Consider the following 114,622-nt stretch of genomic DNA (forward strand, 5'->3'; position numbering starts at 1 on the left):
CACTCCGCCCAGGCCCTGACGGAAACGGTCCTTGTCGAGTTTTTCGCGGGTCTTGGCGTCCCACAGGCGGCAGCCATCCGGCGAGAACTCGTCACCCAGCACGATGCTACCGTGGAAGAGGCCGAACTCGAGCTTGTAATCCACCAGCAGCAGACCGCCATCGGCGAACAGCTGCTTGAGGACCTCATTGACCCGGTAGGTCAGGGACTTCATCTCGGCCAGCTGTGCAGGCGTTGCCCAGCCAAAGGTCTCCGCCAGTGACTCGTTGATCATCGGGTCGTGCAGGGCATCGTCCTTGAGGAAGAGCTCGAAGGTCGGCGGTGCCAGCTCGCTGCCCTCTTCCACGCCCAGGCGCTTGACCAGCCCTCCGGCGGCGATATTGCGGACGACGCACTCCACCGGCAGCATGTCGAGCTTCTTCACCACGCTTTCGGTGTCGGAAAGCAAACGCTCATAGTGAGTGGGGATTCCCGCTTCCTGCAGCTTCTCCATGATGAAGGCATTGAAGCGGTTGTTGACCTTGCCCTTGCGCGCCAACGACTCCATGCGCTCGCCGTCGAAGGCGCTGGTGTCATCGCGGAAGTGCAGGATCAGGCGGTCGGGATCATCGGTGGCATACACCGACTTGGCCTTGCCGGCATAGAGTTCTTGACGCTTGTCCATGGGAGCCTCCAGGGCAATGTGATAAGTAGCCCAGGCATTGCCCGACACCTCGGCGAGTGGCCTCGGGCGCCTGTGTATGTTCAGCGGATCACCCGCCAGTCCAGCCCCTGGTCCTGGGCGGCCACCGTCAGGCGGGATGCCTCGCCATCGAGCAGCGGATCCAGCGCTGCCACCGCCAGTTCGGGACGATTATTGTGTTCGGAAAGGTGCGAACACACGATATGCTGCAGACGATCCAGGCCCAGCCGCTGCAACAGCCAGGCGGCCTGCTCGTTGGCGAGATGTCCCCAGCGGCCGCCGACCCTGCGCTTGAGGCTCGGCGGATACGGTCCCGTCTCCAATAATCGCACATCATGGTTGCATTCCAGCACCAGGGCGTCGCAGCCCTGAAAGGCGTCGACGACATGGCTGCTGGGATGGCCGAGATCGGTCAACAGGCCGAGCCGCCGTCCGGCGGCGGAAAGGCAAAACTGCACCGGCTCCCGGGCATCGTGGGGCACGGTGACAGGATCGATCTCGATCCCCTTGACCCGGAAGGGCGACTGGGGCGTTATCCAGTGTCGCTGGGGCAGCTCGCCGGTGCGTCCCGCCAGCCAGGTGCCCGGCGTCAGATAAACGGGCATGCCGTGTTTCCTGGCCAGGGGGCCAACACCCCGCAGGTGGTCGCCATGCTCATGGGTCACCAGCAGAGCGTCGAGCTGGCGCGGATGCAGGCCGAGCCGCCCCAGTCGGCGTTCGGCCTCCTTGAGACCGAAACCGCAGTCGACCAGCAGATGCGTCTCACCGTCACTGACCAGGGTCGCGTTGCCCTTGCTGCCGCTGCCCAAGGACGCGAAGCGCAGGTGTCCTGGGGCATCGAGCGGCGCGGTCATCAGCGCAGAAGGCCTCCGACCCGCTCCAGCAGCTCACGGGCATCGTTGGCCGCAAGCGCCTCGTCATCGGCCGCGCTGGCACGCACCAGGGTCTGGTCCGCGCCCTGACGGCTCAGCGTCAGGCGCAGGCGACTGGCCTGTTCGCTGAACTCCAGCGACGTCAGCGATTCCCAGACCCCGCGACTGCGCTCGCTGAGGGGCAGGTAGTCGACCAGGAACGTATGCGTGCTGATATCCTGTTCGAGCAGCTGACGGCGATCTTCCAGGGAGAAATCGGCCTCGAGCTGCGCGCTCAACTCCGCCCAGGCGCGGTCCAGGTCATAAGGCAGCACCAGTTGCCAGCCATCCTCGGCCTGCTCGAGACGCGGCGGCTGACGCGTCTGCGCCATGCGTCCCTGGACCGACAAGCCGGATGCAGTGGCACTGGCAAGGTTGCTGCGCTGTTCGAAGCGACGCTCCAGCGCCCTCAGGCAACCCTCCACGGAAGCGCCTCCCTGCTCGCAACGCACCTCGCTGACCCCCTGATGCAGCCCAGGTGACACGCTGATGCGCCCTTGCTCGGTCTCCATCACACCACGGCGGTCGTCGCGCGACAGCACCTCCAGCCCGCGGGTGGTGGCAAAGTCGTCGATCTCGGACCAGACGGTGCCCGGTGCAGCCCCCACCACCAGCCAGCTCTGCTCGCCGGCCTCGCGGCGAGCCACCTCGCCGGGAGCAACGCCACTGCCGGCATTCAGGGCACGAGGCGGAGGCGCCTGAAAGTCATCGCCTTGGGAGGCGAAGGCGCCGGGAACATCGGGCACTGGCATGGCATCGCGGTAACGACGCGTATTGCGTGTATCGGGAAGTTCCAAGGGCGCGCTTTCCTTGGCCTTGGCATAATCGACACTGCGGTTGTCGTAATAGCCTTCCCGAGCGCAACCCGCCAGGGCCAGAGCGGCCAGCAGCGGCATCCATTTCAGCGCAGAGTTCATGCGTCCACCTTGCGTCATATCATTGGGGGATGGCCACGGCCACCACTCAGTCTTCGATCAGGCCCGCCAGCTGCAGGGCTTCGCTGACGGTGGAGTGATACTTCTCGGACAACCAGGTCAGCGGCAGGCGGATGCCCGGTTCCAGCATGCCCATCCGGTTCAGGGCCCACTTGACCGGGATCGGATTGGCCTCGATTCCCAGGTTGGTGTGCAGCGGCATCAGGCGGGTATTGATCTGATGGGCCTTGTCGGTCTCGCCGGCAACGGCGGCGGCACAAAGATCGTGCATGGCCTGGGGCGCCACGTTGGCAGTCACCGAGATGTCGCCATGCCCACCCATCAGCATGAAGTCGCATGCCGTGCCGTCATCACCGGAATAGAGCATGAAACCGCTGCCCTCGAGACGGGCGATCAGGTCCTCGGCGCGTTCCAGGTTGCCGGTGGCATCCTTGAGGCCGACGATATTGTCGACTTCGGCCAGTCGCAGCACCGTCTCATTATAGATATCGGAGCAGGTGCGGCCCGGCACGTTGTAGAGAATCACCGGCAGATCGCTGGTCTCGGCAATGACCTTGAAATGCTGATAGAGACCTTCCTGGGTCGGCTTGTTGTAGTAGGGCGCCACGGTGAGGCAATAGTCGGCCCCGACCTCCTTGGCATAGCGGGTCAGTTCCACCGCCTCGGTGGTGTTGTTGGAACCGGTACCGGCAATCACCGGAATACGACCATCGACTTCCTCCACCACGGCGCGAATCACGTCGAAGTGTTCGGCGAACGACATGGTCGTCGGCTCACCGGTGGTACCCGCCGCGACAATGGCATCGGTGCCATTGTCGAGATGGAAGTGAACCAGGCGGCGCAGGGCCTCCCAGTCGATGTCGCCGTTGACTTTCATCGGCGTCGCCAGCGCGACGATGCTACCCGTGATCATCCTCTACTCATCCTCCCGGCCTGCCTGGTGTACGCGGCCTCCGCGCACCGGGGGCCAGACAACGCCTGGAAAGTGCCTGCGCTCGTCAGCTTTCAGGTGATGCCCGGCGCCCGATCAATGTCTCGCCGCCAAGGGTCAAATGGTACTCAGGGCGTCAGGGCCTGTACAGCGGCGACTTTACAGTTCGTGCGCGGTTGCGTGTAATCAGGGCTTCATTTACCTCACCAGCCCAGGAGACGCCATGAGCCTCACACTCGGTCAGCCAGTGCCCGACTTCACCGCGACCGCCACCGGCGATACCCAGTTGACGCTGTCGGCGCTGCGCGGCAAGCAGGTCGTGATCTATTTCTACCCCAAGGCCAGTACCCCCGGCTGCACGACCGAAGGCGGCGACTTCCGGGACAACAAGACCGCATTCGACGCCGCCAACACGGTGATCATCGGCGTTTCCCGAGACGGCATCCGTGCTCAGGAAAACTTCAAGGCCAAGCAGGATTTCAACTTTGCGCTGATTTCCGACAAGGACGAAACCGTCTGCCGGTTGTTCGACGTCATCAAGCTCAAGAAACTCTACGGCAAGGAACATCTGGGCATCGAGCGCAGCACCTTCCTGATCGACGTCGACGGCAAGCTCGCCCGGGAATGGCGCGGGGTCAAGGTCAAGGGGCACGTGGCCGACGTCCTGGAGGCCGCACAGGCACTGCACGCCGGCGAATGACTCCCCACCTCGGCCGCCCTCCCCGGGCGGCCGGCCCCGTTGGCGGGCATCGATACCTGCCGAGCGCGCTTACCCCTCGAGGCCTTCGCCGGTCTCGCTGACGGCCCCCGACGACACTTCCTCGCGTCGCTGCTGGATGCCTCTCGGCCAGGCATAGACCAGTGCCTTGAGCAGGGTGGCCAGCGGGATGGCGAAGAATATCCCCCAGAAGCCCCAGATGCCGCCGAAGAACAGCACCGCCAGGATGATCGATACCGGATGCAGATTGACGGCTTCGGAGAACAGCACAGGCACCAGGACGTTGCCATCCAGCGCCTGGATGACGCCGTAGGCGATCAGTACATAGAGAAACTGGTCGCTGATACCGAAGTGAAAGCCAGCCACCGCCGCCACCGGGAGCGTGGCCAAGGCCGCCCCGATGTAGGGTACCAGCACCGATAAGCCGACCAGCACGGCCAGCAACGCCGAGTACGGCAGACCGAAGCAGATGAAGGTGAAGAAGGCCACACTGCCGACGATGATGATCTCGATGAACTTGCCGCGTACATAGTTGGCGATCTGGTCATCCATCTCGTGCCAGATGCGAGTCATCAGCTCACGACGCTGAGGCAGCAGCGACATCGTGAAGCCCACCAGGCGATCGCGATCCTTGAGCATGAAGAAGACCAAAATCGGCACCAGTACCAGATAGATGATCAACGACAGCACATTGCCGAGCGAAGCGAGCGACAGCGACAGCGCCCGCTGCCCGAGTTGCGTCATCTCGCGGCCGGCCATGCCGATCCAGGACTGGATCTGATCCGGTGTCACCAGTTGCGGATAACGGGCCTGGAGATCGTCGAGCAGAGACTGCCCGCTGGCGAACATGCGTGGCGTCTCCTGCAGCAAGTTGACCATCTGGTTCCAGATCAACGGCATGAGGATCAAGGCCATGGCCAGCAGCACACCGAGAAAGCCGAGAAACACCAGCAGTACCGCCAGCAGATGGGGCACGCGACGGCGCGTCAGGCCGTTGACCGCGCCTTGCAGCAAAAACGCGATGACCAGTGCCGTCAGGAAAGGCGCCAGCATCTGGCCAAGCCAGATCACCACGGCGAAGCCCAGCACCAGCACCAACAGCAGGATGACGGCTTCCTCGTCGGAGAAATAACGCTCCATCCAGCCTCGAAGCAGTGACCTCAGGGTCATCGAGCGCGCTCCCCCGCCTTGCGGATCCAGTAGTGGTAGACGTCGCCGCGCTCCTCTCGAGCCGGCATTTCATGGCCACTCTGCGCGATGAAGGTTTCGAAATCCTGCCAGGAGCCGCCATCGGTCGCCATCACCTCCAGCAGCTCTCCCGGCGCCAGCCGGGCCAGGGCCTGCTTGGCCTTGAGCAGGGGTAACGGACAAGGCAGACCACGTGCGTCGAGCACATCGTCGGGTTGCACAGTCATGTTGTCTCCCAGGAGAATGCTTGAGCATGCCGGATCGGCCGAGGCGTGTCTCCGACATGAATCCTTGGGATTTAAAGGCACTTTGTCGGCTGAATCAATGTCGGATGGCAAGCGCCTCCCCCTGTTCCGTGACGAGGAAGCCATGCAACGTCGTTACCTAACCTGCCTGGGCATCGTCGCCCTGTGTCTGGCACCGGCACCCTCGAGTGCCGCCCTCGATCTCGAACTGCCTGAACCGCCCGAGCTGCCCAGCCTGGTCAGCAGCAACACCCAGGCCGTCAGCGGCGAGGAAGTTCGTCTCGGCCGAGCTTGGTTGCGCCAGTTCCGGGCCCGCGCGCCCATCTGGCAAGACCCCATCACCCGAGAGTACGTGGACTCCCTGGTGGCGCGCCTGTTGCCTTACAGCCAGCTCAGCGGCATCCGGCCGATCACCACCCTGGTCGCCAGCGATCAGCTCAATGCCTTCGCCGTGCCCGGGGGCGTGATCGGCATCAACGCCGGCCTGTTCGCCTTCGCCGATCGGGAGGCGCCGATGGTCTCGGTGGTCGCCCACGAGCTCGGGCACCTGTCGCAACGCCATTATGCCCGTGGCAAGGCCCGTGCCGAGCAGACACAGATCCCCGCCATGGCAGCCATGCTGGCCGGCATGCTGATCGCTGCCGGAGGGGGTGGTGACGCCGGCATCGCCGCCGCCATGGGCTCTCAGGCTGCCTTCATACAGGATCAACTGGCCTATTCCCGGCGCTTCGAGCGCGAGGCCGACCGCGCCGGCCTGCAGACCATGGCGGGCGCCGGCTACGATCCGCAGGCCATGGTCGACATGTTCCGTACCATGCAGCGCATGATCGCCCTGCAGGGCGGCAATCCACCGGAGTTCCTGCTGACCCATCCCGTGACGGAATCGCGCATCAGCGATGCACAGGGGCGCGTCGACCAGATGCATACCGATGTCACCCGAGGGGACAGTCTCGAATATCAGCTGGTACGTGCCCGAGCCCTGCTGGCCATCCATGACCGGGATCCCCGCCAGGCCCTCACCCGACAGAGCCGCGATTCGGTGCCTGAAGACGCAAGCCGCTATCTGCGGGCATTGATCGATGCCGAGCAGGGCCATGCCGGCAAGGCACTGGAGACGCTGGATGCCTTGTCACGCCAGCATCCCGATCTGGCGATGCTGCCGGCCACGGCCGCCCAGGTCGCCCTGGAAGCCGGCCGCATCGACGATGCCATCACCCGCAGCCGCCACCAGTTGCGCCTGATGCCGGGCTATGTCCCCACCACGCTGGTACTGGGTGAGGCCTTGCTCCAGCGCGACCCCGATGCGGCCTATCGGGTACTGCATGATCTGGCCGGACGACGCCCGGAAGATCCCCAGGTCTTCGCCCTGCTCGCCGAAGCCGCCGGCCATAGCGAGCGACAGGCCTGGGGCCATCTCGCCCGGGCGGAGCAATTGCAGCTCACCGGCCATATCGATCGGGGCATCGAACAGTTGGACGTGGCCAAGAAGGTCGCTGAACAAAGCGGCGACACCAATGCCCTCTCTCGGATCGAGCAACGCCGCGACGCCTTCACCGACTATCGCGAGACAATGGAAAAGTTTCGCTAGGCACTACCGATACGGGCCGGGGAGAATCGCTCGCCCCAGCCCGCCGCTCTCGGTTTGCGCTTCGTGGTCGACTAGCCGAACACCACCTTGGCCACGTCTCGATAATGGCTGGCGAAGTGCACCGTCACTCCCTCGCGCAGGTAATCCGGCAGCTCTTCGTAGTCGCGACGATTGGCATCGGGCAGAATCACCTCGAAGATCTCGCTGCGTCGGGCGGCGATGACCTTCTCGCGGATCCCGCCGACCGGCAGCACCTGGCCGGTGAGAGTCAACTCCCCGGTCATTGCCAGCGGCCTGTCGATGGGCTCGTGGCGCGCCAGCGACAGCAAGGCCGTGGTCATGGTCACGCCGGCCGACGGCCCGTCCTTGGGGGTGGCGCCTTCGGGCACGTGCAGGTGCACGAAGGCCGAGTCGAAGAAGTCGGGCTCGGCGCCGTAGTCACCGAGGTGGCCCAGCACATAGCTGTAGGCGATATTGGCCGATTCCTTCATGACCTCGCCGAGCTGGCCGGTCAGCTTGAAGCCACGATCCAGGGCATGCACCTTGCCGGCCTCCACGGAGAGGGTCGCCCCGCCCATGGCGGTCCAGGCCAGGCCGGTGACCACGCCCTCGCCCTTCATGACCTTCTCCTTGCGGAAGGTCGGCGCGCCGAGAAAGTCCTCGAGGTTCTTCACCGATACCTTGATGGTCTGCTGTTCGTTTTCCAGCAGCTTGACCGCCGCCTTGCGCACGATGCGGTGCAACTGCTTCTCGAGCTGACGCACGCCCGCTTCACGAGCATAGCCCTCGATGACCTGGCGCAGGGCAGCATCGGTCAGGTTGATGCGCTTCTTGGGGATATGATCGCGCTTGAGCAGCTTGGGCCAGAGATGATGCTTGGCGATGGCCATCTTCTCCTCGGCGATATAGCCGGAGAGCCGGATCTGCTCCATGCGATCGAGCAAGGCAGGCGGCAGCGAATCCAGGGTATTGGCGGTGCAGACGAACAACACCTTGGACAGGTCGAGCCGCACGTCCAGATAATGATCGAGGAAGTCGATGTTCTGTTCCGGATCGAGTACCTCGAGCAACGCCGAGGCGGGATCGCCCTGGAAGGACTGTCCCATCTTGTCGACCTCGTCGAGCATGATCACCGGATTTTCGACCTCGACTTCCTTGAGGGCCTGGACCAACTTGCCGGGCATGGCGCCCACATAGGTCCGACGGTGGCCCTTGATCTCGGCCTCGTCACGCATGCCGCCCACCGAGAAACGGTAGAACTGGCGTCCCAGCGCCTCGGCGATGGAGCGCCCCACCGATGTCTTGCCGACGCCGGGCGGGCCGACCAACAGCAGGATGGAACCGCCGACATCCCCCTTGAAGGTACCCTCGGCAAGAAACTCGACAATGCGTTCCTTGACGTCCTTGAGGCCATCATGATCGCGGTCCAGCACCTTCCTGGCATGTGCCAGGTCGAGCTGATCGTCGCTGGTGACGCCCCACGGCAGCGAGGTCAGCCAGTCGAGATAATGCCGCGTGGTGCCGTATTCCGGCGAGCCGGTCTCCAGAACGGAGAGCTTGTCCAGCTCATCGTCGATGCGTTCCATGACACGCTCGGGCACGACCTTGTCGTTCAGCCGCGCCCGGAAGGTATCGACATCATTTTCCCGATCGTCCTTGGAAATGCCCAGTTCACGCTGAATCACCTTGAGCTGCTCGCGCAGGAAGAACTCCCGCTGGCGCTCCTGCATCTGGGCGTTGACCTGCTCGCTGATCTCGGTCTGCAACTGGGCGACATCGATTTCCTTGCGCAGCAGGGGCAGCACCTTCTGCATGCGCTCGATCACCGGCAGCGTAGCCAGCACGTCCTGCAACTCCGGCCCCTTGGCCGAGGTGATGGCTGCGGCGAAGTCGGTCAGCGGCCCCGGCTCATGCGGGCTGAAGCGATTGAGATAATGCTTGAGTTCCTCGCCATAGAGCGGGTTGATCGGCAACAGTTCCTTGATGCCGTTGATCAACGACATGGCGTAGGCACGCGTCTCGTCATCCTCGGCATCGACCGGCTCGCGCGGATAACTGACCTCGACCAGGTACGGCGGCTTCTTGGAAAGCCAGCGCTGAATGCGGAAACGACGCATGCCCTGGGCAATGAACTGCAGCTGCGCGTCTTCCCCCTGCAGCTTGTGCACCTTGACCGCGGTGCCGACCTCAGGAAAATCCTCGTGACTCAGCTCCTCGACGCCGGTTTCACCGACGAAGGCCAGCCCCACCATATGGTGCGGTGTATTGCCAACGCGTCGGATGGTCTCTTCCCAGCGCTCGCGATTGATCACCAGCGGCTGCACCTGGGCCGGGAAGAAGGGGCGATTGTGGATCGGCAGCAGATAGACGCGTTCGGGAAGGCTGTCACTGGCCGGAACCACGGCCTGCCCTGAACCGCTGCCGGGCTGGAACGCGTCGTCCTTCTCGTCGGCCTGGACCCATTCCAGGCCATCCTGTTCGAAACCTTGCTCGTTGTCGTCGCTCATGCGCACCTCATCCTGAAGGAACGGGACGTTCGATCCCGTGATGATGTCGGAATGCGGGCGATGGTGACGAACTTCAAGTCACGGCAAGCGTTCGGAAAGGGGAGGCAAGGGACGACCATTGATGCGGACCTTGCCCCTCACCACATCGACCTGCAGGTCATCGGTGTCCAATGGCAGCCCCAGCCACAGCGCCACCACCGCCGGCAGATCGTGCCACAGGAAATCGCCATCGAGACGCTCGAGCCAGGCACGGCGCCCCCCCCGGTCCACCAGCGCCTCCGGTTCGAGTTCGTCCAGGTCGCGACCATCGAAGATCAAGGCACCCTCCCCCGCCAGGGACAATCCAAGCATCGGGCTATCCAGATCGACCCCGAGAAGGTCCAGGCGGGGGGAATCACGCATCAGGGCACGAATGTCGGGCGCCAGCAGGGACAGCAGATCGCGGCTGGTCACATCGGTTCTCCCTCGGGCGGCTTCCGCCTTGAGGTGCGTCAGCAACGATCGCACGGCATCGGCATTGATCCGCGACAGCTCACCCGCCACGCGGCCTTCCATCAGCACCTGGCCGGCGGACATCACCTCGCCCAGCGCCAGCTCAGCCCGGACACGCAGTTCCTGCTCGTCGAGCTCGGTCCTGCTGTGCAGCACCAGTTCATCGGCGTCCAGCTCGAGACTCGGCGAACGCCAGCGAAGGCCATTGATCTTGAGCAGATCCCGCTGGGTGAAATGATAGGCACCATCGATATAGGCATACCGGCTCTCCAGCGTCACCGGTCCCGCTTCGAGAGTGGTATTGCCATCGTCGAGACGCGCCGAGTTCAAAAGGGCCCGCAACTTCCAGTCACCGAATTCCCCTTGCACCGTCAGCCGAGCACCATGCAGTGACAAGGTGCGATCTTCCTGCCTCAGGACCAGAGGCGACAATTCCAGGGCACCATCGAAGGTCCCGGATAGCGGGTGATAGCGTGCTTCCCAGGCCGGCGGTGTCCGGGCAACCTCGACTCGCGCCTGGCCGGTACGCTCCAGATGCTGCTGCAGATAGCCATCCATCCGAGTGCTCAGCAGGCCATGACGGGCTCGGTAGGTAATGTCCAGGTGCCAGCCATTACCGAACAAGGGCGCCACATGGATGACGCCCGTCGAGGTGAGCCAGCCTTGATCGGTCTCGCTGCGCCAGATCGACAACTCGCCTCTTGCCTGCAGGTCCCGGATGGCCCGCGCCAGTTCGCGTTCGAACATCAGGCTGGCGATCGTCTGCGCCACGGCCCAGGCCACGGCCACGACCACGATCACCGGCACGATCAACCGCTCCTTGCGCATTCCCCGCTCCTTGTCCCTCTCGCGATGCCCTGTCGCGACGACATCATCCGAGTCCTGCCGCCAGGCTCCAGCACTTAGCCATTCAATGCAACCAGAACCACAGGTGCATGGTACTCCAGCCGTAAATGCTGGCCAGCACATCGTCGATCATGATGCCGAAGCCACCGGCGACGCGTCGGTCGGCCCAGCGAATCGGCCATGGCTTGAAGACATCGAAGGCTCGGAAGACAACGAAGCCCCACAGGGCAGCCTCCCAGGAAAAGGGCACGGCAGTCATGGTCAGCCAGTAGCCGACGAACTCATCCCAGACGATGCCGGAGTGGTCGTGGACCCCCAGATCCCGGGATGTCTTGTCGCACAACCAGATGCCCCACAGGAAGGTCACGGCCACCACGACCAGGTACCATCCCAACGGCAGCTCGGACATCAGCCAGTAACAGGGGATCGCCGCCAGGGTTCCGAACGTCCCCGGGGCAAAGGGCACGGCGCCACTGCCGAAGCCAAAGGCAAGAAAATGGGCCGGGCGACGCCAGACGCTCTGCGGGGCTCGATTCATGGCGCCTCTCCTGGGAAATGCCGCCAGCCTGGAGACGTCGATGCCTCGACGCCACTCATCCCTGGCTCGGCGGTGATGCGGCCAATTTCCGTCAGTGGCAGACCCTGCGCCGCCAGGCGCCTTTGCGCCTCCTCGAGGCAGGCCGGAGGCAGGGTCACGAGAAGTTCATAGTCATCGCCACCGCATAATGCCGCCTGTCGCGCGCCCGGCTCACCCAATGCCTCGACGAGCCCCTCGGCCAAGGGCAGGGCATCGGGCGACAGTACCACGCCAACGCCAGACGCCTGACAGAGGTGCCCCAGATCCGCCTGCAGGCCATCGGAAATGTCGATGGCCGAGCTGGCCAACCCACGAAGCGCCACGCCCGCCACCAACCTTGGCTGTGGCAGCAGGTAACGACGCAGCAAGGGGGTGGCAAGGTCGCGCTCGCCTTCCCGCCAGCGAGCGAGGCCGCCGGCGCCGCCCCCCAGGAACCCTGTGACCGCCAGGCAGTCGCCCGGTCGGGCACCGGCACGGGTCAGCGCCATGGCCGGCGGCACTTCCCCCATCACGGTGACGCCGACAGCCAGCTCGCCGCGACTCACATCGCCTCCCGTCAGCGCGACACCGGTCGTCCGGCAGAGCGCATGGAAACCGTCGGCGAAGTCCGCCACCCAGTCTCCATCGGCTTCCGGCAGGGTCAGGGACATGACGCACCAGCGGGCACGAGCCCCCATCGCCGCCAGATCGCTGAGGCTGACCGCCAGCGCCCGGTGGCCGATGGCATGGGGAGGCGCCGAGGCGGGGAAATGCACATCGGCCACCGAGGTATCGACACTGACCGCCAGCCGCTCACCCGGCGTGGGTTCGAGCAAGGCGCAGTCATCGCCGACCCCCAGTTCGACACCGGCCTCGGAACCGGCCGAAGCGGGGGCGAGAAAGCGGGTAATCAGATCGAATTCGCTATGCATCCGGTCAACAGCCTTCAGCGACGACGCGCTTCGACCTCGGAGGCACGCAACCGGGCGGCGAGCTTGTCGAGAATGCCATTGACATACCGGTGCCCCTCGGTGGCGCCGAAGGCCTTGGCCAACTCGACACCTTCGTTGATGACCGCTCGGTACGGCACTTCGAGACGATGCGACAGCTCATAGGTCCCCAGGCGCAGGATGGCCAGCTCGATGGCATCCAGATCCTCGAGACGACGATCAAGGACAGGTTCGAGCTGGCCATCGATCTCCTCATGGTGGCGCGCCACGCCCGTCAGGAGCTCATGGAACATCGCCAGGTCGGCCAGCTCCATGACCTTGCGCCAGTTTTCGTGATCCTCCATGTCCTCGTCGGCCACCTGGCCACGGAACTCGGACTCCACAACGGCGATCGACTTGCCGGTCATCTGCCACTGGTACAGCCCCTGGACGGCCAGCTCGCGAGCGGCACGGCGGGACTGCTGAGCCCTGGAAGGCTCGCGCTCGCGTCCGCTCATTGTTCGCCTCCGTCGGAGGACGTGTCGAAACAGCGCATCAGCGAGACCATCTCCATCGCTGCCATGGCCGCTTCGGTGCCCTTGTTGCCGGCCTTGGTGCCTGCACGCTCGATGGCCTGCTCGATGGAGTTGACGGTCAGCACGCCATTGGCCACCGGCGTCTCGAACTCGAGCTGCAGACGACTCAAGGCCGAGTTGCACTCACCGGCCACATGCTCGAAATGCGGCGTGCCACCACGGATCACCGCGCCCAGGGCAATGACCGCATCGGGGCGCGCCACCCGCAGCGCCCGCTGAACGGCCAGCGGCAGCTCCCAGGCACCCGGCGTGTGCACGATATCGATATTCGCCTCATCCACGCCATGACGCACCAGGCTATCCACCGCGCCTTCCACCAGGCTATCGACCACATGATGGTTGAAACGACCGACCACGATCACATAGCGGCCGTCGACATCGACGAAGCTTCCTTCGACTTGAGAAATCGGTTGCATGGTTCTTTCCTGATGAATCCGATCATGCACGCCCCCGAGAGAGCGCGCTTGCGTATACCCGACGCGGGGCGTTCAGATGCCGCCCTCGTCATCGTGCGTCGATATCCCGTCGGGCTCGACCTGCTCGACCACCTCCAGGTCGAAACCGGAAAGCGCCGAGAAGCGCCAGGGCGAGCTCAGCAGGCGCATGCGTCCGACGCCCAGGTCACGCAGGATCTGCGAGCCGGTGCCGATAGTCAGGTAATTGCCCGCGCCATCGGAGTCGGTGGTACGTGGCGCCCGGCGGCGTTCGAGAAAGAGGTCGAGCAACTCATGAAGATCCTGACGGGGACGGCCGTCGTCGAGCAGCACGAAGACGCCGTGCTCGGCCTTCGCGATCTCGGCCACCGCCTCGTGAGCCGCCCAGCTGTCGTGCTCGCCCTTCTGCAACGACAGCAGGTCCCGCATGACGTTGACCAGGTGGACGCGCACCGTGGTAGTCGCTTCGGGATTCGGCTGACCCTTGACCAGGGCCAGGTGATGCGCGCCCTGGATGCTGTCCCGGAAGACATGCAGGGTCAGCTCGCCGTGCGGCGTCTGCACGGGCATGGCTTCCATGGGCTCGACGGTCTGTTCGTTGTGAATGCGATAGTGGATCAAATCGGCAATGGTACCGATCTTCAGGCCATGCTCATGGGCGAAGCGCTCCAGCTCCGGCCGCCTGGCCATGCTGCCGTCCTCGTTCATCACCTCGCAAATGACCCCACTGGGGTCCAGCCCGGCCAGGGCCGAGAGATCGCAGGCCGCCTCGGTGTGGCCGGCACGCCGCAGCACGCCGCCCGGCTCGGCCATCAGCGGAAAGATGTGCCCAGGCTGGACGATATCCTCGGCCCTGGCATCACGCGCCACCGCCGCCTGGACCGTGCGTGCTCGATCGGCGGCCGAAATGCCGGTAGTCACACCTTCAGCAGCCTCGATGGAAAGCGTGAACTTGGTACCGAAACCGGAACCGTTGTCGTTGACCATCAGGGGCAACTGCAAGCGCTCGCAACGCTCGCGCGTCATCGGCAAGCAGATCAGTCCCCGGGCATGGCGCGCCATGAAGTTGATGTGCTCGGCCTCGACCTTCTCCGCGGCCATGATGATATCGCCTTCATTCTCGCGATCCTCGTCATCCATCAGGATCACCATCCGCCCTTGGCGGATATCCTCGATCAGCTCTGGAATGGGGGACAGGCCCCGGGAAGAGGAGTGCACCATGGAGTCTCCGTAATTGAGCGTGGCGGCTGTCGCACCGGCAAGACGCGGGCGTCGCCATCGGGCGTCGCCCGATTCGAAACCGCGTCAGGGTACCGTGGCAGGAACGCCGGCGCCAGTAAATCGGCGCATGGATGCGGGCATGGCGTCAGGATGACGTCGCCTCCCGGGCGCGTTGCCGAGGAGAGGCGATGATCCGCCAGTCGTCACCGACGGCACGGATATCATGAATCTCCAGTGGCCGCTGCTCGTCCATGCGCGTCAACCCAGGCAGCTCGAACAGCGGTCGGGCCTCGCCGCCGAGCAGGGTCGGCGCCACGAACAGTTGCATCTCATCGACCAGGCCAGCATCCAGCATCGCCCCGGCCAGGGTGGCACCCGTCTCCAGCAGTATTTCGTTGGCCGACTCATGAGTGGCGAGATGCGACAGCAAGGCGGTCAGGTCGACACGACCACCCTCCTCTGCCGGCAGCACCACGATCTCAGCCCCGGCCTGCTCGAGCCGCTCGCGATGTTCACCATCATAGCCTTCGACCGTCGCCACCAGCGTGCGTCCCGGCTCGCGCAGACAGGCCGCCGCCAGCGGCAAGCGCAAGCGGGAATCCACCACCACGCGCAGCGGCTGGCGGGTAGCAATCGCCTCGGCATTGTCCAGTTCGAGCTGCTCGGCGCGCACGGTGAGCCGCGAGTTGTCGAAGATGACCGACTCGACACCGGTCATGATCACGCTCGAGCGTGCCCGTAGGCGCTGCACCTCACGCCTGGCGCACGGGCCAGTGATCCACTGAGACTCGCCGGAACGCATCGCCGTGCGTCCGTCGAGACTCATCGCCATCTTCATGCGCACGAAGGGGCGCCCCCGGGCCATGCGCGCAATGAAGCCGGGATTGAGCTCGCGCGCCTCATTCTCGAGCACGCCCTCCTCGACCTCGATCCCCGCTCGACGCAAGCGCTCGATGCCACGTCCTGCCACCAGGGGATTGGGATCGCGCATGGCCACGACCACCTTGGCCACCCCAGCCTCGACCAATGCCTCCGCGCAAGGACCGGTTCGCCCCTGGTGAGAGCATGGCTCGAGGGAAACATAGGCCGTGGCTCCACGCGCCGCTTCACCGGCATTACGCAAGGCATGAATCTCGGCATGGGGCTCGCCGGCACGCTCATGCCAGCCTTCGCCGATGACTCGCCCTTCCTTGACCAGGACACAACCGACACGAGGGTTGGGCGCGGTGGTATAGAGCCCATGGCGAGCCAGCCGGAGCGCGCGCGCCATCCAGCGTTCGGGCGGTGTAGGCGACATCATGATTCTCCCGATTCATCGGGCCGGAAGCTGGGCTCCTGGGCCAGGCGATCGATCTCGGCGCGAAACTCGTCAATATCCTGAAAGCTTCTGTACACCGAAGCGAAGCGAATATAGGCCACCTGATCGAGGCGCTTCAGCGCATGCATCACTTCCTCGCCGACATCCCGGCCATGCACCTCGCGCTCGCCACGGGCCCTGAGGGTCTGGCGAATGCGCTCGACGGCAGCCTCGATGGACTCGGCGCTGACCGGCCGCTTTTCCAGGGCACGGAGCATCCCGGCACGCAGCTTGCTCTCGTCGAAAAGTTCCCGGGAGCCATCCGACTTGATCACCCTCGGCATGACCAGCTCGGCGGTTTCATAAGTGGTGAAACGCTCGCTGCACCCTGCGCACTGACGTCGACGACGTACTTGATCACCATCCGCTACCAGACGTGAATCGGTCACTCGTGTGTCATTGGCGCCACAAAAGGGGCAGTGCATAGCGATCACCCAGTATTGATTGAAGAAGTGACGTGTCGCCGTATTGTAACGGCTTGGCGTCGAAGCGCCCAGTTGCATGCCCGACACTGGCATCATGCGCCACCGTTCGGGAGTCGAGTGCTTCTTTTTCTACCTACAAAAACGGAGATGCCAATGGCACCTCCGCCTTGAAACGCCTGCTGTCATACCGACTCAAGCGGCGATGAGTCACGAGAAGGCCAACTTCAGCCTTCAGGACATCCCATCATGCCGTATCACTAGCAAGCATTCTTATGCACAAAACCATGAAAGATGGTCAACCAGATAATTTTCAGGTCGAGTAAAAGTGACCAGTTGTCAATGTACCATAAATCATGTTCGACTCGCTTCTCCATTTTCTCTATTGTATCCGTCGCACCGCGAAACCCATTCACCTGAGCCCAGCCAGTAATACCAGGTTTCACCTTATGGCGCTTCATATAAGATTCTATGAGATCCTTGTAATGCTCATTATGCACAAGCGCATGAGGCCTTGGGCCGACAATTGACATCCGCCCTTGCAGTACATTGTAAAATTGCGGCAACTCATCCAGGGACGTACGCCTGAGGAAAGCGCCGAACTTGGTCACACGAGGATCACCTCGGCGCGCCTGGGTCACATGACCATTGGGCTCCTCGTGGACTTCCATGGAGCGAAACTTATAGACCTCAAACCTCTCCCCATTGACCCCAGCACGATATTGTTTAAATAAAACGGGGCCAGGGCACTGGCATTTGAGAATGATCGCGATAACTGCACATAGAGGCAACGACAGCAACAGAAAAAGGCTCCCGAGCACAATGTCTTCCACCCGCTTGAAAAAGCGTGCCGTTTCCGTCATGGGAGTGACGCTCAAGTCGATAGAAAAACGACCTGCGACTTCGCTGACGCGATGGTTCAACAACTGCATATCCTGAAACTCGGGAAGAAAGCGCACCTCAGCCGTTTGATGGCGCAAGGCAAACATGATCTCCCGTACGGTTCCCCCCATTTCCAGGGGCAGGCACAGCCAGACCTCTCTTGCCCCAGATGCTTCCACACGACGCGCCAAGTTTGCCAGACAGGCCCCATCCGGTGCCGCTCCCAGGCGCTGCACCCCCGAAATGGCAAAACCTTCCCCCGGCGACCGACGCATTCCGCGTGCGACGTTGAGCAGATTATCCTGTGGACCAACTAGAAAGACACCACGAAGGTTCTTCCCCGAGGCTCGTGCCCGTTTCAAGGATATCATCACGAGCACACGAAAACCGGCAGATACCAAAAACGAGAAGAGCAGCGTCATACCCAGCCACAGCCGGGAATAGCGGACGGAAGCTTCCGCCAAGTAGATGATCGACGTTGCCAGGAGCGTCACGACAATCCAGATAAAAAGAAGGCGAAACAAAATGCTGGAAAGCCGGGTCGTTCGCCATCTCACATAGGCGTTATCAATAAAATTCGCCATCACGACAAAGACAGCGATAATGAGCATGCCAAGCAGAAAGCGATCATGCACATCGGTCGATCCAAAGCGAATGCAATACGCCAAAAAACCGGAGCCCATCACCCCGCCTGCATCTACCAATGGAACAAAGACCTGCGCGGGAAAACGCTCCGTTATAACTTTTCCATTTCTATCGCCTTGCATCAAAAAACAACGCCTCAACTCTATACAAATCAGAAAATCATAAACTCACCGCTACCACAAGAAACCCTACAACATTCCGACAATATCACTCGCCATCCTTTTCATTATAACATCCCGCCGATAATCCATTACAAATTCATTGCGCGAGCACGCCTCTAGTGAAAGGCGACCAAACTCTTCCAAGGCAGAATCCACATTGCATGACTCAAAGACAGCGATATTGGTGATATTTTTCTGAAAAAAGCGAGCAGTGAAGGAACAGACCCCAGCCCATATCGGTTTCCCCGTCGCCGCATACTCAAATATCTTCGATGGAATCACCCGCTCGAAGCAAGGCATATCGTTCAAGTGAAGAAAAAGCACATCTGAGGCATGATACTCTTCCAAGAGCCGATCTCTTTTTACTGGAGATCGGACCTCTACATTTCTTACACCTTTCTCTTTCAAGACCTTCTCAAGCAGCGCACGCCGCCCGCCATCTCCTATCACTATAAAATCGGCCCGATCCTCCAGGCGCTTCGCCAACCCAGGTAAAATACGGTCAAGCCCTTGCCCCATTCCAATGTTTCCCGCATAGAGAATTCTTAATCGCCCTTTCTCCACCGGAGAAAACGAAGAACTTTCCTCCGCATCTATCGAAGGATTTTTAGGAAAAGAACCAGCTGCCCAGTCTGCAAAAACCGGGTCCACCCCGTTCGTATGCCAAGTGAAGCATTGGGAAGGGTAACGTGGTGCGAAATAACCTTCGAACCCCGGTGATGCCAGATTGACGATCGCCGCCCGCCTCACAGCCCAACGCTCCAATGCGCCGAAGAAGCGCATACCGAGCCACTGCGAACCGCGCGGAAGGAGGAACGGAAGATTCTCGATAAAGATATCCCGAATATCCAGATACAGCTTGGCTCGGCATCGTTTTGCAACCCATGCCCCGAGCACCGCTGTCATCAGTCGGGATGACGTTGCTACAACGATATCGTAACTTTCCCTCCGAGTCTTTTTCAGTACCCGCCTGGCATAGCACAGAAAAGCCAGAGATTGGTCCAGCATTCCACTTTTATGGGAAGGTAATGGTATACGATGAATCGTCAGGTTGGCATTTTCTTCATACTCGACCGCAGTCGTCGAAAACGATGCATAACGGTTAGGCAATGTCGTGACTACATCCAGGCTCGAATGGTCAGGAAGCTGGTCCAGTAATGCCTGGACGAGAGCTTGTGCTCGAAATGATCCCGCACTCAAATCCGGCGGAAAATAAAATGTCAGCAAAAGAACTTTCAAACGGCACCTTTTCAATATCTTTCAAACCGAAGCTGCAAAGCGTCTACCCACTGATATTTCACGAGCCTCATAGGTTCTTGCAGTTCCGAAAAAGACCCACCACTTTCAACACCTGAACACATCACGGCATCGCCATAACCTGACAACAATTTTCAACAAAAAGCTTTCCCAAAAGACTGCTTCTCCAGCACCTTAAAAGCCATCACCTTTTGTTGCGTCATTTCATATCCAAAAAATCACAGAAAAACTCCAACTCATCATCCATTCCTAAACATCACTTAGCGGAAGATCCTTTCTTCCCCATTATTTCCTCTAGACACTGCCTCGCCAGTACCACAAAGTCACTGGCCATTTTAAATTTCTGGTTATTGATATGCGTTTCGATCACAGAGATCAGTCCACACAAGCGCACGGCATGCCAATCTATATCATTATGCCGAGAAGAGCTTAGCACTTTCTGAAGATGTCCAACCTCCAACTCGGGTACCGAAAGGCCAAAGCCGACAGGCTCAATACTCCATCGCTCCCAATGGAGGCAAACCACTTCATCGCCAACAGTGACTAACGAGTCATTCGTTACATCCGGAGTCACATAATGCAGAGGAAGATCAACAAGCACGGCAACAACATGAGCAATAAAGTCAGAAGCCTCCCACCCTTCCAAGGAAGAAGAAAAAACATTAAGTGACAAGGCGCTATACCACCCCTTTACTCTATCAGGAAGCAGAAGGTGAGATCGAAAATATTTTTTTAATATTTCATCATCGGGCAAGCAGCTAAAGCTTTCCCTCCTAAACAAGTCACGACGCTCTTTAAATTCCACAAAGCTTGGCACCTCTGCTCCTTCAGGGATAGTATAAAAATGAGCTTTAAACCCCCTAACCTCTGAGACAAAAAGAAGATCCAGTGAAGGAAGGGTTTCTTCATGCCCCGTCAACAGATCACATTCCCGAACGGACAACAGGTGGTGCCTTCCTGCATATAATTTAAGCAAAAATCTCTTGGAATCATAAACAATCAAGAAAAGAACAATATCAACGATTGATGATTGCAAAAAGACAACTCGAGGAACCCCTTCTCCTGTACCCAGAGCCCCATGTGCTTTCATGACATCATCAAGCGTGCTCGTCCAGAAGAAGGATTCCGCGGAGCCAATGACTTCGACAAAGGGTTCTTCACGTGAATTAAGAGAGGTAACCGGCGCATGATCCCGTAAAAAAAGAGCGTTAATCTTCTCTTTTTGCCGAAAAAGAAGGACAGCGTCCAGGGTAGAATTCGTCAACCTCTGAAAAAGCTGACGAACGAGAAGAACCGCAACAAGAGACAGATAAACATTCACCTCACCAAGATAGATGATATGAAGAACCATCAACCCAAATACAAAAAGAAACAACACCCCATAAACCTGAGAAACGGAAGAGTGCAAGGAAGTAGAAAAACTCTCGACTACCCTATCACTAACCCGAAAGGCCAGTGCCACAAAAAGGAAGCAGGCAACAAGCAAAAGCGCCACTATCCAAAACAATGCATGATAAAAAAACCAAAACAGCAACAATGAAACCACAAGAAAGAAAAGCCCCGCCAACAGGCTCCCAAACCTATGATAGGCTCTCCTTGCAACTTCATCCTGATCGGAAAAAAGTGTCAACTTAGAGGATGATGCAACAACTTCATTCCCACCCCTTGACGACAGAGTTTCTGCATATCGATTCGCAGCGAGAAATACAAAGTATGACCCTATGGAAACGGCCACCAAAATGGCCAGAAGCTCTCCAAGAGTGACTCCTGGAAACACATGGGCAATATACGAAGGGACTTCATCCGCATTAAGCAGAAAAACCACCTTCAGCGGGAGAAAAAAGGATACGACCATCGCCATTTGCGACACCAAGGCTGAAACCGCAGAGCCAACAAGGCAATAGGGGGAAATGGCCAACACCCTTTTATAGGGGACAACAACCCACTTCAAAAAAGTTAACGTCAAATAGAAAAAGCTTCTGTCAGGCATCCCCAAACTTCCTTTCCAGAAGTTTATGCATCACATCCATATGACTTTCCTGATCACCACTCCTTGACATGAGAATGCGCCCAGACTCATCGGAATCACTAATCTTATGCAAAACACTTCCTTCTTCGACAACAGCCCAAACATCTGACTCACTTCCCATGTAATCACTCAACTTCGAAGGGAGGTAAGGGTTAATACTCTTCACTTCAGAAGTGATGGCATCATTCACCAGGAGACAATCAAACTGGTTCGTCAATGCCAAGAAATCGACAAAGGCAACATAACTATTTACAGAAACATTCCTGGAAATACCTAGCGACAACGCTTCAGAAAGCACCTTCTCTCTATCCGACGTGAACACATGGAAATGTATCCTTCCTAGAGACCCACTAAACTTACTCAGGAGCGAAAATATTTCTGACAACCCCCGTGTTGCATAAAACCCACCAAAGTAGGCAATATTCACAACATCTTCATCCAGCTCATACATGGGGTTTGATATGTTATAAAACTCTTTGGGCAGGCTTGGATGATGCTGAACTACACTTTTTGCCTTCACAGATGAAATTTCTTCAGATGTCAACCCAGAATATGACAACATGTACTGAAGCTGGTTCTCGTTCGTGAATATTATCTCATCCGCCAAGGTATATACTAGAAACTCACACCAGAAAAAAAGGTTTTTCGTCTCAGGAACCTCAATACCTCGTTTTGACAAAGCAGTAAGAACGCCACTACTTTTTAGCCAACCGAGCTCCAACTCAACATCTCGATCGTTGCCATTCACATCCCTGAGAATCGGATCAGAAAATTCAGCTCGCCAGACAACGTCAGGCTCCCGAATCTTATGGAGCACGGCTGCAAAATGTGATGCGACCCACATCGCCCTACTATAAATAACCTGATAGGGCTTTCTCGATTTTTCAATCTTTAGCACTGACTTCTGTGCATTATCTGCAAAATGCTTTATCTCAGGCCAGCTAGAGAAGCTCGGTCGTCCGTTAATTGTAATCTGTCGACCAATAAGTCCTGCTGTAATTCTGTCAAGCCTGTCATCAACATCCCTGACGCCTGCCATGGTGTTACACACTACATCTACGGGGACGCCCTCTTCGCGAATCCGTTTGGCCATCACAATTCCAGCTGTATCAACATATGGCGCAAAACAGTACGAGTAAACAATGACTTCGCTCAGACTAGATGCAACATGCTTATCATATCTGAAATTGACAGGCTCCATTTGCACAAGAGATGCATATCGCCCTACTTCATCTCGATGATTCTCAAGATAGGTTTGCATGAAACTAGATTGTGCCATAATCTTTGACACAAGAAACTCCCTGCCTTCCTTATCACCAACAAAGGGCAGGCACCTATCAATCGACTGTATGACCCCTAGTCGTTGCTCAACATTAAAATCAAAGGAGGCTGGTTGCCGAGACACGGATTGAGAAGAGAGGAAGCGATAGTAAGTCGCTTTAGATCTAACAGGCGAAAGGTTTATACCAGGAGAAAAGCGAGTTATATAACGTGTAAAATAACAGACATCTTCACCACTACGGAGTTGTGAATTGTAACAGAGCTGAGATGCCAGGCTTGTAGGAAGCATCTTGCAGGCATTCATGGTCAAGACAGAAGAGATATCAGCATACCGGCATGCTTTGTAATTCTTTGCATTTTCGAGCTGCTGATTTATAACATTATCGTGGACTTCACCAGACGCATCCACGTCCAACACCGAAGCAATTGAGATGTGATCGTAAGAACCACCCCTCCACATGCTCTCGAGGTAGTTCTCTGATACGAAATCATCATCGTCAACAAATGTCGTATACTCGAAGACTGCTGAAGAGAGGCCCAGATTTCTTGCATTTCCTGCACTGGGAACCTCGGTTTTCAACACCTTCACATCCAGATCTGGGTATTGCTTCATGAAATCAGCAATCAGGCTCTCGCTACTATCTGGATAGCCATTCAGCACCACAATAACTTCATACCTTTCGCTCTCCAGCGTTTGGTTCGCCAAGTAATTCAAGCAGCGAATAATAGTTCCCTCTCCCTTATAACAGGGAACAATGACGCTGACGCCTGGAGACAACGTTCGATATCGAACTTCAGAGAACTTTTTGGCGCCCTCATCAAGGGAACCGCTATCACTTATTCTAAATTCAAGCTTCAGTCCATCACACGATGAGCTCGATACATGATGGACAAAGGACAAGCCCAAGGAATCATTCCCTATATATGCATGGGCTGAACGATAGCTATTGACAGGGGACTTAAGTTCTCGAGAGCAAAGGACCTTTCCCTTCCGCGTCAGCTCATTTACAGTAATGGAGAACTCTTCATCGAGTGAAAAGGGAGGAAGCCCACTATCAAACGGAAGGAAAAATTCGAAAACCTCACCAGCCGCAGCACTCAGCTGCTTACTCTCGAGAAAGTTCTTCTGAAAGGCGTCAACCTCAAGCGATTCGGTTTTCCTTCCCGAATCGTAAAACCCCACCCAAAGCTGATCGTATACCGGCCGGTTATCAACAAGATCTTCTTCCCTTTCAGGCTCCCCGCCCACTTCCTGCCCGATCTTCTTGCTCTGCCTTGACTTATACTCCATGTAAATTTTCAGCAACCGCCACGGAAGCCTGACAAGGCCTCGCGGTGTTCTTGAATTCACAACTAAAGAGCCAACCCTATAGGTAACAGAACCTCGAATTGCTTTTATCTGATTCTCCGACGCAGATAGATGAGAACGCAACGATCTCAATTCTTCTTCTAGAGACTCTTTTTCAGCCCGCAGTTCAACAATCTCTTCCCTAAGAGACTTTCTGCTAGATTCATCACGACTCATCTCGCTTCCCTTGGTCACTGAAGAACTCTTATCCACGCCAGACATCTCTTCCAAACATAAATCTCAAGCCTATAAACTCAATACTAGGCCTACCAATGTACCGAAAAATTCTTTGCAAAAGGCAGTGACTGAGACGAAATCATTTTCCATTCCATCGCCACGATAACGTAAAGGCCAAACCATCACCTATTATTTTATGAGCTCTCAAGCTGGACTATATTTTCTTACACGCACATCGTTTGACTAACCCCACCTGAGGCCTCGCCCTCCTCTTCCTGGCGATATCCTGAAGCGCGATTACAACTCCCCAGGTAACTCACTTAAAAACTTTTGCGATTTTGGAACAACCAACAAGGATCTGTTTCAGGACATCTGCTTCATAAGCACTCAAACAATCGATGCTTTCAGGATCGGTATGACATGCTTTATTAAAACAAAAGGGAATAACTTGTGAGATTTGACTAATTATATTTCGTTCTGGCAACGAAACTCATCGCGGCCTAGGCCCAGTTTCTCAGTACAACCTTTCAATTGCCGGACTTATAGACCGTTTTCCAAAGCGTCATACCACTTCACCCCATTAGACACCAGAGCAAAGGCCAAAAGAAATCTCATGCTCATTTAGGCAATAAATAGTGCATTGGCTTATAAGTCAAAACAATATCCCCCACATTCTATCAGAGAATTCGTAACGTCTTGCCATTCCTTACCTACGCATTCTCGAAATGAGGAACATTAAAAACCAAACCTTTCAAGCCCTAGGCATGAGCGCATCCCCGAGATATGTAGATAAAAATCTATCAAAAAACTGAAACGCCATCAAAAAAACTTACCAACAGATGTATAAAAACCTCACATTTCACAAAACATAAGCACTAGCTCTTACACATTTTACCTAGCTTTCAGGCCTTCCAGATAGTTTTTTTCGAGTTTCCTCTCAACGTCCTATCCCACCCAAACACCTCGACTATCGACAAGATAATCAGGCCTAGTCTTCCCAACAGCAGCCTGTTTGAATTCTTTATGGTCAACCAATAATACCACCACATCAGCCGTATCCAAAGCGACTTTCTCGTCAACCAAACTTCCGCTATCCAATGTACCACTTGGCAAACATTTAATATTCGGCTCCACGATCAACGACTGACCTGGGTGGGTCGCCACAATGGTTTCCGCAATCTTCAACGCCGGGCTTTCACGCAGGTCATCAATATCGGGTTTGAAGGCTAACCCAAAACAGGCAATGGTCACATCTCTGGCAGTCTTGTCGGGATTTTCCTTCAAGTACTTACCGACAGTTTCATTGACCTTGTCGACTACCCACTGGGGCTTCCCATCATTCACTTCACGGGCTGTGCGAATCAGTCTCGCTTCTTCTGGTGTCTCACTGACAATGAACCATGGATCCACAGCGATACAATGCCCTCCCACCCCAGGACCGGGCTGGAGAATATTTACACGCGGATGTCGGTTGGCCAGTCGGATCAATTCCCAGACACTGATATCCAGTTTATCGCAAATAATGGAAAGCTCATTGGCAAATGCAATATTGACGTCCCTGAAGCTATTCTCGGTTAGCTTTGCCATTTCAGCGGTACGAGCCGTCGTCGTAATGCACTCCCCTTCCACAAAGATCTTGTAGAGATCCGTAGCAGCCTGAGAACACTTGGTAGTCATCCCCCCAATAACGCGATCATTTTCCACAAGCTCACGAATAACATGGCCAGGGAGCACACGTTCTGGGCAATGTGCTATACGAATATCCGATTCCTCACCATGAGTCTGAGGAAAAGTCAGGTCTGGTCGTGCTTCGGCGAGCCATTGGGCCATACTTTCCGTGGCACCGACAGGCGATGTCGATTCTAGAATGACCAGGTCACCTTTCTTGAGCACGGGTGCTATAGATTCACTCGCGGCTTTTATATAAGTGAGGTCCGGCTCATGGCTGGTATATTCAGGGTTTGTCTTGAAAGGCGTAGGTACAGCAACGAGAAATGCATCTGCTGGCTCGGGGGACGTCGTCGCCCTCAGTAGACCTTGTTCCACGGCAGCGTGGACTATGATATCGAGCTCGGGCTCGACGATATGAATCTCACCTCTGTTGATCGTATCGACAGCATGCTCACTAACATCTACACCAATGACCTGTTTTCGCCGTGAAGCGATGACTGCCGCAGTAGGTAAACCGATGTACCCTAAGCCAATTACCGAAATAGTATTGAATTCCATTTACCGAGTTCTCGACAACTATTTTAATGAATGGGGAGTAAAATTACCGATTCGCCAGTACTTCCATGATCCTCTGACAGGCTTTCCCATCACCATATGGATTATGGGCATAGCTCATTGCTTCATAGGATTTCTTGTTCTTGAGTAAGCTATCTAGCTCACCTACAATCTTATCAACATCAGTTCCAACGAGCTTTACGGTGCCAGCCTGTACGGCTTCCGGACGCTCAGTTGTTTCTCGCATCACCAGCACCGGTTTGCCAAGCGACGGGGCTTCTTCTTGGATACCGCCGGAATCAGTCAGAATCAGATAGGCGCGGTTCATCAAGTAAACGAAGGGCAGATAATCCAGAGGCTCAATCAAGTGGACATTGTCGATGTCCGAGAGTAGCCGATTGACCGGCCCTAGTACATTCGGGTTCAAGTGCACCGGATAGACGATTTGACAGTCAGGATGGCTCACTGCTGTATCATGAAGCGCTTGGCAAATACGCTCGAAACCGCCACCAAAACTCTCTCGTCGGTGTCCTGTCACCAAGATCAACTTGCGATCAGCGTCGAGGAAATCAAACTGTGTGGAAAACTGTTGTTGGAAGCGACTGCTGTCCTCGAGTTTACGAACCACATCCAGTAGCGCATCAATCACGGTGTTGCCGGTGACATGCACCTTCGTCGGGACAACACCCTCCTCCAGGAGGTTCTGCCTAGAGCGATCAGTGGGCGCGAAGTGCAGCTCGGCCAAGGCTCCGGTGAGCTTGCGATTGGCTTCTTCGGGCCAAGGACTGTAGATGTTTCCCGTGCGCAGACCGGCTTCCACGTGTCCCACGGGAATCTGCTGGTAGTAGGCAGCCAAGGTAGTGGCGAAAGTGGTCGCTGTATCGCCATGTACCAGTACGATATCCGGCTTTACCTCGCTCAGTACGCTTTTCATGCCCTGCAGAATGGCCGTGGTCACGTCTGTGAGGTCCTGGCCAGGCTTCATGATATTCAGATCGTAATCGGGGGCAAGAGAAAAAAGATCCAGTACTTGATCAAGCATCTCGCGATGCTGCCCAGTCACGCATACCTTTGCATCAAAGCGCTGATCATTGGCTAATGACAGCGCCAGCGGTGACATCTTGATCGCCTCCGGGCGCGTACCGAATACACACAAGGTTTTGATAGGCATAATTCGTTGAATATTATCTTAGAGGCTAAACTTTCAGTAAGGATGGGACCATCTTGTAGCTTCGATGGTTACGCAATTGATTGAGCAATGCTGGCCGTTGATATCCGTCGCTTTTTCCAAGGCCATTTGACAACCGAAAAGCTGCTGCAGATTGGAGCGACAAAAACGGATAAACGCCGACTTTTGAGTTTCCATACCCGAACGAGTACGACGTCTTCAGCCCAAGAGCTAACACAGGTTTGCACGCTACCGCCCGGAGATTGTTCCGGGCTGAATCTCTTACCCTTAAAGCACCGACGCTCATCGGTGCCAGCTTGTCTGTTGCCGCCGGTTGCCGGTGTTCCGCAGCCCTGCCTGGTGGCAGGGTACGGCGCCCTGTCTTCTTCGGTTCGCCACGAGGCACACCCGGCAAATGGGCACCCTGAAACGAGAAAGACGCCCAGCAGGGCGTCTTAGGGTACCATTTTCTAACAGACTGTTACCGGTATACGGGCAGCCGAGCACACACTTGTTCAACCTTGGCCTTCACCTCGGCCTCGATGGCAGCCGTGTCTTCACCCTTGACCATGACGTCGAGGATATCGCAGATCCAGCCGGCCAGCTCGCGGCACTCGGTCTCGCCGAAGCCGCGAGTGGTCACTGCCGGCGTGCCAATGCGCAACCCGGAGGTCACGAAGGGGCTCTGCGGGTCGTTCGGCACGGCGTTCTTGTTGACGGTGATATGGGCACGCCCCAGGGCGGCGTCCGCGTCCTTACCGGTCAGGCCCTGCTTGACCAGCGACAGCAGGAAGAGATGGTCCTCGGTGCCGCCAGAGACGATATCAAAGCCGCGCTCGATGAACACGCTGGCCATCGTCTGGGCATTCTTCACCACCTGCTGCTGATAGGCCTTGAAGTCGGGCTCCATGGCCTCCTTGAAGCAGATCGCCTTGGCGGCAATGACATGCTCCAGGGGACCGCCCTGCCCGCCGGGGAAGACAGCAGACTGCAGCTTCTTCTCGATCTCGGGGTCATTCTCGCTGGAGAGAATCAGGCCGCCGCGGGGGCCACGCAGGGTCTTGTGGGTAGTAGTGGTCACCACATGGGCATGGGCCATCGGGCTCGGATAGACACCGGCGGCCACCAGGCCGGCGATGTGGGCCATGTCGACCAGCAGATAGGCGCCGACCTCATCGGCAATCTCGCGGAAACGGGCCCAGTCGATGATCTGCGAGTAGGCAGAGAAGCCGGCGATGATCATCTTCGGCTGGTGTTCGCGCGCCAGCCTGGCGACTTCGTCATAGTCGATGCGGCCGCTCTCGTCGATGCCGTACTGCACGGCATTGTAGTGCTTGCCGGAGAAGTTGGGGCGGGCACCGTGGGTCAGGTGACCACCGGCGTCCAGGCTCATGCCGAGCACCGTATCGCCCGGCTTGACCAGGGCCTGGAAGACGGCACCGTTGGCCTGGGAGCCGGAGTGCGGCTGGACGTTGGCGTAGCTTGCGCCGAACAGTTCCTTGGCGTAGTCGATGGCCAGTTGCTCGACGACATCGACATACTCGCAGCCACCGTAGTAGCGCTTGCCAGGATAGCCTTCCGCATACTTATTGGTCAGCTGGCTGCCCTGGGCTTCGAGTACCCGGGGGCTGGCGTAGTTCTCGGAGGCAATCAGCTCGATGTGAGCCTCCTGACGCGCGCTCTCCTTCTGCATCGCATCGAACAGGGCATCATCGAAACCGGCAATCTGCATATCACGGCTGAACATCGGCGCAAGACCTCGCATCACGGGAAAATCGGAGGCGCTCATCATACCCCAGCCCATGACGGCTTTCACATGAAAGGCCGTCATGGTTGAGCGCATCATTTCTCATGCGCGCTTGAGAAATTCTGAAGGCACCTTCCACGCGGTCAGCGGGTGTGCACTTGCATCGACAGCTTGCTCGGCAGCACCAGCGGGTCGTCGGCCAGAGCGTCCAGTTCCTGCTCGTCGCCTTCCGGCAGGGTGAAATGCACGACCAGTTCACTGGCCTTGCCTTCCATCATGTCGACCAGACCACCGAGCAGTGTGGCGAACTCCGGACCGAACAGGCTGCCGAGTCCCTTGGCCTGGGTACGCGCCTGCGCCATGAACTCATCCTCGCTCATGCTCTGGCTGGTCGCGATCACCGCCGGCAGACGACCGAACAGACCAAGATCGGTCAACGTCGTCTCGACCTCGCCGCCCAGCAAGGTGACATCATCGAGACCATCCACCTCGGCAAAATAGCTCGCCGGATCCGCACCTTCCGGCAGACGGGCCGGGGTCTCGCTGTCGAAGGTCCAGCGGAAGGCATCATCGGCGGTCACCCGGCTCTTGCCGAGCAGCATCGCCCGGGTATCGTCCAGCGCTTCCCACTGCCCATCGAAGGCGGCATCGAGCGAAAGCTGACCGCTGCCGCCGGTGAGCACATTGCTCATCATGCGTAGACGAGTGCGCTTCTCGGCCGGCGCCAACTCGATCATGCGCGCCAGATCAAGATCGAGCGATTCCAGCCACAGGCCGCCGGCACCATCCGACATGTCGCTCTCGACCAGCAGGCGATCCAGCGTCGCCGCCAGGCGCTGGGCCTCGATATTCAGATTCTTCAGCTCCATGCGGTCGGCCCGCGCCTCGGCCTGGCTCTTCAGGTCGTGCAATCCCTCGATGTTCAGGACGCCCAACGTGAACTTGCCATCGCCGATCTCGCCGAAGGACTCGCCGCTGCCGGCGATATCGGTTGCTTCCAGGCTACCGATGGTATCCGGGGCAAGATCCCTGGCATGCAAGCGCTCGACCGTCAGGCGAGGATTGGTGACGCTGCGCGCGCGCTCCCCGGCCGTACCGAGCACGGTGCGACCGCTGCGCTCGATCACCAGCCCTTCGGCCGTCAGCTCGGCGGCCTCGAGCCCATCGGCCAGCACACCCCGGGGCGAAAGCACCGGGCGAGAAGGCTCGACGACCACCAGCCGGCGCGCGGTAATCGTCCCCGCCTGGCCGTCCTCCTTCTCCTCGGTGACGCTCAGGCCCTCCAGGACCACTCGGTCGGGATCATCGTAATCCCCCTCGACGACATAGCGATCGACATGCACTCGCCCGCCCCGGTCACTGACGTACTCCAGGTCCTCGGCACGGGTCTCGCCGCCCAGCATGCTCTCGGAGATATCTCCGATAGTCAGCTCTCCCGGCTGGTCGGCGAACAAGGCACGCAGATCTGCCTCGAGCTTCTCGGCATCCGCCAGGGCAGGTCCAGCACAGGCCAGCAGCAATGCTCCCAATACCACGGCACGAGCTCGCTTGCGCGGCATGAATCCTCTTTCCATTGCACCCAGCTCCTTTGGTGATCTGTCACCGTTGATACCCCGCAGACGGCGCCACGAATTCCGAGTATGCATGATCTCGACGACGCTGGCGTGATGCGGCGTTCACCTTGCCGACACCTCAGGTCTCCCCGAGCAGGCCGAGACTCGCCGCCGGCGCCTGACGCCTCAGCCCCCGCGACAGCCACTGGCCGATTCCCCCGACCAGCAGGACGCCGCCCAGCGGCAACCAGCCCCACAGGGCAGGATGCCAGCGTGGCGCCAGATCCAGCCAGGCGACGTAGATCCCGGCGGCGGCCAGTTCCACCAGCAGGGCCGCCAACAGGCCGCTGGCCAGCCCCAGCAGGGCGAACTCGGCCCCCTGGATACGTGACAGCAACCGATTGCCGGCCCCGAACACACGCAGCAGCCCGGCCTCGTGCGCCCGCACCGGCATGCTGGCCACCAGGGCGGCGTAGAGAACGCTGACACCGGCCAGCAAGACGAAGACCAGTACCAGCTCCACCGCCCTCGTCACCTGATCGAGCACCTCGCGGACCCGCGACAGGATCGACTCGACATCGAGCAGCGTCACGGCGGGAAAATCCCGCACCAGATTGCGCAGCAACTCGCGCTCGCCGCCATCGAGATGAAACGCCGTGATGTAACTGTGGCCGAAGTCCTCCAGTACGCCCGGCGGGAAGATGACGTAGAAGTTGGGTCGGAAACTGTCCCAATCCAGGTCTCTCAAACTGGCGACGCGCCCTTGCAGCGTTTCGCTGCCGATCGAGAACGTCATGGTGTCGCCGAGCGTCAGCCCCAGGCGCTCGGCCAGCCCGCTCTCCAGCGAGATCGGTGCGACAGGGTCGGCGGCAACGGCTCCCAGCCAGCCTTCTGCCGTTGATGCCGACGGCGCGAACCAGTCGCCGGCCACCAGCCGATTGCCGGTCGGCAGATCGGCACGCCAGGTCAGATTGAGCTCGCGACGCAAGACGTTGTCGCCACGCGCCTGCTCGGGAACTGCCTCCAGTGGCGGCTGTCCGTCGATGGCAGTAATGCGCCCACGCACCATGGGATAAAGTGCACTGCGGGCATCGGCGGTTCCGGCCAGCGCTGCCTCGAAGGCATCGCGCTCGGCAGGTTGAATGTTGATGGCGAAATGGTTCGGCGTGTCCTCGGGCAACTGAGCGCGCCAGGTATCGAGCAGATCGCCACGTACCAAGGCGATCATGCCCATGGCAAACAGTGCCGTCGCGAAGGCCAGCAGCTGGCCTAGGCTGGCGGTACGGCGCCGTGCCAATTGCTGCCCGCCCAGTCGCAAGGCCCGCCACAAGCCATCATGAGGCGCCGCCTGACGTGGCAGGTGCGCGCAGAGCCTGGCCAGCAAAGCCAGTAGCACACCGCCCAGCCCCCAGAGCGCCAGCAAGGCCGCCAGCCCGCCGACCAGCAGCCCCAGAGCCAGCACGCCATCGCTGGAATACAACCACAACAGGCCACCGAACACGCCGGCGGCCACGGTCACGACCCACCAGGCCGAAGCTGGCAATGGGTCGAGTTCCCGGCGCAGCACCTTCAGGGCGCTGACGCGGCGCAGCCGCAGCAGGGTCGGCCCGGCGAAGCCCATCAGCACCGCCAGGGCGGTGAAGATCCCCATGCCCAGCGGCAGGATCCCCGGTGGCGGCAGCTCGATCGGCATGACCGCCCCCAGCAGGGCCAACAGCGCCGCCTGTCCGGCCAGCCCCAGCACGGCGCCGAGCAGCGAGGCCGCCAGGGCCAGCCACAAGAGCTGCAGCACGAAGATCCACACCAGCTCGCGTTGGCTGGCACCGAAGCAACGCAGCAAGGCAGCGGTGTCCAGATGCCGCTCGACATAGCGACGCGTCGCCATGGCCACGGCGACCCCGGCCAGCAGCACCGCCGCCAGCCCTGCCAGGCTCAGGTAGCGATCGGCACGCGCCAGGGCGCTGCCCAGCCGGGGCCTGTCCTGGCGCACATCCCGCACCTCGACGCCCTCGCCACGCAATCGCTCGAGCAGCGGCGCAACCTCCTCCACAGCCTGCGCCGGCCCTGCGGCCAGCAACTCGTACTCGATGCGCGAGCCTTCCTGCACCAGCCCGGTGGCCGGCAGATCATCGACATGCATCATCAGGCGCGGATTGAAGCTACCGAAGCCGGCCGAAGGATCGGCCTCCCGCTCGATCACCGCACCGACACGAAAGGTGGCGCTTCCCACCCGCAGGCTGTCACCGCTCTGTAGATCCATCAGCATGGCCAGCCGGGGCGCGATCCACACCTCGCCACGCGGCGGCCCGGCGGCCACCTCCTCGACCTTGCCGCCCCGCGAGACGCGCGAAGCGCCGTAATGCGGATAGACATCGTCCACCGCCTTGAGGCTGACCGATTGAAAGGCATCGCCCCGACTGACCATCGACACCATGTCGACCTGGTCGGACAGGGTCAGCCCCGCCGCCTCCAGCGTCTCGCGCAGTTCGGCCTCGAAGGGGCGAGACTGCTCCAGAACCACATCGCCACCCAGCAACTGGCCCGCCTGCCGCGTCAGTCCCCGATCCAGGCGATCGAGGAAGAAGCCGATCATCGTCGAGGCAGCCACCGCCAACGCCAGCGCCACGAACAAGGCCCGCACATCCCCGGAGCGCAGGTCGCGCTTGAGCCCGCGCCAGGAAAGACGCAGCAGTCGCCCGCTCATGCACCGACCTCTTCACGTGCCATCTCGACGAGCTGCCCCTCCGCCAGACGCAGGCAACGATCGCAGCGCCGCGCCAGGGCATGGTCGTGGGTCACCAGCACCAGGGTGGTCCCGGAGGCGTGATTCAGCTCGAACAGGGTGTCGATGATGCGCTCACCGGTCGTGGGATCGAGATTGCCGGTGGGCTCGTCGGCGAACACCAGCTCAGCCCCCGTGACGAAGGCCCGAGCCAGGGCGACGCGCTGCTGCTCGCCGCCCGAGAGCTGCTTGGGCAGATGCTCGAGCCGCTCGCCGAGGCCGACCCGCTCCAGCCAGCGCCGAGCTCGGGACTCAGCATCCGTCACTGCCGTGAGTTCCAGCGGCATGAGCACGTTCTCCAGCGCCGTCAGGGTCGGCAACAGCTGGAAGTTCTGGAACACGAACCCGACCCGTCCGGCGCGCAGTCGGGCTCGGCCGTCTTCATCCAGTTCGCCTAGGGACTGGCCGAACATCGCGAGCTGGCCGGCGCTGGGGGCGTCCAGCCCGGCCAGCAGACCCAGCAGGGTCGACTTGCCCGCTCCGCTCTGACCGAGGATGGCCAGGCTTTCCCCCGGAAGTACCGCGAGATTCAGTTCCTGCAGGATGGTCAATTGCCGTTCGCCGCTGACGACCTGCTTGGTCAGGCCCTCGGCGTGTAGAATCGGCACCTGGGCATTCTCGTGCGAGGAGTTGGACATGCTGCAGCATTCCCCCGTTGGTCGAGTTCGCAACCCCCATTGGCAGCCCCTGCGGCTCGTCTGGCTGGCTCTGGTACTGTGCCTGGTCGCGGGGCCGGTGATGGCGGCACCTCGCCCCCTGATTCTGGTGATGGGCGATAGCTTGAGCGCCGCCTATGGTATCGAGCGCGAGGACGGCTGGGTCAGCTTGATGGCCGATCATCTGACGGGCAAGGCCCGGGTCGTCAACGCCAGCATCAGCGGCGAAACCACCGCCGGAGGCAAGGCGCGGCTACCCGAGTTGCTGAGACAGCACGACCCGGACATCGTTCTGCTCGAGCTGGGCGGTAACGACGGTCTGAGAGGACTGCCTCCCAGCCAGATGCGCGCCAACCTGGCGGCCATGATCGAGGCCAGCCAGGCATCCGGCGCCGAGGTGGCCCTGCTTGGCATCGACATTCCGCCCAATTATGGCCAGGCCTATCGCGAGGCCTTCGGCGACACCTTCGCGGCGCTCGCGAAGCGCTACGACATTCCCCTCGTTCCCTTCCTGCTCGACGACGTGGCCCTGCAGGATGGATTGATGCAGGACGATGGCATTCACCCCACCGCCGCCGCCCAGCCTCAGATACTCGACAACGTCTGGCCGGTGCTCGCCGCGCTGCTGGAAACCTCCGGCATCGACCTCGCCAGCCGCCCGCAGTGAGCCTCAGGACCGTGCATCGGCAGGTTCCACCGGCGCCTTCTGCCGTTGCTGCAGACCGAGTCCGCCGAGAATGAGCACCAGCCCCAGCAGCGTCGAGGGCAGGATCGGCTCGCCCACGATGAAGAACAGCAGCACCAGCGATATCGGCGGCGACAGGAAAATCAGGTTGGATATCCTGGCGGTACGCGAGACCGTGCGCATCGCCAGTTGCCAGAACACGAAGGCAATACCCATCTCGAACAGTCCTACATAGATGCCCGCGGCAAGCCCGGTAGCGCCGACCCACTCCACCTCGGGGCCCATCAGCAGAATCAGGGTGAGCACCGGCACGCCGACGCTGAAGTTCTGCCATTGCGCCACCAGTGGTGAACGCCGGTCGCGGGTGTTGAGCAACCAGTACAACGCCCAGATCAGCGTCGAGACCAGCGCCAGGCCGACGCCCAGCGGATCGGCGAAATCCACGTCGAGAACGCGACCCCGGGTAGCGATCACCCAGACGCCAGAATAGGCGATCAGGCCGGCCAGCACGTCCATGCGCGTGAGCCGCTGGCCGAGTATCGGCACGGCGAGAAACGCCATGGTCAACGCCCAGGTGTAGTTGAGCGCCATGGCCTCCTGGCCCGGCAACCGGTCATAGGCCGCAAACAGCACCAGATAATAGGCCACCGGATTCATCAATCCGGCCCAGGCGGCGGTGCGCCAACCATGACGCAGGGCCTCCGGAAACTGACCGCGACGCCACACCAGCCCACCGATCACCACCCAGGAGACCAGTGAAGCGATCCACATCAGGGTCAGCGGCGACATATAGCCAAGCGCCACCTTGAAGGCAGTGGCCACCGTAGACCACAACCCCACGGCACCGAGGCCGTAGAGGATGGCACGACGATCCGATGTCATAGACTCTCCCTGTCCATCAGCCAATGTTTCGCCTGTCGTCGCTTAACGATCGACGTGCCCCAGGTCGCGCTCCGGGTCCAGCCGGTCGCGCACCTTCTGCTTCAGGATCTTGCTGTCGGGGAATCCCCCGTCGCGCTTGCGTTCCCAGAGACTCTCCTCGTCGAAGAAAATCTCGAAATGGCCACCGTGAGATGGCGCCAGCGCCACTTCCTCGAGCGCCTCGCCGAAGGTGGAAAGCAGCTCCTGGGCGTACCAGGCACTGCGCAGCAACCATTGGCACTGGGTGCAGTAGTGAATGCGAATACGTGACATGACGCCTCGACTGCCGCAAGAATTATCGTCTCATCTTACCGCCAAGGAAGGACGATGGCCCAGCGCGAGATCAGCCAATCCAGACTCTTCGAAAGGCTCACCGGCGACGAGGACAGCCGGATGTGCCGCGACATCCCCGACGCGGCCTGTCGAGAACAACCCCGTAATGCGCTTCTCCATCTGCTGGCCGCCTTGGGCAACAAGCTCGCCGACGAACTGTCCAGCGCCCGCCTGGTACTGCCTTGGCTGCTCGGCACCATCGGTGCCCCGGCCTGGATGGTCGGCCTGCTGGTACCGATCCGGGAAGCCGGCGCCTTGTTGCCCCAGCTGCTCGTCGCCGGCCTGATTCGGCAGCATCCACGCCGCAAATGGGCCTGGGCCATCGGCGGCCTCTTCCAGGCCCTGTGCGCTGCCGGCCTGGCGCTGCTGGCGCTGTTCGGGCAAGGCGGAACCGGTGGCGCCCTGGTGCTCGTCGCACTGACGGTCCTGTCTCTGGCACGCGGCCTTTCCTCCATTGCCACCAAGGACGTGATGGGCAAGACCATCGCCAAGCGCCAACGCGGTACCCTGATGGGCTGGAGCGGCGGAGTGGCCGGTGCGGTGACACTGCTGGCCGGCATTGTCCTGTTGTGGTTCGACGACCGTCCCGGTGAGCTGGCTCTTGCCACGCTCCTGGCCATCGCCGCCCTCGGCTGGGCGCTCAACGCCCTCTGCGCGGCGCGCATTCGGGAAGCGCCCGGCGCCGTGGAGGGAGGGGAAAATGTCTGGCAGGCCATTGGCACCGGCTTTCGCCTGCTGCGCGAAGATCGTGTCTTCCTGCGTTTCAATCTCTCCCGAGCCCTGTTGCTTTCCAGCGCCCTGGCCCTGCCCTATGTCGCCCTGCTGGGCCAGCAGCAAGGTGGTACGGCGCTCGGCGGGCTGGGCGTGCTGATCCTTGTCTCTGGCGTGGCCGGCATGCTGGCCAGCCCCATCTGGGGGAAGCGTGCCGATGTCTCGAGCCGCACGGTCATGCGCGATGGCGGACTGGGCACCACTGCCTGCTGCCTGCTGGGAGCGGCCTTCGCCTGGTGGCCGGCTGAGTGGACACAGAGTGTCTGGCCCTATGCGTTGGTGTATGCCCTGCTGGTCATCGTCCATGCCGGCGTGCGCTTGGGACGCAAGACCTACATCGTCGACATGGCCGACCAGCAGGATCGCGCGCTTTACGTGGCGCTCTCCAATACCTTCACCGGCGTCCTGATGCTCGTGGTGGGCAGCGTGGTCGGAGCCCTGGCCCAGTGGTTCGGCACCGCTCCACTGCTGGCCTTGCTGGGCATGACCGGGCTTGCCGCCGCCGTCTGCGCCCAGGGCCTGCCCGAGGTCGAATGAACGACACAACATGAAAACTGCGCTTCAGAAGCCGCTCGGGCTTGAACTGAACCGCGTCTCGTCTTATATAGCCGGCAGGTGCCCTCGCCGAGCGCCGGCTTGAGGTCCGGTGCGGCGTATGGCAACGCTTGTGCCCGGCCATGGGAGGAGATCGCATGCGCCCCGAGTCCTTTTACGATGACCCCTTCGACGATCCCGATCAGGACGCCGACGCCACTCCCGAACGCCCCGTCAGTCGCACCGAACGACTGCGCGCCCGACGACGCCTGGAGGATCTGCTCGAGGAACGGCGGCTGCGACGCGCTATCGAGGACGACTGGGACCTGGACGAAGAGGAATGACGGCATGCCCCTGCCATGAAAGGCGCGGGCACGAGAGTGCGCAGGCGACGCTCAGACGAGTTTGTCTCTCCACTCCCTAGCCTTTCCCTTGCCCGGCCACTATCATCAGGGCCAGCCAGTGCTCCAATTCCGAACCTCCAACCCTAGTGAGATTCCATGGCGCAATACGTCTACACCATGAATCGGGTGGGCAAGGTCGTGCCCCCCAAGAAACAGATCCTCAAGGACATCTCCCTGTCCTTCTTCCCGGGCGCCAAGATCGGCGTGCTCGGCCTCAACGGCGCGGGCAAGTCGACCCTGCTGCGCATCATGGCCGGGGTCGACACCGAGTTCGAGGGCGAGGCCCGCCCGATGCCGAACATGAATGTCGGCTACCTGCCCCAGGAACCCGAGCTCGACGACGACAAGAACGTCCGCGAGACCGTGGAAGAAGCGCTGGGCGCCATCAAGGAGGCTCAGGAGAAGCTCGACGCCGTCTACGCCGCCTATGCCGAGCCGGATGCCGACTTCGATGCCCTGGCCACCGAGCAGGCGCGCCTGGAGAACATCATCGAGGCCGCCGACGCCCACAACCTGGAACGCAAGCTGGAAGTGGCCGCCGAAGCCCTGCGCCTGCCGCCCTGGGACGCCAGGGTCGGCAACCTCTCCGGCGGCGAGCGCCGTCGCGTGGCGCTTTGCCGTCTGCTGCTATCCAACCCCGACATGCTGCTGCTGGACGAGCCGACCAACCACCTCGATGCCGAATCGGTGGCCTGGCTGGAGCGCTTCCTGCACGACTACAGCGGCACCGTGGTGGCCATCACCCACGACCGCTACTTTCTCGACAACGTGGCCGGCTGGATCCTGGAGCTGGACCGCGGCGAAGGCATTCCCTTCGAGGGCAACTATTCCCAATGGCTGGAAGCCAAGGAAAAACGCCTCGCCCAGGAAGCCAAGCAGGAAGCCTCCCGCCAGAAGGCCATCAAGCACGAGCTCGAGTGGGTGCGATCCAACGCCAAGGGGCGCCAGGCCAAGAGCAAAGCTCGCCTCAACCGCTTCGAGGAACTGCAGTCCGGCGAGGTCCAGCAGCGCAACGAGACCAACGAGATCTACATTCCGCCGGGGCCGCGTCTCGGCGACAAGGTCATCGAGTTCCACGGCGTCTCCAAGCGCTTCGACGACAAGCTGCTCTACGACGACCTGAGCTTCACCGTGCCCCCTGGCGCCATCGTCGGCCTGGTCGGTGGCAATGGCGCGGGCAAGTCGACCCTGTTCAAGCTGATCGAGGGCACGGAAACTCCCGATGCCGGCGAAGTGGTCAAGGGCGAAACCGTGGACATCGCCTACGTCGAGCAGCTGCGCGACGATCTGGACAACAAGCAGACGGTGTGGGAGGCGGTCTCGGACGGCCAGGACATTCTCAACATCAACGGCTATGAAGTCTCGTCGCGCGCCTATGTGGGACGCTTCAACTTCAAGGGCAACGACCAGCAAAAGCGCCTCTCGGACCTCTCCGGCGGCGAGCGCGGTCGCCTGCAGCTCGCCCAGACCCTCAAGCAGGGCGCCAACGTGCTGCTGCTCGACGAGCCGTCCAACGACCTGGACATCGAGACCCTTCGCGCCCTCGAGGAAGCCCTGCTGGCCTTCCCCGGCTGCGCCTTGGTGATCTCCCACGATCGCTGGTTCCTCGACCGCATCGCCACGCACATCCTCGCCTTCGAAGGGGATTCCCAGGTGGTGTTCTTCGAGGGCAACTACACCGAGTACGAGGCGGACCACAAGAAGCGTGTGGGAGACGACACACCGCACCGGATGAAGTACAAGCGCATCGATGCCTGACCGGCTTCGCCGGTCGGCAGCCTTAAGCAGTAAGCTTTAAATTGAACCCCAAGGCCTCGTGCCTTTGGGGTTTTTTCATGCTTACCGACCCCAGAGCCTCGCCATGACAGTCGCCGTGTTCACGCCATTCTTCCAGCCCTCTGGCATTCATTGCTGTGCCGTCACAACCGTTCACTTGCGCTTGATCACAACTCACTGCATAAGAGAGAAGCTACCTATCAACGACTGACCAAACCCCGCACGGGGAGGGAACCTCATGCTGTTGTTTCACCCCATCATGCTGTTCAAGCGCTTTGCCAGTAGCATTGCCTACCTGCCGACACTGGCGGCACTGTTCTATGCCGCCCTCGGGCTGCTGGCATTGCTACCGCCGGTGACCAGCGATTTTCTGCCGACGATCATCAAGGAACTGGGCCTCGAAGACCCTGGTGGTGCGCAATCGCTGCTCACGGCACTGCTCGGCGGCATGATCTCGTTGGTGGTATTCAGTTTCTCGATGGTCATGTCGGTACTGTCCCAGGCCGGAGCCAACTTTTCCCACAAGCTGGTGTTCGGATTGATCTCCGCGCGCCGTCACCAGCTGGTTCTCGGCCACTATCTCGGCACCATCCTGTTTATCCTGATGCTGCTGATCGTGCCCTACTCGATCGACGGTGACCCTATGTGGCGCTCCATTGCCGTGTATGCCGCCTGCGTCATGGTGCTGCATTGTCTGGCTCTGTTCGTCTACTTCATCCACAACGTGTCACAGTCGATCCAGATCGATGCCGTCATCAGCAGCCTGCATACCGACACCCTGTCCTCGATGAAGCAGCGCCATGACAGAGAAAAGGAAGCCCGATGGCAATACCAGCCCATCACGCCGCCCCTGCAAGCCCCCTGTCATCCACTGCATGCCGGTGAGGCCGGATACATCCAGAACGCCGACCTGCCCGCCATGGCCAAGCTGGCCGAACGTATCGGCGGGGTCATACATCTCGACTTCCAGTTTGGCGACTATGTGCTGAAGGGCCAGCCGATCGCTCGCCTTGAAGGCAAGCAGGCTCCCGATGAAAAGTGGCGCAGCTCCTTTCTCGAGACACTGACCCAACTGGAAGGAGAGTCCGTAGGGGAGCACTTCGCTCATGGCATGACCCAACTGATGGAGATTGCCATCAAGGCGTTGTCTCCCGGCATCAACGACCCCGGCACTGCCCGCCTGTGCCTCCATCGCATCACTGACTTGCTGAGCCATTACCTGGACACGAGGATGGCCAATCGATTACGGGACAGCCATGGTGAAGTGCGTGTCTGCTGGCAACTGGAATCCTTCGACAGCCTTCTACATCGCCTGCTGACACCCATTCTCCATTATGGAATGGAGGACCAGAGCATTCTGCTGGGGCTGCTCAAGGCATTGAAATCGCTCTCGGTCACCGCCGATTCGCAATACCTCGCCACCCTTCAGCAGTTTGCCGACCGGGTCGTCGAGTGCCTCGACGCGAACAGCCGACACGCGCTGGACCGAACGTTCGTCAACCAGCGGTTGAACCGGGGCTACCACCGGCTGAATCTGCCAGATAGCCTGGACGCACGGTCACCGTGACCGCGACGCATGCCATCGATCGACGTAGCGACACGGACCTGCCCATGAGCAGGCCCGTGGCTCACACATCATATAGCTTGGGGTCACTCTTGTTGGGTCGTGTCTTGAAACGACGATGCAGCCACAGGTACTGCTCGGGATGTCGGCGGATGGCGGCTTCGATGACGGCGTTGATGCGGGTGGCATCAGCCACCTCATCACCGGAGGGGAAGTCCTCCAGAGCGGGCAGGTATTCCAGACGATAGGTGTAATCGTCGGGATTGCGATGAAAGATCAGTGGCATGACCGGCGCACCGGTCATGCGGGCGATCTTGGCGGTGAGCTTGATGGTCGCCGCCTCGACACCGAAGAACGGCGCGAAGACACTGGCCTCCCGGCCGAAATCCTGATCCGGGGAATACCAGACATGATGCCCCGACTTGATCCGGCGAACCACGCCCCGCAGGTCGTGGCGATCGATGGCGGTGCCGAAGATGCGGTTGCGCGCCCGGGTCATGAAGCGCTCGAACAGGGCATTGTCATGGGGTCGGTAGACCACGTCGGCGGGAAAGAACAGGGAATGCAGGGCGCCGCCAAGATCCAGCGTCGAGAAGTGAATGCCGATGATCAGCGCCCCCTTGCCCTCGGCCTGCACCCGAGCCATGTGCTCCTGGCCCTCGAAGACCACACGATGGCGCAGATGCTCCGGGTCCCGACACCAGCCGGTGGCCGTCTCCAGAATTCCGATGCCGTTGGCAATGAAGGTGTCCCGGACCAGGCGACGTTGCCGCTCATCGTCGAGTTCGGGAAAGCACAAGCGGATGTTGGTCTCGGTGATACGCCGCCGACGCTTGGCAAAACGCCAGGCAGCGAGCCCGATGAGCTTGCCGACCCAGAGCTTGAGCCGCCAGGGCAACCAGGCGCCGACATGCATGGCACCGATGGCCAGCCAGGTCGGCCAGTAACGGGGATGAAGAAAACGGGTCGCGGAAGCTTGCTCGGACATGGGGCTCTCACACTCGGATTCAGCCGCCATGATACCGCCTGGGCACCCTCGGCAGCACCCCGGTCAGCAGGGTATAGCTGATGGTATCGCAATAGCGGGCCACCTCATCCACCGACAGCACTTCGCCATTGGCGGCGCATCCCCAAAGCACCACCTCGCTGCCGATCTCAGCCTCGGGCAGGTCGGTGAGGTCCACCGTCAGCATGTCCATGGAGACCTTGCCAACAAGCGCCGTGCGGCGCCCCTCGACCAGGACCGGCGTGCCATCGCAGGCATGGCGATCGTAACCGTCGCCATAGCCGCAAGCCACCACGCCGATGCGTGACGGGCGTGGTGCTCGCCAGCGCCCGCCATAGCCGACCGGCTCCCCTTCGTCGAGATCGCGCACGGCGATGAGCTCAGAACGCAGCGTCATCACCGGTGACAGCCGACGGCTCGCCGTGTTGGAGGCCTCGAGAGGATCGCTGCCATAGAGCATGACGCCGGGCCGATTCCAGGCCCCGTGGCTCTCCGGCCGAGCCAGGGTGGCCGGCGAGTTGGCCAGGCAGGTCGGTGCGCCCAGCTTCTCGGCCAGTGCGCGCAATGCGCTCATCTGGCGTTGGAAATACTCGGTATCGGCATGATCGGCGGTGGCGAAGTGGCTCATCAGATGCAGATCACACGCCTGTGTCGGGGCGGCGCTCAGACGCGCCCAGACCGATATCGCGCGCTCGGGGGAGAAACCCAGGCGGTGCATGCCGGAATCGACCTTGATCCAGGTGGGGACCGGCTTTTCAAGCCGATGACGCAACAGCGCCTCGACCTGCCAGTCACTGTGCACCGCCATCCAGAGACCCTGGGCGTCCACCTTCGCCAGCTCCTCGGCCGAGAAGACGCCTTCCAGCAAGACGATCGGTGCGGTGATGCCGCCCTCGCGCAGCGCTTCCGCCTCCTCGAGACACGCCACGGCAAAGGCGGGCGCCAGCCCCTCCAGAGCGCGGGCGCAGGGGACCAGTCCATGACCATAGGCATCGGCTTTCAGGACCGCCAGCGACTGGCTGTCCGGCGCCAGGTCTCGGGCGAGGCGATAGTTGTGGCATAGCGCCTCGAGGTCGATGTCAGCACGCAAGGGACGGGGCATGGGTCACTCCAGCAAGATGAAATCCTGAACGACGATCACCGCTCAGAATGCCATGACATCCATCGAACAGGTCACCAAAGTCATGCAGCTATCCAGTCCATTCATCTAAATTGGATATCACTTGCTGGATTTTTTATCGCCCAAAAACCAAAAAGCCAGGACAATGCCCTGGCTTTTTGGTTCGATGGCAATCGGCCAAGGCCGGTCACTCGAAGATGGCGTCCAGGTCCAGGCCTTGCTTGTCGAGCATGCGGCGCAGCTTCTTCAGCGCCTCGACCTGGATCTGGCGAACCCGTTCCCGCGTCAAACCGATCTCCTCGCCCACCTGCTCAAGGGTCGAGGCTTCGTGGCCGCGCAGACCGAAACGCCGCACCACCACTTCGCGCTGCTTGTCGGTCAGTTCGGCCAGCCACTCGTCGACATGCTGCTTGACGTCACCATCCACCAGGGTGGACTCGGGTCCCAGGTCATTGTCGTCGGTGAGCGTCTCGATCAACGGCTTGTCGCTTTCGCTTCCCACCGGGTAATCCACCGACGAGACCCGCTCGTTGAGCCCCATCATCTTCTTGACGCTCGCGACCGGCTTGTCGAGATGGTCGGCAATTTCCTCGGCGGTCGCCTCGTGATCGAGCTTCTGGGTCAGCTCCCGTGCCGCCCGCAGGTAGATGTTGAGTTCCTTGACCACATGGATGGGCAGACGAATGGTGCGGGTCTGATTCATCAGCGCCCGCTCGATGGTCTGGCGAATCCACCAGGTGGCATAGGTGGAAAAGCGGAAACCACGCTCGGGATCGAACTTCTCGACGGCGCGGATCAACCCCAGGTTGCCTTCCTCTATCAGGTCGAGCAGGGTCAGCCCCCGGTTGAGATAGCGTCGCGCGATCTTGACCACCAGTCGCAGGTTGGACTCGATCATTCGCGAACGCCCCTGCGGATCGCCCTGGCGAGCAAGACGCCCATAGTGGACTTCCTCCTCGGGCGTCAGCAACGGCGAGAAACCGATCTCGTTGAGGTAGATCTGCGTGGCGTCCAGGCTGTGGTGGTGATGACGATCCTCGCGGCTGAGCGCCTTCTCGAAGGCTTCGTCACTACTGTCATCGACCGCGCCGGCCTCGATCTCGACGGTCTCAACGGCGTCGTCGTCCGCCTCCGCGGCCGACTCCAGATTCACATCCTGAAGGTCCCGTTCAAGCATGCTCATCGATTGCTACCCCATGGTTGCGGCTGGACATCGTTCGTCATGCTGATCACGATCAATGCCCGAGGTTATTATTGTATGACGTTCCGACAGTGACTCGGGAGAGGCTCGTTGGACACGCCATTCAACGTGCGGGCAGATACTCCAGGGGATCCTGAGGCTGGCCATCCTTGCGAACCTCGAAATGCAGCCTGACATCCTGGGCATCGCTGTCGCCCATGGTGGCGATCACTTCGCCGGCCCGGACCACGTCATTCTCCTTCACGCGCAGGGTGTCGTTGTGGGCATAGGCACTCAGGTACTGATCGTTGTGCTTGAGCAGGATCAGCTTGCCATAGCCGCGTACCCCACTGCCGGCATACACCACGATGCCAGGCCCGGCTGCCTTGACAGGTTGCCCCTTTTGACCACCGATATCAATGCCGGCAGTGATGCTGTCGCCTTCTCCATAGCCCCCCACGACACTACCGTCGGTCGGCCATTGCCAGGGAACGTCGTCCACCGGCGTGTAGCGTCGCGGCCCTTCGTCCTGCGTATCCTGTGCAGCCGAGGATTCCTGCGCCTCAGAGGCATCGGCGGTCTCGGTCGATGATGAACCGGCGTCCTCGTCGGCCGACGCCTCGGCGGTCTCGCCGTCGTCGTTGCTCTCGCGTTCCTCATCGGCCGCGTCGCTGTCATCCGACTCGTCGGCTGCCGCTTCTTCCTCGGCGGAGGCGGGCTTATCTTCATCCTCGTAGACCGGGCCGGGCACACCGGCGCTCGCCTCATCACTCGACGCGCCGTCGGCAGCAGCATCCTCGGGCAGCAACCAGTCCAGCGAGCCATCCTCGTCGCCACTCGAACCACCGCTCTGGGTGCCACTGGCCACGGCACCGGCCGCCGCCACGCCAGTGGCGACGGCGCCTTCGCCACCGTCGCGTCCGGTGCCGCGATCGGCTCCGGTCGACGCCTGGCGAGCCGAGCCATCGTCGCCACCCAGCACCAGCCGCTGACCGGGCTGAATATTGTAGGGCGGCGCGATGTTGTTCATCTCGGCCAGGTCACGATAATCCATGTCGTGTCGCCAGGCGATCCCGTACAGGGTGTCACCGGACTTGACGGTATACTCGGCGGGTACGGATGCCGCCCGGCCGGTCGACAGGTCCTCGACCTGTACCGGCGGCGCCTCGCTCTGCGAGGTGGCGCAACCGGCCAGTACCAGCGCAAGCCCCGAGATCAGCAGCCCCTTATGCATTGGAACCCTCCTCCTTGTCCTTGTCTACGCTATCATGCTAACCGGCCTGCGGTGTATCAGGGCCGCGGTTGAGACGGTCAACGCACAGCACCAGGCCGGCACCGACCAGCATCAATGCCAGCACGGCCGGTAGCTGGGCGGAATCACCGGTGACGACACCGAAATCTCCCGGGGTCAGGTAATGGTAATCGAGCGGGATCATCTGCCCGTCCTCCCCGATCTGGTAAGACGCCAGCTGGCGCCAGGGCCAGAGGGTCGGCAATGAGCCCACGATGAACCCCACCAGCATCTGCAGCGTGGCGCCATGGCAGTGCCTGAGCAGCCAGGACAGCAGACGCGAAAAAACGAACAGGCCGACCAGGCAACCACCTCCGAACACGGCAAGCAAGCCCAGATCGAAGCTCCGAACGCCTTCCATCACGGTGCCATAAAGTCCCATGGTCAGCAGCAGAAAACTACCGGAAACGCCCGGCAGCAACAGGGCGCTGATGGCGATGGCCCCTGCCGTTGCCAGCACCAGATGGGTACTGCCCAATTGTGACACCCAGGGCATCAGGTCAGGCAACCATTGCGCCAGCAGCAACCCGAGGACCAGTGGCATCAGGTACCACCATCGCCACTCCACGGGATGACGCCAGACCACCAGCGCCGAAGCGGCCACCAGGCCGAAGAAGAGGCCATCGAGCAGCAGGGGCTGCACTTCCATCAACCACACCACCAGATGGGCGACGCTGACCAGGCTGATCGCGATACCTGCCAGCAGGGGCACCAGGAAACGCAGGTTGAGATACTCGACCAGTCCGGCCAGTCCCTGCCGACGCCAGACGCCGAAGGCCTCGGGACCGAAGCGTTCGATGGTATGAATCAGCTCTTCATAGATGCCGGTGACAAAGGCGATGGTGCCTCCGGAAACCCCAGGCACCGCATCGGCGGCTCCCATGCCGGCACCCTTGAGCAAGAGGCCAAGATGACGCTTCAACGAATGACTCCTTCCAGCAACGGCACGAAACGCACCGGCTCCAAACGCTCTCGCTCGAACTGATCGCCATTGCGACGGACCCGAACGAGCCACTGGCGCCCCCCCTTGTCCGCCACCGGGGCGATCATGACGCCCCCATCGGTCAACTGGGCCAGCAGCGGCATGGGCATCTCGCTGGCGCAGGCGGTGAGCAGGATAACCTCGAAGGGGGCCGCCTCGGGCCACCCGTGTCCGCCATCGGCCAGTCGCAACTGGACGTTGTCCGCCTCCAGCCAGCGCAGCCGATCGCCGGCGCGGCGGTGCAGTGCATTGATCCTCTCCACCGACCAGAGTTCCGCGACCAAGCGAGCCAGTACCAATGTCTGGTAGCCGGAGCCGGTACCGATCTCGAGCACCCGGGACGGCCCGGCCTGGACGACCAGCTCGCTCATGCGCGCCACGATCCACGGGCGCGACAAGGTCTGGCCGTGCCCGATGGGCAGGGAGGTGTCCTCGTAGGCACGATGCGACAGTGCCTCATCGAGAAAGAGATGGCGAGGCTCACGAGCCATCACTTCCAGCACGCGTCGATCGCGAATGCCCTGCCGGGCCAGACGCTCCACCATGCGATCTCGGGTCCGTTGCGATGTCATGCCGACACCGCGAAGGTCAGGTGAGTGCATTCAGCCAATCCTGCACGTCGTCGCGCGCTGCATGCCGGGTCAGGTCGGTCTGCAGCGGCGTGATGGAAACGAAACCGGCTTCCACGGCGGCGAAGTCGGTGTCCGGGCCATCATCGGCATTCTCGCCCACCGGTGCAATCCAGTACCGCTTTTGGCCACGCGGGTCCTGCACCTCCAGAGGACGCGCCGCCGGCCCTCGGTAACCCATCCGGGTCACCCGAAAGCCACGCAGCTCCTCCCAGGCCAGATCGGGCACATTGACGTTCAGCAAGCTGCGCGGCGGCAACGACAGCTGATCGGCAGCCCCCACGAGACTCGCTGCCACACGACCGGCCGTTTCGAAATGATGCCGGCCCACCAGTGACATGGCGATGGCGGTCATGCCCAGGTTGCGCCCCTCCATGGCTGCCGCGACGGTGCCGGAATACAGCACGTCATCGCCGAGGTTGCCGCCATGGTTGATCCCGGAGATGACCAGGTCGGGCCGCTCCTCCCAGACACCGTTGACCCCCAGGTAGACGCAATCCGCCGGTGTCCCGTCGACGCTGTAGAAGCCGTTCTCCAGGGCCGACAACGCCAGCGGTCGCGTCAGTGTCAGCGAGTTGCTGGCACCGCTCTTGTCGCGGTCGGGCGCCACCACCCGCAAACGGGCATGCGGGAGCAGCGCATCGTACAATGCCTGCAGGCCGGGGGCATGGACACCATCGTCATTGGACAGCAGCAGTCGGCGCATCCGGAGCTCCTCGTTCATCGTCCCCGGACGGGGACGGCTGGAAATTCAGGGTCGGGTGATCGATCAGTTCGCGCAGCACCGAGGTGGCATAGGCCCCCGGCGGCAACTCGAACGACAGCCATACCGCACCCTCGGCATCGCGCTCGAGACCGGGGGCGGCCAGACGCAGTCGCAACGGCCGCCGCGCAAGACGAGCACCGGCACGCACCAGTCCCTCGCATAGCGGCTGGTGCGCTGCCAACGGATCGCGCTCGGACGCCAGGGCCTCTTGCCGGGCCACCGACTCGCCACGGCCCCACAACACGCCACTGGGATGGATATCCAGACGCGCGGCCCTGTCGCGGAGCTCATCGTCGAGCCGCTCGATGACGAACTGGCTGCTCGAACCATCCAGGATCACGGCCTCGCCCTCGAGCGGCGAGTCCCAGGTGCCCTGCTCGATACGTGCGGCCAACTGGACGTTGAAGAGATAGCTGCGTGCCGCCGAGAGCAGCATCCCCTGGGGATCGTCACGCTTCCGCCATACTCGCGCCAGCAACGAAGCCGCACGATGTAGATTGCGGCCATCCGGACCGAATCGCTGGGGGCCGAAGTAGTTGGGTACCCCGTGTCGACACAGCCATGACCAGCGTTCATCCAGTCCAGGCATGGCCGTGACATCACCGGTCAACCGCAGGTGAAAGCGGTTGCCGCGATGCACGCCGCGCTTCAGCTTTCGCGGATGGCGACGGGTCTCCAGCAGCGCGAGGGACTGCCCCGCCAGGCGGGACGGCAGGTCATCCGGTGTGGCGCGACCTGGCAAATGCACCGAGAACCATTGCCGCGTCACGGCGACCCGATCCTTCAGCCCGGCATAGCCGACCGACCGCGGCGACACCTCGCAGGCTCGTGCCAGCGCACGCGCCACCGTGTCGCTGGTCATGCCGCGCTTCTCGATCCACAGCCAGAGATGTTCCCCCTCCCCTTCCGGCGAGAAACCGAGGATTTCCTCCACCTGGAAATCCTCGGGGCAGGCCCGGTAAGCACCGGGGCGGGGCGGACCGAAACGGGCATCGAGCACCCGAGGCCAATGGGGTGGCCAGACGGGAGGCGTCTCAGTCATTCGCACGCCCCATCAGCAGGACCACCGCCTCGGCGGCCACGCCTTCTCCGCGACCAGTAAAGCCGAGACGCTCGGTGGTGGTCGCCTTGACGTTGACCGAGGAACGCTCGACGCCCAGGTCCTCGGCGATATTGGCGGTCATGGCAGCAATATGCGGCGCCATGCGCGGCGCCTGGGCGATCACCGTGGCATCCAGGTTGCCCACTCGCCAGCCCTGCTCGGCGATCAGCGCCACCACATGGCGCAACAGCCTGCGGCTGTCGGCGCCAGCCCAGGCCGGATCGTCATCGGGGAAATGGTGACCGATGTCCCCAAGGGCGCAGGCACCGAGCAGCGCATCACAGACCGCATGCAGCAGGACGTCGCCATCGGAATGGGCAACGAAGCCATGCGTATGGGGAATGGCGACGCCGCCGATCTTGAGGTGGTCGCCTTCGCCGAAGCGGTGTACATCGAAACCGTGGCCGATTCGCATCATGGTGTCAGCGGCACTCCTCATGGCCGATTGAACGCTCATCCGATGCCTGGGCGGCCAGGATACGGCCGGCCAGGGCCAGATCTTCGGGATGGGTGATCTTGAGATTGTCGCGCCGTCCGGGGACCAGTCGCGGCGCCAGCCCCAGGGCCTCCACCGCCGAGGCCTCGTCGGTCACGGTCACGCCCTCGGCCCGGACTCGTGTCAGGGCACGACGCAGCACCCCCAACCGAAACCCCTGGGGCGTCAAGGCGTGCCACATGCCCGCGCGATCCTCGGTCCGTGCCACCCGGCCGGCACCATCGTCCCGCTTCATGGTATCGGCCACCGGCGCGGCCAGCAGGCCGCCAACGGGGTCGTCATCCACCACGGCAAACAAACGGGCCAGATCACCGGCATCCACGCAGGGGCGCGCGACATCATGCACCAGGACGAGTGCCTGCTCATCGCCCTCCTCGGCCACGATGGCCTCCAGGGCATTGATCACCGAGTCGACACGTTCCACGCCGCCGTCGACTCGACGCCAATCGCGGAACGGCACCCAGGCGGGATTGAAGTGGCTGTCATCGGCATCCAGGCAGAGACACAGACGCGCCTCGGGAAAGGCGGCGTGAAGGCGAGACAGCGTATGCGAAAGGACGGTTCGCCCGCCCAGCGTCAGATACTGCTTGGGCCGATCGGCACCCATGCGACGTCCGCACCCCGCGGCGGGCACCACCAGCCAGAGCGTCGGCGTCACTGAGCCGCCTCCCCATCGCCCGCATCGGGCACCCAGAAGAACTGCTCGTCGCTGCGCACCATGCCCACTTCATTGCGCGCACGCTCCTCGATGGCGTCCAGACCGGTCTTGAGGTCCACCACCTCGGCCGCCAGGCGTTCGTTGCGCGCCCTCAAGGGCGCATTCTCGGCCTCCAGGCGCTCCACGCGCTGCCCTACCTCGGCGAGCTCGCGCACACTGCCTTCGCCCAGCCACAGGCGATACTGCAGCAGTACCAGCAGTGCCACGAGCACGACGGCCAACCACTTGAGCATGCGAGAATTCCGTCAACAGATTGCAATGGCGGCATTATGCCATCTTCCCCCGCCGGCCTCACCCACGAAACGGCAAGGCACGCTCTGCCGCCTCATGGTAGGCCACCACATGGGCGCTTTCTTCTTCGCAGAAGCGCGCCACGCCATCCCGCAGACGAGGATCCGCTATATGGTGCAGCGATGTCAGGCGGCGTGGGGCGAATCCTCTCGTCAACTTGTGCTCTCCCTGAGTGCCGGGATCAAACAGGGTCCGCCCCGTTGTCAGGCAATGCTCGATGCCCTGGTAATAGCACGTCTCGAAATGCAGGCTATCCGCCACCACCTCGCTGCCCCAGTAACGCCCATAGAGGGTCCGGGGCCCTTGCAGGCACAATGCGGCCGCCACGCGCCGCCCCTCCAGACGAGCCTGGACCAGCAACAGGGATTCGGGCAGGTCACGACGCAGCCGGTCGAAGAAGGCTTCTCCGAGATAGCCCCGCTGCCCCCGTTCCAGATAGGTGATCTGGTAGCACTGGAAGAAGTGAGCCAGATCCTCGTCGCCGATCTCGTGGCCCTCGAGGCGATGCAGGGTAAAGCCTTGTTCGGCAACCCGTCGGCGTTCACGGCGAATGGCCTTGCGACGCTTGGACGTCAGGGTCGCCAGGAATCCATCGAAGTCACCGAATCCGCGATCCCGCCACTGGAACTGCACCCCATGACGAGGAAGCAACGTCGGGCACGCCTGTCGCCAGGCATCGACCTCGGCTTGCTCGGCGAACAGTAAATGCCAGCTCGAGACATCGCCCTCCTCCCAGGCTGCCGCCAGCCGACACCGCGCCTGCAACGGATCGACGTCGTCGGCCAGCAGCAGGCGAGACCCCGGCACCGGCGTGAAGGGAATGGCGCTGAGGGCCTTGGGATAGTAACGCCCTCCGGCACGCTCCCAGGCCTCCGCCCATGCCCAATCGAAGACATACTCGCCAAACGAGTGATACTTGAGATAATGAGGCAAGGCGCCAACCAGTTCTTCCCCTCGCCACAACGTCAGGTGGCGGGGCACCCAGCCGGTCTCCGGCGTCACGGCCCCGGTATCCTCGAGGGCAGAAAGGAACTCGTGGCGCAGGAAGGGATCGTCATCGCCTGCCAGGGCGTTCCAGGCCGCTGCCGGTATCGCCTCGATGGGGGATGGTTCTCCAAGGCATAATCGGGTCATGGCGTCTCCAGGCATGGGGCGGGGCGGCTGACAAGCAACCGACGCAACGCCTACATTGTGCGTAGCCCCGTCCTCACTCGCCACCCCGCCGGCCATCGGGAAGCGGCATCAATAACCTCATCCTTTTGGGTAGAATAATTACAAAAACAGCCAAAAAAGCCCTATCATGGCCAAGTGACTCGCGATATTTTTGTTAAATTTACCAAAATTTCTTTATAACGCTGCCGAGGTGCCCCATGGCCCAAGCCCCCACGCCCCTCAACGCCACCGTCCAGCAAGTCACCGAGCGCATCCGTGAGCGCTCGCGTGAACGCCGCGCCCTCTATGAACAGCGCATGGACGATCAGCATCGACGCGGCGTGCACCGTGCCGAGCTTTCCTGCGGCAACCTGGCCCACGGTTTCGCCGCCTGCGGCACCGAGGACAAGAACGCGCTGAAGATGCTGAACAGTGCCAACCTGGGCATCATCTCCGCCTACAACGACATGCTCTCCGCTCACCAACCGCTGGAGACCTTCCCCGAGACCATCAAGTCGGCGGCCCGTGCCATGGGCTCCACCGCCCAGTTCGCCGGCGGCGTACCAGCCATGTGCGATGGCGTGACCCAAGGACAACCGGGCATGGAGCTGTCGCTGTTTTCCCGCGACGTCATCGCCATGGCCACCGCCGTGGGTCTCTCCCACAACATGTTCGATGCCGCCCTGTATCTCGGCGTGTGCGACAAGATCGTCCCGGGGCTGTTCATCGCCGCGGCGCGCTTTGGCCACCTGCCGGCGATGTTCGTGCCCGCCGGCCCCATGCCCAGCGGCCTGCCCAACAAGGAAAAGGCTCGCATCCGCCAGTTGTTCGCCGAAGGCAAGGCAAGCCGTGAAGACCTGCTGGAAGCGGAGTCCCAGTCCTATCACAGCCCTGGCACCTGCACCTTCTACGGCACCGCCAACTCCAACCAGTTGATGATGGAGATGATGGGCCTTCACCTGCCGGGCACCTCCTTCGTCAACCCGGGCACCGAGATGCGCGAGGCGCTGACCCGCTTCGCCACCGAGCAGGCGATCCGCAACACCGAGCCCGGCGGCGACTATCGCCCCTTCTACCGGCAGATCGACGAGCGCGCCATCGTCAATGCCGTGGTAGGCCTGCTGGCCTCCGGCGGCTCCACCAATCATACCCTGCACCTGGTGGCCATGGCCGCGGCGGCGGGCCTCACCCTGACGTGGGAAGACTTCACCGACCTCTCGGCAGTGACGCCCAGCCTGATGAAGGTCTATCCCAACGGCCAGGCCGACATCAACCACTTCCAGGCCGCCGGAGGCATGAGCTACCTGTTCCGCGAGCTGATCGGCGCCGGCCTGATCCACACCGACATCCCCTCGGTGTTCGGCACCGACATGACCGCCTATACCCAGGAACCCTTCCTGGAAGACGGCAAGCTGGTCTGGCGGGAAGGGCCGAAGAAGAGCCTGGACGAGGCAATCCTGCGTCCGGTGGCCAATCCCTTCACGCCCACCGGCGGCCTCACCGTGCTCGACGGCAACCTGGGGCGCGGCGTGATCAAGGTCTCGGCGGTGGAAGAGGAGCACCGCGTGGTCGAAGCTCCGGTGCGGATCTTCGAGGACCAGAACGAGATGAAGGCAGCCTTCGACGCCGGCGAGCTGGACCGCGACGTGATCGCCGTGGTGCGCTTCCAGGGCCCCAAGGCCAACGGCATGCCCGAGCTGCACAAGCTGACGCCCTATCTCGGCGTACTGCAGGACCGCGGCTACAAGGTGGCACTCGTCACCGACGGGCGCATGTCCGGCGCCTCCGGCAAGGTCCCGGCAGCTATCCACATGAGCCCCGAGGCACTGGACGGCGGTCCGTTGTCGAAGCTGCGCGACGGCGACATCGTGCGCCTGGACGCCAACGCCGGCACCCTGGAGGCCAAGGTGGACGCCCATGTCTGGGCCGAACGCGAGAAGCATGTCGCCGAGCTGGACCATTACCACGTGGGCCTCGGTCGCGAGCTGTTCTCCGGCTTCCGCCATCTGGCCATGCGCGGTGAGGAAGGTGCCGGGGTCTTCGGTGGCTTCGAGGCCGACGACCTCGCCCGCCAGCAGGGCCAGATCCACGACGAAGACGCCTGAGATGCCCCATGACCCGACCCGCATCGAGTGGCGGAAAGGACACTTCCACGATGCCCCGGCCCGCGTCCGTCGGAGGACCTTGTGGCGAACGGCGGTACCGCCCCACTCGCGCGCGACGACCTGACGATACGAGTTCACGATGACCCGACCCGCACTTATCGGCGACATCGGCGGCACCAACGCCCGCTTCGCGTTGGTCACGCCGGGCGCCTTTGCGCCCCACGACATCCAGAGCCTGCCCTGCGCCGACTACCCCGGCGTCGTCGAGGCAGCGCGCGACTACCTGAACCGCGTCGGCGCCACCGGAGACCTCGCGCCCCGCGAGGCCTGCCTGGCCTTCGCCTGCCCGGTCCACGGCGAACGGGTGGTGATGACCAACAACCACTGGGACTTCACCAAGACAGCAGTTCGCGAAGCCCTGAACCTCGACCTGTTCAAGGTCATCAACGACTTCATGGCCCAGGCACTGGGGGTTCCCCACGTCGATGACGACGAACTGGTGACCCTGCAGGAAGGCACGACGGCGCCACACGCCACACGGCTGGTTATCGGTCCCGGCACCGGGCTCGGCGTGGCCGGGGTCTTCCCCGGCCGCCAAGCCTGGATCCCGCTGCCTACCGAAGGCGGTCACGTGACCTTCGCCCCCACCGACGAGCGTGAGCAGAACCTGCTGCGCTACTTCCGCAACCGCTATGGCCGGATCTCGGTGGAACGCCTGCTCTGCGGCCAGGGGCTGCTGGACCTGTATGCCGCCCACTGCTCGCTGAAGGGTGCCCATCCGCGCTACCAGGCCCCTGCCGAGGTCACGGAAGCGGCCAGGCGCGACGACCCCGTGGCACGTGATACCCTGCTGCGTTTCCTGAAGATCCTCGGCGACGTCAGCGGCGATGCCGCGCTCACCATCGGAGCACGTGGCGGTGTCTACCTGTGTGGCGGCATCTTGCCACGCCTGCTGGACTGGTTGCCGGATAGCCGCTTTCTGGAAGCCTTCGCCGCCAAAGGCCGGATGAGCGACTACACCGCGGATATCCCGGTGCATGTGGTAACCGCCCCCTGGACGGGCCTGCTGGGCGCCGCCGAGGCCCTGCACAATCCAGAGGTCGAATGACCCTCGAGGAGGTCGAATGATTCCCGAAACGCTGCGCGCCCTGCTGGACGCCACCCAGGGTCAACGCCGCGCCGAATGGGCCGGTCGCGAGGTCTGGCTGGCCAACGAGGCCTGGGGTGAACTCGCCGTTTCGCTTCAAGGGGCCCAGGTCCTGCACTATCAGCCTTGGGCGCCCGAAGCCACGCAAGCACACGCCACCACCTCAAGCCCGGACCAGCGCGAAGACGCCCTGGTGCCCGGCGGCTGGTTGTGGGTCACCCCAACGCCTCAGGAGCGACCCGGCGCGATCCGCGGCGGCATTCCGTTGTGCTGGCCCTGGTTCGCCGACGAACACACCGCCGACGAGTCCTCCGACCGCTCGGGACCCATGCACGGCCCCGCACGCAAGGCTGACTGGCGCCTCGACGCCGTGGACGAGCACGAGGAAGGCGTGGAGCTGCACCTCAGCCCGCTCGAACGCCTGCACAGCCAACTCATGCCTCGTGCAGTGATCCAGGCCAACGCCCAGCGCCTGCATGTCGAACTGATCACCGAACACACCGGCGAGACACCGGTGAAGATCACCGGCGCCCTGCACAGCTATCTGGCGGTAGACGATGCCTTCGCCTGCCGTGTCGAAGGCCTGGCAGGCGCCCGCTACCTCGACAAGCTCCAAGACTTCGCCGAGAGCGAGCAGCAAGGCGAACTCGGCGTGCGCAGCGGCATCGACCGTATCTACCACAGCAACGCGGAGACATGGCTCGACGACGGCCAGCGGCGCCTGCGCATCGCCCGCCAGGGCAGCGACTCCGTGGTGGTATGGAATCCGGGCGACACACCACCCGCCGATACCTCGCTGGCGGCCGCACGGCGCTTTTTGTGCGTCGAATCGGCCAACACCCGGCTCGATCCGGTCTGGCTGGTGCCCGGTGCCCAGCACCTGCTGGGCACGACCCTGTCACGAGCGAGCTGACCGCGCCGGCCTTCGCCCTAGGCCGCAGGATCGTCAGACACTCGCCACCAACAACCACAACCAAGAGGGATGCGTCCGATGCACCGACTGATCGCCTTCGGCGAGGCCCTGGTCGACATGCTTTCCAGCCGACTGGGCGATGCCCACGAGGGGCCGGAGACCTTCACGCCCTACGCCGGCGGCGCTCCGGCCAACGTCGCCGTGGCCTGCGCCCGCCTCGGCCTGCCGAGCCAATTCCTCGGCATGCTCGGCGAGGATTACTTCGGCGACTTCCTGGCCCGTGAACTGGCCGCCCACGGCGTCGATGTCTCCGGCGTGCGCCGTACCCGCGAGGCACGCACGGCACTGGCCTTCGTCTCGCGCGATGCCGACGGCGAGCGCACCTTCGATTTCTATCGTCCGCCCGCCGCCGACCTGCTGTATCGCCTCGACCACCTTCCCGCCGGGATCTTTGGCGAGCCTGCCCTGCTCCACCTGTGCAGCAACAGCCTGACCGAGCCGACCATCGCCGACACCACCCTGGCCATGGCCAGCATGGCCCGACGTGCCGACTGCCTGGTCAGCGTCGATGCCAACCTGCGTCACAATCTCTGGGCAAGCGGCGAGGCGGAGATCAGCCTGGTCACTCGGCTCCTGGATAGCGCCGACCTGCTCAAGCTTTCCACCGATGAGCTCAATTATCTGCGAGCCGAACACCCCGAAGACGACTGGCTGGCCGAACGGCTGGCGGCCGGCGTCAAGGTCATCGTCATCACCGACGGGCCCGGCGAGGCACGCCTCAGGCAACGGGACACCGAAATGCGCCTCGCCCCGCCGCCGGTCCAGGCAGTGGATACCACGGCCGGCGGCGACGCCTTCATCGGCGGCCTGCTGACCCGGCTCGCCGAGCACTACCACGACGACTGGCATCGCGACACCGCCCTGCTGGAGGACGCCCTGGCGTTCGCCTGCCGCTGCGGCGCCCATGCGGTGGCCCGCCCCGGCGCCTACTCGGCCCTGCCGACCCGCAACGACCTCGATTGAGCCAGCCGGCTCGAAGGCCAGCATCTGGCCTCGCTCCTTCCAAGGCCCATCGGCCCCGAGTCTCGAGTTGATCGCCGCGCCATGAGCAAAAAAAAAAGCCGGCCCTGTGGGCCGGCGAGAAAAAGACAGCATCAGGCTGCCGAGAGAGAGCAGGTAACCACCGAGCATGGCTCAGTGGTGAAAACGTTGGGCCGCTTCCTTGGCCAGTTCACGGATGCTGTTCCAGTCCTCGGCCTCGACCAGCGGTGCCGGCGTCAGCCAGGAGCCGCCCACGCACATCACGTTCTTGAGCGCCAGGTAGTCATCAGCGTTCTCCAGGGTGATCCCTCCGGTGGGGCAGAAGCGCGCCTCGGGAATCGGCCCTGCAAATGCCTTGAGCGCCTTGACGCCGCCACTGGCCTCGGCGGGGAAGAACTTGAAGCGGCGATAGCCGAACTGCCAGCCGATCATCAGTTCGGACACGGTGGCCACACCGGGCAACATCGGGACCGGGCTGCTCACGCCGTGGCGATACAACGCCTCGGTGGTCCCCGGCGTCACCACGAAGTCGGCGCCAACCTGCTCGGCCTGACGATACTGCGCGGGCGTCAGCACGGTGCCGATGCCGACGCTGGCCTGGGGAAGCGCCTCCTTGATGCGTTGCGTGGCTTCCAGGGCACAGTCGGTGCGCAGGGTGACCTCGAGCACGCTTAGCCCCCCTTCGACCAGGGCTGTCGCCAGCGGTACGGCATCTTCCACGCGCCGGATAGCCAGCACCGGAATCACCTCGGCCTTGAGGCAGATGCTGTCGAGTTCGGTGGTCCGCGTGGATGGCAGTTGCTTATCGATGGTCATGTAATTCTCCGTGATGCGGGGCCGGTGACGGGTTGACTCAAGGGGCCCAGTAGATACCCAGCGGGCTGGCCAGGAAGGCACGAATCGGCAGCGCCCGGGTGTCATCGCCAGCGAGCGCTTTGCCCAGAACATCGCGCTTCGCCTCGCCGGTGATGTGCAGGAAGTGTCGATACGCCTGATGCAGCCTATCGGCACTCAGACTGATACGCGGTTGCGGCTGGCTGGGAGTGCGCACCGCCACCACAGGCTCGGTGGTGGAAAGCGCCAGATCCAGCTCGCGACTGTCCGGAAACAGCGAGGCGGTATGACCGTCGCCGCCCATGCCCAGCACCACGGCACTGGCCGGCCATGCCAGGCCACCGACACGTTCGGCCACCTCGGCCGCGCCCTCCTCGGGCGTGGCGGCATCGCTGGTCAGGGGCACGAAGCACGCCCGGTGCGCTTCGCTGCGCAGGAGATGCTCGCGTACCAACCGCGCATTGCTGTCGTCATCGCTCTCGGCCACCCAGCGTTCGTCGGCCAGGGTCACCTCGACGCGAGACCAGGGCAGCGGCATCTCCGACAGGGCGCGCAGAAAAGGGACCGGCGTCGAACCGCCGGACACCACCAGCAGCACTCGCTCCCGCTGCGCCAGATCGGTTCTCAGCGCCTCGGCCACGGCTTCGGCAAGCTGTAGCGAGAGTCGCTCGCGTGGCGCCTGATCGCGTGTCATATCAGTAATCCTCATACCAGCTACGACCATCCTGGGTGATCATGGCGATCGAGGCCACCGGCCCCCAGGAGCCGGCAGGATAGCGTCGCGGCAATTCCTCTCGCGACTGCCAGGCATTGATCAGGCTGTCGCACCACTGCCAGGCATGCTCGACCTCGTCGCGACGCACGAACAGGTATTGCTGTCCCTTCATCACTTCCAGCAGTAGACGCTCATAGGCATCGGGAATCCGCGTCTTGGCAAAGGCACTATGGAAATCCAGGTGCAGCGGCCCCGGGCGCAGCCGCATGCCCTTGTCCAGGCCGCTATCCTTGGTCAGTACCTGCAGGGCGATTCCTTCATCCGGCTGCAGACGGATCACCAGCTTGTTGGCGGCCAGGGCACGCTGATCGGGGTCGAAGATGTAATGCGGCTGCTGGCGGAAGTGAATGACGATCTGCGAGAGCTTCTCGGGCATGCGCTTGCCGGTACGCAGATAGAAGGGCACGCCGGCCCAGCGCCAGTTGGCCACCTCGGTCTTCATCGCCACGAAGGTCTCGGTGTGGCTCTCGGTATTGGCGTCGGGCTCCTCGAGATACCCCGGCACGCGAACGCCATCGCTGGTGCCGGCGATATACTGGCCACGCACCACGTCTCGACCGAGCATGTCGTCGGTGAACGGCTTGAGCGCCTTGAGCACCTTGACCTTCTCGTCGCGAATGGCGTCGGCATCGAGGTTCGCGGGCGGATCCATGGCAATGAGGCAGACCAGCTGCAGCAGATGATTCTGCACCATGTCGCGCAGTTGGCCAGCCTGATCGAAATATCCCCAGCGCCCTTCGATGCCGACCTTCTCGGCCACGGTGATTTCCACGTGCGAGATATGGTTCTGGTTCCACTGGGTGCCGAACAGCGGATTGGCAAAACGCAGGGCGATCAGGTTCTGGACGGTCTCCTTGCCCAGGTAGTGATCGATGCGATAGATGCGCGATTCGGGGAAGACCGCACCGATGGCGTCATTGATCTCGGCAGAGGACTCGAGGTCATAGCCGATGGGTTTCTCGACCACCACGCGGCTGTGCTCGTCAAGACTGCCACTTTCCTGGAGATAGCGGCAGATATCGCCATAGAGGCTGGCGCCCACCGCCAGGTAGACGACCATGGGGCGCTCGCCCGCATCCTGTCGCCATTCGCGGATGCCGGCATAACCTTCGGGCTGGGTAGCGTCCACACAGCGATAATCGAGCCGGGCCAGAAAGCGCTTGAGCACCGAGCGATCCAGCTCCTCGGCATCGACGTACTCCTTGAGCGCCGCCTCCACGCGAGACCTGAAGCCCTCGAGGTCCACCTCCTGTCGTCCCGCACCGAGCAGCCGCGTGCCCTTGGCCAGGAGGTTTTCCCGGTCGAGCTGATACAGCGCGGGGTACAGCTTGCGCTGCGACAGGTCGCCCAGCGCGCCGAACAGCACGAAATCGACCTCCGTTCCGACGGCATCGGAGGACCGCGCCGACCGGGACCGCGTGTCTTGACTCATGTCCGCCCCCATCTGGTTAACTTACCAAAATATTAGCGCAAGCGAGCGCCAATCACCAAAATATTCTGTAAATTTACTACTAAAGGCAAAACGCTCAGTGAACGCCCCGCCACTGACTATGGCCTCCCCTGAGGCTCCCGCGCTAGGATACCGACCATCATGTAGTTAAATCACCACCTGGAAAGTACTGCATAGATCGCCGAGCGGTGTCAGACATGGACGCGGAGGCATTCGTGCAGTGCTTCCTCAAGTCAGGGCATTGGCCCGCCATCATGGAGACAACCTTGCCCATGGTCAGTCACGATCTGCTGGACCGCATCCGCCGCCGACTCGACGAACTCAACCGCTCCGAGCGCAAGGTCGCCGACGTCATCCTCGCCGATCCAGGCTCCGCCACCAGCATGAGCATTGCCAGTCTGGCGCACGCCGCCTCGGTCAGCGAGCCCACGGTCAACCGGTTCTGCCGCAGCTTCGATGCCAAGGGCTATCCCGACTTCAAGATCAAGCTGGCACAGAGCCTCGCTGGCGGCACCCCTTACGTCAGCCAGGCTGTGGAGCCCGGCGACAGTGCCGAGGGTTATACCAGCAAGATTTTCGGCGCCACCATCGCCGCGCTCGACCTGGCGAGACGCGAAACCGATTCGGCTCGCGTCGAGCGCGTCGTCGACTATCTCACCCAGGCCAAGCAGTTGCACTTCTTCGGCCTCGGCGCCTCGGGGGCCGTGGCCCAGGATGCCCAGCACAAGTTCTTCCGCTTCAACATCCCCGTCTCGGCCTATATCGATGTCCTGATGCAACGCATGGTCGCCGCCGCCTGTCATACCGGCGATGTCGTGGTCGTGCTCTCCTACACCGGCCGCACCCGCGAGCTGGTCGACATTGCGGCCCAGGCCCGCAACAACGGTGCCATCGTGCTGGGCATCACCGACCCGAACTCACCGCTGGCCGACCAGTGTACCGAAATCCTCGCCGTGAGCGCCCCGGAAGACACCGACCACTACATGCCGATGACCTCGCGCATGATCCAGCTGGCGCTGATCGACGTCATGGCCACCGGCGTCACCCTGAGGCGCGGCGAGGACTTCCTGCCCCACCTGAAGAAGATCAAGGACAGCCTGAAGGAAACCCGCTACCCGGCTTCTCGCTGATGGGGCGCCGCTTGCCAAGTCGCCGGCGAGCCACAACAATGGCGGCCTCTTTCCCATCAGGAGACCGCCGATGCGCTGGATCGCCGCGACTGCCGCCGCCCTGGCCCTGCTCGCCCAAGGGGTTCAGGCCAACGAGACCTTCCGCTTCACCGCCATTCCCGACGAGGACCAGTCGCGTCTGATCGAGCGTTTCTCGAAGGTCGCCGACTATCTCGAGGCGCAACTGGACGTCGAGGTGGAGTACGTGCCGGTGAAATCCTACGGCGCCGCGGTCACGGCCTTTCGCAACGATCAGGTGCAGCTCGCCTGGTTCGGCGGCCTCTCCGGCGTTCAGGCCCGCCGCCTCGTCCCGGATTCCCGGGCGCTCGCCCAGGGCAAGGAGGACGCCGAGTTCAAGAGCTACTTCATCGCCCACCGCTCCACCGGCCTGGAAGCCACCGACGAGCTGCCGAGCGACATTCGCGACCTGAGCTTCACCTTTGGCTCGAAGACCTCGACGTCCGGCCGGCTGATGCCGGAGCACTTCCTGCGCCAGCGCTTCGACGAGCCGCCCGAAGCGATCTTCTCGCGGGTCGGCTTCTCCGGCGACCATTCGCGCACCATCGCCCTCGTCGAGTCCGGCACCTACGAGCTCGGCGCGGTCAACTACGCCGTCTGGGAGGCGGCCGTCGAGGATGACCGCGTCGATACCGACAAGGTCGGGGTGATCTGGTCGACCCCCAGTTACCCTGACTACCAGTGGACCCTGCGCGGCGATGCCGACGAACGTTTCGGCGAGGGCTTCGGCAACCGGGTTCGCGATGCCCTTCTGGCGATGGACGACCCCGAGCTGCTGCAGAGTTTCCCGCGCTCGGCCTTCATCCCGGCCGACAACGCCATGTACGCGCCCATCGAGCAGGTGGCGGAATCGCTCGGCCTGCTGCGCTGACATGTCGGAACGCCATGCCCCGCTACTGGCCCTGGAAGGCGCCGACCTCGGTCACGGAGACCGGGTGGTGCTGCCACGCCTGAGCCTGGTGCTGCATCCTGGCGAGCGCGTCGCCCTGCTCGGTCCCAGCGGCGCCGGCAAGTCGACGCTGCTGGCGGCCCTGCGCGCCCGGCTGGGCGATGACGTCGCCTGGTGCCCTCAGCACCACGGCCTGGTACCGGGGCTGGCGGTGTACCACAACATCTACATGGGGCGTCTGGCCGAGCATTCGGCCCTGGCCAACCTGTGGAACCTGGTGCGCCCCTTGCGTGGGCCTTGGCGGGAAATCGCCGAACTCTGCGGGCAACTCGGCATCGATGAGCTGATGCGGCGTCCGGTGGGGCAACTGTCCGGCGGACAGCGCCAGCGTACCGCCATCGGCCGCGCCCTTTACCAGCGGCGCCGCCTGTTCCTCGGCGACGAGCCGGTGGCCAGCGTCGATCCCCACCAGGCGCTGCGCCTGTTGTCGCTGATCGATGCACAGCACGACACCTGCGTCGTCGCCCTGCATCAGCGCGAGCTGGCACTGTCGCATTTCGACCGGGTCTGGGGACTGCGGGATGGCCACCTGGTGCTCGACGCCACCACCGCCGAGTTGACGCTCGACGACCTCGACGCTCTCTACCCCGATGCCGGGGCAAGCGCCGCCTCCGACACGCTGGCGGCGGCATCACAGCCCCGTCCACTGCCCTGTTATCGGGGGCAAGCGTGACCGTGACGCCACCCGCTCGCCCCTTGTGGTTCACCGGCGACGCCCTGGGGCCCCGACTGGCCCGCCACACCCTGACACTGGTGGCGCTGGCGCTGCTTCTGCTGCCCCTGGCGGACCTGTCGATCGTCACCCGGGACCCATGGGCGGAACTCGCCCGAATGGCCCAGGGGCTTGCCTGGCCGGCCTGGGGCGCCGTGGAATCGCCCTTTCATGCCCTGGGACTGACCATATCGGTTGCCCTCTGGGGAACCCTGGCCGGCGTGGTGCTCGGCTTTCCCCTGGCGTTGCTCTTCCATAGATCCCGGTTGATCCGCTCAGGCTGCGCCTTCCTGCGCGCCATCCATGAACTGTTCTGGGCCCTGCTGTTCCTGCAGGTATTCGGGCTCTCGGCCCTGACGGCCCTGGCCGCCCTGGCCATTCCCTATGCCGGCATCTTCGCCAAGGTCTATGCCGAGATCCTCGAACAGACGCCCGGGGCACCCGTCGATGCCTTGCCTCCCGGAGGCAGCCGGCTCGTGCGCTTCGTCTACACCGAGTTGCCGCTGGCCTGGCCGCGACTGGTCGCCTATACCCGCTACCGCTTCGAATGTGGCCTGCGTGCCAGTGTGCTGCTGGGCTTCGTCGGCCTGCCGACCCTTGGATTCCAGCTCGAGACGGCCTTTCGTGAAGGTCGCTACCACGAGGCTGGCGCCCTGCTCTGGCTATTCTATCTGCTGATCGCCAGCTTGCCCTGGTGGAGCCACCGGCGGCTGTTGCCGGTGCTGGCCATCGGCGGCGCCTTTCTGCTCGGCCCCTGGCCCTCGGTGGATGGCGCCTTGCTGTGGCGCTTCGTCAGCCAGGACATCTGGCCGCGGCCACTGCTCGAATGGGACTGGCCGGGACTCGCCAGCTGGTTGACGCGAATTCCCGATCTGGCCCCGGCCATCGGCAACACCCTGCTGCTCGGCCTGCTGGGCACGGTAGGTAGTCTGCTGGTGGCCCTCGCCATGTGGCCCCTGGCCAGCCGTCACTTCGGCAATAGCGTCTCGCGCCTGGCGGGCAGCGGGCTGCTGGTTGTGCTGCGCTCCACCCCGGAGCTGATGCTGGCGTTCATCTTCCTGCTACTGCTGGGCCCCTCGATGCTTCCGGCCTGGCTGGCGCTCGCCCTGCACAACGGCGCGCTGATCGCCTTTCTCATCGCCCGCCATGCCGACAGCCTGACACCCGGCATGCCCAACCTGCCCGTCTCGGGCCGCCTGGCCTACGAGCTGCTTCCACGCCTCTACCCGAGCCTGCTGGCGCTGCTCTACTACCGCGCCGAAGTGATCCTGCGCGAGACGGCGATACTGGGCATGCTGGGCGTGGCCACCCTGGGCTATTACATCGACGAGAACTTCCAGTACCTGATGTTCGACATCGCCTTCTTCCTGCTGCTGGTGACCGCCGCGCTCAATATCGCCGTGGATGCGCTGTCGCGACGGTTCAGACCGAAGGAAGCACCGTTGGACGTGCCGGGCATGGATTAGGTGTATAGTCCCGGGAGGCGCCGCTTCATGTCACAAGCGTTGAGGGAGTGGCCTGCTGCCGCCGGAGCGCAGCGATACCTCACTGCTTGCCCTTCACCAAGGCAGTGACGGTGATCTCCACCTTCAGCTCGTCGGCCGGCATCGGGGCACAGACGCAGGTACGCGCCGGGGCGTGCCCTTCGGGCACCCAGGCGTCCCAGACGGCGTTCATGGCGGCGAAGTCACTGCCTTCCTTGAGGTAGATGGTGGCCGTGAGCAGGTGCTCGCGGTCGGAGCCGATCTCGGCAAGCAAGTCGTCGACGCGGGACAGCATGCTCTCGGTCTGGACGGTGATGTCACCGTGGCGTGCCTCGGGGCCGGCCACCTGGCCACACAGGTAGGCGACGTCATTGTGGATGACGGCACGGCTCATGCGTGCCTTGGTGTCATGGCGCTGGATACTCATTCACGTTTCTCCTGGCAATGATGGATAACAAGGCATGTTACCCCAGGCAATCGTGAAAAAGCAGCGAGACGCACCAGATCAATCGGCACATTCGATACACTTCAATGCCAACGGGTCCCACGTCAGACGCTTGGCCCCGATCCACTCGCCACACTCGATGCATTCGCCGTACTCACCACGCTCGATTCGTGCGAAGGCGGCGGTGATCCGGCGCAAGGAGAGCTGGCGTCGCTCTTCCTCGGCCTTGGCCATGGCCTGGCCCTGCAGGGCATCCATGCGCGAAAGGCGCCCCACCGAGGTCTGGTCCAGCATCACGGTGTCGCGCGACTCCTGGCTGGCCTCGCTCTGCGCCTGCAAATCGGCTCTCAGCTCATGCAGCCGCGCCTCGACGGCCGCCATCTCCAGTTCGGGGTGGTTCATGATCGTCTCCGGCTGATATGCCGCGTCCAGCCTCTCGCCCGATGAATGATATCCTGCATGGCCTGGCGATCGGGGACACATCTGTCATCCTGCCATCTCGCTGCCGATATCGCATTCGCCGTTTCAGGGAGGAACGTCATGGGGTACCGCACCCTCCTGCGCGACCACCGTGGTCTGCTGAGCATCGCCTTTCTGGCCCTGTTTTCTTCGAGTCTTGGCCAGAGCTACTTCGTCGGCCTCTTCCAGGCGCCGATCTCAGAACGCTTGGCTCTCAGCGCGGGCCAGTTCGGTACCGCCTACTCGCTCGTCACCTTGATCGCCGGCTTTGCCATGCTGCGTCTCGGTCCCAGCATCGACTGGATATCGCCGCGCCGATTCGCCCTGACCGTCCTTGCCGCACTGTTGCTCGGCGTGCTGTTGCTGACGCTGTCGCCCTGGTGGGGCATCGGGCTGCTGGGCCTTGGCCTGGTGCGGTTATGCGGCCAGGGCATGATGTCCCATCTGGGCAATACCCTGGCCGGACGCGAATTCACGACCATGCGCGGCCGCGCCCTCGGGCTCGCGGGAATGGGCATCATGCTGGGCGAGACCCTGCTGCCCCCGGTGATCGCGGCACTGCTGGTGTGGCTCGGCTGGCGCGAGCTGTGGTGGCTGTTCTGCCTGTTGCTGGCCGGGCTGTGGATGCCGCTGCTGTGGCGCGGCAACTGGCCCCAGGCGCCGGGCAAGCGGCCGGACCGTACCCGACGCCACGACGGCCCCCGCCCTTTTCGCGAACGTCGCTTCTGGCAACTGCTGCCCTTGCTGATGATTCTGCCGGTCACCATGACGGGCCTGTTCATCTATCAGGCACGGATGACCGAGGACCTGAACAGCAGCCTGGCGATCTATGCCCTGGCGCTGACCGGCATGGGCATCGCCAAGTTACCCGGTGCGCTGCTCGGGGGGCGGTGGGTCGACCGCCTGGGCCCGGCGCGAATGGCGAGGCTGTATCTCCTGCCCTATGTAGTGGCGCTGCTGATCGCCATTCTTCACGGTGGCAACGCTGGCGTCTGGGCCTTGATGGTCGGTGGCGGGCTTGCCATGGGGGCGCAGGAATCCATCGCCACCAGCCTGCTGGTGAGGGTCTGGGGCGCCGACCATCTGGGCACGCTGCGCGCCACACTGACCGCCTGCATGGTTTTCTCCACCGGCATTGCTCCCGCGATCCTCGGCGTGGCCCTGGATCTCGGCGCGTCCTTCACTCAGGTGCTGATCGGCATGCTGATCCTGCTGGTCGGCGGTTGGGCCATCGCCCAGCCCGTGCTGGCTACCCCGGAAGCCCGGGGCAGCTGACACGCGGCCCTCGCCGTCAACGCAGCAGCAGTACGGGGAGGCTGGCGCGCCGCAACATGGCCGTGGTGGTGCTGCCCACCAGCAGGTGGCGAATGCGCGAATGGCCGTAGGCGCCCATGACCAGCAGGTCGATATCCTGCTCATCCTTGTAGGCCCGCAGGGTCTCCTCGACCTCGCCGGCACGAATGGCACCTTCCGCCTCGTGGCCGGCGTCGCGCAGCGTCTTCAATGCCCAGTCGAGCTGGGAGCGATTGTCGCCGGTCTCGGCACCGACGATCACCACATGCACCGGGATGCCCTGGAACAGTGGGCTGCTGGCCAGCATCTCCACGCCCTTGCGGGTTGTCTTGCTGCCATCGAAGGCGATCATCACCCGCTCGGGCCGCTTGAAGGCCTCCGGTACCATCAGGATCGGGCGATGCAGGCCCCGCACCACACGCTCCAGGTTGGAGCCGAGATGCTCACTGGCCTGATGCGCCGTCTCGCCGCGCTTGCCGATTACCAGCAGGCGTATCTCCGCTTCCAGCTCGTCCAGGGTCTCGACGAGGGTCCCGTTGCGCTGGCGCGTCGCGGGTTCAGCGACACCATCCTCCATGGCGCGCTCGCTGGCAGCCTTGAGCATCAGCCGTCCGCGTTCCTGAGCGACCTTGGCACGCTCCTCATCCAGGTGCGAAAGCTCTTCGAGGAGATGTTCCCGCGACCCAAGGCCGATATTGCCGGAAAGATCCGCCTCGGCGGTCTGAGGGTGGTTGTCCACCACATGCAGGAAGGTCAGCGGTGCCTCGAGCGCCAAGCTGGCCCAGGCCGCGTAGTCGCAGACCCCCTCGGAAAATTGCGAGCCGTCGATGGCGGCCATCACCTGTTCTGTCATCTGTCTGTCCTGAAGCTGGCGTGTATTGTCTCGTTACTCACGTTCTACACCATCGCAGCCACCCCGTCACAGGGGCGGCCGCAGGAAGTCCTCAGTGTCCGCCCATGAGCTTCTCGACGGCTTCCGGGTCGTCGTGGATGGCATAGCGATCGACGATGGTAGCGCTGGCCTCGTTCAGGCCGATCAGCTCCACCTCGGTCCCTTCGCGGCGGAACTTGATCACTGCGCGATCCAGTGCCTGCACGGCGGTGATATCCCAGAAGTGCGCCCGGGACAGATCAATGATGACCTTCTCGACACTCTCCTTGAAATCGAAGGCCGCAGCGAAGCGTTCGGAGGAAGCGAAGAACACTTGGCCGACCACCTTGTAGACCCGGCTGTGCTCGCTCTCGCCATCCTCGACGCCGACATAGAGGATATTGCCGACCTTGTTGGCGAAGAACAGCGCCGCCAGCAGCACCCCGACGAAAACGCCGATGGCCAGGTTGTGGGTGCTGACCGTGACGGCCACCGTGGCCAGCATCACGATGTTGGTGGAGAGCGGGTGCTTCTTGAGATCCCGGATCGAGGTCCAGCTGAAGGTCCCGATAGACACCATGATCATCACCGCCACCAGGGCGGCCATGGGAATCTGCGAGACCCAGTCGGCGAGAAACACCACCATCATCAGCAACGTGACGCCCGCGATCAGCGTCGACAGGCGACGACGCCCGCCCGACTTGATGTTGATCACCGACTGGCCAATCATCGCGCAGCCCGCCATGCCGCCGAGCAGCCCGGCACCGATGTTGGCGATGCCCTGGCCCTTGCACTCGCGGTTCTTGTTGCTGCCGGTATCGGTCAGTTCATCGACGATGGTGGCGGTCATCATCGATTCGAGCAGCCCCACCACGGCCAGCATCACGGAATAGGGGAAAATGATCGCCAGCGTCTCGAGGTTGAGCGGCACGTCCGGCCACAGGAATATCGGCAGGCTGTCCGGCAGTTCCCCCATGTCGCCCACGGTACGGATCTCCATGCCGGTGGCCAGGTATACCCCGGTCAGCACCAGGATGCAGACCAGCGGTGATGGCAGCGTCTTGCCGATCACCGGTACATAAGGGAAGAGATAGATGATGCCGAGCCCCGCCGCGGTCATGGCATAGACGTGCCAGGTCACATCGGTGAGCTCGGGAAGCTGCGCCATGAAGATCAGGATCGCCAGGGCGTTGACGAAGCCGGTGACCACCGACCGTGACACGAAGCGCATCAGGTCGGCCAGGCGCAGATACCCGGCGATGATCTGCAGCACGCCGGTGAGCAGCGTGGCGGCCAGCAGGTACTGCAGACCATGTTCCTTGACCAGCGTCACCATCAGCAGCGCCATGGCACCGGTGGCCGCCGAGATCATGCCCGAACGTCCACCGGCGAAGGCGATGATCACGCAGATGGCAAAGGAGGCATAGAGGCCGACCTTGGGGTCGACACCGGCGATGATCGAGAAGGCGATGGCCTCGGGAATCAGCGCCAGGGCAACGACGATGCCCGAGAGAGTGTCACCCTTGAGGTTGGAGAACCAACTCAGTTTCATTTTTTCGTACATGCTACGGTCCAGTCAGGAATGGAGGATCGTGTCACAGGGGCGCCGGAGCGTGTCACAAGCGCACCTTGCCCAGCCAACTTGGCGGTGTTGTCGTCATCGATCGAAAGCAGGCGAAAATCGCCAGGACGGATGCAGGGGCACCCGGGATATCGGAGCGATATCCATGACACCGCGGAACAGCATGCTCGCGGCTTGGGGAGGGGAAAGCGCTAGGGCGGCGTGGCCAGCCCTGCCAGAGGCGTCATCACGGTGGTTCGATCCTTGCTCTGGTTTGACGGTAGTGCCTCGACCGGCATCGCTGCACCACCCGGCGAGAGCGGCGCATGTTATCAGAGTTCATCACGAGGCGCACCCACCCCCGTGAGAGCACCTCCCATCGAAAGCAACAGCGGCGCCTTCACGACTCGGGCGTATCATCCGTTGTCGACGCCTTGCCGGACGCTTTGGCACTTCCGCCCCTGGCCTGCTGAAAGGCTTCCATGATGTCGATGGGCAACGGCACCACAATGGTGGAGGCGTTCTTGTTGCTCATGTCACTCATGGTCTGCAGGTAGCGCAGCTGCAGGGCGGCCGAATTCTCCGACATGATATTGGCGGCTTCGACCAGCTTCTTCGAGGCCTGGAGTTCGCCCTCGGCATGGATCACCTTGGCACGCCGCTCGCGTTCGGCCTCGGCCTGGCGGGCAATGGCGCGGATCATGCTCTCGTCCAGGTCGACGTGCTTGATCTCCACGTTGGCAACCTTGATGCCCCAACCCTCGGCCGAGGCATCGATGATCTCCTGAATGTCGTCATTGAGCTTGTCGCGCTCGGAGAGCATCTCGTCGAGATCGTGCTTGCCCAGCACCGAACGCAGGGTCGTCTGGGCAAGCTGGCTGGTGGCGTTGACGAAGTGCTCTACCTGGATGATGGCCTTCTCCGGGTCCACGACCCGGAAATAGAGCACCGCGTTGACCTTGACGGTGACGTTGTCCTGAGAGATCACGTCCTGCTCGGGCACATCCATGGTGATCACCCGCAGATCGACCACCTGCATCTTCTGGATGGCAGGGATGACGATGACCAGCCCCGGCCCCTTGACGGACTGGAAGCGTCCCAGGAAGAACACCACGCCGCGCTTGTACTCCGGCAGGATACGAATCGAGGCCGCCAGCAACAGCAGCACCAGGACGGCCGGCACGAGATAGGAAAGCATCATGACGCATTCTCCTCATCGTTGACGCCTGTGGCAGTGGCATCGGTGGGTTCGACCACGACCGTGAGACCGTCCATGTCGACCACCCGTACGACCTGGCCAGATTCGAGGAATACCTCGCTGCGGGCATTCCATCGCTCGCCGTGCAGGCGCACATGACCCTCGCCGCGAAAGCCCTCGAGCACGCGGGCCTCGCTGCCCAGCAGCTCTTCCGGTCCGGTGCGTGCGGGGCGCCGACGCAGTCCCATGAAGCGCGTCACCACCCACAGCATCAGGCCCGCTGCCACCAGGGCCACACCGCCGATCAGGGGAAGCGAGATGTTCAATGTATCCGCATCCATCAGCATCACCGATCCGATCACGAAGGCCACGATGCCGCCCATGCCGAGAATCCCGAAGCTGGGCATCAGCGCCTCGCCGACGATCAGCCCCAGCCCGACCAGGATCAACGCCAGGCCGGCATAGTTGATGGGTAGCACCTGAAAGGCGAACAACGCCAGCAGCAATGAGATGATGCCCACGGTACCGGGCACCAGGCTGCCGGGGTTGGAAAGTTCGAAGATCAGGCCATAGAAGCCGATGATCATCAGGAAATAGGCGACATTGGGGTTGGTGATCACCGCCAGCAGCCGGGTGCGCCAGTCCGGGGCGAAGCGCTGGATGGCCAGCTCCTTGGTGGAGAGAGTGCGCTGCCCGTCGGCCATGACCACCTCGCGACCGTCGACCTGGGCGAGTAGATCATCGAGGTCAGTGGCCACCACATCGATGACGTTCCGCTCCAGCGCCTGCCTGGCGGTGAGATTGCTCGCCTCGCGCACCGCGGACTCGGCCCAGTCGGCATTGCGCCCGTGTCGCTCGGCCAGGGAGCGAATATAGGCGACGGCATCCTCCAGCACCTTGCGCTCCATGGCCGTCTCGCCACGACGCTTTTCCGAGGCGCCGTTCTCCGCGGCGTCCGGCGTGTCGGTCGTCTCCTCCGACTCGGCGCCACCGGCATCATCGCCGGCGCCCTCATCCTCGTCCGGCGTTTCGGGTTCACCGCCAATGCCTGGCACGCCGCCGCCTCCGAGCTGGACCGGCGTGGCCGAGCCCATGTGGGTCGCCGGCGCCATGGCCGCCACATGGCTGGCATAGAGCAGGTAGGTGCCGGCACTTGCGGCTCTGGCACCGGCGGGCGCGACATGGAAGGCCACCGGCACGTTGGCGGCGAGCATGGCACTGATCATGTCGCGCATCGAGGCATCCAGACCGCCCGGCGTATCGAGACGCACCACCACCAGCTCGGCGCCCTCCTCCTCGGCCATGGAAAGGCCGCGCTGGAAGTAGTCGCTGGTGGCGGGTCCGATGGCGCCCTCGAGAGTCATCACCAGCGCCGAGTCTCTCTCCTGCCCGCGCTCCGCCTGCTGGGCCACGGCCTGCCACGCCAGCAGGGCACCCGCCAGCAGCAGGGAGGCCAGGCACAGCCAGATGATGGGATGACGCGGATGGTGTCTCGGCTCGCCGTACATGCGCCTCACCTCGAAACGGGAGACAACCTAGCACGTCCCGCCGATCCATCGGCATGTTCAGCGCCGGGGATTCATCGCCAGGACATCGGCACGAATCACCTTTTGCTCGGCGATCAATTCATTGACGACCGCACGGCTCTCCTTGTAATGGGACGTTTCCTTGTGGGCCACCAGGGCCTGTTGATCAGTGTAGATCTCATAGAGATGAATGAGGTCCGGTTCGTCGCGATCCTCGATCACATCGAAGGCATGGCAGCCGGGTTCCTCGCGTACCGAGGCTTCGGCATTGGGCAGCATGGCCTCGAGAAAGCGCTCCCGGGTGCCGGGCTTGAGCCGCGTCTGGACGATGATGCAGTACATGAGGATCTCCTTGGGGTTGTGGAACAACGCTATATGTGAAAATATTTTCCACTATACGTTTCAACCCTGATCGCGCACAAGGAGAGCCCATGCAACGCCCCGCTCCGTTCAACGGCATGCGTCATATCGCCCTGCAGGTTCAGGATCTCGAGGCATGCGAGCGCTTCTACGTCGACATCCTGGGCATGAACATCCTGCGCCGCGCCCACGACGACCTGGTCTACCTGACGCTCGGCAACGACAACCTCTCCCTGGCCCGCGCCAAACAGGAGACCGGCGGCGACCCGCAACGCCTCGATCACCTCGGCTTCGTCGTCGACGAGCGCGACGATGTCGACGCCTGGCACGACTATCTGGTGGCGCAGGGCGTCGAGGTGGTGCGCGGCCCTCACGACCATGCCGACGGCGGACGCAGCCTCTACTGCAAGGACCCGGACGGCAACACCATCCAGCCATTGTTTCATCCCAGTGTCTCGGGACAGCGCCTGGCCTGAGGCGCATCTCCAGGCACCCGGTGGCAAGGGCCCCTCGTGCCAACCCGCTCTCTCGTGGCGGCCCATGGCCGCCTCATCCCTGCATGCCTGGCATGCTGGCTCGTTTGGCGTCCCGGTCGCGGTGACGCCCTTTTTCTTTGCGTAGCAACGGTTACCATCAGGGGATGCCTTCGACCTGGATGCCGCCGATGTCACGCCGTTTCGTCCTTGCCCTCGCCCTGGCCACCGCCTCGATCGCCCCCATCCCGAGCCTGGCCGCCGACGCCCAATCGCTGCTGGAAGCACCCTGGTCCGCCATCGAGCGCGAGGCCCGCGGCCAGACCGTCTACTGGAGCGCCTGGGGAGGCGATCCTGCCATCAATCTCTACATCGGCTGGGTGGCCGAACGACTGGACGAGCGTTACGGCCTGGACGTCGTGCACGTCAAGGTGGACGACATCGCCACGACGATATCCCGGATCGTGGCCGAGCGCGCCGCCGGCAACGACGACGCGGGCAACGTCGACCTGCTGTGGATCAATGGCGAGAATTTCGCCGCCATGAAGGAACGCGACCTGCTTTTCGGCCCCTTCGCGCGCCGGTTGCCGAACTTCTCGCTGACGGCTCCCGACGACAACCCCGAGGTGCTCACCGACTTCACCCTGCCAACCGAAGGCTACGAGTCGCCCTGGGGCAAGGCGCAGTTGACCTTCTACTACGACGCTGAACGGCTCGAGACGCCGCCACGCAACATGTCGGAGCTGTTGTCCTGGGCCCGCGAACATCCCGGTCGCTTCACCTACCCCCTGGTGCCCGATTTCCTTGGCACCACCTTCCTCAAGCAGGTACTGCTCTCGCAGGTCGAAGCACCGTCAGTGCTGGCCGAACCGGCCTCGCGTCACGACGTCGACGCCGTGATGGCACCGCTCTGGGACTATCTCGATGCCCTGCATCCTCATCTCTGGCGCCAGGGGCGACACTTTCCCTCCGGCGGCCCCGAACTCAAGCGCCTGATGGGCGATGGCGAGCTGTCGCTGGCCTTCACCTTCAATCCGGCCGAGCCGGCCGCCGCCGTGACCGATCATCAGTTGCCGCCCAGCACTCGCAGCTATGTGCTGGAAGGTGGCACCCTGGGCAATGTCCATTTCGTGGCGATTCCCTTCAACGCGCGCCACAAGGCCGGCGCCATGGTGCTGGCCAACTTCCTGCTGTCGCCCGAGGCCCAGGCCCGCAAACTGGATATCGATGTCTGGGGCGATCCCAGCGTCCTCGACATGCGACGCCTCGAGGCCGCCGAGCGCGAGGCCTTCGAGGGCGACCGCCATCCCGCCAGTCCACCGCCCGACGCATTGCAACGCGTCCTGCCCGAACCCCATCCGAGCTGGGTCGAGGCCCTGGAAGCACAGTGGCAAGTACGTTATGGCGATAGCTGACGATAGGGCGCGCCCCTGATGCCAAGCTTCGTGACCGCGATACGCACCGCGCCCACCGTTGCCCTGGCGTTGCTGATCCTGCCGGTACTCCTGGGGCTGGCCGGCGTCGTCGCCCCGGCCTTCGGCTGGCACCCGGCACTGGGCGGCGAGACCTGGACTCTGGCCCACTGGCAGGCGCTCGGCAACACGCCCGGCCTCGTCGACATGATTCGCCTGAGCCTGTTCACCGGACTGGCCAGCGCCCTGGCGACATTCGGCATCGTGGCGCTGTGCCTGGCCACCTTTCTCGAGACACGCGCGTTCGGTGCGATACGGCGCCTGCTGTCGCCACTGCTGGCGGTGCCTCACGCCGCCGCCGCCATCGGGCTGGCCTTTCTGCTGACGCCCTCGGGCCTGGCCAGTCGCCTGGTCTCGCCCTGGCTCAGCGGCTGGGTCTATCCGCCCGACTACCTGTTTCCGGGGGACTCGCTCGGCCTGGCCCTGGCACTCGGGCTGACGCTCAAGGAGATCCCCTTCCTGCTGCTGATGAGCCTAGCCGCCCTGCCCCAGTGCCGCGCCGGCGAACGCCTGATGATGGCACGCGCGCTGGGTTATGGGCGGATCAATGCCTTTCTCAAGGGCGTGTTGCCGGCCCTCTACCCACTGATTCGTCTGCCCCTTTACGCGGTCATCGTCTTCGCCACCGCCAACATCGAGGTGGCCATGATTCTCGGTCCCTCGACGCCGCCACCCCTGGCCGTGGCCGTGGTGCGCTGGCTGGGCGATCCCGACCTCGCGATGCGCTTCCAGGCCGCCGCGGGAGCACTGCTGCAGCTCGGCGTCACCGCCGGCGCCCTGCTGATCTGGTGGCTGGGCGAGCGCCTGGTCTCGCGACTGGCAGCCGGCTGGCTGCGCGATGGACACCGGCTGCGCGGCGAACGCCTGGGGCGAGGCATTGGCAGCCTGACGACCTGGCTCGCCATCGGGGTACTGGTCGCCGCCCTGGCAGGCCTCATCCTCTGGTCGCTGGCCGGTTACTGGCCCTTCCCGGAAGCCTGGCCCGCGCCGCTGACGCTGCATGCCTGGCAGCAGGCTGCCACGGGCCTCGGCGATCCCCTTTCGAGCACCGTCACCATCGGGCTGGCCGCCACCGCCATCGCTCTGGTGCTGACCCTCGGCTGCCTGGAAGCCGAAACACATCGTCGCCGCCCACTGGGCGCCGGCGCTCAGCTGATTCTCTACCTGCCCTTGCTGGTCCCTCAGGTGGCCTTCCTGCAGGGCCTCGTGCAGTGGCAAGCCCAGATCGGGCTGACGGCCGGCTGGCCGGCGGTGATGCTGGGCCATGCCCTGTTCGTGCTGCCCTACACCTTCCTCTCCCTGGCGGAAAGCTATCGACGACAGGATCCCCGCTGGCGCCAGGTCGCCGCCTCCCTGGGCGCCTCGCCCGCCAACGTCTTTCTCCGTATCCGCCTGCCCATGCTCACCGCGCCGATCCTCGTCGCCGGTGCCGTGGGCTTCGCCGTCAGCGTCGGCCAATATCTGCCCACGGTGCTGCTCGGCGGCGGTCGCCTGACGACCCTGACCACCGAGGCGGTGAACCTGGCCAGCGGCGGCGATCGACGCCTCACCGCCGTCTATGCCCTGTTCCAGCTCGCCCTGCCCGCCATTGGCTTCACTCTGGCCATGACCCTGCCCCGACTGTGGTGGCGACATCGCCGCCAGATGCTGTCCGGAGACACCGCATGAGCACTGCCACCCTGCGCCTGGAAGAGATCGTCATCACGCATGACGGCCACCCACTGATCGAGGTCTCGGCCAGTGTCGCCCCAGGCGAGGTCCTCACACTGATGGGACCGTCCGGCGTCGGCAAGTCGACCCTGCTGGCCCATGTCGCCGGCTTTTTGCCGCTCGGCTTCCGGGCCTCGGGGCACATCCTGCTGGGCGACTCCGACCTCGGCTGTCTGCCGCCCGAGCAGCGGCGACTCGGCCTGCTGTTCCAGGACCCGCTGCTGTTTCCGCACCTCGACGTAGGCGGCAACCTGGCCTTCGGCATGCCGGCGGGCGGCTCGCGCCGGCAACGTCGAGAAGAAGTGGCCACGGCGCTCGACGACATCGGGCTGGCGGGCTTTGCCGAACGCGACCCGGCGACCCTTTCGGGCGGCCAGCGCGCCCGGGTCGCCCTGATGCGAGTGCTGCTCGCCCGGCCCCGCGCCATGCTGCTGGACGAGCCTTTCTCCAAGCTCGACACCGGCCTGCGCGACGAGATGCGACGCCTGGTGTTCGCACGCGTGCATCGGGATGGCCTGCCGACTCTGATGGTGACCCATGATCGTGCCGATGCCGAGGCGGCCGGCGGGCCGATCATCGAACTGTGAAAGCCCCTGATCGCCGATTTTCGGCATGACGTGTGTAAGGACTGAAGGGCTGTCTCGACCAAAGGATGTCCATCGACGTATCGACGCAATGCGAGATGGCACATCACAACAACGCGCACGGAGACAGACCATGAAACATTCCATGCTGATGGCCGCCGTCATTACCACCGCCATTGCCCAAGCCGGGGCCATGGCGACCACCTACGCCGACGAAGAGGAATCCGACAAGCAGGCCATGGAGAAGTGCTATGGCGTTGCCCTGGCAGGCCAGAACGATTGCAAGGCAGGCCCCGGCACCACCTGCGCCGGCACGTCCACCGTCGACTACCAGGGCAATGCCTGGAAGCTGGTGCCGGAGGGCACCTGCACCAGCATCGAGACACCTCACGGTAACGGCAGCCTGACCGAGATCGACCGTCCCTGACACGGAATGACAAGGTTCATGGCCCGCATCCGCGGGCCATGGTAGTTGCCGAGAGGAGGTTCACATGCCGATGGATACCACCACGCTGCCAACCGGCGCCCAGGGCATCGGGCTCAAGCACCGCCACGTTCCGGAACTCCTGTCCCGGCACGCCGACGTCGATTTCCTGGAGCTGCATGCCGAGAACCACATGAGTGCGGGCGGTCCATTTCGCGACGACCTCGCCGCCATTACCGAACGCTACCCGCTTTCGGTGCATGGCGTCGGCTTGTCGCTGGGCAGTGCCGAACCGCTGGATACCGCCCACCTCCACCGGCTCGTCCAACTGGTCGACGAGCTGCGCCCGCCACTGGTCTCGGAACATCTCGCCTGGAGTCGCCTCCAGGGAGACGTCTACAACGACCTTCTGCCGCTGCCGTTGACGCGCGAGAGCCTGGCCGTGGTGACTCGACACGTCGACGCGACACAACAGGCGCTCGGCCGCCGGCTGCTGGTCGAGAATCCCAGTCTCTACGTGCATCTCGACAACACGCTGGGCGAGGCGGAATTTCTTGCCGAGCTCGTCGAACGCACCGGCTGCGGACTGTTGCTGGACATCAACAACGCCTACATCAGCGCCCAGAACCTCGGGCGCGACCTCGATGCCTACCTGGACGCCTTGCCGCTATCCGCCGTGGGGGAATTCCACCTCGCCGGCCACCATCTCGACACCGAGGCCGTTCCACCGCTGCGCATCGACGATCACGGCAGTCCCGTCTGCGATGCCGTATGGCAACGCTATGCCCAGCTATCGCGCTGGTTGCCGAACGTCCCGACCCTGATCGAGTGGGACACCCGCCTCCCCTCCTTGTCCCGCTGGCTCGAGGAGGTCGACCTGGCGCGCCATCATCATCCCGCGCATCGCCCGCTGGCCACCACGATGGAGGAGATATCATGACGATCTCCCTGGCCGACTGGCAGCATCGCTTCGCCGAGGCCCTGCACGCCCCCGACGCCACGGATCCCGACCTTGGCCCGCAGCCGGGGCTCGACGTCTATCGCAACAACGTCCGGAAAAGCCTGATCGAGGCGCTGTCCAGCACCTTTCCGCATACCCGGACACTGCTGGGCGAACGCTTCTTCACCGCCGTGGCAAGCGACTACGTGCGTCGACACCTTCCCGACGAGCCCCGCCTGGTCCACTACGGGAACCACTTTGCCGACATGCTCGACAGCCTGCCGACGCTGGCCGACTACCCGTATGTCATCGACATCTGCCGCCTCGAACGCGCTCGGCTCGATGTCAGCCATGCCGCCGATGCCACGCCGCTGGACGCCGAGGCACTGGCCCGCTCGCCCGATCCCGGTGCCCTTGCGTGCTCGCCTTGTCCTGCCACCCGCCACCTGATCGGCTGCCACGATGTGCTCGGCTTGTGGCGGGCCCTGGAGCGCGGCGAAGCGAGAGCCGGCGTCGGGGCGCCGGGCAGATGGCACTGGCTGTTGGTGCGGCGTGGCCGAAACGTTGACATCCAGTCGGTCACACCGGCCTGTGGAGCGCTCTATCACGCGCTCGCGACACGAGTGACGCTCGGCGATGCCCTGACAGACTGCGGCCGACGCCACGACCCGGAGGAAGCCGGCGAAGCGCTTGGCACCCTGCTCGGCCTCGGTGCCTTGACGTTGTCCCGCCACGAGGAGGCCACGCCATGACATCGCCCCTGCTCAAGCCCCTGAGGGGCTATTATCACCACCTGGTCCCATGGCTGGATCGTCGCTCCCTGGATGCTGTGCTGCTGCTGATGCGTGTCGTCCTTGGCAGCGTCTTCTTCCTTTCCGCCCTGACCAAGGTGGATGCCAGCGGCATCACGCAAAGCACCTTCTTTCTGTTCGAAAACGAATACGATCTGCCACTGATTCCCCCGGCCCTGGCGGCCTATCTGGCCACGCTTGCCGAGTTCAGCCTGTCACTGGCGTTGTGGGGCGGTCTCGCTACCCGCCTCGCCGCCACGGGGCTGCTGTTCATGACGCTGGTGATCCAGACCTTCGTCTATCCCGACGCCTGGATCACCCACGGCCTCTGGGCCGGCAGCCTGCTGACCCTGATACTACGCGGCCCGGGTCGCCTGTCCCTGGACTGGCTGGTGAACGCCTGGCTGACCGAAGCAGCCCATCGGCGTTGAAGACAGGATTCATATACCCTTGTCGATGCAGGGAAGAAAAGGCCGAACGGCCCGATGACAACCCGCGACAGGGGGAGACACGTGAACGACAGCACCGAGAGCCTTGCCGATGCGACACGCTATCGCCGACGCCTCGAGGCCGTGCGGCCCCGTCTGGTGTCCTTCGCCCTGCTGCATCTGCGCGACAAGACCCAGGCCGAGGATACCGTCCAGGACACCCTGGTGACCGCCATGGAAAAGAGCGACGCCTTCTCCGGACGCTCCGGCTACGAAACCTGGGTGTTCGGCATCCTCAAGCACAAGCTGCTCGACGCCCTGCGGGCCCAGCAGCAAAGCGGACAGTGGCAGCCCATGGAGAACGAGGCCAGCGACGAGGTCGTCGATCGGCTCTTCCAGCGGAACGGGCGGTGGGAGCAACACGCCCGTCCAAGCGCCTGGGGAGAGCCCGAGGCAACCTTCGAGAACGAAGCCTTCTGGCAGGTCTTCGATGCCTGCATGATCGGCTTGCCGGACAACCTCGCACGCGTCTTCTCGCTGCGTGAACTGATGGGGCTCTCCACCCGCGACATCTGCCGCGAAGTCGGCATCCGGGAAAGCAACTGCTGGGTGATGCTGCACCGCGCTCGACTGAGACTGCGCACCTGCATCGAAAGTGGCTGGTTGAAGGAGACTCACCCATGCTGATGTGCAAGGACGCGACCCGACTGATGTCAATGAAGCGGGATCGTCCCCTGACACTTCGCGAGCGCTTCTCGCTACGCTTTCACCTGACGATGTGCAGCGCCTGCCGGGAGTGTGATCGCCAGTTCGAGTTGTTGCACCACGCGGGGCGACGCTTCGAGCCGCCGACGGAAGACCGGACGACCGACGACGCCCCTCGACACTGAATGGCGGCCTCACGCCAAGGCCCGCCTCATCTAGTTCAGGTAGTCGGCCAATCCCTCGAGATCGGAAACCGTGATGTCGGGATCGATGCCCCAGGAATCGAAGGGGGCCTCTGGACTGCGACGGACCCAGGCGGCATGCAGCCCGGCATGGCGCGCGCCGATGACATCGAAGGCATTGCTGGAAATCAACCAGGTATCACCGGGCTCGACTTCGAGACGCTGGCGCAGGTAGGCATAGACCGCCGGGTCCGGCTTGAAGCGCCTGACCTCCTCGACGCTGACGATATCAGCGAAGTACTCGCTCAGCCCGGCACCTTCGAGCAGCCCGGCCACCGCCTGCCGACTGCCATTGGAAAAGGCCACGCAAGTGATGCCGGTCCCGGCGAGACGGGCCAGTGCCGTTCTCGCATCGGCGAAGGCCGGCAGGCTCGCATAGGCGCCCATCAGATGTTCCTTGTCGGTATCGGACAAGCCGACGCCCAGCGCCCGGTCGATGAAGTCCAGCGCCTCCCGGGTACAGCGCGCGAAGTCCACGTAAGCGCCCATCAGCCCGCGTCGGAAGCTGTACTCCAGCTGCTTGTCGCGCCAGCGCCGCGAGAACTCCATCGCCGTGGACGGATCCCCCAGGCGGGTCTGCAACTCGGCGACCACGCCATGCGTATCGATCAGGGTGCCATAGACATCGAAGGCCAGTACGCGTCGGCTCATCACGCTCTCCTCGACAAGGGGTTGATGCAGACATCCTCGGCTTCAAGATTGGTCCCTTTGCCCATCGTCGGCAAGCCCGAGCGCCCCTAGCCCGACAGCCGGGACAAGGCGTAATCGGCGATGGCCGTATCCTGCACGCCGGTGCCGGTGAGGTCGCAGACCGTGATGGTGGCGTCCGACAGCCGCAGCATCTCGCGAGCCGCGATCACCTGTCCCAGCTCGTGAACCTTGAAAGGCGTTTCATGGCCGGCGAAGGCCTTGAGTTCGCCATTGGCCTCGCTCTGAGCCCGTGTATCGCAGACGAAGGCATCGGCACGGGTCAGCAAGGACGTGTCCAGTTCGCGCTTGCCGGGACTGTCGGAACCCATCGCCGTGACGTGCACGCCCTCCGGCAGGTCCCGAGCCTGCAGCAGCGGCTCCCGAGACGGCGTGGTGGTGACGATGATGTCGGCCCGTTCGCAGGCCGCCGGCACATCCGTGTGCACATTGACCTCCAGACCACGACCGCGCAACGCCTCGGCATACGCCTCGGCGGCTTCCCGACGCCGAGCCCAGACATCGACGACTCGGATGTCACGCACCAGCCGCAAGGCTTCCACCTGTCGCTCTGCCTGCTCGCCGGCACCGAGCACGGCCACGCGATGGCTGTTCTCCCTGGCCAGGTGCTTGGCGGCGATGGCACCGGCCAGAGCGGTCCGGATCATGGTCAGATAGCCTTCGTCGAAGAGCACCGCCTCCACCAGGCCTGTCCTGGCGGAGAACACCATCATCAGGCCATTGAGGCTTGGCAGGCCGAGCCTGGGATTGTCGAAGAATCCCGGGCTGACCTTGATGGCAAAGCGCTCGGCGCCACGAATGTGCGCCGTCTTGACGTCGACCTCACCGTTGGCCTCCTCGATGGCCATGGACAGGATCGGCGGCTGCACCACCTCGCCCCGGCCAAGAGCGGCAAACCCAGCCTCCACCGCCGCCAGCGCATCACGATCGAGGGTGACGGCTCGGGCAATGGCATCGCGCTGATAGAGCTGCATGGAAAACCTCCCGGGAAGCGTGAAGAACAAATGGCACAACGCCGACGCTCATCGTCCCGCCAGGGCGCGGGCACGATCAAGCGCCTCCAGCGACACGGCGTTACCGGAGAGCACCAGCGCTACCTTGCGCCCCCGCACGTCCAGGTCATGTTCATTCAGGGCCGCCAATCCCACGGCGGCGGCACCCTCGACGAGCAGTTTCTCGTGTTCGAGCAATTCGACCATGGCCGTGGCAATGGCGCGTTCCGAGACTCGCCAGTGTGAATCCATGACCTCGCGTACCAACGCGAAGGTGCAGCGATTGTCCAGCCCGATGCCACCGCCCAGCGAATCGCCGAGGCTTTCGACCTCCTCGACTGCCACCGGATGGCCGGCCAGCAGGCTGTCATGCATCGCCGCGCCTTGCGACAGACTCACACCGGTCACTTCCAGCGACGGACGGATCGCCTTGAGGGCAGCGCCGATGCCGCCCAGCAGGCCGCCGCCGGAAAGCCCCACCAGCACGTGATCGAGATCCGGCGCGTCCTCCATCAGTTCCAGGCCAATGGTCCCCTGACCGGCGGCGATCAAGGGATCGTCGAAAGGGGGAATCGCGACCATGCCGCTCTCGGCCACCAGTCGCGCGACTTCGTCGGAGGCTTCGTCCTGGCTGTCGCCGACGCGCCGCACCTCGGCGCCCAGGGCCTCGATGGCCGCAACCTTATTGTCGGGCACCCGCCGCGACAGGCAGATCACCGCTGGCACGCCTAGCCACGAGGCGGCATAGGCCACCGCCCGGCCATGATTGCCGGTGGATGCGGTGGTCACGCCCGCCGTCAGCGCCTCGCGGCCGTGGCGTTCCAGCAAGGCCGCGATCATGTTGGCGACGCCACGCAGCTTGAAGGCGCCGGTGGGTTGCAGGGTCTCCAGCTTGAGCAGGATCTCGGCCTCGAAGCGCCGCGACAGGGTCTCGGCGCACACCAGCGGCGTGCGTACCGCCTGCCCGGCGATGCGCCGACGCGCCGCGTAGATCCCGGCCAACGTCACGCCATGCGATGGCTGCGACATCTCACCTCTCCTCTCTCCCCCCGAGGGTCATGCAACACCAAGACACAATCGCCGCAGGGAAAACCCTACGGCGATTATCGTCACATCGCAGTGACCTTCAACGCTTGCAACAGCTTCAGGCGGCCTGGATGGCACCTTCCCGCGTCAGCGCATCGGTCACCTTGTTCACCGCCCGCTCGGTGCGCGCGACGATCTCGTCGACTTCCTCGCGCGTGGTGGTCAGCGGCGGCGCAAAGCCGAGGATGTCGCCCTGCGGCATGGCGCGTGCGATCAGATCTTCCTCTAGGGCGGCGGCGGACATGCGCGGCCCGACCTTGAGGGACGGATCGAAGTGACGACGCGCCGCCGGGTCGGCGGAGAACTCCAGCGCCGCCATCATGCCCACGCCACGCACCTGGCCGACGACCGGATGATCGGCGAAGGTGGCCTTCATGCGCTCCTGCAGGTAAGCGCCGGTCTCGGCGGCGTTGGCGGTGAGGCCCTCGCGCTCGATGATCGCCAGGTTGGCCAGCCCGGCGGCACAGCCCAAGGCATGGCCGGAGTAGGTCCAGCCGTGACCGATCGGGCCGTACTCGCCGGTTCCCTGCTCGAGCACTTCCCAGACACGGTCGCCGACGATCACGCCGGAAAGTGGCTGATAGGCGCTGGTCAGGCCCTTGGCGATGGTGATCAGGTCCGGCTTGATACCGTAGTGATGGCTGCCGAAGTCGCTGCCCGTGCGACCGAAGCCGCACACCACCTCGTCGGCGATCAGCAGCACGTCATACTTGGCCAGCACCGCCTGGATCTCGTCCCAGTACCCTTCGGGCGGCGGCACGATGCCACCGGTGCCGAGTACCGGCTCGCCGATGAAGGCGGCCACGGTGTCCGGTCCTTCGGACAGGATCATCTCCTCCAGCTTGGCGGCACAATGCTTGGAGAACTCCCGCTCGGTCATGCCTTCCTGCTCCGCGGCGCGATGATAGTAGTACGGCGCCTCGGTGTGGCGGATCGTCTCGATCGGCAGATCGAAATGATCGTGGAATGCCTTCAGCCCGGTCAGCGAGCCAGAGGCGATGCCGGAGCCGTGATAGCCGCGCATCCGCGAGATGACCTTCTTCTTCTGCGGGCGGCCGAGCACGTTGTTGTAGTAGCGCACGATCTTGAGCTGGGTCTCGTTGGCATCGCTGCCGGACATGCCGTAGTAGACCTTGGACATGCCGGGACCGGCCAGCTCGAGGATCTTCTCGGAAAGCGCGATCTGCGGCTCGTTGGAGTGCCCCACATAGGTATGGTAATAGGACATTTCCAGGGCCTGCTGGTAGATCGCCTCGGCGACCTCGCTGCGGCCATAGCCGATGTTGACGCAGTACAGGCCGGCAAAGCCGTCGATGAACTCGCGGCCGTCCTTGTCGACGATCTTGATGCCCTTGCCGCCGGTGATCACGCGGCCCGGTGCGTCGCCCTGGGCGAAGTCGCGCAGGTGCGTGGAGGCGTGGAAGGTTACCTTGCGATCGCGATCGATCAGATCCTTGTGCGTGGTCATGCGCTTCTCCAGTAAGGCTCCCCGGCTCCGCCGGAGAGAAGGTTCATCGAATTCGGTTTGTCCCGGCGATTCCTGGGATCGGCGATTCGGCAGCAGGTTACGCAGTACTCCAGGCGAAAGAGCACTGCGAGGAGCGATGGTCAGGCAAGGCAAAAATCGGCGAAAAAGCGGAGTTTACATTGAGTAAATGAGCAGCTTGAGCCAATTTTTAACACCGCCTGACCGAGCGCCGCATGCTCAACTCCCGGAAACGGAGCCCAGGGCACCCAAGCAGTAATACTTCGTCTCCAGATACTCATCGATACCGGTCACGCCGCCCTCGCGGCCCAGCCCCGACTGCTTGACGCCGCCAAAGGGCACCGGGGGGCCGGTCATCTTCACCGAGTTGACCGAGACCATGCCGTACTCCAGCGCCCGCAGCAGCTTCCAGATGCGGCGGATGTCGTGGGTGTAGACATAGGCCGCCAGGCCGTACTCGGTATCGTTGGCCATCTCGATGACGTCGTCGTCGTCGCGATAGGACGTGATGCCCGCCACCGGTGCGAAGTTCTCCTCGCGCCACACCTGCATCTGCGGCGTCACGCCGGTGAGCAGGGTCGGCATGAAGAAATTCGGACCGGGCGCCTCGCGCTGGTCGCCCGCCACCAGGGTAGCCCCGCGAGACAGCGCATCGTCGACGATGGCCGAGGCTTTCTCGACCGCCTGGCGGTGGATCAGCGGCCCCAGGTCCACTTCGCTTTCCAGGCCGTTGCCCACGGTCAACGCCGCCATGCGCTCGGCGAACTGTGCCACGAACTCGTCATGGATCGACTCGTGAACCAGGATGCGGTTGGCCGCCAGGCAGTCCTGGCCGGCAGTCTGGAACTTGGCCGCCACCGCCGCGAAGGCCGCTTCCCGAGGATCCATGTCCGGCCCCACGATGAAGGGGGCATTGCCGCCGAGCTCGAGCGACACGCGCTTGACGGTGTTCGCACTCTGCTCCAGCAGCAGACGGCCGACCCGGGTGGAGCCGGTGAAGGACAGCGCCTTGATGCGCTCGTCATCGCACAGCAGCTTCGACACCTCGGGGGCATCACCCAGCACCACGTTGAAGACCCCGGCGGGAATACCGGCGCGCTCGGCCAGTTCGGCCAGTGCCAGCGCCGAGTAAGGAGTCTCGTGGGCCGGCTTGACGATCACCGGGCAACCGGCGGCCATGGCGGCGGCGGCTTTGCGGGTGATCATCGCCAGCGGGAAGTTCCAAGGCGTGATCAGCGCGGCGATGCCCACCGGTTCCTTGATGGTACCGAGGGCGGCATTGGGAATATGGCTGGGGATGGTATCGCCGAAGGTACGCTTGCCCTCCTCGGCGAACCAGCGCACGAAGCTGGCTCCGTACTCGACCTCGCCACGGGCGTCGGGCAGGGGCTTGCCCTGCTCCAGGGTCATGATGGTAGCCAGATCTTCGCGGTTGGCCTGCAACAGGTCATACCAGGCCAGCAGGCGCTCGCAGCGCTCGTCGGCGCGCAGCGCGCGCCATTGCACGAAAGCCGCCTCGGCGGCGTCCACCGCGCCCCGGATCTGCTCGGATTCCAGCACCGGGATATGGCCGATGGCCTCACCGGTGGCCGGATCGAAGACAGCTTCCTCACGGCCGTTATCGCCGTGAGTCCACTTGCCGTCGATATAGGCATACTGACGGAACAGTCGCAGATCGCTGAGTTGGTTGGACAGCGTCATAAGCACCTCCCCTGACATGCCGACGCCCAGGCGACGCCGACCATGAAGACAACCACGGCGCTGGCCGTGTGATGCCTCCATGGTAAGGGAGATGACGGTTCAGGACTTTTCGAAGCAAGCCGCCTGAGGCATGAGGATTTTTTTTCCCGAGCGACTGACTTGGTGTTTTTTCTGCACGACGTCGTGGCGTCTCATGTCGCGATGTCATCGGCGGAAATGCCCGCCGACGGGCGCTTGACGGTCTTGGTGATGATGTAGGTGAAATAACGCTCGATGCCGACATCCGAGGTCAGCCAATCGTCGATCAGGCGCTGATAGGTGTCGATGGAGGCCGCCTCGATCTTGACCAGATAATCGAGCCCGCCGCCGACGGCCACGCATTCGGTTACCTCCGGCGTGTCGTGTACCAGCGCCTCGAAGCGCGCGAAACTCTCGGCATTGTGGGCCTTGAGTTCGATCTGGACCCAGACCGGGGTGCGCTTGACCAGGACGTCGGTATTGAGCCGGGCACCATAGCCTTCGATGACACCGGCCTTTTCCAGGCGTCGCACACGCTCCCAGCAGGGGCTGACCGAGAGATTGATGGCCTCGGCCAGCTTCGACTTGGTGATACGACCGTCCCGAGACAGGATCTCGAGGATCTTCAGATCATAGCGATCGAGCTTCATGGGGCTACCTGATTGTCCGTATTCAGCCGAGCGACTCGACGACCTCGGCGATCACCGCAATGGTATCACCCATGTTGACACTGGCCGGGAAGCGCCGTGCGGCCAGCACGCCGTCACGCCCGGCGCGATACTCGATGGGCGCCACGCCGCTGCGGGTCATGTCATAGACCCGGGCAATGACCTGCCCCTGCGTCACCGCCTCGCCCAGTGCCACGGTCAGCTCGAGCAGGCCGGTGTGCTCGCTCTGCACGTAGCAACTGGCATCGGGCATGTCGAGGTAGACCTGGGGCGCATCGGGCAGCTGTAACTCGCCTTCGACCAGGCCGTAGTGCACCAGGAAGTTATCGATGCCGCGCTCGGTGATGGCCAGGCTCTCGGGCGTCGAGGTGCCGCCGCCACCCAGCTCGGTGGCCACGAAGATCTTGCCCTGGCGCTCCACGGCAGTATCGAACAGCGCCTCGGCATCGAGCTCGAACATCATGATGGCATAGGGCGCCCCGAAGGCCTTGGCCCCTTCCAGGGCACGGCGCTGCTGGTCGGCATCATCGAGCACGTGGGAGGCGGCGAACGGAATGATGTCCAGCGTCCGCCCCCCGGAGTGCAGGTCGAGCACGACATCGCTCATTGGTACCAGCACCCGGGTGAAGTAGTCGGCGATCTTCTCGGTGACGGAGCCGTCCGGGTCTCCCGGGAAGCTGCGATTGAGGTTGCCGCCATCCATCGGCGAGGTCCGGCGACCGGCCGTGCAGGCGGGCGTGTTCATCATCGGCACGATGATCACCCGCCCCTGGACATCCTCCGCCCTCAGTCGGCTGGACAGCTTCTGCAGGGCCGTGATGCCCTCGTACTCGTCGCCGTGATTGCCGCCGGTCAGCAACGCGGTGGGGCCTTCGCCACGCTTGACCACGGTGACGGGAATCATTACCGCACCCCAGGCGGACTCGTCATTGGAAATCGGCAGCTTGAGAAAGCCATGCTGGACACCGTCGGCCTCGAAGTCGACGGTGGCGGAAATCGGGCTGGGCCGTTGCGGGCCGGGTTGCTTGCTCATGGGGGCTCCTTACTTGACGAACAGCTGGCGCGGGAAATCGGCCAGCGTCTCGCAACCGTTTTCGGTGATCAGAATACTTTCGGTGATCTCGAGGCCCCAGTCCTCGACCCACAGGCCGGGCATGAAATGAAACGTCATTCCCGGCTCGAGGATCGTCTCGTCGGAAGGGCGAAGGCTCATGGTGCGCTCGCCCCAGTCCGGCGGATAACTGATGCCGATGGGATAGCCGCAGCGTGCGCCGCCCCGGTCGAAGCCGTACTTGTCCATGGCCGCACCCAATGCCATGGCGATATCGGCCGTACGATTGCCGGGCCTGGCCACTTCCAGTCCACTCTCGATCCCCTCGAGCAGGGCCGACTCGGCGCGCACGAACTCCGACGGCGGACGCCCCAGGTAGACGGTGCGCGACATCGGCGCGTGATAGCGCTTGTAGACGCCGGCGATCTCGAAGAAGGTCCCCTCACCCTCGCGAAACGGCGAATCGTCCCAGGTCAGATGAGGCGCCGCCGCATCCTGCCCGGTGGGCAGCATCGGCACGATGGCCGGATAGTCGCCACCGAACACCTGGCCCTCGGGCGACGTCCAGCCTTCGATGCCGACCCGGTAGATCTCCGACACCAGCTTGCTCTTGGGCAGCCCCGGCTCTATGACCTCGAGAATACGCGAGTGCATGCCGGCGACGATCTTGCCGGCGACGCGCATGTACTCGATTTCCTGGGGCGACTTGATGGCACGACACCAGTTGACGAGCGAGTTGGCGTCCATGAAACGCGCATGGGGCAGTTCCCTCAGCAGGCACTGATAGGCCTTGGCCGAGAAGTAATAGTTGTCCATTTCCATGCCCACGACACCCTTGTGCCAGCCGCGATCGGGCAGGATCGTCTGGGCCAGGTAGTCCATGGGATGCATGTCCGGATTCTGGACATAGTGATCCGGGTAATAGGTGATGTTGTCCGGATCTATCCAGCAGGTGCGCAGCGCCCCATTGGCATCCATGCGTCGTCCATACCAGACCGGCTCGCCCTCGAGGCCGAGCAGCACGCACTGATGCACATAGAACGACCAGCCATCGTAACCGGTCAACCACGCCATGTTGGACGGGTCGCTGATGATCAGTACGTCGATACCCCGGCTCGCCATTTCGGTGCGTACCTTCCATAGCCGGCCAGCGTATTCCTCACGGGTGAAGGGTAATGAAACCTGAATCATGAAATCGCTCGCCAAACGATCATGTCACCAATATCCGACTGCCTCTTTTCCCGAGGCACCGGGGCATAGCGCAAACTTGCCGACCGCATTGGAGGCCATGGTCATTGTCATGACATTTGTTAACATGTCTCATGACAATTACCGGTCAATATCGCTAATCGGATACTATCACCATCCATTGGCGGGCGGTCAAAGGCTTTATTGAATCATGACAATTGATCTGACGCCCTATCTTTCCCATACGGGCCCCAAGTACCTCGCCATCGCCCGGGCATTGTCCGAGGCGATACGTCAGGGCGAGCTGACGCCAGGCACCCGACTGCCGCCACATCGTCAACTGGCCGACACACTGGGCGTCAGCGTCCAGACCGTCTCCCGCGCCTACGCCCAGGCCGAAAAGATGGGGCTGGTCCAGGCACGTACCGGCAGCGGTACCTGGATCAATGCCCTCGACGATACCCGGGAATCCGCCTATCTGCGCAACCCCGAACCGCGCCACGAGGGGGCGTTGATCGACCTGTCCATCGCCCACCCGGTCTGCCCGCCGGGCCATCACCTGCGCTTTCGCGAGACCCTGGCCCAGCTCGCCGAACAGGCCAGTCCCGAGGTGGTCACCGCCAGCCGCCCGATCGCCGGGCTCCCCCATCAACGCGAACGGGCCAGCGAATGGCTGTCTCGGCGCCTCGGCGTCCCCGGCGACGCGGATGATCGAATCCTCTGCAATGGCGCCGCCCACGGCCTGCTGCTGGCGATTTCCACGATCGTCCAGCACGGTGACCTGGTGCTGACCGAAGCCCTGACCGACCATGGCCTGATTGCCCTGTCCCGCACCCTGGGTTTCCAGCTGCGCGGCGTGGCCCTCGACGACCAGGGCGTGCTGCCCGAGGCCCTGGACATCGCCTGCCGACGCTTCAAGCCCCGCGCCGTCTGCCTGACGCCGACACAGCTCAATCCCACCGGCGCCACCATGAACGAAGAACGCCGCGATGCCGTCGCCGAGGTACTGGAGCGTCATGGTGTCTGGCTCATCGAGGACGATGTGCATGCCTTGCTCGAGCCTCCCGGCCTGACGCCTCTCACCGCACGCGTGCCGCACCTGGGCTTTCACGTCACCAGCCTGACCAAGGCGGCGGTGCCGGGGCTGCGAGCCGGATATCTCAGCGTGCCCCGGGGGCAGCTGCACCACACCCTGCCCCGCATGCGCGCCACCACCTGGATGGCCACGCCACTGATCTTCGAGATCGCCGATGCCTGGATCGCCGACGACACCCTAGAAAGCCTGGCCCGCGAACAGCGCGAGCTGCTCGCCGAACGCCAGCGACTGGCCACTCGCCTGTTGAGCGGTCACGAACACACCGCCCGCCCCACCAGCCTGCATGTCTGGCTGGCCTTGCCTACTGCCTGGCGCACCGAGGAACTCCAGCAACAGGCCGAACAGGAAGGCGTGGCCATCACCACCGCCGTACCTTTCATGGTGGAACAGACGGCGGCCCCGCGGCGGGTACGCCTGAGCGTCGGTGCCGAGCCCGACATCGAGCGCTTCGAGGAAGGCCTCCAGCGCCTGGTCACCTTGCTCGACGAGGCGCCCCCCCCCATGATGCAATTCGTCTACTAGCCAGCAGGAGCAGGACATGACGCGCGTACTCGTCCATCACGACCGTGCCGACGAATGGTGCGACGCCCTCGCCCGACGCCTGCCGGGTGTCGAGATCCTGACCAGCGAAGCAGGCGTGGGACAGCACCGGGACATCGACTACCTGGCGGCCTGGCAGCCTCCCGCCGAGCTGCTCGCCGAACTCGACCGGCTCAAGGGCATCATCAACCTCGGCGCCGGCGTCGATGCCCTGCTGAACAACCCCGCCCTGCCCCGCGACATCCCCATCGTCAAGCTGCGCGACGCCGGCATGGCCGGCCCGATTGCCGACTACGTCCGCTACGGAGTGCTGCATTTCCAGCGCGACTTCGATCGCTACGCCCGCCAGCAAGCCGCCACGGAATGGCGCGAACGACCCATGACGGACAAGGCGGACTGGCCGGTCGGCGTGCTGGGGCTCGGCGCCATTGGCGCCAAGGTCGCCACGACCCTGGCCGCCGACGGCTTTCCGGTGCATGGCTGGAGCCGTTCGCCCAAGCAGCTCGACGACGTGACCTGCCACCATGGCGACGAAGGGCTCGATACCCTGCTTGGCCAGATACGCAGCCTGGTACTGCTGCTGCCCGGCACCGCCGCGACCCGACACCTCATCGACGCGCGAACCCTGGCGCTGCTGCCCGAAGGCGCCAGCCTGATCAATCCCGGGCGTGGCTCGCTGATCGACGAACACGCCCTGCTCGAAGCGCTGGACGCGGGACAACTGCGTGGAGCCCTGCTCGACGCCTTCCCGGTGGAACCTCTCCCCGAGGACAGCCCGCTGTGGCGGCACCCCCGCATCCTGATCACACCGCACATGGCCGGCCCCACCCCACTGGGCGATGCCGTCGACCAGGTCGCCGAAGCCATCCGGGCCTTCGAAAGCGGTACGCCCCAGCCGACCATCGATCCGGACGCCGGCTACTGAGGCCACGACCTACACGAATGCCCCCGCACGCGGTACGCTGATGAATAGCGAAAGCGATACCGACGCCTTCGCAGGTGTCACCCACCGACTCCCCGTGAAGGAGGTGCGCGATGTCTCAGGTCACTCAAGACTATGATCGCCGCGACGCACTGCTGGTGGTCGACATGCAGAATGACTTCTGCCCGGGCGGCGCCCTGGCCGTGGCCGGCGGTAACGCCCTGGTCCCGGGCATCAACGCTGAGATGGCCGAGGCCCGGCGGGCCGGCGCCCTGATCGTCGCCTCCCGGGACTGGCATCCGGTGGACCACGTCAGCTTCGCCCATCGAGGCGGCCCCTGGCCGGTGCACTGCGTGCAGGACACGCCCGGCGCCGCCTTCCACGCCGAGCTGGCGCTACCCGACACGACCATACGCGTCAGCAAGGCCACCGCCTTCGATCGCGACGCCTATTCTGCCTTCGACGACACCGGGCTCGGCAACTACCTGCGCGAGCGCGGGGTCGAACGCGTCACGGTCTGTGGCCTGGCACTGGATGTCTGCGTCAAGGCCACGACCCTCGATGCACTGCGCGAGGGCTTCGCCACGCGCCTTCTCGAAGACTTGAGCGCGGCCGTGGACCCCGATGCCATCGAGGCCTGCCGCGAGACCCTCTCCGATGCCGGTGCCGAACTATGCCGATGACCGCCCCACTGACGGTGGAAGAAGACGAGCTGGCGCTGCTCACCGATCTCTACCAGTTGACCATGACCCAGGCCTACTGGCGCGAAGGCATGGACGATCAGGCGACCTTCAGCCTGTTCTTCCGTCGCCTGCCGGCCGAACGACGCTTCATGCTCGCCTGTGGCCAGCAGCACGCCGCCGAACTCGTCAGCCGGCTACGCTTCGGCAAGCGCGCCATCGCGCGGCTGGCCGAGACCGGACGCTTCGATGACGCCTTCCTCGACTGGCTGGCCAACTGGCGCTTCGAGGGCGACATCTGGACCCTCCCGGAAGGCACGCCAGTCTTCGCCAACGAGCCCTTGCTGGAAGTCGATGCGCCCATCGCCCAGGCCCAGCTACTCGAGAGCCTGATCATGAACCTGGTGCAGCTGGAGACGGTGCTGGCCTCCAAGGCGATACGGCTGGTCATGGCCGCCCGCGGCCGACCGGTGGTCGACTTCGGCCTGCGTCGCATGCACGGCGTGGATGCCGCGGTGCGTGGCGTGCGTGCCTATCGCACCGCCGGGCTGGCCGGTACCAGCAACGTTCTCGGCGGCCTGCGCCACGACCTGCCCCTCAACGGCACCATGGCGCATAGCTATATCCTCGCCCACGACAGCGAACGCGAGGCCTTTCGGGCCTTTGCCCGCCACATGCCGGGCACCACCCTGCTGGTGGATACCCATGACACCCTGGCGGGCGTACGCGAGGTCATCGCCCTGCTGCACGAGGAACCCGACCTGAGCATCGGCGCCATCCGGCTCGATTCGGGCCACCTCGAGGAACTGGCGCGCAGCGCCCGCCAACTGCTCGATGAGGCCGGCCTCGACGACGTGAAGATCGTCGCCAGCAGTGGCCTGGACGAGCACGCCATCGATGCCCTGCTCGCCGCCGACGTCCCTATCGATGCCTTCGGCGTCGGCACCCAGCTGGGCGCCTCGGCCGATGCCCCGGTCATCGATCTCTCCTACAAGCTGGTCGAATACGCCGGCGAGCCGCGCATCAAGCACTCGCCGGGCAAGGCCAACCTGCCGGGGCGCAAGCAGGTCTATCGCCATGTCGACGCCGCCGGGCGCCTCGCTGGCGACACCATCGCCGGCCGCGACGAGCAACTCGATGGCTCACCACTGCTGGTGCGCAGCGTGACGCAGGGCCAACCCGATCCTCAGACCATGGCACTGGCGGAGTCCGCCCGGGAACGCGTGGCACAGACCCGGCAGCGCCTTCCGGAAAGCCTGACCCAGCTTGCCCCAGGCGACGGAAATTACCCGGTAACGCTCAGCGAGGCCCTCTCGGCCCGGCGCTGAGCCGAACGACCGGGGCCATCGGAACCGGCGGCTTACAGCAGTTCGTTGAAGCGCGCCAGCCAGGCCGGATGTGCAGGCCAGGCCGGGGCGGTCACCAGCTTGCCGCTGGTGATGGCCTGATCGACCTCGATCTGGGCATAGTCGCCACCGGCTAGGGACACCTCCGGTGCGCAGGCCGGGTAGGCCGAGACACGAAATCCCGACAGGGAGATGGCGGCGGCCAGCAGCTGGGCGCCATGGCAGATGGCGGCCACTGGCTTGTCATGCTCGAAGAAGTGACGCACCGCTTCGAGGACACGCTCGTCCAGGCGCAGGTACTCCGGGGCACGCCCGCCGGGAATCACCAGGCCGTCGTAGTCGGCCGCCGACACCTCGGAGAAGGTAGCATTGAGAATGAAGTCATGTCCGGGCTTCTCGGTATAGGTCTGATCACCTTCGAAATCGTGAATGGCGGTACGGATCCGGTCGCCCTCGCGCTTGTCCGGACACACGGCGTCGACCGTGTGGCCCATGGCCTGCAAGGCCTGGAAGGGCACCATGATCTCGTAGTCCTCGACGAAATCGCCGGCGATGAGCAGTAACCTGGCCATGGGGATGAACCTCCTGAGTGATTGGAGTGGCGCTACTGCCGCCAGCATAGGTCATGTTCGCCGAGGCGACGAGCGCAGCCAGGCGAACCGCATGAAGCTGGCCATAGCCGCCGGTTCTACCTATCCTCGGGAACCCCGCGTCTCCCTTCGCGTTCCCAGGGCTGTCGACACCGAGAGGACCTTTCATGCCTGCCTTGCCGCTACGCCCCTCGTGGCTGCTGCCATTGCTCCTGCTGCTTGCCGGTTCCGCCACGGCCGCAACGCCACCGCAGCCCTTCGATGCCCGCTATCACCTGCAGGTGGCAGGCTGGCCCGACGCCGACATTCAGCATCAGCTGCAGCGCACCGGCATCGGCTGGCAGAGCGAGATGAGTACCAAGCTGCCGGGCATCAGCGGTCATGAGATGGGCCGCTTCCGTCTCGACGAGGACGGCCAAGTTCAATCGCTCTACTACGCCTCCGGCTACTCGCTGCTGGGCATCCAGCGCTCCTATCGACTCGAACGCGACGCCCTGCAGACCTGGCTGGACCGCCAGAGCGCCCTGTTCTCCCTGTCGCGGCAGGCCATCGACGGGGACTGCACCTCGGAGTGCCGAGTGCATTATCTCGACCATCGCGGGCGCGAGGAGCGCGTCGATTACCGGGTGACGGGACGCGAGATGCTGGAACTCCCCGCAGGTCGGTTCGAGGCGCTGCGCGTGGAGGTGACCGAGCCGGGCGAGCCGGATCGTCGCCTGGTCTTCGACTTCCTCCCCCGAATGCCGGGCCTGCTGCTGTCCATGGGCTACTACCGCGATGGCGAGCGGCGCAGCCACCTGACGCTCACCCACCTAAACGCTCCCTGACCCGCGGCCTTCCGCCAGGTAACGAAAACGCCTAGAGTGGGGGATTTGCCGGCAGACTCGAGGCCGGCGGCGTATCTATCCAAGGAAGGAAAATCGCGATGTTGAGTGGCCTGTTGATCGTCCTGCTCCCCCTGGTGCTCGGCTATCTGGTGCGCGTTCGCCACACGGGGCTCATGGCCGGGATCAACCGGGGCGTCAACGTTTCCATCTACGTGATCCTGCTGCTGATGGGCATCGGCCTGGCCGGCCTCGACGACCTGGGTGGCAAGCTGGCGCAACTGGGCGGCCAATCGCTGTTGCTGTGCGCCGTGATCTCGGCCTGCAACCTGACGGCCCTGGCCTGGCTGTCGCGTCGCCTACGTCTCGAAGTCGATGCCTCCCGGGCAGTGGCGGACGCCCCCACCAGCAAGCTGGCCGCCATGGCAGGCTCGCTGTCGCTGATCGGCATGGTGCTGGCCGGCGTCATCCTCGGCCTGGTCGCCGGAGGACCACTGGGCGAGCCCTTGTTCGCCTGGGCCGAGACGCTGTCCGAATGGGTGCTCTACGCCCTGCTCGCCCTGATCGGTTGCCAGCTCAGGAACTCCGGCATGCCGCTCAGGCAGATCCTGCTCAACCGCTTCGGCCTGGCCATCGCCAGCGTCTTGGCGGCAAGCTCGCTGATCGGCGGACTACTGGCCGCCCCGCTGCTCGACCTGCGCTGGAGCGAGGGGCTGGCCATGGCGGCCGGCTTCGGCTGGTATTCGCTGTCCGGCATCCTGATCGGCGACCAGCTCGGGCCGCTGCTCGGCGGCATCGCCTTTCTCAACGACCTGTTCCGTGAACTCGTCGCCTTCGTGCTGATTCCGCTGGTCATCCAACGTCATGCCGCCCTGGCCATCGGCTATGGTGGTGCCACCTCCATGGACTTCACTCTCCCGGTGATCCAGCAGCACGGCGGTGTTGCCTGCGTGCCGGTCGCCGTGGTCAGCGGCTTCATCCTCTCGCTGCTCTCGCCGCCGTTGATCCTGTTTCTGCTGACGCTCTAAGACAAAAAGCCCGCGCAAGGCGCGGGCAAGGCATCACAACCAAACGGCTCAAGTTCCTAGAACCAGACTTCCGACTGCACACCGAAGGCCCACTCGCCGCCGGTGAAGCCGTCGCTACCGAAGGCATCGTCCGCCGAGTAGTCGTTGAGTGCTTCGTCCCAGTCGCTCCAGGAGGCGAACACCCGGATCTCCGGACGCTTCCAGAAGCCTCCCACCTCCGGCTTGAAGGTCGGTGCGATGGTCAGCTTGGTGTAATCCCCTTCCACGGCATTGTTGCCGCCGAAGCCTTCGGGCGAGATATCCATCCACTGGTAGCTGCCTTCATACTGCATCTCGAAGTTTTCGGTCAGCTCATTGGCCAGGCGAACATTGAACGTTGCCCAGTCATACTGGTCACCCTCGACGTAACGGTCTTCGCTGGTTTCAGCCAGAATCGCCGGCGCCACGCGCCAGTTGGGCGCCAGGTAGGTGGTACCATAAAGGCCCAGGCGTGTCGCGGTGGCATCCTCGCTCAAGTTGCCGTTGGAACCGATGCTCTTGGTCTCGGCACCCAGCCCCTGGCCATGCATCACCGCCGCCTTGAAGTTACCGTCACCCAGGCCGAAGAAACTGTCGCCATGATAGGCCACCATGGTGTGTACGCCATTATCCGCGGCGCTGATGTTGCCTTCGGTCAGACGCTCATCGTTGTCGGTGGCATTCATGCCGCTGAGCATCCACTGCCAGTTACCGAAGTAATTATTGGTCGTGAGGATCAAGTTGTCGGTACTGCCGGACTCTTCGGCTGGATTATGGCTATCGACCGGAAAGTCGGTGAAGCTGCGGCCATAAACGGACAGATTCGACTTCCAGTTGTCGGCAAGCTGCATGTCGTAGATACCGCCACCGGTACCGGCCAGGAAGATGAAATCGCTATCGAGCCAGTGAATATCGAAATTGTCGCGGTCGAAGCGCTTGCCTGCCCAGATGGAGGCATTCTCGAAGGCACCGGTAAAGCTTGGCAGATCGCTGAACTCGGCATAGACCTGACGCACGTTGAGACTCGATTCGTCGGATGTCCAGTCATTACTGGTGGTGACGCCATCGGCGATCATGGTGGTGTACTTCGCCTTGGCGCCGTTATCGAAGCGCATCTTGTAGTTGAGAACCGCCTCGGCGTACGTATCCGGCTCGTTGCCCAGACGTCCCACGGCACCGCCCTGCTGCCCAGCAGGCGTCAAGTAGGGGCCACCCTCGGTGCTCTTGCCGTTCTCACCGATCAGCAGCCCCGAACGGGCATAGGCGTTGAAGGAGAAGCCTTCTTCACCACTGGCGTGTCGCTCCACCTTGGCGAGCCGTGACTCGATGTCCCGGCTGTCGGTTGAAGCACCGGCAGCCTGCTCCTGAGCCACCTCCTGCTCGGCCTGGTCGGCACGTCGTTCGGCAGCCGCAGCACGCTGCTCGGCGGCAATGATGCGTTGTTCCAGCTCGGCCAGCCGAGCCTCGAGATCGCTGGTCGTCTGAGCACTGACCAGGCCACTGGTGCTCATGGCAGTGGCGACGGCCATGACGAGCAGTGACTTGCGCGGGCGTGGGGTCGGAAATGTCATCGTGATAATGCCTTTGTTGTTGTCGCGAAGGATTTCGTCCGGTGACGCCTGCCAGGCTTGCCGGCACGAAGACGATCGATATGGCGCACATCGAGACTTAATCGTTTCAGACACTAGTCACAACATGACGTAAAAAAAACACGACTTACGTCTAAACCATAAAGAATGAGCAGAAAAAATAGTAAACAAACAAGATCGTACATTTATCTGCCCGGTATTCGCGACGAAAGTCTAGGTTGCGGAGCCGTTCCTGCATCGCTTAACTGAACATCATGTCTTAATCGTTTAAGACGATGCTCTACAACAAGCGCTACAACAACAAGCGACTGAGGTAATGCCATGCAACGCCAGCCCCTGATCGCCTCCGGCCTCGCTCTGCTGGGCGCCGTGAGTGCTACCCCGGCCCTGTCGGCTGACCTGACCATCTCCTGTGGCGCGGTAGGCGCCGAACTTGCGCTCTGCGAGCAGGGCGTCGAGGCCTGGGAGGCCGAAACCGGCCATGAGGTGGAGATCGTCTCCACGCCCAATTCCTCCACCGAACGGCTGTCACTCTACCAGCAGATCCTGTCGGCACGCTCCGACGATATCGACGTGCTGCAGATCGACGTGGTCTGGCCAGGACTGCTGGCCAACCACCTGCTCGACCTCCAGGAAACGCTCGGCAAGGACGCCGCCGCCGGTCACTTCGAGACCATCGTCGCCAACAACACCGTCGACGGCCGGCTGGTGGCGATGCCCTGGTTCACCGACGCCGGCGTGCTCTACTACCGCAAGGACCTGCTCGAGCAGCATGGTGTCGAGCCACCCGAGACCTGGCAGCAACTGACTGACATCGCCACCGAGATCCAGTCCGCCGAGCGCGAGGCCGGCAACGACAAGATGTGGGGCTACGTCTTCCAGGGCCGCGCTTACGAAGGACTGACCTGCAATGCCCTCGAGTGGGTGGCCAGCCAGGGCGGCGGCACCCTCGTCGACGCTGACGGCGAGATCACCATCGACAACGAGAATGCCGCCGCGGCGCTGGACCTGGCCGCGAGCTGGATCGGCGAGATCGCCCCGCAGGGCGTGCTCAACTACACCGAGGAGGAGGCCCGCGGCATCTTCCAGTCCGGCAATGCCGTATTCATGCGCAACTGGCCCTACGCCTGGTCACTGGCCCAGAGCGAGGACAGCGAGGTGGCCGGCAAGGTCGGCGTGGTCAAGTTGCCCCACGGGCCGGATAGCGACAGCGCCGCTGCCCTGGGCGGCTGGAACCTGGCCGTCTCCAGGTACAGCGAGCATCCCGATCTCGCCGCCGAGCTGGTGGCCTTCCTGACCGGTGAGGCCGAACAGAAACGACGCGCCATCGAGGCGGCCTACAACCCCACCCTCACGTCGCTCTACAAGGACGAGGAGGTGCTCGAAGCGGTGCCCTTCTTCGGCACCCTCTACGACACCTTCACCAACGCCGTGGCTCGCCCCTCCGCCGTCACCGGCGACAACTACGGCCGGGTCAGCAACGGCTTCTTCAACGCCGTGCATGAGGTGTTGTCCGGCAACCAGAGCGGCGCCGAGGCCGTCTCCGATCTGGACAGCGAGCTCTCGCGCATCAAGCGTCGTCGCTGGTAACTCAGGAGATCTCCATGTCGACTCCCGTCACCGAACAGGCCCCCCAGGCAGCGCGGCGCAACCCGGCGGGCTACCGCGGCACCAAGGTGCGTCGTCAGCGAGTCCGCGCCGCCTGGACCTTTCTCGCACCGATGCTGGTCGCGCTGGCCCTGGTCGCCGGCTGGCCACTTCTGCGCACCTTCTATCTGAGTCTCACCGATGCCTCGCTATCGGATACCGCCGGCGCGGCGCTGATCGGCTTCGAGAACTATCTGGTCTACGACGACGGCGCCTGGTATGGCCTGCTCACCGACCCGGTGTGGTGGAACTCGGTGTGGAATACCGTCTACTTCAGCCTGGTATCGGTCTCGCTGGAGGTGGTGTTCGGCATCATCGTCGCCCTGCTGCTCAACGCTGAATTCAAGGGCCGCATGCTGGTGCGGGCGGCAGTGCTGATTCCCTGGGCCATCCCGACCATCGTCTCGGCCAAGATGTGGGCCTGGATGCTCAACGACCAGTTCGGGATCATCAACCACGTCCTGATGGCTCTGGGGCTGATCGACGCGCCCCTGGCCTGGACCGCCGATGCCGACCTCTCCATGTGGGCGGTGATCATGGTCGACGTCTGGAAGACCATCCCTTTCGTCGCCCTGCTGGTGCTGGCCGCCCTGCAGATGCTGCCCAGGGACTGCTACGAGGCTGCCGAGGTCGATGGCATCCATCCGGTCAAGGTGTTCTTCCGCGTGACTCTGCCACTGATCACCCCGGCGCTGCTGGTAGCGGTGATCTTTCGCCTGCTCGACGCCCTGCGCGTGTTCGACGTGATCTATGTGCTGACTTCCAATTCCACCAGCACCATGACCATGTCGATCTATGCCCGCCAGCAGTTGGTGGAGTTTCAGGACGTGGGCTACGGCAGCGCCGCTTCCACCCTGCTATTCCTGATCATCGCCCTGGCCGTGGTCATCTACCTCTACCTGGGCCGCCGTCAACTGGGAGTCGATCAATGAACCAGTATCAACTGATAAAGCTCGCCAAGCGCGTCGGCCTCTACGCCCTGATCGCGATCGTACTGGTCTACGCCATCTTCCCCTTCTACTACGCAGTAATCACCTCGCTGAAACCCTCCAGCGAGCTGTTTCGCGTCGATTTCTGGCTGTCCTCACTGGACTTCAGCAACTATGTGCAGATCTTCACCCAGAAGAGCTTCGTACGCGCCGTCTTCAACTCCATCGTCGTCTCGCTGTCGGTGGTGGCCATTGCGTTGCTGCTGGGCATCACCGCCTCCTATGCCCTGGGCCGGGTGCGCTTCCGCGGCCGCACCACGGTGATGCTGACGATCCTCGGCGTGTCGATGTTTCCCCAGGTGGCGGTGCTCTCCGGACTGTTCGAGGTCATCCGAACGCTGAACCTCTACAACAACCCGGGCGGGCTGATATTGAGCTACACCATCTTCACTCTGCCCTTCACCGTCTGGGTGCTGACGACCTTCATGCGACAGCTACCCATGGAACTGGAAGAGGCGGCGATCATGGACGGCGCCACGCCCTGGATCACCATCACCAAGGTGTTTCTGCCGTTGATGTGGCCGGCCATGGCCACGACGGGGCTATTGGCCTTTATCGCCGCCTGGAACGAGTTCCTGTTCGCCCTGACCTTCACCCTCACCGACGACCAGCGCACCGTACCGGTCGCCATCGCTCTGATCTCCGGTGGCAGCCAGCACGAGCTGCCCTGGGGCCCGATCATGGCCGCCTCGGTCACCGTCACCGTGCCGCTGGTCATCCTGGTGATGATCTTCCAGAAACGCATCGTCTCCGGTCTCACGGCCGGCGCCGTCAAGGGATAAGCCACATGCCATCGATGAACAAGACCATGCAAGACAACCTGACCTGGTGGCGCGGCGGCGTCATCTACCAGATCTATCCACGCAGTTTCATGGATGCCAACGGCGACGGCATCGGCGACCTGCCTGGCATCACCGACAAGCTCGACTATGTGGCAAGCCTCGGCGTCGACGGTATCTGGCTGTCGCCCTTCTTCACTTCACCGATGGCCGACTTCGGCTACGACGTCAGCGACTACCGCGACGTCGACCCGATGTTCGGCACCCTCGACGACTTCAAGGCACTGCTGGCCCGCGCCCATGAGCTGGGCCTCAAGGTGATGATCGACCAGGTGATCAGCCATACTTCGGAGGCGCATCCCTGGTTCCAGGAGAGTCGCGCCGATCGCACCAACGCCCGCGCCGACTGGTACGTCTGGGCCGACCCCAAGCCCGACGGTACGCCACCCAACAACTGGCTGTCGATCTTCGGCGGCTCGGCCTGGACCTTCGACTCGCGTCGCCAGCAGTACTACCTGCACAACTTCCTGGCCAGCCAGCCGGACCTCAACTTCCACCATCCCGAGGTTCGCCGAGCCCAGCTCGACAACATGCGCTTCTGGCTGGAGCTCGGCGTCGACGGTTTCCGCCTGGACACCGTCAACTTCTACTTTCACGACGCCGAACTGCGCGACAACCCGCCAGTGCCCGCCGGCGAGGCCAAGACGCTCGGCGCGCCGGACAGCAACCCCTATACCTGGCAGCGCCACGTCCATGACCTGAGTCGCCCGGAAAACCTCGACTTCCTGCGCGAGTTGCGCGCACTGATGGACGAGTTTCCCGGCACCACCACCGTCGGCGAGATCGGTGACGACAATCCGCTCGAGCGCATGGCCGAATACACCGCCGGCGGCAACAAGCTGCATATGGCCTACACCTTCGACCTGCTCAACACGGCCCATTCGCCTGCCTACATCCACGAGGTGCTCGAACGCTTCCAGCGGCTGGCCGGCGATGCCTGGCCGTGCTGGGCACTCTCCAATCACGACGTGGTAAGAAGCGCCACCCGCTGGGGAGCCGGCAAGGATCCGGTCGCCTATCCCAAGGTGGCCCTGGCGATGCTGTTGTCGCTGCGCGGCAGTGTCTGCCTCTATCAGGGCGAGGAGCTCGGCCTGCCCGAAGCCGAGGTGCCCTTCGAACGTCTTCAGGACCCCTACGGCAAGGTACTGTGGCCGGAGTTCAAGGGTCGCGACGGCTGTCGCACACCGTTGCCCTGGGAGCAAACGGAGCATGGCGGCTTCACCGCCGAGGGAGTGGAACCCTGGCTGCCGGTCGAAGCGAGTCACCTGCCGTGCGCCGTGTCACGCCAACAGGACGACAGCACTTCGGTTCTGGCCGCCACTCGCCGTCTGCTGACCTTTCGCCGCGCCCATCCAGCCCTGTTCGACGGCGATCTCGAACTGGTCGACGTCGGCAAGGAACTGCTCGGTTTTATCCGCGAGAAGGGCAATGAGCGGCTCCTCTGCGTGTTCAACCTCGACGGCGATACCCGGCAGGCCACCTTGCCGCAAACCGGCACACCGCTCGACGGCCACGGTTTCACTACCACCCTGGAGGGCACGATGCTGCAGTTGCCGCCCTACCAGGCCGCCTTTATCCAGATCGATCGATAACACAACACCAAGCAGGCCGGCCCCCGATGGGCCGGCGAGGAGTCGCCAGATGGCAAGCGTGACGCTCGACAAGCTCAACAAGGTCTTCGGTCATACCCACATCATCAAGGATGTCGACCTTCGGATCGGCGATGGCGAATTCGTGGTCTTCGTCGGTCCCTCGGGCTGCGGCAAGTCGACTCTGCTGCGGCTGATCGCCGGACTCGAGTCGATCACCGACGGCGAACTCAGGATCGCCGATGACGTGGTCAACGACCTGCCGCCCCGCGAGCGCGGTGTGGGCATGGTGTTCCAGTCCTATGCGCTCTACCCGCACATGTCGGTCTACGAGAACATGGCCTTCGGCCTCAAGCTGGCCAAGATGGCCAACGAGACCGTCGAGGATCGGGTGATGGCCACCGCCCGTATCCTGCAACTCGAGGAGCTGCTGCATCGCAAGCCCAAGGAACTCTCCGGCGGCCAGCGCCAGCGGGTGGCCATGGGCCGGGCAATGGCCCGTGAACCGCGCATCTTGCTGTTCGACGAGCCGCTATCCAACCTCGACGCTTCGCTGCGCGTGCAGATGCGCAATGAGATCGCCCGCCTGCACCACCGGCTGGGCTCCACCATGGTCTACGTCACCCACGATCAGGTCGAAGCCATGACGCTGGCCGACAAGATCGTGGTGCTGCGCGATGGCCGCGTCGAGCAGGTCGGCAGCCCCCAGGAGCTCTACCAGCGGCCGGCCACGCGATTTGTCGCCGGTTTCATCGGCTCGCCGACCATGAATTTCATGCCGGCCGAACTCCTCGGCGGCGATGACGAGGGCTGCAGGATCAAGGCACCGGGCCTCGGCGAGCTGACCCTGCCCCAGGATGCCGGTGGCCAGTCCCGCGGCACTGGCCTGAGCCTTGGCGTGCGTCCCGAGCACCTGAGCCTGGCCGAGGCCCAGGGAGACAACGCCTTCGAGATCGTCAACGTCGAGTACCTGGGCAACGAGGTCTACGTCTATCTGGAGCCCAAGGCCGGCGACACCTTGTTGATCCATCGCAGCGAAGCCCCCAGCCGCTGGGAGATCGGCCAGCGGGTGGCATTGGTGCCCGAGCTCGAGCACGTTCACCTGTTCGACACCGCCGACCAGGCCCTCGGCCTCGCCAGGCAACGCCAGGCGGCCTGATTCCACCAATACCGCCGGCCCTGCCCCGTACACGGCGGTTGCCGGGCCGCGACACGTTCGACACCTACCCGATACGCCCTGGAGGCGGGATGGAAGCCCCAACAACGACAAACAAGATGAGGTAGCCCATGAAAACATCGTTTCACCTTTCGCCTGCCCACCATCGCCTGCTCGCCGGGCTTCTGTTGGGCGGCTCGACTCTGATCGCCCAGAATGCTCTGGCAGCGGAGATCGCCATCGCCTGCGGCGCCGGCGACACCTCCGACTACTGTCCGATCGCTGCCCAGCAGTGGGCCGAACAGACCGGCAATACCGTGAAGGTCGTCTCCACGCCAAACAGCCCCACCGAAAAACTCTCGCTCTACCAGCAACTGCTGGGTAGCGAGTCCAGCGATGTCGACGTGCTGATGGTCGACATCGTCTGGCCGGGCATGCTCGACGACCATCTGGTGGACCTCTCCGAGTACCTGCCGGATGACATCGCCGACGACTTCTTCCCGGCGCTGATCGACAACAACACCATCGACGACCGCCTGGTGGCCATGCCCTGGTACACCGACGCCGGCGTGCTCTACTATCGCAAGGACCTGCTCGCGAAATACGGCCACGAGGTTCCCGAGACCTGGCAGGAGCTGACCGATACCGCCACCGACATTCAGGCCGCCGAGCGCGAGGCCGGCAACGACGACTTCTGGGGCTTCAGCTTCCAGGGCCGGGCCTACGAGGGGCTGACCTGCAACGCCCTGGAATGGGTGGCGAGCCACGGCGGCGGCACCCTCGTCGACGCAAAGGGCGAAGTGACCATCGACAATCCCCGTGCCGCCGCGGCCCTGGACCTGGCCGCCTCCTGGATCGGCACCATCTCGCCGGAAGGCGCGCTGAACCACACCGAGGAAGAGACCCGCGGTATCTTCCAGTCCGGCAACGCCCTGTTCCTGCGCAATTGGCCCTACGTCTGGTCGCTGGCCAACGGCGACGGCAGCGAGGTGGCCGGCAAGGTCGGAATGGCGCCGCTACCTCACGGTCCCGAGGGCGAGTCGAAGGCAACGCTGGGCGGCTGGAACTTCGCCGTCTCGCGCTATTCCGAGCATCCCGAACTGGCCGCCGAGCTGGTCGCTTTCATCACCTCTCAGGAGCAGCAGAAGGCCCACGCCGTCCAAATGGGCCGCAACCCGACCATCGAGTCGCTCTACCAGGACGAGCAAGTGCTGGCCAGCAACCCTTCCATGAGCGATATCTACGAGACCCTGACCAATGGCGTAGCGCGACCCGCCACCGTGACCGGCGACGCCTATGCGCGAGTCTCCAACGCTTTCTTCAACCATACTCACCGGGTGCTCTCCGGCGAGCTGGACGGTGCCACTGCCGTCCGCCAACTGGGTCGTGAACTCGAGCGTCTCGGTCGCCGCGACTGGTAAGGTCATGTCCCTCGCCCGGTCGGTGCATCTTCGGCCGGGGCTGCCGTCATCCCCGCTGTCAGGCCCCCCCACGGACGACACGCTCCCAGGGGCCTCCGTCGGGCGAGACGTGTATCGATCACTGCTCGCCCGGCAGATCGAGCCCCGGCTGGAATGGCCACACTGTCCCGGGGAACGGAAGACCGGTATCCTAGACAACGAAGCACTTAGCAGGGAAACGAAAGTGTCCTCACTGCCCCGCCGCATCACCTTGAAGGAGCTGGCCGCCAAGCTCGGCGTTTCCACGGCGACCGTCTCCAACGCCTTCAACCGCCCCGACCAGCTTTCGCCGCTGCTGCGCGAACGCATCCTCAACGAAGCCAAGCAGCTGGGCTATCGCGGCCCCGACGCCAAGGCACGCAGCCTGCGCACCGGTCGTTCGCGGATCATTGCGGTGATTCTGGCAGAAAGCCTGACCTACAGCCTGAACGATGCGGTGGCCAGCGAGCTGCTGTCGGGCATCGCCGAGGTGCTCGACGCGCACGGCCATACCATGCTGCTGCTCTCGGGCCGCAAAAATGCCTCTCAGGTCCCCGGCTCGTCGAGTATCGCGGACGGCTTCATCGTCTACGGCCTGATGCCGAGCCTGATGCTGCTCGACGACCTGCCGCTGCCGGACCAGCGCCCCCTGGTGGCAGTGGACTTCAGCCTCGAGGGCTACCCGACGGTGCATATCGACAACGAACCGGCCGGCTATGCCATCGCCAGCCATGCCTTGAAGACATCGTCGCGGCGTCCCGGCATCATCAACCTGCGGCTCACCAAGCACCCCTGTAACGATCGCGTCGCCCCCGACCAGGAACTGCTTCCGGCCGATCGCACCATCACGCGTTCGCGGCTCACCGGCTTTCATCGTGCCCTCGACGAGCACGGCATCGATCCGACCTCGGTGCCGATGTGGAATATCGAGGAGAATACCCATGACGTCTGCGCCCCGGTGATCGCCTCCATCCTCGATCTTCCCGATGACGAGCGGCCGGATCTACTGCTGTGCATGTCCGACCGCATCGCGCTCACCGCCCTGACCCTGGCCGAACAACGCGGCCTGCGCGTTCCCGAGGACCTTCGCCTGACCGGTTTCGACGGCATCGCCGAAGGCCAGTACCGATCCCCACGCCTGACCACCATGCGCCAGGACAGCGTCGAGAAAGGGCGTGTCGCGGCCCGCATGATCCTCGGACTGGAGACACCCCGAGCCCAATTGCTGCACACCGAGCTGGTCGTCGGCGACAGTTGTCCCTGATCAGCCGACGACTTTCACCGGGATTGCACGATGCCGGCTCCCCGTGACGGTATCCTGAGGCGATGCTCCCTGCCCGAGGAATCCCCGCGTATGCGCTCCTTCCGCCCCTCCTTCTCGCGACTCGGCATCAAGCTGTTCGTGATCATTCTGGTGGTCAACGTGGCTATCGCGGGGCTGGTGTTCATCGCCGTATCGCGCAGCCTCGACCAGGGCTTCATCGAATACCTCGACCGCACCCAGACCCGCCGCGCCGAGACACTGGCCGAAGGTCTCGCCGACGAGTGGTCGCGGCGCGGCGACTGGCAATGGCTCCGACAGTCGCCACGCGCCTGGCATCACCTGGTTCGCCATCAGCTATGGCCCGGCGACGCTCCACCACCGGAAGGCATCGAACGTCGACTCGGCGATCCCCGGGACTTCGTGCTGCATGACGCCCGCGGCCTGCCGGTGATCGGCCTGCCCCCGGACAACGACCGGGATGCCGCCGAGCTGCGCTGGCTGCCGATCATCAACAATGGCGAACAGGTCGGTACCCTGGGCTACCGGCCGCCTCAGCAGCTCATGGCGCGCATGGACCGCATCTTCCTCTCCCAGCAACGCCGCAACCTGGCGATCATCGTCGCCGCTCTGGGCCTGGCGTCGCTGCTGCTCGCCGGCGGGCTGTCGTGGTGGTTGGGGCGCCGCACCGGCGGCATGACGCTGGCCACTCGACGTCTCACCGAGGGCGACTACAGCACCCGCCTGACTGAACGCGGCGGCGACGAGCTGTCGCACCTGGCGCACGACTTCAACGTCCTGGCCGCCACGCTGGAAGCCAGCCGTGAGGCCCGCAGCCGCTGGGTCTCGGACATCGCCCATGAACTGCGCACCCCGCTCGCCGTGCTGCGCGGCGAGATCGAGGCCATGCAGGACGGCGTGCGTCCCTTGAACCTGGACAGCCTGGGCTCGCTGGCCCAGGAGGTCGGCCAGCTCGAGCGCCTGGTCTCCGACCTGAGGCTGCTCTCCCAGAGCGATGCCGGTGCCCTCGAAGTCCAGCTGGCGCCACTCGATCTGGCCGACAGCCTCGCATCACGCCTCGGTGAGGCCGAAGGCTGGCTCGCCGACGAAGACATCTCGCTCGATACCGACATCGACGGCCCGGCCTGGATTCGCGGCGATACCCAGCGCCTGCGCCAACTCTGGACCAACCTGCTGGACAACACCTGTGCCTATACCAGCTCGCCCGGCCGCCTGCGGGTCACGCTCGCACGGCAGGACGAGTCCTGGCAACTTTGCTGGGAGGACAGCTCGCCCGGCGTGTCGGAGGCCGAACTGCCACGCCTCACCGAGCGTCTCTACCGGGTCGAGGGGTCGCGCAGCCGAGCCAGTGGCGGCAGCGGCCTGGGACTGTCCATCGCCATGGCACTGGCCCGGGCCCATGGTGCCGAGATGATACCCAGCGTTTCGGCACTGGGCGGGTTATGCTGGACGCTGACCTTTCCGGCCATCACCGATCACCAGCTCAGAGGGACTGACACATGAGCCACATCACCACCGACAGCGTCCTGATCGTCGAAGATGAACCCAAGATCGCTCGCCTGGTGGCCGATTACCTGGAAGGCAGCGGCTATGCCACGCACCACCTCGATCACGGCGATACGGTACTGCCCTGGTTCGAGTCCCAGGAGGCACCGCCCGAGCTGGTCCTGCTGGACCTGATGCTGCCGGGCACCGATGGCCTGACCCTGTGCCGCGAGATCCGCCAGCGCTGGCCCAGGGTGGCCATCATCATGCTTACCGCCCGGGTCGAGGAGGTCGATCGCCTGCTGGGGCTGGAGCTCGGTGCCGACGACTACATCTGCAAACCCTTCAGCCCCCGCGAAGTGGTCGCCCGCGCCCGCGCCGTGCTGCGCCGCAGCCGGGCGGCCGACGCCGACCGGCACACGGGTACCGACGACCTGGTGCTCGACGATGATGGCTGGTGTGCCATGGCCGATGGGCACGACCTGGCGCTGACCGCGGTAGAGTTCCAGCTTCTGCGGGTGATGATGCACTCACCCGGCCGCATCTTCTCTCGCGAACAGTTGATGGATCACATGTACCGTGACCACCGCATCGTCTCCGAACGCACCGTGGACAGCCACGTCAAGAAGCTGCGCAAGAAGATCGCCGATATCTGGCCGGACCGCGAGATCATTCGCTCGGTCTACGGCGTGGGCTACAAGTATCAACCCGAAGAGTGACGAATGGCGCCAGTCCTTTCCGGAGGCTAGTCTGAAGATTCCAGACAAGGGAAAGCGATATGGAACGCCATCGGGACGTCATGCGCTTCTGGCGTGACCCCACTCTGCCATTTCTCGAGGCACGCCGGGTCACGGACGGGCGTCGCGTCTGCTATGCCAAGCACAGCCACGAGACCTTTTCGATCGGCGCCATCACCGGAGGGCGCAGCACCTACTGGAATCAGGGCCACACGGAAACCGTCACCCCGGGTACGGTCGTGGTCATGAACCCCGAAGCGGTTCATGCCTGCAACCCCATCGACGACCGCCCCTGGTCGTATGACATGCTTTATCTCGACCGCGACTGGCTGGCCGGCCTGCAGCATGAGCTCGGCGCACCCGCGCACCTCGACTTCCAGGCATTCTCCGCCCGCTCGAGCCGGCATCCGGTACTGTATCGACGGCTCGTCAAGCTCTGCGACACCCTGTTCGCCCCCGATGCCACACGCCTGGCCCGGGAAACCCGGGCCACCGAACTGGTCGTCGAGATGCAGCGTCGACTCGCTCCCCGGCTGCAGCCCCTCGAGGCGCATCCTCTCGGTCTGCAACGCGCGGCGGAGTACATCGATGCCCACTGCACAGAGGCCATCGGCCTTGACGATGTCTGTCAGGCAGCAGGCCTATCGCGCTCCTACCTGGTGCGCCGCTTCAAGGCCCATTACGGCATGACCCCGCACGCCTTCCTCATCAACCGTCGCATTCAGCTCGGTTGTGCCAGGCTACGGGCCGGCCACCCCATTGCCGAGGTCGCGCTCGATTGCGGCTTCGCCGACCAGGCGCACTTCCAGCGCACCTTCAAGCGCCTGCGGGCCACCACGCCTGGCCATTACCTCGCCGCCACCACCAGATAACCGGCACTGACCACCAGCAGCAATGCCAGGACGCGATTGACCAGGCGTACCTGGGACGCATCACGTAGCCAGTGCCGCAGAAAGGCGCCGGCCACGGCCCAACAGGCGATCGACAGATAACAGATCACCAGATACAGCAACGCGAAGCGCAGGATCAGGTCGACCTCGCCACTGGCGGCATAGGCTCCCATCCCCGCCAGCGAAGCCAGCCAGGCCTTGGGGTTGAGCCATTGCATGATCGCCCCCTGCAGCATGGAAGGCCCACGAGCGTTGTCGTCATCCCCGAGCCGGCCATCGTCGATGCCGAGCTTGATCGCCATGTAGCCGAGAAAGGCCACCCCAGCCCAGCGAACGCCCTCGATGATGCCCGGCCAGCGAGTCAGCAGCTCATGCAGGCCAAGCCCTATCAGCACCAACAGCAGGGTGAAGCCCAGGGAGGCACCTGCGACATGCCGCAGGCTGGCGCGCAGACCGTGACGGGTTCCGGCGGACAGGGCCACGATGTTCACCGGTCCCGGCGATATCGATGCGGCCAGGGCGAAGGCCGACATGGAAAGCAGCAAGCTGAGCGTCATCGCGCCTCTCCTGTTTCGCGGGACAATGCCAGGCAAGGATACGCACACCCTGCGGGTGGGTATTGAACATCATTGCCCTCCTGCCTCCTCTGTGTTTGCACGCTTGATACACCGACCTTGCACTCCAGCGGACAATACTGACCGTGTCACTTCAGGACACAAGGAGTCTGTTCATGACCACATCGCTTTCCCGCAAGCTGCTGATGCCCGCCGTACTGGCCGCTCTCGTCGCGCCGCTGTCGCTCGCGGCCCATGCCGCTCCCGATCATGCGCCTCACCCGGGCGATCACCGCGATGACATCCGTCAGGAAGTGTTCGAGCGAGCCGGTATCGACCAGCAGACCCGCGATGAACTCAAGGAAGCCCGCGAAGCCTATCACCAGTCGATGGACGAGCTCCGTACCGAACACCGCCAACAGGTCGATGAGATCCTCGGGGACGATGGCAAGGCCGCCCTCGAAAAGGCCAAGCAACAGATGCGTGAAGAACATCACGCCGAGCGGCAACAGGCACGCGAAGCACGCGTCAAGGCCCTGTTCGACGAGTGGGAACTCTCCGACGCGACCCGCGACGCCCTGGCAAAGCAGCATGATGAATTCCGGACTCAAGCCAAAGCCCTGAAAGCACAGGAATTCGAGGGTCCCGAGGAGCGCCGCGAAGCCTGGAAAGACCTCTTCCAGTCGCATCATGAAGCACTGTCCGAGTACCTGAACGACGAACAGATGAAGGCGCTTGGCAACGCCATGCGCCCCGAAGGTCATGGCCCCGGTCGACCGCATGACCATGGCCACGGTCCCAAGCCCCCCGAGCCCATGGACGGCTGATTTCCCCTTCCCGCACTGCTCGATACGCTTCACAAGACGCCCGGCCCCGTGCCGGGCGTCTTGCGTCATGACACCGACATTTTTCCTGCAGCCCCCGTCACCCGGTCGATTCCGCCATTCGACTTGCAGTCAACGAAGGATGTGCGTATTTTATTTGAACATTCATTCAAAAAAGAGCTACCAAAACAGCAGGAGGATATGTTGAATGTCGGATAACCATGCCATTCCCGAGAGGCGCGACCGGATCAACCCCACGGTCTTTCACGGCAGTGTGGCCGGGATCCTGGTCTTCTTGATCCTGACCATGACGTTTACCGAGGAGGCCGGCGCCTTTTTCGACGCCGGCCTGGCCTGGGTGAACGATACCTTCGGCTGGTACTACATGCTGGCCGCCGTGGTCTATCTGGTCTTCGTGATCGTCATCGGTTGCTCCCGCGTCGGCAACATCCGCCTGGGGCCCGACCATTCCCGGCCCGAGTTCTCGCTGGTCTCCTGGGCCTCGATGCTGTTCGCCGCCGGCATCGGCATCGACCTGCTGTTCTTCTGCGTTGCCGAGCCGCTGTCCCACTACCTGGCACCACCCGACATGGCACCGGAGAGCGCCGCGGCGATGCGCGCCGCCGTTCCCCAGACCTTCCTTCACTGGGGGCTGACCGGCTGGGGCATGTATGTGCTGATGGGTATGGCACTGGCCTATTTCAGCTACCGTCATCGCCTGCCGCTGGCCATCCGTAGCGCCCTTTTCCCGTTGCTCGGCAAACGCATCCACGGCCCCATCGGCAGCGCCGTCGATATCACCGCCGTGATCTCCACGGTCTTCGGCATCGCCACCAGCCTGGGTATCGGCGTGATGCAGCTCAACTACGGGCTGACCTTCATGTTCGGCGTGCCTGAGAGCCTTTCCACCCAGGTGGTGCTGATCGTGCTGGTAGTGATCCTGGCTACCATCTCGGTGGTCACCGGCGTGGAGAAGGGCATCCGCCGTCTTTCCGAGTTCAACATGGGACTGGCCGCCCTGCTGCTGCTGTTCGTGCTCTTTCAGGGCGATACGCTGCACCTGCTCGATGCCCTGGTGCTCAACGCCGGCGATTACCTGAGCGGTTTCGTCGGCAAGAGCTTCGATACCTATGCCTTCGCCGGACCCGATGCCCAGCAGTGGAAGGGCTGGTGGACCATCTTCTTCTGGGGCTGGTGGATTGCCTGGACGCCCTTCGTCGGCCTCTTCCTGGCCCGTATCTCGCGTGGTCGCACCATTCGCGAATTCGTCATCGGCGCCCTGCTGATCCCGCTCGGCTTCATGATGGCCTGGATGTCGATCTTCGGTAACAGCGGCATCGAGATGGTGGCCAATCAGGGACTCGCGGAACTCGGCCAGGAGGCGCTCAACTCGCCGCAGACCACCATCTACACCTTCCTCGAGCAGTATCCGTACATCGGTATCACCGCCTCGGTGGTCACCCTGCTCGGCATCGTGTTCTTCGTCACCTCAGCCGACTCCGGCGCCCTGGTACTGGCGAACTTCACGTCGATCCTGTCCGATGTGAACCACGATGCCCCGATCCGCCTGCGCATCTTCTGGTCGGTGGCGATCGGCCTGGTCACCGTGGCTCTGCTGATGGCCGGCGGCCTGTCGGCCCTGCAGAGTGCCGTGGTGATTACCGCCGTGCCCTTCTCGCTGGTGATCTTTGCCATCATGGCCGGCATGACACGGGCCCTGAAACTGGAAAGCACCAAGGCCGATGCGCGCCAGCATGTCAGCGGTGCCGCACCAGGCGGCGACTGGCGCGAACGTCTGGACCGAGCTCTGGACACTTCCAACCGCGCCGGTGCTGCCGCCACTATCGAACATGCCATTCGCCCGGCCCTGCACCAGTTCGCCGAGGAACTCGAGAGTCGAGGCCAAACGGCGACGGTGAACGAGGAAACGGTCGACGGCGAACCCTTGCCCCATCTGACGCTGCAGGTGGAGTTCGACGACGCCGCCAGCTTCGTCTATCAGGTTCGGGCCCACCGCTTGCGCACACCGAGCTTCTTGCCGGTGGATGACGACTACTATGTGCGCCTCGATGTCTATCTGACGGAAGGCGGCGCGGACAAGGACCTCAATGGCTATACCCGAGGTCAGGTGATCGGTGATGTGCTCGCCGAGTACGAACGCCATCTGCACTTCCTGGCGCTGGCCGGCAAGACCGGCAACGTACAGGCCATGCCCGGCTCGGTGGGCGAGCCGCCCGAAGAGGCCTCGCCGGCCTGAGACTGACGCTCGTCACGACGGCGACCCTTGGGTCGCCGTCGTCGTTCATGCCCCAGTGAAGATGAGGTCCGGGTCGGGTAGGCTGGGGAGTATCTCAGCCCAGGAGGCTCCCATGCCCGACTCCAGCTCCCTCGATACCCCCCATATTCGCTACTACCATGCCCATCTCTACTACCGTGATGCCGCCGGCCTGGCCGAGGCGCAGCGGGTCGCTGAGGCGGCCGCCGAGCGCTTCGACATCCAGGTGGGGCGCTTTCACGAGCGCCCGGTGGGACCCCATCCGTTATGGAGCTGTCAGCTGTCCTTCGCCCCGGCGGTCTTCGCCGAATTCGTGCCCTGGCTGGCGCTCAATCGCGGCGACCTGGACGTCTTCGTGCACCTGGGCACCGACGATGACCTGTTCGACCATACCCAGGGCGCGATGTGGCTCGGCCATAGCCATCCCCTCGACCTCAGCGCCTTCAACGCCTGAGCGAGCACGCAAACACGAGGGGCGCGACCGGTGTCGCGCCCCTCGCTATCGATTGCCTTTCCTTGGCGATCAGAAGAAGCCCATGGGATTGGTGTCATAGCTGACCAGCAGGTTCTTGGTCTGCTGGTAGTGTTCCAGCGCCACCTTGTGAGTCTCGCGTCCGACGCCAGATTTCTTGTAGCCCCCGAAGGCGGCATGCGCCGGGTACTGGTGGTAGCAGTTGGTCCACACTCGTCCGGCCTGGATGCCACGCCCCATGCGGAAGGCCACGTTGATGTCGCGACTCCATATCCCGGCACCCAGGCCGAACTCGGTATCGTTGGCAATGGCCAGCGCCTCGGCCTCATCCTTGAAGGTGGTCACCCCCACCACCGGGCCGAAGATTTCCTCCTGGAAGACGCGCATCCGGTTGTTGCCCTTGAGCAGGGTCGGCTGGATGTAGAAGCCCCCATCATAGGCCGGGTCGAAGCTTTCACGCTCACCGCCGGTGAGGAATTCGGCGCCTTCCTCACGGGCGATGTCCATGTAGGACATGATCTTGTCGAACTGCTCCTGGCTGGCCTGGGCGCCCACCTGGACCTCGGTATCCAGCGGGTTGCCGCGCTTGATCGCCCGGGTCCGCTCGACCACCCTGCCCATGAAATCGTCGTACATCGACTCCT

The 114,622-nt window shown here is 63.3% G+C and carries 106 protein-coding genes (2 of these 106 only partly in view); 45 read left to right on the forward strand and 61 right to left on the reverse strand.

All coding sequences use genetic code 11. The annotated features are described in order from the left end of the window. The 4 genes from purC to dapA all read right to left on the reverse strand — a co-directional run. Positions 1-663: the 5' portion of a phosphoribosylaminoimidazolesuccinocarboxamide synthase gene (gene purC, locus HSDC_RS08265; RefSeq protein ID WP_064699465.1), read on the reverse strand. 51 nt of this gene lie to the left of the window's left edge; only the first 663 of its 714 coding nucleotides appear in the window; the start codon lies at positions 661-663; its stop codon lies beyond the left edge, outside the window. Positions 664-743: 80 nt separating this feature from the next. Next, positions 744-1,535, reverse strand: a complete 792-nt coding sequence (locus HSDC_RS08270) for an MBL fold metallo-hydrolase (protein ID WP_064699466.1) — start codon at positions 1,533-1,535, stop codon at positions 744-746. Continuing rightward, positions 1,535-2,509, reverse strand: a complete 975-nt coding sequence (locus tag HSDC_RS08275) for an outer membrane protein assembly factor BamC (protein WP_064699467.1) — start codon at positions 2,507-2,509, stop codon at positions 1,535-1,537. Before HSDC_RS08275 ends, HSDC_RS08270 begins: the two co-directional genes overlap by 1 nt. A 46-nt stretch (positions 2,510-2,555) precedes the next feature. Continuing rightward, positions 2,556-3,440 (reverse strand): 4-hydroxy-tetrahydrodipicolinate synthase, encoded by an 885-nt coding sequence (dapA, locus tag HSDC_RS08280; RefSeq protein ID WP_064699468.1) that lies wholly within the window; start codon positions 3,438-3,440, stop codon positions 2,556-2,558. Positions 3,441-3,681: 241 nt separating this feature from the next. On the opposite strand from dapA, the gene HSDC_RS08285 reads away from it, so the two are divergent. Further along, positions 3,682-4,158, forward strand: coding sequence for a peroxiredoxin (locus tag HSDC_RS08285; RefSeq protein WP_064699469.1), 477 nt, complete (start codon positions 3,682-3,684; stop codon positions 4,156-4,158). 69 nt (positions 4,159-4,227) lie between these two features. Here the strand turns inward: HSDC_RS08285 and HSDC_RS08290 are convergent, their stop codons facing one another. After that, entirely contained in the window at positions 4,228-5,346 is a 1,119-nt protein-coding gene (locus HSDC_RS08290) for an AI-2E family transporter (protein WP_064699470.1), read from the reverse strand. Further along, positions 5,343-5,591: a sulfurtransferase TusA family protein gene (locus HSDC_RS08295; protein WP_064699471.1), complete on the reverse strand. Its 249-nt coding sequence runs from the start codon at positions 5,589-5,591 to the stop codon at positions 5,343-5,345. Before HSDC_RS08295 ends, HSDC_RS08290 begins: the two co-directional genes overlap by 4 nt. Before the next feature lie 142 nt (positions 5,592-5,733). Between HSDC_RS08295 and HSDC_RS08300 the strand changes: the two genes are divergently transcribed. Then, positions 5,734-7,197 (forward strand): M48 family metalloprotease, encoded by a 1,464-nt coding sequence (locus HSDC_RS08300; protein WP_064699769.1) that lies wholly within the window; start codon positions 5,734-5,736, stop codon positions 7,195-7,197. A 71-nt stretch (positions 7,198-7,268) separates the two neighbouring features. Here HSDC_RS08300 and lon read toward each other — a convergent pair whose 3' ends face one another. From lon to HSDC_RS08385, 19 genes are all read right to left on the reverse strand, one after another. After that, on the reverse strand, positions 7,269-9,704 hold the full coding sequence (gene lon / locus HSDC_RS08305; protein WP_064699472.1) for an endopeptidase La: 2,436 nt from the start codon (positions 9,702-9,704) through the stop codon (positions 7,269-7,271). A 78-nt stretch (positions 9,705-9,782) separates the two neighbouring features. Continuing rightward, positions 9,783-11,024, reverse strand: a complete 1,242-nt coding sequence (locus tag HSDC_RS08310) for a DUF945 family protein (protein ID WP_064699473.1) — start codon at positions 11,022-11,024, stop codon at positions 9,783-9,785. A gap of 82 nt (positions 11,025-11,106) precedes the next feature. Then, positions 11,107-11,580 (reverse strand): phosphatidylglycerophosphatase A family protein, encoded by a 474-nt coding sequence (locus tag HSDC_RS08315; RefSeq protein WP_064699474.1) that lies wholly within the window; start codon positions 11,578-11,580, stop codon positions 11,107-11,109. Continuing rightward, positions 11,577-12,530, reverse strand: coding sequence for a thiamine-phosphate kinase (gene thiL, locus HSDC_RS08320; RefSeq protein WP_064699475.1), 954 nt, complete (start codon positions 12,528-12,530; stop codon positions 11,577-11,579). The genes HSDC_RS08315 and thiL overlap by 4 nt, the downstream gene beginning before the upstream one ends. 14 nt (positions 12,531-12,544) lie before the next feature. Beyond that, a complete protein-coding gene (gene nusB / locus HSDC_RS08325; protein ID WP_064699476.1) occupies positions 12,545-13,045 on the reverse strand; it encodes a transcription antitermination factor NusB in 501 nt (166 codons plus the stop codon). Continuing rightward, a complete protein-coding gene (gene ribH, locus HSDC_RS08330; RefSeq protein ID WP_064699477.1) occupies positions 13,042-13,539 on the reverse strand; it encodes a 6,7-dimethyl-8-ribityllumazine synthase in 498 nt (165 codons plus the stop codon). The genes nusB and ribH overlap by 4 nt, the downstream gene beginning before the upstream one ends. A 72-nt stretch (positions 13,540-13,611) precedes the next feature. Beyond that, entirely contained in the window at positions 13,612-14,778 is a 1,167-nt protein-coding gene (ribBA, locus tag HSDC_RS08335; RefSeq protein ID WP_064699478.1) for a bifunctional 3,4-dihydroxy-2-butanone-4-phosphate synthase/GTP cyclohydrolase II, read from the reverse strand. Between the two features lie 145 nt (positions 14,779-14,923). Beyond that, a complete protein-coding gene (ribD, locus tag HSDC_RS08340; RefSeq protein WP_082919997.1) occupies positions 14,924-16,078 on the reverse strand; it encodes a bifunctional diaminohydroxyphosphoribosylaminopyrimidine deaminase/5-amino-6-(5-phosphoribosylamino)uracil reductase RibD in 1,155 nt (384 codons plus the stop codon). After that, the gene (gene nrdR / locus HSDC_RS08345; RefSeq protein ID WP_064699770.1) at positions 16,075-16,560 is read right to left on the reverse strand and encodes a transcriptional regulator NrdR; all 486 of its coding nucleotides are present in this window, start codon (positions 16,558-16,560) and stop codon (positions 16,075-16,077) included. The genes ribD and nrdR overlap by 4 nt, the downstream gene beginning before the upstream one ends. 257 nt (positions 16,561-16,817) lie before the next feature. Next, positions 16,818-18,206 (reverse strand): undecaprenyl-phosphate glucose phosphotransferase, encoded by a 1,389-nt coding sequence (locus tag HSDC_RS08350; RefSeq protein WP_064699480.1) that lies wholly within the window; start codon positions 18,204-18,206, stop codon positions 16,818-16,820. 66 nt (positions 18,207-18,272) lie between these two features. Then, a complete protein-coding gene (locus HSDC_RS16445; protein ID WP_073292088.1) occupies positions 18,273-19,484 on the reverse strand; it encodes a glycosyltransferase family 4 protein in 1,212 nt (403 codons plus the stop codon). 274 nt (positions 19,485-19,758) lie between these two features. Continuing rightward, positions 19,759-21,492 carry a hypothetical protein gene (locus tag HSDC_RS16675; RefSeq protein WP_137055245.1) on the reverse strand — a complete coding sequence of 578 codons (1,734 nt, stop codon included), beginning with the start codon at positions 21,490-21,492 and terminating at the stop codon, positions 19,759-19,761. Then, the gene (locus HSDC_RS16450) at positions 21,485-24,373 is read right to left on the reverse strand and encodes a glycosyltransferase (RefSeq protein WP_170862761.1); all 2,889 of its coding nucleotides are present in this window, start codon (positions 24,371-24,373) and stop codon (positions 21,485-21,487) included. The genes HSDC_RS16675 and HSDC_RS16450 overlap by 8 nt, the downstream gene beginning before the upstream one ends. Before the next feature lie 909 nt (positions 24,374-25,282). After that, positions 25,283-26,566, reverse strand: coding sequence for a UDP-N-acetyl-D-mannosamine dehydrogenase (gene wecC / locus HSDC_RS08360; RefSeq protein WP_064699482.1), 1,284 nt, complete (start codon positions 26,564-26,566; stop codon positions 25,283-25,285). Between the two features lie 43 nt (positions 26,567-26,609). Further along, complete coding sequence (gene wecB / locus HSDC_RS08365; RefSeq protein ID WP_280168493.1) at positions 26,610-27,728, reverse strand: non-hydrolyzing UDP-N-acetylglucosamine 2-epimerase; 1,119 nt, start codon at positions 27,726-27,728, stop codon at positions 26,610-26,612. A gap of 484 nt (positions 27,729-28,212) precedes the next feature. Continuing rightward, on the reverse strand, positions 28,213-29,478 hold the full coding sequence (gene glyA / locus HSDC_RS08370) for a serine hydroxymethyltransferase (protein ID WP_064699771.1): 1,266 nt from the start codon (positions 29,476-29,478) through the stop codon (positions 28,213-28,215). A 143-nt stretch (positions 29,479-29,621) separates the two neighbouring features. Next, positions 29,622-31,037 carry a hypothetical protein gene (locus HSDC_RS08375; RefSeq protein ID WP_064699772.1) on the reverse strand — a complete coding sequence of 472 codons (1,416 nt, stop codon included), beginning with the start codon at positions 31,035-31,037 and terminating at the stop codon, positions 29,622-29,624. Positions 31,038-31,170: 133 nt separating this feature from the next. Next, a complete protein-coding gene (locus tag HSDC_RS08380; RefSeq protein ID WP_064699484.1) occupies positions 31,171-33,735 on the reverse strand; it encodes an ABC transporter permease in 2,565 nt (854 codons plus the stop codon). Further along, complete coding sequence (locus HSDC_RS08385; protein ID WP_064699485.1) at positions 33,732-34,451, reverse strand: ABC transporter ATP-binding protein; 720 nt, start codon at positions 34,449-34,451, stop codon at positions 33,732-33,734. The genes HSDC_RS08380 and HSDC_RS08385 overlap by 4 nt, the downstream gene beginning before the upstream one ends. Here HSDC_RS08385 and HSDC_RS08390 point away from each other — a divergent pair. Next, positions 34,450-35,136: an arylesterase gene (locus HSDC_RS08390; protein ID WP_064699486.1), complete on the forward strand. Its 687-nt coding sequence runs from the start codon at positions 34,450-34,452 to the stop codon at positions 35,134-35,136. The two genes, HSDC_RS08385 and HSDC_RS08390, sit on opposite strands and share 2 nt — an antisense overlap. 3 nt (positions 35,137-35,139) lie before the next feature. Here the strand turns inward: HSDC_RS08390 and HSDC_RS08395 are convergent, their stop codons facing one another. Continuing rightward, on the reverse strand, positions 35,140-36,036 hold the full coding sequence (locus HSDC_RS08395; protein ID WP_064699487.1) for a DMT family transporter: 897 nt from the start codon (positions 36,034-36,036) through the stop codon (positions 35,140-35,142). Positions 36,037-36,078: 42 nt separating this feature from the next. After that, the gene (locus HSDC_RS08400) at positions 36,079-36,348 is read right to left on the reverse strand and encodes an Rdx family protein (RefSeq protein ID WP_064699488.1); all 270 of its coding nucleotides are present in this window, start codon (positions 36,346-36,348) and stop codon (positions 36,079-36,081) included. A gap of 54 nt (positions 36,349-36,402) precedes the next feature. Here HSDC_RS08400 and HSDC_RS08405 point away from each other — a divergent pair, with 54 nt between their 5' ends. The 4 genes from HSDC_RS08405 to HSDC_RS08420 all read left to right on the forward strand — a co-directional run bounded on the left by HSDC_RS08405 (position 36,403) and on the right by HSDC_RS08420 (position 41,460). Then, the gene (locus HSDC_RS08405) at positions 36,403-37,716 is read left to right on the forward strand and encodes an MFS transporter (RefSeq protein ID WP_064699489.1); all 1,314 of its coding nucleotides are present in this window, start codon (positions 36,403-36,405) and stop codon (positions 37,714-37,716) included. 155 nt (positions 37,717-37,871) lie between these two features. After that, positions 37,872-38,057 (forward strand): PA3496 family putative envelope integrity protein, encoded by a 186-nt coding sequence (locus HSDC_RS08410; protein WP_064699490.1) that lies wholly within the window; start codon positions 37,872-37,874, stop codon positions 38,055-38,057. Between the two features lie 156 nt (positions 38,058-38,213). Beyond that, positions 38,214-39,875, forward strand: a complete 1,662-nt coding sequence (gene ettA / locus HSDC_RS08415; protein ID WP_064699491.1) for an energy-dependent translational throttle protein EttA — start codon at positions 38,214-38,216, stop codon at positions 39,873-39,875. 256 nt (positions 39,876-40,131) lie between these two features. Beyond that, positions 40,132-41,460: a DUF2254 domain-containing protein gene (locus tag HSDC_RS08420; protein ID WP_064699492.1), complete on the forward strand. Its 1,329-nt coding sequence runs from the start codon at positions 40,132-40,134 to the stop codon at positions 41,458-41,460. Between the two features lie 61 nt (positions 41,461-41,521). Here the strand turns inward: HSDC_RS08420 and lpxL are convergent, their stop codons facing one another. The 12 genes from lpxL to HSDC_RS08480 all read right to left on the reverse strand — a co-directional run bounded on the left by lpxL (position 41,522) and on the right by HSDC_RS08480 (position 52,172). Further along, positions 41,522-42,445, reverse strand: a complete 924-nt coding sequence (gene lpxL, locus HSDC_RS08425) for an LpxL/LpxP family Kdo(2)-lipid IV(A) lauroyl/palmitoleoyl acyltransferase (RefSeq protein ID WP_064699773.1) — start codon at positions 42,443-42,445, stop codon at positions 41,522-41,524. A gap of 19 nt (positions 42,446-42,464) precedes the next feature. Further along, positions 42,465-43,565, reverse strand: a complete 1,101-nt coding sequence (gene alr, locus HSDC_RS08430) for an alanine racemase (protein WP_064699493.1) — start codon at positions 43,563-43,565, stop codon at positions 42,465-42,467. Positions 43,566-43,770: 205 nt separating this feature from the next. Then, positions 43,771-44,766 carry an RNA polymerase sigma factor RpoS gene (rpoS, locus tag HSDC_RS08435; protein WP_064699494.1) on the reverse strand — a complete coding sequence of 332 codons (996 nt, stop codon included), beginning with the start codon at positions 44,764-44,766 and terminating at the stop codon, positions 43,771-43,773. A 121-nt stretch (positions 44,767-44,887) separates the two neighbouring features. After that, complete coding sequence (locus tag HSDC_RS08440; protein WP_064699495.1) at positions 44,888-45,997, reverse strand: peptidoglycan DD-metalloendopeptidase family protein; 1,110 nt, start codon at positions 45,995-45,997, stop codon at positions 44,888-44,890. 37 nt (positions 45,998-46,034) lie between these two features. Next, complete coding sequence (locus tag HSDC_RS08445; protein WP_064699496.1) at positions 46,035-46,976, reverse strand: DUF368 domain-containing protein; 942 nt, start codon at positions 46,974-46,976, stop codon at positions 46,035-46,037. Beyond that, entirely contained in the window at positions 46,973-47,638 is a 666-nt protein-coding gene (locus tag HSDC_RS08450) for a protein-L-isoaspartate(D-aspartate) O-methyltransferase (RefSeq protein ID WP_064699497.1), read from the reverse strand. The genes HSDC_RS08445 and HSDC_RS08450 overlap by 4 nt, the downstream gene beginning before the upstream one ends. Next, the gene (gene surE / locus HSDC_RS08455) at positions 47,625-48,371 is read right to left on the reverse strand and encodes a 5'/3'-nucleotidase SurE (protein WP_064699498.1); all 747 of its coding nucleotides are present in this window, start codon (positions 48,369-48,371) and stop codon (positions 47,625-47,627) included. Before surE ends, HSDC_RS08450 begins: the two co-directional genes overlap by 14 nt. Further along, positions 48,346-49,473, reverse strand: a complete 1,128-nt coding sequence (gene truD, locus HSDC_RS08460) for a tRNA pseudouridine(13) synthase TruD (RefSeq protein WP_064699499.1) — start codon at positions 49,471-49,473, stop codon at positions 48,346-48,348. Before truD ends, surE begins: the two co-directional genes overlap by 26 nt. After that, complete coding sequence (gene ispF, locus HSDC_RS08465) at positions 49,466-49,948, reverse strand: 2-C-methyl-D-erythritol 2,4-cyclodiphosphate synthase (RefSeq protein WP_064699774.1); 483 nt, start codon at positions 49,946-49,948, stop codon at positions 49,466-49,468. The genes truD and ispF overlap by 8 nt, the downstream gene beginning before the upstream one ends. A 7-nt stretch (positions 49,949-49,955) precedes the next feature. Further along, a complete protein-coding gene (ispD, locus tag HSDC_RS08470) occupies positions 49,956-50,687 on the reverse strand; it encodes a 2-C-methyl-D-erythritol 4-phosphate cytidylyltransferase (RefSeq protein ID WP_073292084.1) in 732 nt (243 codons plus the stop codon). Continuing rightward, the gene (ftsB, locus tag HSDC_RS08475) at positions 50,684-50,980 is read right to left on the reverse strand and encodes a cell division protein FtsB (RefSeq protein WP_064699500.1); all 297 of its coding nucleotides are present in this window, start codon (positions 50,978-50,980) and stop codon (positions 50,684-50,686) included. The genes ispD and ftsB overlap by 4 nt, the downstream gene beginning before the upstream one ends. Positions 50,981-51,038: 58 nt before the next feature. Continuing rightward, complete coding sequence (locus HSDC_RS08480; RefSeq protein WP_082920000.1) at positions 51,039-52,172, reverse strand: GNAT family N-acetyltransferase; 1,134 nt, start codon at positions 52,170-52,172, stop codon at positions 51,039-51,041. Between the two features lie 236 nt (positions 52,173-52,408). On the opposite strand from HSDC_RS08480, the gene edd reads away from it, so the two are divergent. The 4 genes from edd (at position 52,409) to HSDC_RS08500 (ending at position 57,378) form a co-directional block, all read left to right on the forward strand. Beyond that, positions 52,409-54,295: a phosphogluconate dehydratase gene (gene edd, locus HSDC_RS08485; RefSeq protein WP_064699502.1), complete on the forward strand. Its 1,887-nt coding sequence runs from the start codon at positions 52,409-52,411 to the stop codon at positions 54,293-54,295. A gap of 139 nt (positions 54,296-54,434) precedes the next feature. Continuing rightward, positions 54,435-55,403: a glucokinase gene (gene glk, locus HSDC_RS08490; RefSeq protein WP_064699503.1), complete on the forward strand. Its 969-nt coding sequence runs from the start codon at positions 54,435-54,437 to the stop codon at positions 55,401-55,403. 16 nt (positions 55,404-55,419) lie between these two features. Next, a complete protein-coding gene (locus HSDC_RS08495; RefSeq protein ID WP_064699504.1) occupies positions 55,420-56,355 on the forward strand; it encodes a D-hexose-6-phosphate mutarotase in 936 nt (311 codons plus the stop codon). Positions 56,356-56,433: 78 nt separating this feature from the next. Next, entirely contained in the window at positions 56,434-57,378 is a 945-nt protein-coding gene (locus HSDC_RS08500; RefSeq protein ID WP_064699505.1) for a carbohydrate kinase family protein, read from the forward strand. 171 nt (positions 57,379-57,549) lie between these two features. On the opposite strand, the gene HSDC_RS08505 is transcribed toward HSDC_RS08500, so the two are convergent. The 3 genes from HSDC_RS08505 to zwf are packed head-to-tail and all read right to left on the reverse strand — an operon-like array spanning position 57,550 to position 60,437. Then, a complete protein-coding gene (locus HSDC_RS08505; protein ID WP_064699506.1) occupies positions 57,550-58,212 on the reverse strand; it encodes a bifunctional 4-hydroxy-2-oxoglutarate aldolase/2-dehydro-3-deoxy-phosphogluconate aldolase in 663 nt (220 codons plus the stop codon). Between the two features lie 37 nt (positions 58,213-58,249). Further along, positions 58,250-58,924: a 6-phosphogluconolactonase gene (pgl, locus tag HSDC_RS08510; protein WP_064699507.1), complete on the reverse strand. Its 675-nt coding sequence runs from the start codon at positions 58,922-58,924 to the stop codon at positions 58,250-58,252. A 1-nt stretch (position 58,925) separates the two neighbouring features. Continuing rightward, positions 58,926-60,437 (reverse strand): glucose-6-phosphate dehydrogenase, encoded by a 1,512-nt coding sequence (gene zwf, locus HSDC_RS08515; protein ID WP_064699508.1) that lies wholly within the window; start codon positions 60,435-60,437, stop codon positions 58,926-58,928. Between the two features lie 290 nt (positions 60,438-60,727). On the opposite strand from zwf, the gene hexR reads away from it, so the two are divergent. The 4 genes from hexR (at position 60,728) to HSDC_RS08535 (ending at position 64,769) form a co-directional block, all read left to right on the forward strand. Continuing rightward, complete coding sequence (hexR, locus tag HSDC_RS08520; RefSeq protein WP_064699776.1) at positions 60,728-61,585, forward strand: transcriptional regulator HexR; 858 nt, start codon at positions 60,728-60,730, stop codon at positions 61,583-61,585. Between the two features lie 70 nt (positions 61,586-61,655). Next, positions 61,656-62,513 carry a putative selenate ABC transporter substrate-binding protein gene (locus HSDC_RS08525; RefSeq protein ID WP_064699509.1) on the forward strand — a complete coding sequence of 286 codons (858 nt, stop codon included), beginning with the start codon at positions 61,656-61,658 and terminating at the stop codon, positions 62,511-62,513. 1 nt (position 62,514) lies between these two features. After that, a complete protein-coding gene (locus HSDC_RS08530) occupies positions 62,515-63,264 on the forward strand; it encodes an ATP-binding cassette domain-containing protein (RefSeq protein WP_064699510.1) in 750 nt (249 codons plus the stop codon). Then, on the forward strand, positions 63,261-64,769 hold the full coding sequence (locus tag HSDC_RS08535) for a PhnE/PtxC family ABC transporter permease (RefSeq protein ID WP_244534435.1): 1,509 nt from the start codon (positions 63,261-63,263) through the stop codon (positions 64,767-64,769). The genes HSDC_RS08530 and HSDC_RS08535 overlap by 4 nt, the downstream gene beginning before the upstream one ends. 79 nt (positions 64,770-64,848) lie before the next feature. Here the strand turns inward: HSDC_RS08535 and HSDC_RS08540 are convergent, their stop codons facing one another. Both HSDC_RS08540 and HSDC_RS08545 read right to left on the reverse strand, forming a co-directional pair. After that, complete coding sequence (locus HSDC_RS08540; RefSeq protein ID WP_064699511.1) at positions 64,849-65,214, reverse strand: RidA family protein; 366 nt, start codon at positions 65,212-65,214, stop codon at positions 64,849-64,851. A gap of 78 nt (positions 65,215-65,292) precedes the next feature. Continuing rightward, positions 65,293-65,634: a TraR/DksA family transcriptional regulator gene (locus HSDC_RS08545; RefSeq protein ID WP_064699512.1), complete on the reverse strand. Its 342-nt coding sequence runs from the start codon at positions 65,632-65,634 to the stop codon at positions 65,293-65,295. A gap of 138 nt (positions 65,635-65,772) precedes the next feature. On the opposite strand from HSDC_RS08545, the gene HSDC_RS08550 reads away from it, so the two are divergent. Beyond that, complete coding sequence (locus HSDC_RS08550) at positions 65,773-66,966, forward strand: MFS transporter (RefSeq protein ID WP_064699513.1); 1,194 nt, start codon at positions 65,773-65,775, stop codon at positions 66,964-66,966. 16 nt (positions 66,967-66,982) lie between these two features. Here the strand turns inward: HSDC_RS08550 and HSDC_RS08555 are convergent, their stop codons facing one another. The 5 genes from HSDC_RS08555 to HSDC_RS08575 all read right to left on the reverse strand — a co-directional run bounded on the left by HSDC_RS08555 (position 66,983) and on the right by HSDC_RS08575 (position 72,482). Continuing rightward, positions 66,983-67,837 (reverse strand): universal stress protein, encoded by an 855-nt coding sequence (locus HSDC_RS08555; protein WP_064699514.1) that lies wholly within the window; start codon positions 67,835-67,837, stop codon positions 66,983-66,985. Between the two features lie 91 nt (positions 67,838-67,928). Next, the gene (locus HSDC_RS08560; protein ID WP_064699515.1) at positions 67,929-69,419 is read right to left on the reverse strand and encodes a SulP family inorganic anion transporter; all 1,491 of its coding nucleotides are present in this window, start codon (positions 69,417-69,419) and stop codon (positions 67,929-67,931) included. Between the two features lie 397 nt (positions 69,420-69,816). Further along, entirely contained in the window at positions 69,817-70,617 is an 801-nt protein-coding gene (locus HSDC_RS08565) for a slipin family protein (protein WP_064699516.1), read from the reverse strand. Further along, positions 70,614-72,122 (reverse strand): NfeD family protein, encoded by a 1,509-nt coding sequence (locus HSDC_RS08570; protein ID WP_064699517.1) that lies wholly within the window; start codon positions 72,120-72,122, stop codon positions 70,614-70,616. The genes HSDC_RS08565 and HSDC_RS08570 overlap by 4 nt, the downstream gene beginning before the upstream one ends. Before the next feature lie 57 nt (positions 72,123-72,179). Next, entirely contained in the window at positions 72,180-72,482 is a 303-nt protein-coding gene (locus tag HSDC_RS08575) for a putative quinol monooxygenase (RefSeq protein WP_064699518.1), read from the reverse strand. An 89-nt stretch (positions 72,483-72,571) separates the two neighbouring features. Here HSDC_RS08575 and HSDC_RS08580 point away from each other — a divergent pair, with 89 nt between their 5' ends. The 10 genes from HSDC_RS08580 (at position 72,572) to HSDC_RS08625 (ending at position 80,212) form a co-directional block, all read left to right on the forward strand. Continuing rightward, positions 72,572-72,976 carry a VOC family protein gene (locus HSDC_RS08580; protein WP_064699519.1) on the forward strand — a complete coding sequence of 135 codons (405 nt, stop codon included), beginning with the start codon at positions 72,572-72,574 and terminating at the stop codon, positions 72,974-72,976. Between the two features lie 188 nt (positions 72,977-73,164). After that, positions 73,165-74,388 (forward strand): ABC transporter substrate-binding protein, encoded by a 1,224-nt coding sequence (locus HSDC_RS08585; protein ID WP_064699520.1) that lies wholly within the window; start codon positions 73,165-73,167, stop codon positions 74,386-74,388. An 18-nt stretch (positions 74,389-74,406) separates the two neighbouring features. After that, a complete protein-coding gene (locus tag HSDC_RS08590) occupies positions 74,407-76,113 on the forward strand; it encodes an ABC transporter permease (protein WP_064699521.1) in 1,707 nt (568 codons plus the stop codon). Then, entirely contained in the window at positions 76,110-76,742 is a 633-nt protein-coding gene (locus HSDC_RS08595; RefSeq protein WP_064699522.1) for an ATP-binding cassette domain-containing protein, read from the forward strand. The genes HSDC_RS08590 and HSDC_RS08595 overlap by 4 nt, the downstream gene beginning before the upstream one ends. 130 nt (positions 76,743-76,872) lie before the next feature. Beyond that, the gene (locus HSDC_RS08600; RefSeq protein ID WP_064699523.1) at positions 76,873-77,166 is read left to right on the forward strand and encodes a BufA1 family periplasmic bufferin-type metallophore; all 294 of its coding nucleotides are present in this window, start codon (positions 76,873-76,875) and stop codon (positions 77,164-77,166) included. A 64-nt stretch (positions 77,167-77,230) separates the two neighbouring features. Further along, on the forward strand, positions 77,231-78,103 hold the full coding sequence (gene bufB, locus HSDC_RS08605) for an MNIO family bufferin maturase (protein ID WP_064699524.1): 873 nt from the start codon (positions 77,231-77,233) through the stop codon (positions 78,101-78,103). Continuing rightward, positions 78,100-78,855 (forward strand): HvfC/BufC N-terminal domain-containing protein, encoded by a 756-nt coding sequence (locus tag HSDC_RS08610; protein ID WP_064699525.1) that lies wholly within the window; start codon positions 78,100-78,102, stop codon positions 78,853-78,855. The genes bufB and HSDC_RS08610 overlap by 4 nt, the downstream gene beginning before the upstream one ends. Further along, positions 78,852-79,325, forward strand: coding sequence for a DoxX family protein (locus HSDC_RS08615; RefSeq protein WP_082920001.1), 474 nt, complete (start codon positions 78,852-78,854; stop codon positions 79,323-79,325). Before HSDC_RS08610 ends, HSDC_RS08615 begins: the two co-directional genes overlap by 4 nt. A gap of 81 nt (positions 79,326-79,406) precedes the next feature. After that, positions 79,407-80,009 (forward strand): sigma-70 family RNA polymerase sigma factor, encoded by a 603-nt coding sequence (locus HSDC_RS08620; protein ID WP_064699526.1) that lies wholly within the window; start codon positions 79,407-79,409, stop codon positions 80,007-80,009. Next, positions 80,003-80,212 (forward strand): zf-HC2 domain-containing protein, encoded by a 210-nt coding sequence (locus HSDC_RS08625; RefSeq protein WP_064699527.1) that lies wholly within the window; start codon positions 80,003-80,005, stop codon positions 80,210-80,212. Before HSDC_RS08620 ends, HSDC_RS08625 begins: the two co-directional genes overlap by 7 nt. A 30-nt stretch (positions 80,213-80,242) precedes the next feature. Here HSDC_RS08625 and HSDC_RS08630 read toward each other — a convergent pair whose 3' ends face one another. The 8 genes from HSDC_RS08630 to doeA all read right to left on the reverse strand — a co-directional run bounded on the left by HSDC_RS08630 (position 80,243) and on the right by doeA (position 89,170). After that, positions 80,243-80,920, reverse strand: a complete 678-nt coding sequence (locus HSDC_RS08630) for a haloacid dehalogenase type II (RefSeq protein WP_064699528.1) — start codon at positions 80,918-80,920, stop codon at positions 80,243-80,245. Between the two features lie 86 nt (positions 80,921-81,006). After that, on the reverse strand, positions 81,007-81,951 hold the full coding sequence (locus HSDC_RS08635; RefSeq protein WP_064699529.1) for a cyclodeaminase: 945 nt from the start codon (positions 81,949-81,951) through the stop codon (positions 81,007-81,009). Positions 81,952-81,999: 48 nt separating this feature from the next. Continuing rightward, positions 82,000-82,998: a hydroxyectoine utilization dehydratase EutB gene (gene eutB, locus HSDC_RS08640; RefSeq protein WP_064699530.1), complete on the reverse strand. Its 999-nt coding sequence runs from the start codon at positions 82,996-82,998 to the stop codon at positions 82,000-82,002. 115 nt (positions 82,999-83,113) lie between these two features. Then, positions 83,114-84,523, reverse strand: coding sequence for an aspartate aminotransferase family protein (locus HSDC_RS08645; RefSeq protein ID WP_064699531.1), 1,410 nt, complete (start codon positions 84,521-84,523; stop codon positions 83,114-83,116). A gap of 237 nt (positions 84,524-84,760) precedes the next feature. Continuing rightward, a complete protein-coding gene (locus tag HSDC_RS08650) occupies positions 84,761-86,242 on the reverse strand; it encodes an NAD-dependent succinate-semialdehyde dehydrogenase (protein WP_064699532.1) in 1,482 nt (493 codons plus the stop codon). 191 nt (positions 86,243-86,433) lie between these two features. Next, positions 86,434-86,910, reverse strand: a complete 477-nt coding sequence (locus HSDC_RS08655; RefSeq protein ID WP_064699533.1) for an Lrp/AsnC family transcriptional regulator — start codon at positions 86,908-86,910, stop codon at positions 86,434-86,436. A 22-nt stretch (positions 86,911-86,932) separates the two neighbouring features. Next, positions 86,933-87,961, reverse strand: coding sequence for a N(2)-acetyl-L-2,4-diaminobutanoate deacetylase DoeB (doeB, locus tag HSDC_RS08660; protein WP_064699534.1), 1,029 nt, complete (start codon positions 87,959-87,961; stop codon positions 86,933-86,935). 9 nt (positions 87,962-87,970) lie between these two features. Beyond that, entirely contained in the window at positions 87,971-89,170 is a 1,200-nt protein-coding gene (gene doeA, locus HSDC_RS08665; RefSeq protein WP_064699535.1) for an ectoine hydrolase DoeA, read from the reverse strand. 208 nt (positions 89,171-89,378) lie between these two features. On the opposite strand from doeA, the gene ehuR reads away from it, so the two are divergent. The 4 genes from ehuR (at position 89,379) to HSDC_RS08685 (ending at position 93,733) form a co-directional block, all read left to right on the forward strand. Beyond that, positions 89,379-90,785, forward strand: coding sequence for a MocR-like ectoine utilization transcription factor EhuR (ehuR, locus tag HSDC_RS08670; protein ID WP_064699536.1), 1,407 nt, complete (start codon positions 89,379-89,381; stop codon positions 90,783-90,785). A gap of 16 nt (positions 90,786-90,801) precedes the next feature. Next, positions 90,802-91,728, forward strand: coding sequence for a 2-hydroxyacid dehydrogenase (locus HSDC_RS08675; protein WP_064699537.1), 927 nt, complete (start codon positions 90,802-90,804; stop codon positions 91,726-91,728). Positions 91,729-91,838: 110 nt separating this feature from the next. After that, a complete protein-coding gene (locus tag HSDC_RS08680) occupies positions 91,839-92,408 on the forward strand; it encodes a nicotinamidase (protein ID WP_064699538.1) in 570 nt (189 codons plus the stop codon). After that, the gene (locus HSDC_RS08685) at positions 92,405-93,733 is read left to right on the forward strand and encodes a nicotinate phosphoribosyltransferase (protein ID WP_244534434.1); all 1,329 of its coding nucleotides are present in this window, start codon (positions 92,405-92,407) and stop codon (positions 93,731-93,733) included. Before HSDC_RS08680 ends, HSDC_RS08685 begins: the two co-directional genes overlap by 4 nt. 32 nt (positions 93,734-93,765) lie before the next feature. On the opposite strand, the gene HSDC_RS08690 is transcribed toward HSDC_RS08685, so the two are convergent. After that, entirely contained in the window at positions 93,766-94,323 is a 558-nt protein-coding gene (locus HSDC_RS08690) for a DJ-1/PfpI family protein (protein ID WP_064699540.1), read from the reverse strand. Positions 94,324-94,508: 185 nt separating this feature from the next. Between HSDC_RS08690 and HSDC_RS08695 the strand changes: the two genes are divergently transcribed. Both HSDC_RS08695 and HSDC_RS08700 read left to right on the forward strand, forming a co-directional pair. After that, positions 94,509-95,168, forward strand: a complete 660-nt coding sequence (locus tag HSDC_RS08695) for a hypothetical protein (RefSeq protein WP_064699541.1) — start codon at positions 94,509-94,511, stop codon at positions 95,166-95,168. 98 nt (positions 95,169-95,266) lie between these two features. Then, the gene (locus tag HSDC_RS08700) at positions 95,267-96,193 is read left to right on the forward strand and encodes a LysO family transporter (protein ID WP_064699542.1); all 927 of its coding nucleotides are present in this window, start codon (positions 95,267-95,269) and stop codon (positions 96,191-96,193) included. A gap of 56 nt (positions 96,194-96,249) precedes the next feature. Here the strand turns inward: HSDC_RS08700 and HSDC_RS08705 are convergent, their stop codons facing one another. After that, on the reverse strand, positions 96,250-97,782 hold the full coding sequence (locus HSDC_RS08705) for a carbohydrate porin (RefSeq protein ID WP_073292082.1): 1,533 nt from the start codon (positions 97,780-97,782) through the stop codon (positions 96,250-96,252). Positions 97,783-98,121: 339 nt separating this feature from the next. Between HSDC_RS08705 and HSDC_RS08710 the strand changes: the two genes are divergently transcribed. From HSDC_RS08710 to HSDC_RS08755, 10 genes are all read left to right on the forward strand, one after another. Continuing rightward, complete coding sequence (locus tag HSDC_RS08710) at positions 98,122-99,390, forward strand: ABC transporter substrate-binding protein (RefSeq protein ID WP_064699543.1); 1,269 nt, start codon at positions 98,122-98,124, stop codon at positions 99,388-99,390. A gap of 14 nt (positions 99,391-99,404) precedes the next feature. After that, positions 99,405-100,379, forward strand: coding sequence for a carbohydrate ABC transporter permease (locus HSDC_RS08715; RefSeq protein WP_064699544.1), 975 nt, complete (start codon positions 99,405-99,407; stop codon positions 100,377-100,379). Further along, positions 100,376-101,218 carry a carbohydrate ABC transporter permease gene (locus tag HSDC_RS08720; RefSeq protein ID WP_064699545.1) on the forward strand — a complete coding sequence of 281 codons (843 nt, stop codon included), beginning with the start codon at positions 100,376-100,378 and terminating at the stop codon, positions 101,216-101,218. The genes HSDC_RS08715 and HSDC_RS08720 overlap by 4 nt, the downstream gene beginning before the upstream one ends. Before the next feature lie 26 nt (positions 101,219-101,244). Further along, positions 101,245-102,867 (forward strand): alpha-glucosidase, encoded by a 1,623-nt coding sequence (locus HSDC_RS08725; RefSeq protein WP_064699780.1) that lies wholly within the window; start codon positions 101,245-101,247, stop codon positions 102,865-102,867. A gap of 49 nt (positions 102,868-102,916) precedes the next feature. Then, complete coding sequence (locus HSDC_RS08730; RefSeq protein ID WP_064699546.1) at positions 102,917-104,023, forward strand: ABC transporter ATP-binding protein; 1,107 nt, start codon at positions 102,917-102,919, stop codon at positions 104,021-104,023. A gap of 128 nt (positions 104,024-104,151) precedes the next feature. After that, entirely contained in the window at positions 104,152-105,441 is a 1,290-nt protein-coding gene (locus HSDC_RS08735; protein ID WP_082920002.1) for an ABC transporter substrate-binding protein, read from the forward strand. 223 nt (positions 105,442-105,664) lie between these two features. Beyond that, entirely contained in the window at positions 105,665-106,723 is a 1,059-nt protein-coding gene (locus tag HSDC_RS08740) for a LacI family DNA-binding transcriptional regulator (protein WP_244534433.1), read from the forward strand. Positions 106,724-106,813: 90 nt separating this feature from the next. Then, complete coding sequence (locus HSDC_RS08745; RefSeq protein ID WP_064699547.1) at positions 106,814-108,244, forward strand: ATP-binding protein; 1,431 nt, start codon at positions 106,814-106,816, stop codon at positions 108,242-108,244. After that, positions 108,241-108,945 (forward strand): response regulator, encoded by a 705-nt coding sequence (locus tag HSDC_RS08750; protein ID WP_064699548.1) that lies wholly within the window; start codon positions 108,241-108,243, stop codon positions 108,943-108,945. Before HSDC_RS08745 ends, HSDC_RS08750 begins: the two co-directional genes overlap by 4 nt. 59 nt (positions 108,946-109,004) lie before the next feature. Next, on the forward strand, positions 109,005-109,835 hold the full coding sequence (locus tag HSDC_RS08755; protein ID WP_064699549.1) for an AraC family transcriptional regulator: 831 nt from the start codon (positions 109,005-109,007) through the stop codon (positions 109,833-109,835). Here the strand turns inward: HSDC_RS08755 and HSDC_RS08760 are convergent. Next, on the reverse strand, positions 109,811-110,410 hold the full coding sequence (locus HSDC_RS08760; protein WP_064699550.1) for a LysE family translocator: 600 nt from the start codon (positions 110,408-110,410) through the stop codon (positions 109,811-109,813). The genes HSDC_RS08755 and HSDC_RS08760 overlap by 25 nt on opposite strands. A 173-nt stretch (positions 110,411-110,583) precedes the next feature. On the opposite strand from HSDC_RS08760, the gene HSDC_RS08765 reads away from it, so the two are divergent. From HSDC_RS08765 to HSDC_RS08775, 3 genes are all read left to right on the forward strand, one after another. After that, complete coding sequence (locus tag HSDC_RS08765) at positions 110,584-111,234, forward strand: hypothetical protein (RefSeq protein WP_064699551.1); 651 nt, start codon at positions 110,584-110,586, stop codon at positions 111,232-111,234. Positions 111,235-111,439: 205 nt separating this feature from the next. Further along, complete coding sequence (gene betT / locus HSDC_RS08770; protein ID WP_064699552.1) at positions 111,440-113,488, forward strand: choline BCCT transporter BetT; 2,049 nt, start codon at positions 111,440-111,442, stop codon at positions 113,486-113,488. Positions 113,489-113,600: 112 nt separating this feature from the next. Beyond that, entirely contained in the window at positions 113,601-113,960 is a 360-nt protein-coding gene (locus HSDC_RS08775; protein ID WP_064699553.1) for a DOPA 4,5-dioxygenase family protein, read from the forward strand. 69 nt (positions 113,961-114,029) lie between these two features. Here HSDC_RS08775 and exaC read toward each other — a convergent pair whose 3' ends face one another. After that, on the reverse strand, positions 114,030-114,622 hold the end of the coding sequence (gene exaC, locus HSDC_RS08780) for an acetaldehyde dehydrogenase ExaC (protein WP_064699554.1). 928 nt of this gene lie beyond the right edge of the window; only the last 593 of its 1,521 coding nucleotides appear in the window; its start codon lies off the right edge, out of view; its stop codon occupies positions 114,030-114,032.

The sequence above is a fragment of the Halomonas caseinilytica genome (assembly GCF_001662285.1).
GTDB lineage: Bacteria > Pseudomonadota > Gammaproteobacteria > Pseudomonadales > Halomonadaceae > Halomonas > Halomonas caseinilytica.

What these genes read in the sequence shown, in the direction of transcription:
- HSDC_RS08300 (WP_064699769.1), top strand. Translation starts at nt 5,734, where the DNA reads ATGCAACGTCGTTACCTAACCTGCCTGGGCATCGTCGCCCTGTGTCTG.
- ribBA (WP_064699478.1), bottom strand. Translation starts at nt 14,778, where the DNA reads ATGGTGCACTCCTCTTCCCGGGGCCTGTCCCCCATTCCAGAGCTGATC.
- HSDC_RS08695 (WP_064699541.1), top strand. Translation starts at nt 94,509, where the DNA reads ATGCCTGCCTTGCCGCTACGCCCCTCGTGGCTGCTGCCATTGCTCCTG.
- HSDC_RS08285 (WP_064699469.1), top strand. Translation starts at nt 3,682, where the DNA reads ATGAGCCTCACACTCGGTCAGCCAGTGCCCGACTTCACCGCGACCGCC.
- HSDC_RS08500 (WP_064699505.1), top strand. Translation starts at nt 56,434, where the DNA reads ATGCACCGACTGATCGCCTTCGGCGAGGCCCTGGTCGACATGCTTTCC.
- dapA (WP_064699468.1), bottom strand. Translation starts at nt 3,440, where the DNA reads ATGATCACGGGTAGCATCGTCGCGCTGGCGACGCCGATGAAAGTCAAC.
- ribD (WP_082919997.1), bottom strand. Translation starts at nt 16,078, where the DNA reads ATGATGTCGCCTACACCGCCCGAACGCTGGATGGCGCGCGCGCTCCGG.
- lpxL (WP_064699773.1), bottom strand. Translation starts at nt 42,445, where the DNA reads ATGTCCGAGCAAGCTTCCGCGACCCGTTTTCTTCATCCCCGTTACTGG.
- HSDC_RS08585 (WP_064699520.1), top strand. Translation starts at nt 73,165, where the DNA reads ATGTCACGCCGTTTCGTCCTTGCCCTCGCCCTGGCCACCGCCTCGATC.
- HSDC_RS08540 (WP_064699511.1), bottom strand. Translation starts at nt 65,214, where the DNA reads ATGAGTATCCAGCGCCATGACACCAAGGCACGCATGAGCCGTGCCGTC.
- ehuR (WP_064699536.1), top strand. Translation starts at nt 89,379, where the DNA reads ATGACAATTGATCTGACGCCCTATCTTTCCCATACGGGCCCCAAGTAC.
- HSDC_RS08440 (WP_064699495.1), bottom strand. Translation starts at nt 45,997, where the DNA reads ATGCATAAGGGGCTGCTGATCTCGGGGCTTGCGCTGGTACTGGCCGGT.
- hexR (WP_064699776.1), top strand. Translation starts at nt 60,728, where the DNA reads ATGGTCAGTCACGATCTGCTGGACCGCATCCGCCGCCGACTCGACGAA.
- HSDC_RS08375 (WP_064699772.1), bottom strand. Translation starts at nt 31,037, where the DNA reads ATGCCGCGCAAGCGAGCTCGTGCCGTGGTATTGGGAGCATTGCTGCTG.
- HSDC_RS08725 (WP_064699780.1), top strand. Translation starts at nt 101,245, where the DNA reads ATGCAAGACAACCTGACCTGGTGGCGCGGCGGCGTCATCTACCAGATC.
- HSDC_RS08600 (WP_064699523.1), top strand. Translation starts at nt 76,873, where the DNA reads ATGAAACATTCCATGCTGATGGCCGCCGTCATTACCACCGCCATTGCC.
- HSDC_RS08410 (WP_064699490.1), top strand. Translation starts at nt 37,872, where the DNA reads ATGCGCCCCGAGTCCTTTTACGATGACCCCTTCGACGATCCCGATCAG.
- doeA (WP_064699535.1), bottom strand. Translation starts at nt 89,170, where the DNA reads ATGATTCAGGTTTCATTACCCTTCACCCGTGAGGAATACGCTGGCCGG.
- HSDC_RS08590 (WP_064699521.1), top strand. Translation starts at nt 74,407, where the DNA reads ATGCCAAGCTTCGTGACCGCGATACGCACCGCGCCCACCGTTGCCCTG.
- HSDC_RS08570 (WP_064699517.1), bottom strand. Translation starts at nt 72,122, where the DNA reads ATGTACGGCGAGCCGAGACACCATCCGCGTCATCCCATCATCTGGCTG.
- HSDC_RS08735 (WP_082920002.1), top strand. Translation starts at nt 104,152, where the DNA reads ATGAAAACATCGTTTCACCTTTCGCCTGCCCACCATCGCCTGCTCGCC.
- HSDC_RS08675 (WP_064699537.1), top strand. Translation starts at nt 90,802, where the DNA reads ATGACGCGCGTACTCGTCCATCACGACCGTGCCGACGAATGGTGCGAC.
- HSDC_RS08550 (WP_064699513.1), top strand. Translation starts at nt 65,773, where the DNA reads ATGGGGTACCGCACCCTCCTGCGCGACCACCGTGGTCTGCTGAGCATC.
- rpoS (WP_064699494.1), bottom strand. Translation starts at nt 44,766, where the DNA reads ATGAGCATGCTTGAACGGGACCTTCAGGATGTGAATCTGGAGTCGGCC.
- HSDC_RS08290 (WP_064699470.1), bottom strand. Translation starts at nt 5,346, where the DNA reads ATGACCCTGAGGTCACTGCTTCGAGGCTGGATGGAGCGTTATTTCTCC.
- HSDC_RS08760 (WP_064699550.1), bottom strand. Translation starts at nt 110,410, where the DNA reads ATGACGCTCAGCTTGCTGCTTTCCATGTCGGCCTTCGCCCTGGCCGCA.
- HSDC_RS08615 (WP_082920001.1), top strand. Translation starts at nt 78,852, where the DNA reads ATGACATCGCCCCTGCTCAAGCCCCTGAGGGGCTATTATCACCACCTG.
- HSDC_RS08580 (WP_064699519.1), top strand. Translation starts at nt 72,572, where the DNA reads ATGCAACGCCCCGCTCCGTTCAACGGCATGCGTCATATCGCCCTGCAG.
- HSDC_RS08405 (WP_064699489.1), top strand. Translation starts at nt 36,403, where the DNA reads ATGGCCCAGCGCGAGATCAGCCAATCCAGACTCTTCGAAAGGCTCACC.
- HSDC_RS08595 (WP_064699522.1), top strand. Translation starts at nt 76,110, where the DNA reads ATGAGCACTGCCACCCTGCGCCTGGAAGAGATCGTCATCACGCATGAC.
- edd (WP_064699502.1), top strand. Translation starts at nt 52,409, where the DNA reads ATGGCCCAAGCCCCCACGCCCCTCAACGCCACCGTCCAGCAAGTCACC.
- HSDC_RS08380 (WP_064699484.1), bottom strand. Translation starts at nt 33,735, where the DNA reads ATGAGCGGGCGACTGCTGCGTCTTTCCTGGCGCGGGCTCAAGCGCGAC.
- HSDC_RS08315 (WP_064699474.1), bottom strand. Translation starts at nt 11,580, where the DNA reads ATGAATCGAGCCCCGCAGAGCGTCTGGCGTCGCCCGGCCCATTTTCTT.
- HSDC_RS08730 (WP_064699546.1), top strand. Translation starts at nt 102,917, where the DNA reads ATGGCAAGCGTGACGCTCGACAAGCTCAACAAGGTCTTCGGTCATACC.
- nusB (WP_064699476.1), bottom strand. Translation starts at nt 13,045, where the DNA reads ATGAGCGGACGCGAGCGCGAGCCTTCCAGGGCTCAGCAGTCCCGCCGT.
- glk (WP_064699503.1), top strand. Translation starts at nt 54,435, where the DNA reads ATGACCCGACCCGCACTTATCGGCGACATCGGCGGCACCAACGCCCGC.
- HSDC_RS08755 (WP_064699549.1), top strand. Translation starts at nt 109,005, where the DNA reads ATGGAACGCCATCGGGACGTCATGCGCTTCTGGCGTGACCCCACTCTG.
- bufB (WP_064699524.1), top strand. Translation starts at nt 77,231, where the DNA reads ATGCCGATGGATACCACCACGCTGCCAACCGGCGCCCAGGGCATCGGG.
- HSDC_RS08710 (WP_064699543.1), top strand. Translation starts at nt 98,122, where the DNA reads ATGCAACGCCAGCCCCTGATCGCCTCCGGCCTCGCTCTGCTGGGCGCC.
- HSDC_RS08270 (WP_064699466.1), bottom strand. Translation starts at nt 1,535, where the DNA reads ATGACCGCGCCGCTCGATGCCCCAGGACACCTGCGCTTCGCGTCCTTG.
- wecC (WP_064699482.1), bottom strand. Translation starts at nt 26,566, where the DNA reads ATGGAATTCAATACTATTTCGGTAATTGGCTTAGGGTACATCGGTTTA.
- HSDC_RS08525 (WP_064699509.1), top strand. Translation starts at nt 61,656, where the DNA reads ATGCGCTGGATCGCCGCGACTGCCGCCGCCCTGGCCCTGCTCGCCCAA.
- HSDC_RS08450 (WP_064699497.1), bottom strand. Translation starts at nt 47,638, where the DNA reads ATGCACTCACCTGACCTTCGCGGTGTCGGCATGACATCGCAACGGACC.
- HSDC_RS08545 (WP_064699512.1), bottom strand. Translation starts at nt 65,634, where the DNA reads ATGAACCACCCCGAACTGGAGATGGCGGCCGTCGAGGCGCGGCTGCAT.
- HSDC_RS08495 (WP_064699504.1), top strand. Translation starts at nt 55,420, where the DNA reads ATGATTCCCGAAACGCTGCGCGCCCTGCTGGACGCCACCCAGGGTCAA.
- HSDC_RS08645 (WP_064699531.1), bottom strand. Translation starts at nt 84,523, where the DNA reads ATGACCACGCACAAGGATCTGATCGATCGCGATCGCAAGGTAACCTTC.
- HSDC_RS08310 (WP_064699473.1), bottom strand. Translation starts at nt 11,024, where the DNA reads ATGCGCAAGGAGCGGTTGATCGTGCCGGTGATCGTGGTCGTGGCCGTG.
- HSDC_RS08715 (WP_064699544.1), top strand. Translation starts at nt 99,405, where the DNA reads ATGTCGACTCCCGTCACCGAACAGGCCCCCCAGGCAGCGCGGCGCAAC.
- betT (WP_064699552.1), top strand. Translation starts at nt 111,440, where the DNA reads ATGTCGGATAACCATGCCATTCCCGAGAGGCGCGACCGGATCAACCCC.
- HSDC_RS08650 (WP_064699532.1), bottom strand. Translation starts at nt 86,242, where the DNA reads ATGACGCTGTCCAACCAACTCAGCGATCTGCGACTGTTCCGTCAGTAT.
- ispF (WP_064699774.1), bottom strand. Translation starts at nt 49,948, where the DNA reads ATGCGAATCGGCCACGGTTTCGATGTACACCGCTTCGGCGAAGGCGAC.
- HSDC_RS08635 (WP_064699529.1), bottom strand. Translation starts at nt 81,951, where the DNA reads ATGCAGCTCTATCAGCGCGATGCCATTGCCCGAGCCGTCACCCTCGAT.
- alr (WP_064699493.1), bottom strand. Translation starts at nt 43,565, where the DNA reads ATGCCCCGTCCCTTGCGTGCTGACATCGACCTCGAGGCGCTATGCCAC.
- HSDC_RS08400 (WP_064699488.1), bottom strand. Translation starts at nt 36,348, where the DNA reads ATGTCACGTATTCGCATTCACTACTGCACCCAGTGCCAATGGTTGCTG.
- lon (WP_064699472.1), bottom strand. Translation starts at nt 9,704, where the DNA reads ATGAGCGACGACAACGAGCAAGGTTTCGAACAGGATGGCCTGGAATGG.
- eutB (WP_064699530.1), bottom strand. Translation starts at nt 82,998, where the DNA reads ATGTCGCAGCCATCGCATGGCGTGACGTTGGCCGGGATCTACGCGGCG.
- truD (WP_064699499.1), bottom strand. Translation starts at nt 49,473, where the DNA reads ATGACTGAGACGCCTCCCGTCTGGCCACCCCATTGGCCTCGGGTGCTC.
- zwf (WP_064699508.1), bottom strand. Translation starts at nt 60,437, where the DNA reads ATGAGTCAAGACACGCGGTCCCGGTCGGCGCGGTCCTCCGATGCCGTC.
- HSDC_RS08750 (WP_064699548.1), top strand. Translation starts at nt 108,241, where the DNA reads ATGAGCCACATCACCACCGACAGCGTCCTGATCGTCGAAGATGAACCC.
- HSDC_RS08680 (WP_064699538.1), top strand. Translation starts at nt 91,839, where the DNA reads ATGTCTCAGGTCACTCAAGACTATGATCGCCGCGACGCACTGCTGGTG.
- HSDC_RS08610 (WP_064699525.1), top strand. Translation starts at nt 78,100, where the DNA reads ATGACGATCTCCCTGGCCGACTGGCAGCATCGCTTCGCCGAGGCCCTG.
- HSDC_RS08555 (WP_064699514.1), bottom strand. Translation starts at nt 67,837, where the DNA reads ATGACAGAACAGGTGATGGCCGCCATCGACGGCTCGCAATTTTCCGAG.
- HSDC_RS16675 (WP_137055245.1), bottom strand. Translation starts at nt 21,492, where the DNA reads ATGCCTGACAGAAGCTTTTTCTATTTGACGTTAACTTTTTTGAAGTGG.
- HSDC_RS08720 (WP_064699545.1), top strand. Translation starts at nt 100,376, where the DNA reads ATGAACCAGTATCAACTGATAAAGCTCGCCAAGCGCGTCGGCCTCTAC.
- HSDC_RS08395 (WP_064699487.1), bottom strand. Translation starts at nt 36,036, where the DNA reads ATGACATCGGATCGTCGTGCCATCCTCTACGGCCTCGGTGCCGTGGGG.
- pgl (WP_064699507.1), bottom strand. Translation starts at nt 58,924, where the DNA reads ATGACACGCGATCAGGCGCCACGCGAGCGACTCTCGCTACAGCTTGCC.
- HSDC_RS08350 (WP_064699480.1), bottom strand. Translation starts at nt 18,206, where the DNA reads ATGCAAGGCGATAGAAATGGAAAAGTTATAACGGAGCGTTTTCCCGCG.
- HSDC_RS08295 (WP_064699471.1), bottom strand. Translation starts at nt 5,591, where the DNA reads ATGACTGTGCAACCCGACGATGTGCTCGACGCACGTGGTCTGCCTTGT.
- nrdR (WP_064699770.1), bottom strand. Translation starts at nt 16,560, where the DNA reads ATGCACTGCCCCTTTTGTGGCGCCAATGACACACGAGTGACCGATTCA.
- HSDC_RS08275 (WP_064699467.1), bottom strand. Translation starts at nt 2,509, where the DNA reads ATGAACTCTGCGCTGAAATGGATGCCGCTGCTGGCCGCTCTGGCCCTG.
- ettA (WP_064699491.1), top strand. Translation starts at nt 38,214, where the DNA reads ATGGCGCAATACGTCTACACCATGAATCGGGTGGGCAAGGTCGTGCCC.
- HSDC_RS08390 (WP_064699486.1), top strand. Translation starts at nt 34,450, where the DNA reads ATGCTGCAGCATTCCCCCGTTGGTCGAGTTCGCAACCCCCATTGGCAG.
- HSDC_RS08705 (WP_073292082.1), bottom strand. Translation starts at nt 97,782, where the DNA reads ATGACATTTCCGACCCCACGCCCGCGCAAGTCACTGCTCGTCATGGCC.
- thiL (WP_064699475.1), bottom strand. Translation starts at nt 12,530, where the DNA reads ATGCATAGCGAATTCGATCTGATTACCCGCTTTCTCGCCCCCGCTTCG.
- HSDC_RS08745 (WP_064699547.1), top strand. Translation starts at nt 106,814, where the DNA reads ATGCGCTCCTTCCGCCCCTCCTTCTCGCGACTCGGCATCAAGCTGTTC.
- HSDC_RS08700 (WP_064699542.1), top strand. Translation starts at nt 95,267, where the DNA reads ATGTTGAGTGGCCTGTTGATCGTCCTGCTCCCCCTGGTGCTCGGCTAT.
- HSDC_RS08565 (WP_064699516.1), bottom strand. Translation starts at nt 70,617, where the DNA reads ATGATGCTTTCCTATCTCGTGCCGGCCGTCCTGGTGCTGCTGTTGCTG.
- surE (WP_064699498.1), bottom strand. Translation starts at nt 48,371, where the DNA reads ATGCGCCGACTGCTGCTGTCCAATGACGATGGTGTCCATGCCCCCGGC.
- HSDC_RS08655 (WP_064699533.1), bottom strand. Translation starts at nt 86,910, where the DNA reads ATGAAGCTCGATCGCTATGATCTGAAGATCCTCGAGATCCTGTCTCGG.
- HSDC_RS08420 (WP_064699492.1), top strand. Translation starts at nt 40,132, where the DNA reads ATGCTGTTGTTTCACCCCATCATGCTGTTCAAGCGCTTTGCCAGTAGC.
- HSDC_RS08625 (WP_064699527.1), top strand. Translation starts at nt 80,003, where the DNA reads ATGCTGATGTGCAAGGACGCGACCCGACTGATGTCAATGAAGCGGGAT.
- HSDC_RS08530 (WP_064699510.1), top strand. Translation starts at nt 62,515, where the DNA reads ATGTCGGAACGCCATGCCCCGCTACTGGCCCTGGAAGGCGCCGACCTC.
- HSDC_RS08685 (WP_244534434.1), top strand. Translation starts at nt 92,405, where the DNA reads ATGACCGCCCCACTGACGGTGGAAGAAGACGAGCTGGCGCTGCTCACC.
- HSDC_RS08385 (WP_064699485.1), bottom strand. Translation starts at nt 34,451, where the DNA reads ATGTCCAACTCCTCGCACGAGAATGCCCAGGTGCCGATTCTACACGCC.
- doeB (WP_064699534.1), bottom strand. Translation starts at nt 87,961, where the DNA reads ATGAGCAAGCAACCCGGCCCGCAACGGCCCAGCCCGATTTCCGCCACC.
- HSDC_RS08505 (WP_064699506.1), bottom strand. Translation starts at nt 58,212, where the DNA reads ATGACCATCGATAAGCAACTGCCATCCACGCGGACCACCGAACTCGAC.
- HSDC_RS08630 (WP_064699528.1), bottom strand. Translation starts at nt 80,920, where the DNA reads ATGAGCCGACGCGTACTGGCCTTCGATGTCTATGGCACCCTGATCGAT.
- HSDC_RS08575 (WP_064699518.1), bottom strand. Translation starts at nt 72,482, where the DNA reads ATGTACTGCATCATCGTCCAGACGCGGCTCAAGCCCGGCACCCGGGAG.
- HSDC_RS08775 (WP_064699553.1), top strand. Translation starts at nt 113,601, where the DNA reads ATGCCCGACTCCAGCTCCCTCGATACCCCCCATATTCGCTACTACCAT.
- glyA (WP_064699771.1), bottom strand. Translation starts at nt 29,478, where the DNA reads ATGTTCAGCCGTGATATGCAGATTGCCGGTTTCGATGATGCCCTGTTC.
- ftsB (WP_064699500.1), bottom strand. Translation starts at nt 50,980, where the DNA reads ATGCTCAAGTGGTTGGCCGTCGTGCTCGTGGCACTGCTGGTACTGCTG.
- HSDC_RS08560 (WP_064699515.1), bottom strand. Translation starts at nt 69,419, where the DNA reads ATGTACGAAAAAATGAAACTGAGTTGGTTCTCCAACCTCAAGGGTGAC.
- HSDC_RS08480 (WP_082920000.1), bottom strand. Translation starts at nt 52,172, where the DNA reads ATGACCCGATTATGCCTTGGAGAACCATCCCCCATCGAGGCGATACCG.
- HSDC_RS08765 (WP_064699551.1), top strand. Translation starts at nt 110,584, where the DNA reads ATGACCACATCGCTTTCCCGCAAGCTGCTGATGCCCGCCGTACTGGCC.
- ribH (WP_064699477.1), bottom strand. Translation starts at nt 13,539, where the DNA reads ATGCAACCGATTTCTCAAGTCGAAGGAAGCTTCGTCGATGTCGACGGC.
- HSDC_RS08690 (WP_064699540.1), bottom strand. Translation starts at nt 94,323, where the DNA reads ATGGCCAGGTTACTGCTCATCGCCGGCGATTTCGTCGAGGACTACGAG.